Consider the following 115,343-nt stretch of genomic DNA (forward strand, 5'->3'; position numbering starts at 1 on the left):
ATAGTTGTCAAGACCTTTTTCGTCAGCAGGTGTTGCTCGATGCTGCCGAAGATGCCGTGTTCCATTTGCTCGATTTCACGCGTCAGCTCGACATTGTCAGCATCGTAGGCTTGCCTATCGTGGCCGGCGATTTATTGCTTAACTGCGCTGTAGTCATCCAACAAGGGCAGATTATCGGCATTGTTCCCAAAACTTATCTGCCCAATTACAGCGAGTTTTACGAAAAGCGATGGTTTGCATCATCGCAAGATTTGAAGCCTACTGTGGTTCGTTTTGCAGGGCAGAAGATAGAAATTACTCCGGAGCCTCAACTTTTTGTTACCGATGATGGCGTTAAATTCGGTGTAGAGATATGCGAAGATGTATGGGCGCCCGTACCTCCGAGCAATCATCTGGCGCTTGCCGGTGCCGAATTGATCTTCAATCTTTCCGCAAGCGATGAACTGATAGGCAAGCATAACTACCTGATGAGTGTATTGGCACAGCAAAGCGCACGAACAATGACCGGATATATATACAGCAGCAGTGGGTTCGGAGAAAGTACACAGGATGTGGTTTATGGAGGTAATGCGCTGATTTATGAAAACGGACATCTGTTGGCGCAGGGCAAACGTTTTGCCCTTGAAAATCAGATACAGGTACAGCAAATAGATATTGACCGTCTGCGCTCGGAGCGACGTACTAATTCAACATACGTGAATGCCGTGCGGAATATTTCGCTGTTACAGCAACGCGATGGCTACGGAATAGCTGCCGAACTGTCGGGAGGCGATGTGAAACACCGTTCTACCGCCGTGTTGCATCGGCTTTATCCAATGAAAGTTGAACGCGATTTTATCTTGGAAAGGCACGTCGATCCTCATCCGTTTGTCCCTAAGAGTGCCGATATGAAACGAAGTTGCGACGAGGCTTTCACCATTCAGTCGATGGGGCTTGCCAAACGGCTTGTGCATACGGGCTGTACAAAGGTGGTTATCGGTGTGAGTGGAGGGCTCGACTCTACGCTGGCTTTGCTTGTATGTGTGAACACGTTCGATACGCTTAAACTCGATCGCAAAGGAATTATCGGCGTTACTATGCCGGGCTTTGGAACCACAGACCGTACTTATCGCAACGCAATAAGTCTTATGCAACGCCTCGGTATCACCATCCGTGAAATCAATATCGCCAAGAGTGTAACCCAACATTTCGAAGATATCGGCCATGATGCTACCGTTCATGACGTCACTTACGAGAATTCGCAGGCTCGTGAGCGCACTCAAATACTGATGGATTTGAGTAATCAAGTCGGTGGACTGGTTGTCGGTACCGGCGATTTGTCTGAACTGGCGCTGGGGTGGGCAACTTATAACGGCGACCACATGTCGATGTATGGCGTGAATGCAGGTATTCCAAAGACACTCATCCGCCATCTTGTGCATTATGTAGCAACGCTGATGGGTGATGTCTCGGACATTCTGGCGGATATTATGGAGACTCCGATTTCGCCGGAACTGATACCTGCCGATGCCGACGGACGGATCAAACAGAAAACCGAGGACCTTGTAGGTCCGTACGAATTGCATGATTTCTTTCTTTATTATTTCCTGCGTTTCGGTTTCCGCCCCCGTAAAATCTTTATACTTGCACAGAAGGCTTTTGCTACACGACAGGGGTATGCTGATGAAATGGAGAAGGGGGCACATAGTGAATATACGGATGAGGTGATAAAACACTGGCTCCGAACGTTCTTTCGCAGGTTTTTCTCGCAACAGTTCAAGCGTTCGTGTCTGCCGGATGGGCCGAAAGTCGGCAGTGTAAGCCTAAGTCCACGGGGTGATTGGCGCATGCCGAGCGATGCAGTAAGTAAACTTTGGATAGAAGAATGCGAAACATTGTAGCGCAGTTTGCCGTAAAGCGATGCGGTACAGATAACGTTTAATGGTGTTAGATTGTGCATGTATGCTTGTTATATACATAATCTAATACCATTGTAACACCATGGAAAGAAAATAATAGAAGCATATAAGTATATATAAGGATTATAAAAGTCAAACCATTTTGTCTTACATTCTTTGAACGCACGACGATATAAATTAATGTAAAATGATATGTTGTGTTCCAGATTGTTATTGTTTGTCAGATTAAGGAAATATTCTTGTTAGATAATGGTTTTATGCCAGTTCCGATAATTCCAGCCATCTCATGCCTTTTTCATCGAGTTCTTTCTTAATTACAGGTAGTCGTTTGCTCTTTTCAGTGAGTTCTTCAACTGAGAGGTTTCCACTGCAAAGCAATTCTTCTAATTGTTTCTGCTCGGCTTCGAGCATAGCTATGTCTTTCTCAAGTTGTTCAAATTCGCGTTTCTCTTTGAAAGACATCTTGCGTTTATTGCTTTGATAATGGTCTTTCTTATCCTTTTCAGGCTTTTCATTACGAGGTTTTTCGTCTTCTTTGCTTTGCAACGATGACCATTCGCGATATTGAGTGTAATTCCCGGGAAAGTCTTTTATCACGCCTGCTCCTTTGAACACCAACAGATGGTCTACCACTTTATCCATGAAATAACGGTCATGGCTGACGATAATCACACAGCCCGGAAAGTCTTGCAAATATTCCTCGAGCACTTGTAATGTCTGAATATCAAGATCGTTTGTCGGCTCATCGAGCACTAAAAAGTTCGGGTTTCTCATCAACACCGTACAAAGATACAGTTTGCGCCGCTCACCCCCGCTGAGTTTGTAAACGTAGTTGTGTTGCTGATCGGGCGAAAACATGAAGTATTGTAAGAATTGTGAGGCGGTCATGTGTCTTCCCTTACCTAAATCTATATAATCGGCAATATCGGTAATGACATCGATTACCTTTTGTTGTTCATCGAATTTGAGCCCGTCTTGCGAGAAATAACCGAACTTCACGGTATCTCCAATATCGAACTTTCCGGAATCTACCGGCACCAGCCCAAGCAACATCTTAATGAAAGTAGACTTTCCTGTACCGTTGCTTCCTACAATCCCCATCTTTTCGAAACGCGAGAAATTGTAATAGAAATCTTTCAGAATAATGTTATTCTTATCCCATGCTTTCGATACATATTGACATTCGAAGATTTTTGAGCCTATGTATACGTTGTTTGCTTTGAGACGTATCTGCCGTTCTTCAATCCTTTGTTTAGCCTTTCTCTCAAGATCGTAGAACGCATCTTCACGATATTTGGCCTTGTGTCCGCGTGCCTGTGGCATTCTTCTCATCCATTCGAGTTCGGTTCTGTACAAGTTATTTGCCCTTGCAATCTCTGCCCGTGTGTTGTCTATGCGTTCCTGTCGCTTTTCGAGATAATAACTATAGTTGCCTCTATAAGTATATAAGATTCTATTATCGAGTTCGAGGATAAGATTGCATACGCGGTCAAGGAAGAAACGATCATGTGTAACCATCAAAAGAGTTCTGTTTCCCCTCGATAGAAAGCCTTCGAGCCATTCTATCATTTCTAAATCGAGGTGATTGGTGGGCTCATCGAGGATAAGAAAATCAGGTTCTGTGGTCAGTACATTGGCCAATGCCACACGTTTCTGCTGCCCCCCGCTGAGTTGTCCCATAGGTTGTTGCAGGTCTGAAATTTTAAGTTGAGTAAGTATCTGCTTCGCTTTAAGTACCTTGTCGGGATCTCCGTGGTGATTAAAGCATGCATCTAATACCGATTCTGCGGGATCAAATTGGGGCGATTGCTCCAAACAGCTTACTTTCAGATTACGTTTATATATGATGGAACCCGAATCGTAGCCTTCTTTACCCATAAGAATCGAGAGTAGGGTGGACTTACCGGTCCCGTTTTGTGCAATAAGTCCAACGCGTTGTCCTTCGGCTATTGAAAACGAAATGTCGCTGAAAAGGACTTGGGCACCGAAAGATTTCGTAAGGTTCTGTACGTCTAAATATGGAATAGGATTTGCCATTTACTTCAATGTTCTGTTGATACTTTCGATATATTCGAGTATTTCGTCGCGTCCTTGTTTCTTTTCGGCACTTGTTATGAAGTATGGAGGAAGCGTTTCCCAGCGATCTTGTAGTGTTTTCATCCATTTCTCCGCATTCTGTCTTGCCTTTACGAGCCCCAATTTGTCGGCTTTCGTGAAGGCGATAGCAAAGGGAATACTACTTTCTCCCAGCCAGTCGATGAACTCACGGTCTATTGTCATGGGATCATGTCGGATATCTATCAGTACGAATACATTGGCTAATTGCTCGCGTTGCAGTATATACGATGAAATCATCTGCTGCAACTGTTTCTGCACACTCTTAGAACGTTTGGCAAAACCATAGCCCGGAAGATCGACCAAATACCATTCATTGTTGATGATGAAGTGGTTGATAAGCAAGGTCTTGCCCGGTGTAGCCGAAGTTTTAGCCAAACCTTTGTGGTTGCAGAGCATATTGATAAGACTTGATTTGCCTACATTCGACCGACCGATAAAAGCATATTCCGGCTTATTATCGTTAGGGCATTTGCCAATCGTCGGCGCGGATATTACAAATTCAGATTTCTTTATTTCCATTATATTTCAATAAATATTAATGATTGATACCATATCCAAAAAGGGCGAAGTCTCCTTTTAAAGGATCATCTGGAAACACCTCTTTCAGGACTGTTGTTAATTTTCGGGCTGTAGACATTGAAGTTGTAGAGCTTTGAATAAGTGACAATTTGTTTGCTTCGTGCAATACATGCGTGTCTAAAGGTATGATAAGTGTACGTTTGTCTATGATGTCGGCCCATAATCCCAAGTCTACCGGAGAGTTATCTCTAACCATCCATCTGAGAAACATGCAAATTCTTTTGCATGCAGAGGATGTGTCTTTCGGGATGATATGATGAGCCGATTGCATGGAAAAGTACTTACAAATAGCCTTAATGGCCGTATATCCGTCATGAGCTTCAGCAGTAATATAATGCTTTAGGCTACCATAATCGGTAATAAGTTTTTGCAGAACTTGCAGAAATACGAATATGGAATGGTTGGTGTGTAGACGGTAATAGCATTGATTGTTATCGGGTATGTTGGCTATATATTTGCCCGACTTAATCCAATCGTAAACGTTTCCTTCGGAAGAGTTGAGTATGTATTGTATTTTAGGGAAGAATTGTTTGCGCGAACCGTAGCTGAGAACTGATGCGATAAGTGCCATTGTCTCCTGATTTTGCGGTTGCTTTACTTGATGCATAAAGTAACTCGGATCAGTACTCAGAAAGTCTACCGTCTCATACATGGCAGCATGTTTCAGTAAAACCTCTCTCGTTTCGGGTACTAATGTCATTGATTAGCGTCTGATTTATAACTCGTACAAAAATCTATTATGGGGAGTACTCTTTCTGTCCTTTCTTACTTTCGGTTGAATTAAATTAGATTAAAATGCCTGAAAGCATTCAAGATGCCATCGTGGTCTACATCGGTAGTTACGTAATCGGCATAGCTTTTTACATGATCGTCTGCATTTCCCATGGCAACACCTATTCCTGCACTTTGGAGAATGCTAATATCATTTCCGCCATCACCGAAAGCCATCGTATCTTTAATATCGATATTCAATGCCGAAGCCATAGCTTTTAATGCGCTACCCTTATCGGTACCCTTCACGGTAATGTCGGTAAACTCGGGATGCCACCGTTCTGATTCGCAGTTACACAACTGTGGCATGAGCAAATCTTCTATGGGCTGAGGGATGAAAGGTGTAAGTTGTAATATCCTTTGGTGCAACACTTTTTCAACCGGTAGATTATAATCGATATTCGTAACATTAAAACCTACACGGAACAATCTGTCTACGATATCTTTGTAATTATGTACGGCAATGTCTTTTTCGCCCACCACTATCACCGCATAATCTTTCTGTGTGGCATCTTTGAGTAAGGTTTCTACATCAATGGAGAGAATAGGCGTGCAACAAATTTCTCTTTTTCCGGCAAAACAGTAAGCCCCGTTTGTAGTAATATAGCCGTCGATAAGATGTTCTATGGCCTTTAGATTTGTGATTATTTGTATTGGCCTACCCGTAGAAATGAATATGTTGATGCCGTTTTTCTTTACTAATTCCAAAGCATGAATAGTAGACTCGGGAATGGAATGTATTTGGAAACTCACCAGAGTACCGTCTATATCGAAAAAAAGCGCCCTATGTCTGCTCATATTATATTATTCTATTATTGAATTATGATATATGTTATGCGATACAAAGATACGATATTTTTCAATATTAAAGTGTATATGTAACAATGATTAATGATATATCGAACGAAATTACCAATAAGGAGTAAGAACCTTAGATATAGGATTAATGTAGCTGGCAATATAAAAATAGAAACAAGAGAGAATATTCTTGTTATTCTTCTTGTTTCTATTTCCTGTTTTTATCTTATCGTTTATTTATCTATTGTATATGAAAATATAATAGCAATAATAATAAATAAGGCAAGAATGCACATGGTAACGAAGAGCACGTTGATAAGGTATTTGGTACGCCTTTTCCGCTTTCTCCGCTTTTGTTCTATCTGCATATTGTCTAAATTTATTAGACGTTTGCGATTGTGCTTTCCCCTATGTGGATTATGTGTTGTTAACATATTTTTTATTATAATATGCCGCAAAAGTAATAAAAAATATTGAGAACTCCACAATATTATTAAATAAATGCAACGGTTAGGCCTGCCATTACGATACTTACCATCGACATAAGTTTGATAAGGATATTGAGTGATGGCCCGGAAGTGTCTTTGAACGGATCTCCAACAGTGTCGCCAACGATAGTTGCCTTATGGCATGCAGAGCCTTTCCCGCCGAAGTTGCCTTCTTCTACCATCTTTTTGGCATTATCCCATGCACCACCGGAGTTAGCCATAAATATGGCCAATGTGAAACCGGCTGCCAATCCTCCTGTAAGAAGTCCTAATACTCCCGCTACTCCAAGCACTATACCTACGATGATGGGAATAATGATTGCCAAGAGAGAAGGCAGAACCATCTCGCGTTGTGCACTCTGAGTAGATATTTCCACACAACGGCCATAATCGGGAGTTGCCTTGCCTTCAAGAATTCCTTTGATTTCCTTGAACTGACGGCGTACTTCTGAAACCATAGCACCTGCAGCTCTTCCTACCGCTCCCATGGTGAGGCCACAGAAGAGATAGGCTGCCATTGCACCGATGAATGCGCCTACAAGCACTTTCGGATTTATTAAGTTTACTTGGAAGAATTGCATGAAATCTGTCATTGTTGCCGATTTCGGATCGAACACCGTACCGGCTGCACTGATGAATTGTTCGCCTTGTTCTACGGCACGAATCATTGCAATCTTGATTTCTTCAATGTATGAAGCCAGAAGGGCGAGGGCTGTAAGTGCGGCAGAACCTATGGCAAACCCCTTTCCAGTTGCTGCAGTGGTATTTCCTAAGGCATCTAAAGCATCGGTACGCTTTCTGATATCTTCACCCAATCCGCTCATCTCGGCATTCCCACCGGCATTATCAGCGATAGGGCCGTATGCGTCTGTGGCAAGAGTTATTCCTAAAGTAGAAAGCATACCTACCGCAGCGATACCGATACCATAAAGACCTCGACTGATGCTTTGGGCACTCATGCTCATATTGAAACCGTTTGCACAAAGATAACTCATCATGATTGCAACGGAAATAACTACAACCGGTATACACGTAGAAATCATACCAGTACCGATACCTTTTATAATTACGGTCGCAGAACCGGTTTGCGAAGCCTCGGCAATCTTCTGGGTAGGCTTATAAGTTTGGGAGGTATAGTATTCTGTAGATTGCCCGATAATGACACCGGCGAGCAATCCACTGATAACAGAGAACGATAATCCCATCCAATTCTCCATGTTCAGTAGGTATAATATGATGAAGGTGGCGATTGCAATCAATATGGCTGATACGTTTGTTCCGAACCCAAGAGAATGGAGTAGTTCTTTCATTCCGGCACCTTCTTTCGTGCGGACGAGGAAAATACCGATAAGGCTTAAGAATATACCGACCGCTGCAATGATCATGGGGGCTATAACTGCACGTAGTTGCATTTCGCCATTCATGGCAAATGCCGTGGCACCAAGGGCTGCAGTCGATAGAATACTCCCGCAATAACTTTCATACAAATCGGCACCCATCCCTGCTACGTCACCTACATTATCTCCAACATTGTCGGCTATTGTCGCCGGATTTCGCGGATCGTCTTCCGGTATATCGGCCTCTACTTTGCCAACCAGATCGGCTCCTACATCGGCAGCTTTTGTATAGATACCACCACCGACACGAGCAAACAGAGCTTGGGTAGATGCTCCCATGCCGAAAGTAAGCATGGTGGTTGTGATAGTAATGAGAGATGTCTGCTCTCCTGAATAGAATGCATTGAGAATAAGAAACCATATTGCAATATCAAGAAGTCCTAATCCAACTACGACAAGTCCCATTACGGCTCCGCTTCTGAATGCAATCTTCAGTCCTCGATCGAGTCCGCTTCGTGCAGCATTCGCTGTTCTTCCCGATGCATATGTGGCAGTTTTCATGCCAAAGAAACCGGCCAGTCCGCTAAAAAGACCGCCTGTAAGGAAGGCAAAAGGCACCCACGGATTTTGTACTTTCAACACGTATGCCATGAATGCGAAGATAATTGCAATGACAATGAATACATACAATACAACTTTGTATTGTTGTTTAAGGTATGTCATGGCACCTTTACGTACATATAAGGCGATTTCTCGCATACGTGGAAGCCCTTCATCTTCTTTCATCATCGTGCTAAAGAAGAACCATGCCATGCTTAATGCAATAATGGAAGCTATTGGTACAAGCCAAAATACGATAGGAATGTTCATAGTTTTAATAGTTTAATGTTTTAGATGATAATTGGGACAAATATAGGAAAAAATAAGGAAAGTGTATAAAAAACAGATACTTTTCTGTTTCTTTAATAAATAAAAAGAATACTTCAACATGGCATGAAGTATTCTTTTTATTATTTTTGGAATAAGAAGAAAAGTGCTAAAATCTGAAGGATAGTTGTATGTCTACCATATTATAATTATGATCTGTACTTAAACTGCGATCATTGATGAAAGCGTATTCTCCACTGATTTTAAGGTTTTGTGCGAATTCGTAATCTAATCCAATTTCGTATTGTGTTCTGGCTTTATTCCATTCTGCAGTCGGGCGATACATATCGTAACGAGCTTTAGCGTGCAATTTATTCTTTGTGATGGGTACAATAGCGAGCATATATACGCCATCGGCCTTATCGCCGTCTGCACTGAGCGTACAGTCTTTTGTTTCTGTTGTCTGGTATGTTGTTTTAAATGCATTACCGGTAGAATGAATATATTCGCTTCTAAATGTCCAATCATCTACTTTATATTCTGCAGAGAAGGCATATCTACGTTGCTTAAGTTTACGAATACCGGATAATGTATTGCCCATATCGTCTTGCCAAGTTCCTTTTCTGGAGTAAGAACCGGTCCATCCGAATGCCCCGATTCTCATGCCTAAAACCGGCATAACCCAAATTCCGCCGATGATATCTTTTTGCTGATCAACGTCTTTTACATTGATACCCTGCCCATTAAACACACCTATTTGGTAATGTATCAGATTTCTATCGTGCTTATTTTTAAGAAGATCGCCTTGTAGCTGAATACCTAAATCTCTTCCATTCGATGCATGACTGCCATTGCGGTCGTTAAATCCGACTAATTTAGTAACGACCTGTCCGTAACTCATGAAACCTTGATCAATGGGATGCATAGGATTTTCGAAACTGAAAGGACGTTTGAATTGCCCTAATTTTATCCGAAAGTAATCATATTTCTGCCATTCTGCAAACAAATCTACAATGCGAGGACTGCTTCCCAATGTAGAAGTATTTCCGTTAAATTGAACCTGTGTTTTCCAATAAAAGTCGTTGAGAATGCGGCCGTCAAGGGAAACTCTTGCCATGCGCAGATTAAATGTGTTCGATTTGGCATTTTCTTGTGAACTGTACTGAAATTGTGTAATTCCATATCCCGATACTTTTACGTTGTTCAGCCAAGAGGGAAGTTTGATTTGTGCGTTTGCCATTGTTGCAATAAAGCAATATAGTACAACAGCTAATCTTTTTTTCATGATTTCTTATTTTGTATTTTAAAGTTTACTCTGCAAAAGTAATATATTTTTTCAAGCTGCTGGAAATTTGATGAGAAAATTAAAACTAAAATGTAAATAGTTTACAATTTAAATATGTATATTTGCAAACACCATATATTAACAAGTTATGAAAAATTTTTTAGACCAAGATTTTTTGTTAGACACAACGATTGCCCGCGATTTGTATCATAATTACGCAAAGGCGATGCCCATATATGATTATCACTGCCATTTGAAACCTGAATTGGTAGCGGAGGACCGTCATTTCAGGTCTATCACAGAGTTATGGATAAAAGATGATGTCTATAAATGGCGTGCAATGCGTACTCATGGAGTCGAAGAGAAGTACTGCATAGGAGAGGAATGCAGCGACTGGGAGAAATTTGAGAAATGGGCCGAAGTGTTTCCATATACAGTATGTGAGCCATTGTATCTACTATCGTGTTTGGAATTGAAGACAGTATTTGGAATTACTAAGGTGTTATCTCCCGAAACAGCTCGTGAAATTTATGACGAATGTAATGAGAAATTGCAGTCAAAAGAGTATTCTTCATTGGAATTGTTGCGAAAGTTTCATGTCGAAGTATTATGGACTACCGATGATCCTACTGAGGATTTAACCAGTCATCGGCAGCATAATCAAAAAGATAAAAATACAAAAATGTATCCATCGTGGCGCCCGGATCAGGCTATGAACATAGAAAGGGAAGGTTTTGCCGACTATATTAATTAGGCTTGGGAATACAGCTGATCTTGACATTCGTAGCTTTTCGGACATGCTGGAAGCATTAAGCATGCGTCATCAATATTTTGTTGATCATGAATGTTGTCTGTCAGATCATGATATAGAAGAATTTTATGATGAAGAATTTACGGACTCTCAAATAGACACAATATTTAGGAAAGCGATGCGTGGGATGAGACTTTCAACTCTTGAAATTCATCAATACAAACATTGCTTTTTAAGAAAAATGGCAGAGATGGACTATGCTACGGGATGGACGCAGCAATTCCACTGCGGAGCAATCCACGACAAAAGTAATTTAATTAGTAGGTCTGTTGGCCGAAAATATGGTTTTGATTCGATAGGTGTCTTTAATACAGCGAAAGCAATGGGGCATTTTATGGATTATTTGAGTTCGGAGAATAAGCTGACTCGCACAATTCTATATTCGATAAATCCTTCGTCGAATGATATGATTGCAGCTATGTTAGGAAACTTTCAGGACGGTTCTTGTCAGGGAAAGATACAATTCGGGTTGGGATGGTGGTTAAATAATCAGTATGATGCCATATTGCGTCATCTTAATGCAATTTCGGTTGATGGGAACTTTTCGCATTTTATAGGTTTCATGACCGATTGTCATTCTTTACTATCTTTCTCAAGGCACGAGTTCTTTAGAAGAATATTGTGTAACGTAGTCGGGAATTTCGTTGAGAGGGGATTGTTACCCTATAATGAGCCTTTGCTGGCACGATTGGTCGAAGATATTAGTTATAATAATGTAAAAAGGTATATTTCCCCAACATGATTTTATCATTTAAGCGTGTTGTTTTTATTATATCTATGGTCAATTAAACTAATAAATATTTGCCTCTTTGAAAAAATAAGACTAATTTTGCCAAAGATTATAAAAATAACCCATCCATTGTATGAAGAGATTTTTTATGCCGATGTTCGCACTGTCGTTGTTGATAGCGATGGCAGGATGTTCGGGAAGTAAGAAAGTTGCTTATTTTCAGAATATCGATTCAATCAGTTTAGCACCATCACGTGGGCTTTATGATGCAAAGATCATGCCGAAAGATATGCTATCGATAACTGTCAGTACCACAGATCCGGAGGCTGCCAGACCTTTTAATTTATCTGCATTAAATACTGTAAATGCGTCAGGAAGCAGCACGGGGAGTTTACAGACATATCTTGTAGATAATGATGGTAATATTAATTTCCCTGTCGTAGGAACCTTGCATGTTGCAGGACTGACCAAGAATGAATGCCAGAATACGATTAGAGATAAGATATTGCCTTATATGGCAAAGACGGAAAATCCGATTGTTACAGTACGAATGTCAAGCTATCGAGTGACGGTAGATGGAGAAGTTAATAGGCCGGGGGTTATTCCTGTAACGACAGAAAAGATGAGTGTGATCGAGGCTTTGGCGCAAGCAGGCGACTTAACTATCTACGGTAAACGAGACAATGTGTTATTAATACGTGAAGATGAGACAGGACAGAAGAGCGCACATCGGCTGAATCTTAATGATGCGAATTTACTTAACTCGCCTTATTATTATTTACAGCAAAATGATATATTATATGTAGAACCAAATGGCGTTAGAGCAAAGAATTCATCTATAGGTTCTTCCACAACGCTCTGGTTCTCGTTTGTTGGAATAGTTACTTCGGTTGCTTCATTGTTAGTGAACATTCTTCGCAAATAAATATTTAAGAGCCGAGAGATTGCTAATCTCTTGGCTCTTAAAGTTTATTAGAGATGCATCATCTTTTTATTGATGATAGAATGTAGGAATAGCAGGTTTAAATAGATTATAAACTTGGCTTAGAGTATAGGTGTATAGACGATAAAATATTTTTAGAGAAGTTTTAGTAAAGAATTGATGGAAGTCTTAAAACATGAATGTGGCGTTGCGCTTATAAGGTTATTAAAGCCATTGGAATATTATCAGCATAAATATGGAACGTGGATGTATGGTCTGAATAAACTCTATTTGATGATGGAGAAAGAACATAACCGCGGGCAGGAAGGCGCCGGATTGTCTTGTGTAAAGTTGGATACGGAGCCCGGACAGGAATACATGTTTAGGGAGAGGGCAGAAGGAAAGGATGCAATTACTAAGATTTTTGGTGCTGTCCAGAATAATTTTGCCAATTTATCTAAAGAACAACTTGCCGATGTGGATTTCGCTAAACAGTGTCTACCGTTTGCCGGAGAACTGTATATGGGGCATTTGAGATATTCTACAACTGGGAGGCAGGGAATTTCTTATGTACATCCTTTCTTGCGTAGGAATAATTGGCGTGCCAAGAATCTTAGTCTTTGCGGAAACTTTAACATGACGAATATTAATGAAATATTCGAAAAACTGACAAAACAAGGACAGTGTCCGCGTATTTATAGCGACAGCTATATCATGCTTGAGTTGATGGGGCATAGGCTGGATAGGGAAGTAGAGCGGAACTTTGTAGATGCAAAAGCAAAGGGATTAAAGGATCAAAATATCACTTCGTATATAGAAGATCACGTTAAAATGGGCAATGTTTTGAAAACCACAATGGCCGATTTTGATGGCGGTTATGTAGTATGTGGTATTACAGGCAGTGGAGAAATGTTTTCTATGCGTGATCCTTGGGGAATACGTCCGGCATATTATTATATGAACGAAGATATTGTGGTGCTTGCAAGTGAGAGGCCTGTATTGCAGACGACATTTGATATCGAATGCGACGATGTGCAGGAGTTGCTTCCGGGAACAGCTTTAATTGTAAACCGGAGCGGTAAGTGTACCATTGAGCGCATACTTAACCAAAGAGGAGATAGCGCATGCTCGTTTGAACGAATATACTTTAGTCGTGGAAGCGACCGTGATATATATAAAGAGCGCAAGAAACTTGGAGAACAACTGACCATGCCTGTACTCAAAGCCATAGATAATGATGTGGATCACACTATATTCTCATTTATTCCTAATACTGCGGAAGTTGCCTTTTATGGACTTATTCAAGGATTTAAAGAGTATGTACATAAAAAAAAGATACAAGCAATTGATCATTTGGATCATAAGCCAAGCCGCGAGGAATTGGAGAGCATTCTTTCAAAATCTGTCCGTGTGGAGAAGGTTGCGTGGAAAGATATCAAGTTGCGTACTTTTATTACTGAAGGCAATTCACGTAAAGACCTTGCTTCGCATGTCTACGATATTACTTACGAGAGTCTCCATCCTTATGAAGACAATCTTATAATTATTGACGATAGTATTGTGCGTGGAACGACGTTGAAAGAGAGTATTTTCAGAATATTGGATAGGCTGCATCCTAAAAAATTAGTTGTTGTTAGTAGTGCTCCGCAGATACGTTATCCTGATTATTATGGTATTGACATGGCCCGTCTTGAAGAATTCTGTGCATTTCGTGCGGCTATAGAATTGATAAAAGATAGGGGAATGCATCAACTGATAGAAGATACTTACAGAAATTGTCTTGAAGAAATAAAGACGCAGAAATCAGAGATAAGGAATTGGGTAAGGGATATTTACGAACCGTTTACTGTAGAAGAAATCAATGAAAAGATTGTAGAGATGCTACGTCCCGATGGAATGACTACTCCTGTAGAGATTGTTTATCAGTCGATAGAAGGTCTGCATACGGCAATCCCCGATAATCATGGGGATTGGTATTTTACGGGGAATTTCCCAACGCAGGGTGGGGCTAAGCTTTGCAATCAGTCGTATATCAATTATATAGAGAAAGTGTATCAGTACGAACAGAAATTTTAAGCATGTAATGAGAAATGTAACGCTATTATTATCGGATGGAACAAAGTTTCATGGAAAGAGCTTTGGATATGAGGCTCCGGTGGCTGGAGAAGTTGTGTTCAATACGGCAATGATGGGTTATCCGGAAAGTCTGACGGATCCGTCGTATGCAGGACAACTAATGACGCTTACATATCCTTTGGTTGGAAATTATGGTGTACCGCCATTTACTTTCGAAGCAAATGGTATACCTACTTTTATGGAGAGCGATAGAATTTATGCGTCTGCTATCATTGTTGCTGATTATAGTGAACAATACAGCCATTGGAATGCCCATGAAAGTCTTGCAGAATGGCTGAAAAGGGAAAAGGTTCCCGGTATTACTGGCATAGACACACGAGAACTCACCAAGGTGTTGCGTGAACATGGAGTAATGGTGGGGAAAATCATCTTCGATGATGAACCGGCCAATATTCCGGATGCAAGTTACGAAGGAGTCAACTTTGTCGATAAGGTTAGCTGCAAAGAAATCATCAAATACAATGAGGGAGCCGGTAAAAAAGTTATTTTGGTAGATTGTGGTGTTAAGGCAAATATCATAAGAAGCCTAATTAATCGTGGGGTAGAAGTAATACGTGTTCCGTGGAATTATGATTACACGAACTTAGAATTTGATGGTCTGTTTCTTGCCAATGGGCCGGGCAATCCCGATATATGCGAAGAGGCTGTCAATATTATCCGTAAACAAATCAGCATGAGTAGGAAACCTATATGTGGAATTTGTATGGGAAACCAGCTTTTGGCTAAAGCAGGAGGAGCGAGTATTTATAAACTTAAATATGGTCATCGTTCGCATAATCAGCCTGTTCGTATGGTTGGAACTAATAAATGTTACGTTACAAGTCAAAATCATGGATATGCCGTTGATACCAGAACACTTGGAGAAGAATGGGAAGAATTGTTTATCAATATGAATGACGGAAGTAATGAGGGTATCAAACATAAGATTAATCCATGGTTCACGTCGCAATTTCATCCTGAGGCATGTTCTGGTCCGGTTGATACTGAATTCATATTTGATAAATTTGTTGAAACATTAAAGTAAAAAACATCATGAAAGATGAAAACATAAAAAAGGTTCTGCTTTTGGGTTCTGGGGCTTTGAAGATTGGCGAAGCAGGGGAATTTGACTATTCCGGTTCGCAAGCACTCAAAGCATTGCGGGAAGAGGGTGTGTCTACGGTGTTGATAAATCCCAATATTGCGACAGTACAGACTTCCGAAGGTGTTGCAGACCAAATTTATTTTTTACCTGTGCAGCCTTATTTCGTTGAACGTGTTATTCAGAAAGAGCGCCCTGATGGTATTCTTTTATCTTTTGGCGGACAGACCGCATTGAACTGTGGAGTAGAGCTCTTTAAAAGCGGTGTGCTCGATAAATACAATGTGAAAGTGCTCGGTACCCCTGTACAGGCAATTATGGATACCGAGGATCGTGAACTCTTTGTGGAGAAATTGAATGAGATCAATATTAAGACAATCAAGAGTGAGGCATGTGAGAACATAGTACAGGCAAGGAAGGCTGCAGCCGATCTTGGTTATCCCGTTATCATCCGTGCAGCCTATGCACTTGGAGGACTTGGTAGTGGTTTCTGCGATAATGAGGACGAATTGAATGTATTGGCAGAGAAAGCTTTTTCCTTTTCTCCACAGGTTCTTGTAGAGAAAAGTCTGAAAGGATGGAAAGAGATAGAATATGAAGTGGTTCGCGATAGATATGATAATTGTATCACTGTTTGCAATATGGAGAATTTCGATCCGCTTGGTATCCATACGGGGGAATCTATTGTCATAGCTCCATCTCAAACATTAACAAATAGCGAATATCATAAGTTAAGAGCTCTTTCGATAAAGATTGTACGCCATATCGGCATTGTTGGAGAATGTAATGTGCAATATGCTTTCGATCCACAAAGCGAAGATTACCGCGTTATAGAAGTGAATGCCCGCTTGAGTCGTTCTTCTGCTCTGGCTTCTAAAGCTACAGGGTACCCTCTTGCTTTTGTAGCAGCAAAGCTCGGTATGGGATATGGGCTATTTGAATTGAAGAATTCCGTTACTAAAACAACGAGTGCATTCTTTGAACCGGCTTTAGACTATGTCGTCTGTAAGATACCGCGTTGGGATTTATCCAAATTTCATGGAGTAGATAAGGAATTAGGATCATCAATGAAGTCTGTGGGAGAAGTAATGGCTATCGGACGTAATTTCGAGGAAGCTATCCAGAAGGGACTGCGCATGATCGGGCAGGGAATGCATGGATTTGTTGAAAATAAAGAACTTGTTATATCTGATATCGACGCTGCTTTGAAAGAACCTACCGACAAACGTATCTTTGTTATTTCGAAAGCAATGCATAAGGGGTATACCATAGACCAAATTCATGAGTTGACAAAGATTGACAGATGGTTTCTGCAGAAACTGAAACATATCATTGATATTGATGAGGATTTAAAGCGGTGCACGAGTATTAATTCAGTGGATAAAGATTTGCTACGTATAGCAAAGATATATGGATTTACAGATTTCCAGATTGCACGTGCTCTTCGATTGGATAAGGAAATCTGCAATATGCACAAAGCTGCACTTATTGTCCGGAGGTTGCGTAAAAGTTTTGGTATCTTGCCGGTTGTCAAGCAGATTGATACACTTGCTGCTGAATATCCAGCACAGACCAACTATCTCTATGTTACTTATGCAGGTGTGAAGAGTGATGTGCGGTTTGATACTGACAGACGCTCTATTATTGTGCTCGGTTCCGGTGCCTATCGCATAGGCAGTTCGGTGGAGTTCGATTGGTGTGGTGTTCAGGCTCTGAACACGATACGTAAGGAAGGATACCGATCGATTATGATCAATTATAATCCTGAAACAGTATCGACAGATTATGATATGTGTGATCGTCTGTATTTTGATGAACTTACTTTCGAGCGTGTGTTAGATATTATAGAATTCGAAATGCCTTATGGTGTTATCGTGTCAACGGGTGGACAGATACCCAATAATCTGGCCATGTGGTTAGATGCAGAGAATGTTCCACTTCTTGGTACTGCCGCTAAAGATATAGATAATGCAGAGGATAGGGCTAAATTCTCTGAGTTGCTTACACGTAACGGTATCAATCAACCCGAATGGAGCACACTTACTTCGATGGATGATATAAAACTGTTTGTAGATAGAGTGGGATTTCCTGTATTGGTTCGTCCATCGTATGTACTTTCAGGGGCGGCAATGAACATTTGTTCTAACAAAGAAGAGTTGGAGCGTTTTCTGCAGTTGGCCGCCAATGTGTCAGAAGATCATCCCGTGGTAGTAAGTAAATTCATCGAAAATGCAAAAGAAATAGAGATGGATGCCGTGGCGCGTAATGGCGAAATCATGGCTTATGCCATCAGCGAACATATTGAATTCGCCGGTGTGCATTCTGGAGATGCTACGATACAGTTCCCACCACAAAAACTTTATGTAGAAACGGTACGTCGCATCAAGCGTGTCAGTCGTCAAATAGCGATGGCGTTACATATCAATGGGCCGTTCAATATACAGTTTATGGCACGTGAGAACGATATCCTTGTTATTGAATGTAATCTGCGAGCCTCTCGTTCTTTTCCTTTTGTAAGTAAGGTGTTGAAATTAAATTTGATCAATTTGGCTACGAAGATAATACTCGGTATACAAGTAGAAAAGCCGAATAAGAACTTGTTTGATTTGGATTATGTAGGTATTAAAGCCAGCCAGTTCTCGTTTAACCGTTTGCAGAAGGCTGATCCTGTTCTTGGTGTTGATATGGCTTCTACCGGCGAAGTCGGTTGTTTGGGAGATGATACCAATCAGGCATTGTTGAAGAGTATGCTGAGTGTGGGTTACCGAATTCCGAAACATACCGTATTGCTTTCAACGGGAGGGGCTAAGCAAAAGGCTGAGATGCTTGATTCTGCAAAGACGCTTATAAGATATGGATACAAATTGTATGCCACGGGGGGGACGTCTAAGTATTTATCCGATAATGGTATAGACAATATACGAGTATTTTGGCCTTCGGACGAGGGAAAGGAACCACAAGCACTTACATTACTTCATGAGAAGAAAATCGATATGGTGGTTAATATTCCTAAGGATCTTACGCCTCGTGAACTGACGAATGGCTATAAAATTCGTAGAGCTGCTATTGATCTTAATATTCCATTGATAACGAACAGTCGCTTAGCGAGTGCGTTTATTCAGTCGTTCTGTGCTTTGAAACTTGATGATATAGATATCAAAAGTTGGGCAGAGTATTAACCGATATCTTTTGTTCCTTTATGGTAAAGGTGTTAAAATACGAATGTTTTTATTCTTGCAATGTAAAGTAGAGTAATTGGTGTGAGGGAAAATAATACGGTTTGTTTTGGAAACTCATGTGACGTGGAATAACTTTATCAAATAAAAAAGAAGAAAGAATTATGACAGATAGCCGACCTCGCATTGCAATCATAGGTCTCAATACCCTTTCTGTATTGGGTATGAGGCAGTTGCTGCAAAACGTTATGCCAATTATGGCGATAGATACATTTCTTTCTTTTAAGGAAATAATGGCCGCTGATCTTGAGAGATATTTTCATTTTTTTGTCGATGAGGATGTCGTATCGCAAAATTATAGCTTTTTTATAGAGCGCAGAATGAAGACAATCGTGTTAACAGCATCTGCTGCGATTGATAATCGATTGGCTGATTTTCATTGCTTGTATATTAATGTACCGGAGGAGCAACTGGTTCGTTCCGTATTAATGTTAGTTCAATACGCACATGTCGGAGGGAAAAGGCTACCGGCTGAACCGAAAAAGATGCAGGAGAAGATGCTGCGGACCAAAATCCTGACAGGACGCGAGATAGAGGTGTTATCTTTGATTGTACAAGGATTTATCAATAAAGAGATTGCGGGGCGGTTGAATATTAGTATAACAACAGTGATTACCCACAGGAAAAATATCATGGAGAAGTTGGGAATGAAGAGCGTATCAGCATTGACTATTTATGCCGTTATGCATGGATACGTGGATATCAATAAGATTTAAAGGAAAGGAGATAGTAGATGTGCAAACCATCCGCGGAACTTTTGCCACGGTGTACGGAAAGCATTCCAACTCTTTGGTGTGAGTTTGAAACTATCAGTTTTGTCTTTGTCAAAAAGATTATTTAATTCTTTCGTTGTAGCTTGATCTATGATTATGGCATTATCTTCGTAATCCCACCTCAAGCTTCTTGCATTCAGATTTGCACTTCCCACGGTGCAAAACTTTCCATCCACCATAATAATTTTTGTATGATGAAAACCGGCAGTATACATCCACACCGTAGCACCGCGTTTCATTAGTTGATGAGCATTATAGAAACCACAGTCGGGTGTCAGTGGAATATCGCTCTTTGTGGAAAGCATGATTTGTACATTTACTCCCCGCTTGATGGCTTTCTTCAACGCTTTTTTGATACCATGATTCAGTGTGAAATAGGGATTAATGATCTTAATGCTATCTTTTGCAACATTAATTGCCTCTGTATAAAATTTCCTAATAATAGTATTTGTTGTGTGTGGTTCTCTATTAATGATACCAACCATCTTGTGATATGCAGTAACGGTTGTATCCTGTTTCAAACCGATGAAATAGTCGATTGGTTTGTATCCGCGGTAGTATTTAGCGCCGTGGATATTTTGCCCAGTTACTTTATTCCACATTTTCAGGAAGATTCTCTGCAATGTGTTTACTTCATCCCCATCGATACGACAGTGCATATCGTTCCACGAACCAACAGTTTTTGTTCCTTTAATGTAATAGTCGGCAACATTCATGCCTCCGGTATAAGCAATCTTTCCGTCTATCACCACGATTTTTCTGTGATCGCGGGAAAATACATGGTTGATCCACGGAAATGTGATCGGATCAAATTTATAAATTTCAACACCTTTATCTCGTATCTTTTTCAAGTGAGTTTTTTTTAGTGGACGATTGTTTGACATGTTACCAAAGGCATCGAATAATGCTCTGACTTCTACACCTTCTTTTACTTTTTCTTCCAAAAGATCGAAGAGTTTGTTGGCAATAGAGTCGTTTCTAAAGTTAAAGTATTCGAGATGGATGCTACTTTTGGCTTGCTGTATGGCTGTAAACATGTCGTCGAACTTCTCTTGGCCATTCATCAATAGTGTAACAGAATTGTTATGCGAAAACTTGACACCTTCGTTGCGCAATATTTGTACAATGAGCGAGTCTGAAGTCTGTGCATTGGATGACATGCAAAAAAGAAGGAATATATACAATAATATTCCTTTTATAGAAGAGTCTTTGAAAGGTATGAAACTTTCTCTATTCATAAATGGTCATTTCATGGTAAATTTATACCATGCATGAATAATGGTCGACAACACCTAATAGATGATTTTCTTCGTCAGTTACCAATACGGTGTGAATTTTATATTTGTGCATAATTCGCAGAATTTCAGATAACTTTGTATTTGGTAGCACGGTCTTTGGTTGTTTTGTCATAATGTCACCTACGGTATGATCAAAGAACTGTGCTTGCCATTTCTCCATGGCACGTCTAATGTCGCCATCCGTAATAAGTCCCGAAACTTTATTATCCATTAAAGATACACCTAAGCCTAATTTACCTTTACTCACATGAATAATTGCCTCGCCAAGGTGCATTTCTTGAGGGATGATAGGAAGATCATCTGAACGCATAACGTCTTCGGCAGTTGTTAAAAGTCGTTTTCCAAGTTCGCCTCCCGGGTGGAATTGAGCAAAATCCTGTGGCTTGAAGTTCCTTACTTGCATAAGTGCTATGGCTAAAGCATCGCCCATAGCAAGCGCAGCAGTAGTGCTGCTTGTCGGTGCTAAGTTAAGCGGACATGCCTCTTTGCTTACCCAAACCTTAATATGAATATTTGAATATTTCGCAAGCAGAGAGTCCGGATTACCACTCATTGCAATAATTGGTACATTCATGTGAAGAACCATCGGAATAAAACGGAGCAACTCATCGGTCTGTCCGCTATTGCTCAGAGCAAGCACAACATCGTCGGGTGTCATTACACCTAAATCACCGTGATATACATCAAGAGGATTAATGAAGAATGCAGGTGTTCCTGTTGAAGATAATGTAGCTGCTATTTTGGCTCCTATATTACCGCTTTTTCCCACGCCTGTAACGATAATTTTCCCCTTACAATGGAATATCATCTCTACAGCTTTAGAAAAATTCTCGTCTAACTGGGGGATTAAGTCAAGTATTGCATTTGCCTCGTCTTTCAAGCATTGTGTTGCATAGGCCGTGACATTCTTCATTCGTTCTTTATTGATGTCGTTCATTGATTTTGAATTAATTGTCAGATTATTACTTTATGCAAGTAGCTGTTTTATAAGTTTCTCCAACTTATTTAGTTCCAGCATGTTGGATGCATCACTTAAACCTTTATCGGGCTCAGGATGTACCTCGAAGAAATATCCGCCGGCACCAAATGCTTTGGCCGCCAATGCCATAGCCGGTACGAAACGGCGGTCTCCTCCGGTCGTTCCGTTTTCCCCTCCCGGCCTTTGCACACTGTGTGTACAATCCATTATCACGGTATCGGTAATTTCTCTCATATCGGCGATATTTCTAAAATCTACAACCAAATTGTTATAACCGAAAGTATTGCCTCGTTCTGTTAACCAAACATTTTGGGCACCGGCATCGTACGCTTTCTCTACAGGAAATTTCATATCCTTTCCACTTAAAAATTGCGCCTTTTTAATGTTTATTGTCTTCCCTGTTTTTGCTGCAGCAACGAGTAAATCTGTTTGCCGGCATAAGAAAGCCGGTATTTGAATTACATCGCATACCTTGCCTACGGGCTCAGCTTGATAACTCTCATGAATATCTGTGAGAATTTTCAGGCCGTATTTTTGCTTGATATCGGAAAGCATTTGCAGTCCTTTGTCCAATCCCGGGCCTCGAAAAGAGTGTATGGAGGTACGATTAGCTTTGTCAAATGATGATTTAAAGATAATATCAATGCCTAACAGGCGGTTTAACCTATTCAATTCTTCTGCTACCGTATTTAATAATTCTTGTGATTCAATGACACAAGGCCCCGCAATAAAAATTGGCTGCATAAACATATTCCTTATTAATTATTGCAAAGGTACTCAAAAAGCACCTTGGAACAAAGTAATTAACATATATTTAAGCTTAGATATAAAATGTTCGAATAAAGATTTTTTGAGAATACTTTTACTGTCTATGTACATACGAATACTTACTTTGCGAGTAGGGTAGAGCGGTGTGTTTTTCTTATAAAGCTTCGTCTTCCGGCTTTTCTATATTTGAAGAAAGGCGTGAATGATATCCTTTCTTTTGTAACCATTCAGCCTTTCTTTTCTCATAGTCTCTGCGTTTACGTTCAAGATAATTGTCTGCCATACAGCTTCTAATTATTTAAACTTACTATAGATAACGCTTAGTTTTATCTTGTTATACTTATTTTCACTTCCTCCTACAAGTCTTGTACTTGCCATAGACATATCGTGGACAACTTTTGTAAGAGTCCTTGTCTGATTATCGGAAGAAGTGTTATAAGTAGTTGTTATAGGGATAATTACCACTTTTCCCCAATGTTCTTCTTTATAAGAGTTTTTGTTTGTAGCCATATCTTTAATAAGCGAACCTATATTATTGAATACATATGTATTTGTTTTCTTGTCGAAAGTTGCAATAAATGAGGTTTTAAAATCGGCAATCTCGTTTTTTTCAAAAAATGTATTCATCCTCTCTTTCGGGATCATGAGCAAAGTTTGGGGAATGCCCAATGCATAGTCGCTTGTAGAACTGTTGTTGATACGCTCTAAAGTAACTTTGGCAGTATTGATCGTATCGCGGGTATGTCCTTTCATAATACTGTCGATAGGAAGTGTCATTTCTGTAAATATGCCGGCCGGAGTCTTTAAATATGTGCATGTGTTATCTGCGGCTAAACGTTTGATTGTGTTCCCATCGTTTACTATATTTGATGTTTGCAGAACTTCTTCTGTGCCTGCAAACGATGTGGTACCCACTGCTGTCGTATCTTTATTGAGGTATCTAAAATAAAGATTAAGTTGGGTAAGATAAACGTACGCCATGGCTCCCAAACCATTTGTAGACTTAATGTAAAATCCCGGAACAACATTATGAATAAATTGGTACGAGTTTTTAAAATATTCCGGATGTTGATAATATTTCCGAATAATATATGTTCCATAGTTGTTATAGGTCGTGCCGTTACTATCTGTATAAGGTTTATCAAGTCTAACACGGATATTATTCACATAGCCTGAAGTTTTCTTGGTTTGGGGACTAACATTTAAATCAGCCAATGTATAGGTTTTGTCTATATTAAAATTACCAGAAGAGGCATAACCTTCTTTCATCGGATCGAAGTTCGAATAATATAAACGTCCTTCTTCCATAGGCTTGTTCATTTCATAGGCTGTTAATTTCATTGCTGTGAGCGAGTCGCCATAAAAGCTCGTATAATAGAGTCTTATCTCACAAGAATCGGCGATAATCTCGCCTCCTTCCTTGCTGAGCATGCTGTCTACGGGTGGAAATTGGTAATTATCCAATATGTGAAACTGCGTCATGTAATCGCTTGTGATATAGGCGCCGGTTTCCGGATCGCGGACACGACCTAAATAACCTGTAGTGTTACGCGACAAAACGGAGTCGGCTATGATTGAACGTGTAGACACTTCAAAGGTGTCTGTCGATATATTCAACTGATCCATTTTATCTGTCAGAGACGTACCCAACTCATTTGTCGTGTCGTCACATGCTGTTAAGGTAAGCGAGGCAATAAGTACTATGCCTGCGAAGTTTCTTATTTTCATAAATAGAAGATATGTTTAAATCTTAATTTTATGCTGTTCTCACTAAATAATGTTTTTATTCGGGGCAGATATCGTTATAAAAATTTGGGTATGCCTCTGCATAATCTTCTCCCGAATATTTTAATATTGGTAAATTCTTTCCTTTTGCATAATGCAGAAGATCGGCATTTACATTGTTTCCAGCCTCAATAATACCATCACTATAGTCTATGGCGAGCTTGCCGAGTTCAAGGAAATCAAACTTTTCATTATAGTGTTTTAGCAATTCAGCCTTGGCCTCACGATATTCAAGACAATGCTTGAAGTTTTTTCCGAGATTTGTTTTTATTTGCTTTTGAAATAAAGATGTTATCACTTTTGTATTGGCAAAGGCCGGTTCGTCGTGGTAAGCTGTTTTGACATATAGAGGGACTACAGCTCCCATCCAGCCCTGACAATGAATAATATCGGGTGACCAACGCAGTTTTTTTACCGTTTCGAGTACACCGCGAGCGAAGAAAATAGCTCGTTCCCCGTTGTCTGGATATTCATGCCCTTCTTCATCTTCCGTCATCTGGCGCTTGGTAAAGTAGTCTTCATTGTCGATGAAGTATACTTGAAGGCGTACCAGAGGGATTGATGCTACCTTTATGAGCAGCGGATGGTCGGTGTCGTCGATAATAAGATTCATTCCCGAAAGGCGAATTACCTCATGCAGTTGTCCTCTACGTTCGTTAATGTTTCCCCATTTAGGCATAAATGTACGGATTTCGTAACCGCTTTCTTGCATTTTTTGAGGAAGATCGCGTCCTATCTTAGACAGTTCTGTCTCCGGTACATAAGGAGTCATCTCTTGGTTAATGAATAATATTTTCTTGGCCATGTTTAATATATTTTTTCTTTAGTGAGAATATGTGGATTGCAGTTTCTTTACTTTTATTCCGCCACATTTACGCACTATAGGTTTGCTTGCAAAGTTACTAAAAATATTTTACATGCGCTTCTTTTTGGTTTTAAAACATAAGTTACAGAGGGGCGTTTTGGGAATTTTTAAAAATAGTTCTCGCTTTTTAGTGAAATATGTAAACTGCTATATGGTTGATAGAAAGTATAAGTAAGTCGACTTATAGATGTAAAAAAGGTGTAAAAGAAAATGAACTGGTATATTATCTTGTCGTACTATGCAGGATAGGCTATAGATATATTTAGTTCATATCATCATATTAATATGGATAGGTTGTGCCTCTATATGTGATATAATAACAGAGAAAACGTTATCGAGAGACGTATAAGTAAAAATGTTTATTTCGTATAAAGCATGAAAAAAGCCTTGCCATAGCATGAAATTCATGTAATGGCAAGGCCTATTTTAATATTCTTGAGCATTATTCGATAACGATGAGTGGCGTGTCTTCCATAACACTTTCACCCTGTTTTACACAAATTGCTGTTACTTTGCCGTCACTTTCGGCCTCGAGGTTATTGGCCATCTTCATGGCTTCCAACACGATAACGGTATCACCTTTCTTTACTTCGTCTCCAATACCGACTTTGATTTCGGTAATAACGCCAGGTAGAGGAGCTTTAACGGCTTTGTCTGCGTTTACATTTTCCGAAGATGTAACTTTTTCTTCATGGTCTGTTGATGCTGCAGGTTTACCTAAAACCACTTTCTTTTCGGGCTCAGGCTCTGCTTCCATTTCTACTTTGAATGCTTCACCGTTTACAGTTACATTCGCTACATTCTCTTCAATGTCTCCAATTTCGACTTTATATTCCTTTCCGTCGATAGTGTATTTATATTCTTTCATTGTATTGTTATCTATTTTTACGGTTTGTTTGTAAACGACAAGAACTTAGCGTTCCACAAAGTGTTGCGTTCTTTAATCGTTATTATGCCAGACTCTTTATCGTGTACATTGTTCCCCTTAAATTCGTGGAGTGCAAGTACAATCGCCGCAAATATGTTTTTATCTTTTGCCATATTACAAACTTTTAATAATGTAATCTGATGTTTAATATTACATAGGAATACAGCCATGCTTTTTAGCTGGCAATGACTGGCGCTTATGAGCTAACTGTGCCAACCCTCTGCAGATACGGAAACGGGTGTTGCGCGGTTCTATTACGTCGTCTATGTAGCCATATTGTGCAGCCTGATAGGGATTTGCAAACATTTCCGTATATTCATCTTCTTTTTCTGCAAGGAAAGCTCTGACATCCTCACCGGCCTCTTTTCGCGTCTTAGCTTCTTTTGCACACAACACTGCAACGGCACCGGAAGCTCCCATTACTGCAATTTCTGCCGTAGGCCATGCAAAGTTTAAATCTGATCGCAGTTGCTTGCATCCCATAACGATATGACTTCCGCCATAGCTCTTGCGTATGTTGATTGTAATTTTGGGCACTGTAGCCTCTCCGTAAGCATATAACAATTGTGCACCATGCAAGATAACTGCGTTGTATTCCTGTCCTGTTCCGGGAAGGAAGCCCGGTACATCAACCAAAGAAACAATTGGGATGTTGAAGGCATCGCAGAAACGAACGAAGCGTGCACCTTTACGCGATGCATTGGTATCAAGTACGCCGGCGTAAGCCATAGGTTGATTGGCTACGATCCCAACACTCTGGCCATTGAAGCGGGCAAACCCCGTGATAATGTTCTTGGCAAACTTAGGTTGAACCTCAAAGAATTCGCCATTATCGGTGATGGCGCCAATAACTTTGTACATATCATAAGCTTTGTTGGGATCATCCGGCAGGATTTCGTTCAACAGGTCTTCGGTACGATTAACCGGATCGGTACATTCTATACGCGGAGCTTCCTCTGTGTTGTTCGACGGAAGATAGCTAAGCAATGTTTTGATAAGTTCTAAAGCTTCTTCATCGTTCTTGGCTGTGAAATGTGTAACGCCGCTCTTGGTTGAATGAACGGATGCACCGCCGAGATGTTCCGAGTCTATATCTTCGCCGGTTACAGTCTTTACCACTTTCGGACCGGTGAGGAACATGTAAGAAGTTCCTTCGGTCATCAAGATAAAGTCGGTAAGGGCAGGAGAGTAGACCGCACCTCCGGCGCACGGTCCCATAATAGCCGAGATTTGTGGAATGACGCCACTCGCAAGGATGTTGCGTTCGAAAATCTCGCCGTAACCGGCAAGTGCGCAAATTCCTTCTTGGATACGTGCGCCACCGGAATCGTTCATGCATATCACAGGTGCACCGTTTTGCATGGCCATATCCATGACTTTGCATATCTTCTGACTCATGGTTTCGGAAAGAGAACCACCGTTTACGGTAAAATCTTGTGCATATACATAGACGAGACGGCCATCGATAGTGGCACTTCCGGCTACAACGCCATCGCCTAAATATTGTTTTTTCTCCATTCCGAAGTTATGACAACGATGTAGTTTGAACATGTCGTACTCCTCGAAAGAGCCGTTGTCTACAAGCATATCTATACGCTCGCGGGCAGTATATTTGCCACGCCCGTGCTGTTTTTCAATGGCTTTTTCGCCGCCACCGAGACGAGCTTGCTCGCGTTTTGCTATCAATTCTTTGATTTTTTCAACTTGTTTGCTCATAATTTATCTATTTGATTTTTTGTTTTATTCTGTTAAAAACTGCCTGCAAAGATAGTAATAAAATTTGAAAGCATAAAGCTGCAAGCTGTAAAATATGTTATTATATAATGTGAGGAGATGGCCTCTTTGTTGTAAGGAGACGGCCTCTTTACGGTAAGGAGACGGCCTTTTTATCGTAAGGAGATGGCCTTTTTACGGTAAGGAGACGGTCTTTTATGCGCATATAAACCTTGTGTGTATTTTCTTATGTGTTTTGGGAAAGGCGGAATACTTTTATTCTATACGAAAAATGGCAGACGTTTAAGCCTGCCATTCGGATGTTATTCTAAGATTTTCAGCATGTTGAATTCGGTAATTTTGCCGTCGGGATCGACTTTTGCCTTAATACGGAATTTCGTATTTGATGTGGAATTGTCTGTCTTTTCTACCTCCTGTACGGCAGAGAACGATACTGTGTATTCGTATTCGTTATCTCCGATTTCTTTTTTATCTATTTTGTAATCCCCCGGAAGTCTCCATGTCATGTTGGCAATATCGTCTTTATATATCTTGTGCATGAATGTGACGACATCGTTTTTAGTAGCATCGCTCTTGCCTAAGAATGATGTAAGAACGGAGTTTACTGTATTTGTAAGACCGTCTTCGTCTTTAGAATTAATGCTTTGGAAAAATTGTCTGAAGATGCTGCTGATCATCAGTTTCTCTTCCGGCTGCACGGTCTTTGCATTAATGTTCTTGATGCCATCTTTAGCATCATCTACATGTTCGCCATTCGGATGGTCTTCGAGATACGATACAAAAGCGTCTTTTGTATTGGCTTGTTGTGCGTTTGCCCAATCGATAGAATCTAATTTATGCAATGCTTCCTCTTTATGTGGCGTATCCGGATGCCTTTCCAAATAATCTTCTATTGCCATTTTGGAATTGCTTACCACTGCATTCGTCCAATCTTTATCTATCTGGTTGAGTGCTGTAAGATGTGCTTGTATGGAGTCGCGATGTGCTTCTGATGCATCCGTATAGGTGTCGAGAAAACTTTGAAGCACCAAAGGATCTTGACTCTTCATAGCATATTCGTACGCTTCTTGTTCTTTATTGCCTTTGGCATTGCTATAGAAATAGATGCATGTAGCACAGATGATCAGAGCTATGACAAACGATACGATGAAGATTGTGCGACGGTTAGAGCTTGTGGTTTCTGTTTTAGGGGATGTTTCTTCTTCCGTGAGAGGGCGCAAAGGCTCTTGCGGAGTGGTAGAAGCAGAAGGTTCAACGGCGTGTACAGGTGTGCTCTGTTCGACAACAGTCGTATGATGACAGTTGGGACATGCCGGCTCTTCCTTAAAATAAATTTCTCCACACTGCGGACATCGAATTGTTTTTCCCGCAATTTCAACTCCGCAGTTCGGGCATACAGGTGCTTTGTCGCTGACCTGGTGCCCGCATTCGGGACATTTTATAATAGCCATTGGTATCTTAATGTTTAATGATTAAAAGTTTAAAGATATAGAAAGATTTTTCTTACTTACGTACCCATTATAATATGGTTGCTTCTTTTTCTTGGTTATCTAATGGTGTCTGAAGCGCAATTCGCGTAACCCATGTTGCCCCATCATTCTGCTTTTGTCCACATATCCGTTTATACCATTAAGACTACCCTTACCGGTATATTGCCACATGGTTATATCCCGCCCGTCGTTCAGTACCGGCTCTTGTGCCGAATATTGTGCAATCATAATTTGATATTGATCGATCTTCCCTGATAGATAGCGGTTGTAGAAATTTGTGAATGTGTAGAGTAAGGGCTTTTGTTTGTAAGCCTTTTCTACAAGATTGATAAACTTGAAAAGAGAATCGCAGAACTCTTCCGTACTAAGGCCGCTTTTGGTTTCTATATCGATCATGGGTATGAGGTCTTGATCTCCCGGGCGGCACTGTGTCATGAAGTTTTGCAATTGCTTATTCAAGTCTGCTTTTGGCCTGAAAAAATGGTACGAGCCCACTTTTAAGCCGTATTTATGTGCCAAATAGATATTTTCTTCGTATCTGCTGTCTATATTGTCGCCTCCCTCCGTAGCTTTCAGATAAACGTATGCCATCTTGCTATTATCACCTACAGTTTCCCAAAAAACACTTCCTTGATAATGGCTTAAGTCTATTCCATGAATATGAGTACAGGTGTCTTCACACTGGATGTACTCGTTTTGTGCTTGTAAGGATAAGGCGATAAATATACTTGTAAGTAAAATAAATATTCTATTCATATTTGCAAAGTTAGTAAAAAGAAAGAACAAGCAGTTATGAGGATATTATATTTTTACAAATATTATAACTGTTTATAGGTTTGTTTTTCATTGCTTATTCTTCGATTTCGGACAAGCTCTTCCTGAAGTTATATAAAAAACTGCTTGCGGTTTCTATGGGAGCATACGTGAAAAAGCGAAAACTGTGCTTTAGTGTACGCCTGAAAGCAGATGAGTTATTGTGTACAAAACCGCTTTTACTCTGGCGGAAATGCCATTCTGCAGATGCTATATGGCTATTTGGTTTCAGGGTTCGCAGCGTTAGTTTTCTTGCTTCTCTCTCTATATTATGTACGAATGGAATTTCGTCTTCGGAGAAACCGAAAGATACTATAAGGACACTTCCTTCCAATTGTGCCATGCGCTGGATATGGAGTTGTTTAATCCATGTTTCTAATTTAACAAAGTCAACCTTGTCGCCTTTTATCCTCAAATATATCCCCAAATTGATGATTTCTTTGAGTGATATCCCTTTGTTCAGTATACAGTTAACGTTTACAACAATTAGATCGAGAAGTTTCAGCGTTTCTATAGAGGTGTCGATAGCATGACGTTCGTTGTAATGTATTCTTTTTAATCGTCGGTTGAGGAAACGATTATTTAAATGAGCAATATTCTCATTGCTGTTTTTCTTTTCTGTTTTATCGGTATACTCATAAGAACGTAATTCTTCAGTAATGTCGGTCGGCAATAGCGTATTGCTGTCGTATTGATAGTTTCTTATCCCTTTGATGAAGACGGGTACGATGTCTTGGATTTTTATGCTGTTGAACAAGCTCCTCCATTTGTAGGCAGACATCGGTTCTAAAGTTTCGTATTCATTGAAAGCACCCGAGCGTAAAAGCCTGAAAAAATTACGTCTTACAATATCCATCATATGCAATCACTTTCACTATTTGTTGATTTCAACTATACCTTTTGGGGTATCGGAAGACGATAGACATAACGATAGCAATGCCTATTGCAAAGGGGTAGTATAGATAGGGCAATATCTCTATAGGATTAACCTTGGATAAACCGGCGGCTATCAGCATTTGTGCACCGTAAGGAATGATGCCTTGCATGCAGCATGAACATGTATCGAGGATGCTTGCCGCCTTTCGGTTATCCACGCCAAAGCGATCGCATATCTGTTTCGAAATGCCTCCTACGGTAATGATCGCTACGGTATTATTGGCCGTACAAATATCGACCAACGTTACTAAAATGCCTATGGATAATTCGGCACCTCTTTTGCTTTTTACGTGCGAAGTCATCTTCTGGATGATATAATCGATACCTCCGTTTTCGCGAATAATCTCTAACAGTCCGCCTGCCAGCATCGTAATGATGATAAGTTCGCCCATGCTGAGAATACCGTCTCCCATAGCTTTTAGCCATCCGTAAAAGTCGTATTCGTGACCGGCGATGCCGACAATACCGGTAGACAATATGCCTAAGGTCAATACACCCATAACATTCATGCCACAGATGGCAGAAATAAGAACGATGAAGTATGGGAGTACCTTTATATAGTCTATGCTTGGAAGGGTTGCAGGCAGTTGCATTCCGTATCCTAAGTATATATATATTAGCAAAATAATAAGGGCTGCAGGTATAACGATAAATGAGTTTACCCGAAATTTATCGCGCATCTTACAGCCTTGCGAGCTTGTGGCGGCAACAGTAGTGTCGGATATAAACGAAAGATTATCGCCAAAGAAAGCCCCTCCGACTACGGTTGCCGTAATCAAAGGCAGGCCTATTCCGGTGGAATATGATATGCCTGTGGCAATCGGAACTATGGCAACGATTGTACCGACACTTGTTCCGACGGATAAAGAAATAAAGCATGCTGCAACAAACAATCCTGCAAGAAGCATGTTGCCCGGTAGTATGCAGAGCGTAAGGTTTACGGTTGCATCGATGCTACCCATAACTTTTGCAGAGTTGGCAAAGGCTCCGGCCAATACGAATATCCAGAGCATCAGCATCATATTCTGTGTGCTGGCACCTTTGCTGAATGTTTCAATTCTTCGTGACAATGTATGCTTTCCTGATATAGCGACGGCAAAAATACTCGCGAAAAGGAATGCAACAGAAATGGGTACCTTGTAAAAATCTCTCGCAATGATAGAAGTTACAAGATAAAGTGCAATGAAAAAGATGAGTGGACTTAGGGCTACGAGCCCTTTTCTGTTGCTAATCATCAAATGGGTTGTTAAATATGCATACGTGCTTCTTAAAGCTGTGTGCGACGATAGAAGTCTATATTCTCTTTTGAAAGCAGCTCGATAGGCATGTAGTTTACCGGATTGACGACTTTTTTCAGCACTATTGCCTTAAATAAAGTATCGATGCAGCAGAAACCTTGTTGGTATGCATGTTGAGCGATCAGAAAAGATATGCTGCCTTGACGCAGGCATTCTGCATTCTTGGCAACTACGTCGTATCCCATAATCTGAATATCTCTTCTGTTTGTTCGCAGCAGGAATTCTCCTACGATATGGGCTTTAGAGCTGAGAGTGATGCAATGGTGTATGTGCGGATGGCTGTTGAAGAATTCTTCGAGGATATGATCGTATTTCTTGCGCGAGCCATCTATGGGCATATCCAAGTCGATAATATTCACTTCAGGAAAGTGGTCGTGCATGTAATGTCGAAAACCTACTTCGCGGTTTGCCTGCTGTTTGCTTGTAACGTTGCCGTTCATAATGCGCTTCATCAGTACGATTTCTTTCTCATTAGAGGCAATCAACATCAGCATTCTCGCAGCAAAATATCCGCTGACAAAGGAGTCTTGCCCGTAAAATGATAATGGTTTCAAGTCTGGCATGTAAGAGTCGAGCATCACAAAAGGTATCTGTCGTTCGTGCATAATGTCGGTGAACTGCCGCGTAATCTCCAAAGTAGAGGGAACGATGACCACACCGTCGGGATTTGAATCTATGCACGATTGCGATACGGTTATAAAAGAGTTGTCGTTAAAGCGTTCGTAATATAGTATTTTCACATCGATATTAAAATCCCGCATGGTCTCCATTGCTTTGAGAGTGCCTTCTTCTATCTCTTCCCAATATGCTTCAGAGTCGTGTTCGGGCATAATGATGTAAAAAGTATACGATTTATTGTAAGCAAGCGCACTGGCATAAACATTGGGCTGATAGTTCATTTCTTTTAGCGCCAGTTCAACCTTTTCTTTTGCAGGTTTGGATACATTCGGCCGGTTGTGTAGCACTCTGTCTACGGTTCCGACAGAAACACCGGCTCTTAGAGCAATATCCTTAATTCTGATTTTATCTGTCATACATTACATATTATTATATGCAAAATTAATGATAAAATATTAATTGCACCTATACACATAGGTCTTATTTTTATAAAATTGACAAAATGTGCGTGAATAATTCGTCTTAAAAGGAAAAATATCCTATCTTTGTCATGTTTATATCGCTAAATTCTGCACTTTTAGAAATGCGAAAAGATTATTTTGGCAGTATTCATATTATCGGGTGGCAAGTTATTTTAACTGTGTCTTGCCTATTAACGTCATGTTCGCTTCCTAATCGTCGGGAGGTCGACGGGCTGAACGAAAAGTCGTATTTCTACCATTATCGTAATCTCGACAGTACACGTGTCTATGCCGAAAGAGCTTATGCGCTTTCCGGAAGGTATGGCGAAGGTATGGCGGAAGCTCTGAACAATTTGGCTTTTGTCAGTATCGTTAAGATGGATTACGAGCGTGCAAAGCAGCAATTAGAAAGGGTTGATAATATTACCAATAACCAAGTGGAACTGTTGGTGGCAGATGTGCAGTTTATGCGATTGTGCCAACGCGAGTCTCGCAATCGCGACTTTTACGACTATCGCGAACAGGCTGTACGCCGAATGAAGCGTATTGATGAAGAAAGAGAATATCTGGATGCGCATCAGAGAAAGCGGTTGGTATATGCGCAGACCGAACTGAATATCGTAACTTCTACTTATTACTACTACGTGGGACTGGATAAGGCGTCGGCAGAGGCCATGCTTTCCATCGATCCCAACGGAGAGATCGTGACCGATACGGCTCAAGTGCTGAATTATTACTACAATGTAGGTGCGGGAGGCATTATAACTGCAAGAACCCAAGAAGAGGAAGAACAGACCGAGTTCGACTATCTGATGCGGTGTTATCTGCTGTCTCGGCAATATGGATATCCGTATTGGGAGGCCAATTCCATGCAGGCGATAAGCGAGCATCTGCAATCGCCGGCGGCGAGAAAGCGGCTGATTAAAGCAAATCTGCCGGCTATGAAGTTTCTCAACGTGGATAATATGCCCGATTCATTGCTGGCCGGTAACCTTGCGCAGCGTTCGTTGGAAATATTTACCCGCTATGGAGACGTTTATCAAACGGCGGGAGCATACAGAACACTTGCAGAATGTTATTGGGAATTAAAAGATTATCAGTCGGCGATTTTCTGTTTAAGAAGTGCATTACAGAAGAATACAGCCATCAATCGTGCTCCCGATTTGGTTGCTTCCATCCGCGAACAACTCTCGTTGGCTTATTCTGCCATTGATGACAAAGCGAAAAGCGACTATAACCGCAATGCTTATCTCGATATGCAGGAAATTACGCGTCAGGATCGCCAGTTAGAGGCTCGCGCTCTCCAGCTCGATAAGTCTTCTCGGCAACTCAATATAATGATCATCGGTGTTGTGCTTATGATAGTTATAGTGAGCGCTTTGCTGTTCGTTTTCGATAGCATGCGTAAGAAAAGTAACCGTCGCTTCTCTATGCAGTCTTTGTTGGAACCTTTGAATAAATGGAAACAGCAGAATGAGCAGCATGTTGAGAAGGAAAAGGAACAGTTTGAAGAAATAAACGAGCAGCGCGAGATTGTAAAGTCGCATATTCTGAATAACAAGAAGCGAAATCTTGAACAACGGGCAAAAATATCGTTGGTAATGAGCATAACCCCGTTCATTGATCGAATGCTCAACGAGATACACCGACTGTTGGCGTCCGGTGAAGATGACACAGTGCGCACTGAGCGTTATCAGTACGTTGCCGAACTAACCGATAAAATCAATGAATACAACGAGGTGCTTACCAAGTGGATTCAAATGCGGCAAGGCGAATTCAACCTGCATATAGAGAGCTTTCCGTTGCAGCCATTGTTCGATATCGTGCAGAGAGGCCGGATGGGATTTCAGCTGAAAGGAGTAGAACTGGAGGTGCGTCCGGCTACAGAAACCGTGAAAGCCGACCGCACACTCACTCTCTTCATGATTAACACTTTGGCAGACAATGCACGAAAGTTCACACCCGCAGGGGGAAAAGTGGTTATCAGTGCCTGTGCATCCGCAGACTATGTAGAGATTTCCATACAAGACACTGGTATCGGGATGGACGAGGAGCAGAGTAAACATATATTTGATCATAAGCCGATTATCGACGAAGAACTGAATAATGGCCAAAATAAGTCTGCCGACAATCAGCAACGAAGCCACGGGTTCGGCCTGATGAATTGCAAGGGCATTATTGATAAATATCGGAAAATGAGCAAAATATTCTCCGTATGCCAGATAGAGGCGGAGAGCAAAAAAGGAATCGGAAGCCGATTTTACTTCAGATTGCCTAAAGGAATTGCCAGAACCGTTACTCTTATTTTCGCGATAAGTCTCTCTTTCCTGTCCGGCTTGAATGCTCAAGGCAAGAAAGAACGTCTTCATAAGATCGCTTATCAGACATTGAAGAGCGATCTTTTGGGGCGTGCCAACACCTTTGCCGACAGCGCCTATTTCAGCAACATCAACGGAACGTATAGCCGCACTCTTGCTTTTGCCGACAGCTGCCGTCGCTGTTTAAATGAATTTTATAAGACACAGTATCCGAACGGTACTGATACCATGACAGCTGTATCATCGGGTACAGAAGATCCGGCGGAGCTGAAATGGCTGCATCGCGGACTAAAAACCAATTACAACATTATCCTCGACATTCGAAACGAAAGCGCGGTGGCTGCTCTTGCATTGCATAATTGGGATACCTACCGCTTTAACAACAAGGTCTACACGCGGCTCTTCCGTGAGTGCAGTGCCGACACCAACCTCGGCGAGTACGTACGCGTCATGCAGAAGTCAGAAAGCAATAAAAACGTGGCCATCATCCTGCTGATACTCCTGCTGCTGTTTATATTCCCCGCCTACTATCTGTTGTACTACAGATACAGGGTGAACTACCGTTTCTGTGTAGACCGCATCAACGATATAAACGCAGTGTTGCTGACCGCTCTTCCTGCCGAAAAGAAACTCGAGCGTATCAATCAGCTGTGGGATGCGCGCATGTCGGTATTCAATACCCACTCGGCACCCTTATACTCCGTTGTAGGACAGATCAAGCAAGCACTGGCCCAGAGCATTCGTGCCGATAATATTTATCATGCAAACATAGAACTTGCCGAAGACGAACTGCACCGCCTGAACTACGAAAACGACAAACTGCATATCAGCAACAGTGTGCTCGACAATTGCCTCTCCACCCTGAAGCACGAAACCATGTACTATCCATCGCGCATCCGCCTGCTCGTAGACGGGGGCGATGCCAACTTGCAAAGCATCGGCGAGCTGGCCGAATATTACAAAGAACTATATGCCATACTGAGCGCACAGGCCATGCGACAGATCGACATCGGAAAAACAGTAGATAACGACATGGTGAAATATCTCTTCGAAATACTGCAGCGACTGAACGGCGAGCAAAAAATAACCTGCGAAGCCGTAGACAAAGGCGATGTTTACATATGCCTGAATGTCAATATGACCGGCCTCGCACTGTCGGAAGAACAATTGGCCAACCTCTTCACACCCAATACCGTCGACATGAACTACCTGCTATGCCGACAAATTGTCAGAGAAATAGGCGAAGCCACCAACGCACGCGGCTGCGGCATTCAAGCCATCGACCGCCAAGGAAGAATAATCATAGAAATATTTTTAACCAAACGAATATGGAAAACTTTAAAGTTATAATCGTAGAAGACGTGCCTTTAGAACTGAAAGGAACAGTAGGCATCTTCCGTAACGACATCCCCGAAGCGCGGATTATAGGAACCGCAGAAAACGAACAGGCATACTGGAAACTCATCAAGCAAGAACTGCCCGAACTCGTTTTGCTCGATCTCGGCTTGGGCGGCTCCACCACCGTCGGGGTAGAAATATGCCGCCACACCAAAGAAACCTACCCCCACGTAAAAGTATTGATATTCACCGGCGAAATACTCAACGAGAAATTATGGGTAGACGTGCTCGATGCAGGCTGCGACGGCATCATACTCAAAAGCGGCGAACTGCTCACCCGAGGCGACGTAGCCAGCGTGATGAGCGGCAAGCGAATGGTATTCAACCAGCCCATATTAGAGAAAATCGTAGACAGATTCAAGCACAGCGTGAGCAGCCAGCTACTCCAGCAAGAAGCATTCGTAAGCTACGAGATCGATGAATACGACGAGCGATTCCTGCGCCACTTAGCCTTAGGCTACACCAAAGAGCAGATCACCAACCTGCGCGGCATGCCCTTCGGCGTAAAAAGTCTGGAGAAACGCCAGAACGAACTCATACAAAAACTCTTCCCCGAGGGCAACAGCGGCATCGGAATCAATGCCACGCGGCTCGTCGTAAAGGCACTGCAGCTGCGAATACTAGACATCGACAACCTGCAACCCGATGAAGAATAAAATCCTCACACTATCAGCCCTAACCCTCTGCATCGTGCAAATGCTCGTCATACTCGTGTCGTGGCTCATAACAGCCGCCATGCCCGACGCCCCCCTGCGCTCACTACTGAGCAGCGAAGGCATCAGATGGTTCTTCGGCCACCTCACAGAAAACCAGCTCACCCCCCTGCTCGCATGGATGCTATTCATAGTCATCGCCTACGGCGCCATGCGCAAAAGCGGGCTCCTGCACGCCGTCAGAATGATGGGCAAAGTAGACTTCCGTCAAAAGTTCGCCCTTCGCATCGTAATCATCGAAGTAATCCTCTTTCTCTGCGTGCTTCTGCTGCTCACCTCGGTGCCGCATGCCATCCTGTTGAGCGTTACGGGCAATCTTTTCCCCAGTAGCTTCTCGCAGAGCCTCATTCCCTGCCTGTCTTTCGCCTGCGTAGTATTCTCGATAAGCTACGGAGTCATCAGCGGCAGCTTCCATTCCCTGAGCGATGTTTTCAAGTCGTTCACATCGCAAATCCCCGCGCTGGCTCCTCTGCTCATCGTCTACATCTTAGCCGCGCAACTGTTCTATTCCCTTAAATTCATACTAATAATTTAGGCCATTCTTACCAATTTTTCCCCACGCCTGCGCTCTCATTGGGTGGAGGTACATAGTTGCCGCCCGCGAAGGAAATCAATTGGTAACGGCTTTCCATCCTGAGCTTACGAACGATACCCGTGTGCACAGGTTCTTTTTAAATATCGTGAGTTCGGCCGATAGTCGGTAGCATTTGCAGCTTGCGGTAAGGGTGAGGACATGAAAAATCCCGATCCTGTTCTCGTCGTCGCGACGGTCAAAAATGGCGGATCGGGATTGTCATAGAGAGTTATAAAATATTTTCAAGTGGCGAATGTTGAATTCTGAAGCGAAGTTCGGTGTTTGGCCGATTGCTGCGTGTTGTGCGATCGGTTAATGCAGACTTTTCTTTTGCGCTTGTTCGTTCTTTATTCCCCACGGCATTATGCCCCCGGTTTGGGTGTGGTTTGAGCAGGTTTTTCGCCTTCCAACTTTACTTCGAGACCTTGCAGGAACTGTTTCCGGCGCGTATGATCTGTAGCCGTCCAATGCGTTTCGGGCTGGAAGTTGATGCGTGCGCCCACGATGTGGTCTGTAGAATTAAAGTCTTTGGGCGAATTGGCAGGCTTGCTTTTCAGCCCTACCTTGAATGCGCCGAAGCCTTCGAGCACCACGCGGTCGCCGTTCTGCAGATGACGGCGGAACACGTTGATCATTTCTTTCAGCACTACGTACACATCGGCCTGCTTAGCCGTGGTGTTGTCTTGTATTTCCTGACTGATTTCTTCGAGGTTTACCACGTCGTTTATCACTGCGCGGGCATACCATTTGCCTTTGTAGGCACTGTTCTTGCGGTTGTCTTGATACAACTTGTATTTCACTGCCATAATCGTTTGGTTTTAAAGGGTTTAACATGTTATTTATAAAGAGTTTGGCTGCTTGTTGTAAGGAGACGGTCTTTTTATGCTAAGGAGATGGCCTTTTTACGATAAAAAGACGGCCTTTTTACGGTAAGGAGATGGTCTTTTTACGATAAGGAGACCGTCTCCTTACAAGCTGCGGGTTATTGATTGTCCCAAAGATAATGTTTTGAATGCTTGTGAGCAGTAGTCGGAGGGTAGCTCGCAAGGCTCGGTGGATGTTGATTGACTTTTCCATTTTGTTCGGGTTTTAATGTTTAATGCGGATCCAAGAGCTTAAGGGATTTGAGTTTCACTGCTTATCTGTCTCCGGTTTATCCGACATTTTTTTAATGCGTCTTCCTGTCGCATTGGTCGTTTCCGTTTCAGGTACCCAACAAAAATAGGGATGAGATTATAGTTTATTTTATAATAGATTTATTGTTTATATCAGAAAAAAACGTTAATATTGCATCTTGTAAATGCGAATGAACGATAATCTGATTGTATTGGAATGAATATTGAATACTGGCAAGAGGAGTTGGAAACTATGCCGAGAGAGCGACTTAGTGAACTTCAAGTACATAAGCTAAGACAGACAATAGAGGTATGCCTCCGTTCGCCATTCTATAAAAAGCGGCTTTCCGCGATGGGTATCACTCCCAAAAGTATTCAAACTGTAGACGATCTCCGTAAATTGCCGCTGACAACCAAGCAAGACCTAAGAGACAATTATCCTTTCGGTTTGGTCGGAGGAGACATGAAAGACGCTATTCGTATTCATTCTTCGAGCGGAACAACAGGTCATCCTACGGTCGTAGTTTACAGCCTGCACGATATAGATTCTTGGGCCAACATGATAGCCCGCAGCATGTATATGGTGGGATGCCGCAATACGGATGTGTTTCAGAATTCTTCCGGTTATGGTATGTTTACCGGAGGACTCGGATTTCAGTATGGTGCGGAGAAGTTGGGGGCGGTAACCGTGCCTGCTGCAGCGGGAAACTCGAAGCGCCAGATAATGTTTATCAAAGATTTCGGTACCACCTGCCTGCATGCTATTCCCAGCTATGCCGTCAGATTGGCCGAAGTTTTTAAGGAAGAAGGTATTGATCCTGCCGACACCAAACTGCATACCCTTTTTATCGGGGCTGAACCCCATACTGATGAACAACGCCGAAGAATAGAGCACCTGCTCGGGGTAAAAGCTTATAATTCGTTCGGTATGACGGAGATGAACGGCCCGGGTGTAGCCTTCGAATGTAAAGAACAGAACGGTATGCATTTGTGGGAAGATAATTACATGGTAGAGATACTTGATCCCGAGACGCTTGAACCAGTGCCCGACGGGCAGTATGGAGAGATGGTATTAACTACGCTCGACCGCACGATGATGCCAATATTGCGCTATCGCACACGTGATCTCACGCGTATCATACAGGGAGAATGCCCTTGCGGACGTACTCATCGACGCATAGACCGCATTGTCGGTCGAACCGATGACATGTTTATTATCAAAGGAGTGAATGTGTTCCCGATGCAGGTAGAGAAAATATTGGTAAAATATCCGGGCCTTGGCAGCAATTATCTGATAACTCTCGATTCGGAGAACGATAATGACACTATGACCGTAGAGGTTGAACTCGACGAGATCAACACCGATGTGTATCCAGAATTGCAGAATATGAGGCGCGATATACAGCGCGCTCTTAAAGACGAAATATTGCTTACGCCGCAGGTAAATCTTGTAAAAAAGGGGAGTCTTCCTGTTTCCGACGGCAAGGCTGTGCGCGTGAGAGACCTGCGAAAGGGTAGGGGAATAACGAAAATATGAACTTTTAAAATATAAATAAATTGTTGAAAAGAATACTGATTATTCTGTTTGCATTTGCTTCGTTGACTGTTTCGGCGAAGTCTATGCGCGAAATTTGGCTGTCGATGCCCGATTCTATGGTACGCTATTTGAATAAAAGCAAGCGTATAGAGTTCTTGGATTATGTGGATATGAAGGTAAAGACCGATGTTAAGAACCTGCTTCAGGGAAGTAGTGTTATGGATACGATCACATCAGACTACCTCTCTGTGAAGCTGAACGAGGCTTCTACCATACAAATGAAGTTGCTCCCCGTGCGTGGGAGCGACAGCCTGCTGTGCGTAGTCCGCACATATTCTGCACCTGCAACCGAGAGCACGGTGAATTTCTTCACGCAAGACTGGCAGCCGTTAGGCGACATGTCGTTCGATGGCGGGCAATTTATCGTCAAGCCCGATACTATGAGTGAGCAATGTTTTGCCGAATTAAAGGCTATGATAGAGCCCGTTATGGTACGAGCGGAACTGTCTGCCGATCGCGATGAATTATTTCTGCAACTGTCTACACCATTGCTAAATAGCGAAGATAAAAAGGCTGTCGGGAGTATAATTTCGCAAAGAAAGCTTAAATGGAATGGAGAAATATTTAAGTAATGTTATAAAACCACATATTAATAGTATAAACACTTGTGAGTTTAAAATATTATAGTAAATTTGCACTGTGTTTTTCATGGTATTAGATTATTAAGGTTAATGAAGATTGGTTGTCGTGAGACAATCAATTTTTTTGTTTCTATATGTATTATGTTTATCATTTATTCAGACAATATTCTCGTTGATACGTGCTAAGAATTATCTTATTGCTGAACGAGTTGTAATTTGTTGATTATAAAGATGTCGCAAGCTGTTTTCTTATATGGTATATCTAAAGAGGATATATGGTCATCTGTCTGCCTTAGATGGCATATTTATCAGAAATAGGAAGTATGTGCTTTGCAAACAACTGTATGATACGACATTATAAAATATAAACAAATGAGGGCAAGACTCATGCTTCTATGGTATAATTATTGCGCCTTTTGTTTTGTGCTTTCTTAGTTTTGCCGTATCTTTGTGGCAAATTAATACAAAACGCGGAAATGAATTTGAAAATACGTTTGGCAGCAATGAACTTCCTTGAATTTGCAGTATGGGGAGCTTATCTGACGTGCATGGGAATTTATCTTGGCCGTATAGGCATGGCGTCGCATATCGGAACCTTTTATGCCATGCAGGGTATCGTGTCGATTTTTATGCCGGCTTTGGTGGGAATTATTGCAGATCGCTGGGTACCGGCACAGCGTATGCTGGGTATCTGCCATCTCTTGGCAGGACTGTTTATGTTTGCGGCTGCCTATTATGGACTTACCAACGGTACAAATGCTGCTTTCGGCGTGCTTTTCTCGTTGTATTCTCTGAGCGTGGCATTCTATATGCCAACGCTTGCGCTTACCAATTCGGTAGCTTACAGCGCCCTTACGCAGGCTGGTATGGATACGGTGAAAGATTTTCCTCCCATCCGTGTGTTCGGTACCGTTGGCTTTATATGCTCCATGTGGTTCGTAGACATCTTGGGTTTCAAGAACGACTATAATCAGTTCATTACGAGCGGAGTGCTCAGCATCGTGCTCTTTCTGTACACGTTCACGCTGCCCAAATGTGCCACGAGTACATCAGGAAAGAGCAAAAGTTTGGTTGATGCTTTCGGGCTCAGGGCATTTGCCTTGTTCAAACAGAAGAAGATGGCCATTTTCTTTATTTTCTCAATGTTGCTCGGAGTGAGTCTGCAGATAACGAATGGTTTTGCCACGCCTTTTATCGACAGCTTTAAGGTGCTGCCGGAGTACGCCGGAACGTTCGGTGTAAAGTATCCGGTTATTCTTTATTCACTCTCCCAAGTAAGCGAGACGCTCTGTATCTTGATGATACCTTTCTTTATGAAACGCTATGGCATCAAGAATGTCATGCTTATAGCCATGTTCGCTTGGGTGTTCCGTTTTGCCCTGCTTGGCGCGGGCAATCCCGGTAGTGGCGTTTGGATGTTCGTTCTGTCGATGGTTATTTACGGCGTGGCGTTCGATTTCTTCAATATAAGCGGTTCGTTATATGTAGATAAGTCTACTGATCCGCGGTTGCGTTCGAGTGCGCAGGGACTTTTCATGCTCATGACCAACGGCATAGGAGCGACGGTGGGTTCGTTTGCCGCACAAGCAGTAGTAGACAGCAACACATTCAACGGCATAACAAACTGGCGCCCTTGTTGGTACACCTTTGCTGCTTACGCACTTGTGGTAGGCGTGAGTTTTGCTCTGATGTTCCGGCCTAAGACGAGAGAGACAGAATAATGGATAAGATAAGATTGAAATTCAAAGGTATTTCTGAAATCGTAGGCAGCGAGGAAGTAGGTTTGCTGGTTCTTACAGACGAGGCGGAAGCACGTCAGATTTCCATAACCTGCGACAAGGCGATGCTTTATCAGTTCGAACTTCGTATGCAGCGTGCCCCCGTCGTGGGGCGGTTACTGCCAGAAGTGTTGTGGCAGATTATCAGCACGCAGAGCGAACTTGGTTTCGAGCTCATGATCAATAGCTTGATTGATGGGCAATACCGTGCCTTGATATATAATAAGGAGACGTTGGAGCCCATCTCGCTTCGTGCGAGTGATGCCGTGCTTCTTGCCTATATCAGCAAGATACCGCTTTATATCGAGGCTGGGTTGATGCAGAAACAAAGCGTAGAGTATTACAGAGATTCCAAGGGGATGGTGCTGCCTGTGAACTCCATCAGTAACGAGATGCTTAGGAGTGCGCTTGACAAAGCCGTCAAGGACGAGGATTATGAGTTGGCTTCGCACCTGCGCGATGAAATGAGGCGGCGAAAGATAAAAGAGTAGAGTGCCGCTTGCTAAAAGACTGAACCGATGAAAGAAATGAGATATTTTTATGTTCCCGATGCCGGAAGACAAACCGAATTGCCACCCGATGAGGCTGCACATGCCTTGCGAGTGCTACGGTTGAAAGCAGGGGATGAATTTTTTCTTATGGATGGCGCAGGCTCCTTTTTCCGTGCCGAGCTGACAGTGACATCCGCAAAGCGCTGTATGTATGCCGTAAAAGCCGTTTTACCACAAACAAAGACGTGGAACGGGCATATTCACTTGGCCATTGCGCCGACCAAGATGATGGAAAGAATGGAATGGCTTGTTGAGAAAGCTACCGAGATCGGGTTCGACGAGCTATCGCTTTTGGACTGCCGGTTCTCGGAACGCAGGCAGGTAAAGACTGCCCGCTTGGAAAAGATTGTCGTTTCTGCTGTTAAGCAGAGCCGTAAGCCATGGAAGCCACTCGTCCACGAGATGACAGATTTCAAGACTTTTGTTGAAAGCAGGCAGAAGGGCCGTTACTTCATAGCCCACTGTTACGACGATGTGCCGAAAGAAGATTTATATGATAAACTAACGAAACATTCCGGCAACGAAGACGTAACTGTACTGATAGGGCCCGAAGGCGACTTCTCCATCGAAGAAGTAAACTTCGCTTTGGAGCATGGCTGCGAGCCTGTATCGCTCGGAGCCAGTCGGCTTCGCACCGAAACTGCCGGACTGTTGGCAGTGAGTATGGCGCAGCTTGCATTTAGAATACGAACCAATGAAACAGACTTAAAATGAGAAAATTCAGCAGATTGTTATTCGGATACCTCTTATTCTTGGTGTTTGTTTTACTGTTGGCATCATGCTCCGGTAACGACTATGTGAATGCTATCCCCCGCGAGAGCACGGCCGTAATTTCGATGGATATCAACAAGATGAGCGGAGTAAACAGCAAAGTACTGTTCAAGACCATGCTCCACGTGAGCGATCTTCATGGGAGCGGCATTGATTTCTCCTCTAAAATATTCCTTTTTGAGTCGGCTCAAGGCAATTTAGGCCTCTGTGCCAAGGTGACTGACGAGGGAGAATTGTCAGAACTGCTTGCCAGACTCGCTAAAGCGGGCGTGTGCACCGATGTGCAAAAGCGGCGCGGATACAATTTCTGCGTATTGCACGACGCATGGATGGTGGGCTATTCCGATGAGGCCATACTTGTGATGGGGCCAGTGGAGGCCGCCGGTCAAGCTGAATTACAGAACGAAATAGCAAAATATCTCGGGCAGTCCGAAGAAGATGGTATCAAGAATAGCAAGCTCTATGCAAAGCTCGATTCTATAAATGCTCCTATGGGCATGGTGGCTGAAACGCAGGCGTTACCGGAAAAGTTCGTCGCACCGTTTATGATCGGTGCCCCGCAGGGAGCCGACGCTTCGCAAGTGCTGATAGCCGCACGGATGAATGTAAGGAAAGGCTGTCTGCTGATCGACGGCGAGACATTCTCGTTCAATAAGACGATAGGCAGGGAGCTGAAAAAAGCGGTGGCGACAGTTTATCGTCCCGTTGGCGGGAAGTTCTTAAAATCCATGTCGCGGGAAGCGCCGTTCGGTATGTTCGTGAACGTGAAAGGTGAAGACTTTCTCCCTCTTCTACGCGCCAATAAGCCCATTCAGGCTATGCTTGCGGGTATTAACACTGCCATTGACATGGACAACATAATCAAGAGTGTCGATGGCGATATGTCAATCGTAATGTCAGAGTTCGCCGATGACCGACTGAGAATGTCGATGGCTGCCGAGCTTGCCAACAGCAACTGGCTGGCCGATGTGGACTATTGGAAACAGTCGGTGCCACAGGGCGGGCGCATAGTCGACTGGATGAAGAATGCCTATTATTATACCGATGGCAAGACGACATTCTATTTCGGCGTAGACGAAAACCGTCGGTTCTTCAGCGGAAATAGTGCCCAAGAGGCGCTGACCGCTGTGAAAATCTCCGCCCATCCCCTTCTTGCCGAAGTGCAGGCCGAGGTGCAGGGCAAGCGAATGGTGATTGTTATCAATCTTTCTTCGGAAGCCGGCGGTAAGGTGGAGGCCGTGACGAGTGTGCTGAGCCCCTTCTTTGGCCGACTCAATATGATTGTTTACAGTTTAAGATAATGGAAACGATAAAATTACACTCCGTTGTTCCACAGGTCTTTGCACGGCGGACCAACTGGAAAACTGACGTCTGGGACATCGATGTACTTTTCGAGAAAGGGCGACTGTACCTTGTAGAGGCAGAGAGTGGTGCGGGCAAGAGCACTTTTTGCAGCTATGTCTTGGGATACCGCCACGATTACAACGGAAAGATAACTTTCGGCGGTGCCGACATCGCCGGTTTCAAAGTAAAAGACTGGGTAGACATTCGCCGTCGCCATATAGCCCACCTTTTTCAGGAATTGCGCTTGTTTCCTGAGCTGACCTCGTTTGAAAACGTAGAAATAAAGAACAGGATTACTCGAATGAAGTCGCGTAGCGAGATTACAGAATGGTTCGACATGCTCGGCATTGCCGATAAAATAGATGAGAAAATCGCGCGCATGTCTTTCGGGCAGCAGCAACGCGTGGCTATGATACGTGCTCTGGTGCAACCGTTTGATTTTCTTTTGGCCGACGAACCTATCAGCCATCTCGACGATGCTAACTCGAAAGCCATGGGCGAGCTCATGATGGTTGAAGCCACGCGCCAGGGTGCAGGCGTCATCGTGACAAGCATCGGCAAGCATATGGAACTAAACTATGATAAAATCTTGAAACTATGAATTTAGTTTGGAAACTCCTTCGCCGCCACGTAAGTATTCCGCAGTTTGCAGGATTTTTCTTCGCCAATCTGTTCGGTATGCTGATTGTGCTGCTCGGCTTTCAGTTTTATCGCGATATACTTCCGGTGTTTACTGAGGGCGACAGTTTCATGAAGGGTGACTATCTCATTGTAAGCAAGAAAATAGCTGTGGCAAATACGATTACTGGGTGCTCCAACACATTCTCCAATGCAGAGTTCGACGATCTTGCCGAGCAGAAGTTCGTTAAGAACATTGGTAGGTTCACGTCAGCCGAATATAAAATCGATGCCTCCATGGGCATCGATGGTACGAACCTACTCAACTCCGAAATTTCGTTCGAGAGTATTCCCAATGCCTTCGTGAGCGCATCCGCGGCACAGTGGGACTACCGCTCAGGCGAAATCGTGGTCCCCATCATTTTGCCCCGTTCATATATAGCAATGTATAACTTCGGCTTCGCACAGAAACACTCGTTGCCCAAAATCTCCGACGGATTGGTGGGTATGATCGACCTGCGCATTTTCATACACGGAAACGGCCACCGCGACGAATACAAAGGAAAGGTGATCGGTTTCTCCAACCGGCTGAATACAATCCTCGTGCCGCAGTCGTTTATGGAGTGGAGCAACGCCCGCTATGCTCCTGCTGCTGTCGGTGCCCCCAGCCGACTTATACTCGAAGTAATCAACCCCGCCGATGAAAATATTGCGAAGTATATCGAGCGGAAAGGTTATGAGGTTGAAGATAACAATCTTGCAGCCGAGAAGACAACCTACTTCCTTAGGCTCGTTGTCGTGATGGTAATGGCGGTCGGGTTAGTTATCTCTCTTCTTAGTTTCTATATTCTTATGCTCAGTATCTACCTGCTCGTGCAGAAGAACTCCTCGAAATTAGAAAACCTTCTACTTGTCGGCTACAGTCCATCCGAGGCTGCGTTGCCCTATCAGGTGCTTACCATTTGTCTCAACGCAGTTGTTTTGCTTATTGCTTTAGCTGTGCTCTATGGCATTCGGTTGGTCTACATGGATATGGTCGTAACCCTATTCCCGAGTATCCCCGATGGTTCTCTGATGCCCTCGCTTGTGCTGGGCTTACTTCTCTTTGTTATTGTGAGCCTACTCAACATCGTCGCCATCCGGATGAAAATCCTGCGCATCTGGTATCGGAGAGACTGAAACTGTTATTTGCCATATAGTATCTCTTTAAGGTATATCTTATTTCAACAAGTCGACAAGAAGTTAAATATCTATAAAAAGTGAACTTTTTCTTATTCTTTCTTGTGTGTTACCGATAAGTAACGTAATTTTATAGTTACTTATCGGTAACATCTTGTTTAGAGTAAATATGAAGGATAGAGAACTCACGGAAAGAAAGATACTTGATGCAGTAGGAAGTATTATAGCGAGTGACGGTTTTGAAAGCGTTGGTATAAATGTAGTAGCTCAAAGGGCAGGTGTATCAAAGATGCTCATATACAGGTATTTCGGAGGCTTAAACGGATTGCTCTCAAAGTATCTTCTCCAAAAAGATTTTTGGGTAAATACGAATATGAATATCGAGAAATCGTCCGATATCAGCGGAAGTCTCAAGCAACTGTTCCGTGAACAAATCAGACAGTTGCGGAATGACATTATATTACAAAGGTTGCACAGATGGGAACTGTCTACAGAAAACCAAGCCATCCGCCTCTTGCGGGAAAAACGAGAGCAGAACGGTAATGAGCTGATAAGAAGTGTCAGCGAGCTGACACACTCATCAAGTGCTGAAATTGCATCCTTAGCAAGTATTATTTCAGCAGCCATCAGCTATCTTGTTCTGATGGAAAATCAGAATCCCGTATATAATGGAATTGATTTACATAACGATAGGGGGTGGGAGCAGATAGTAGGGGGAATAGATTTAATTATTGACTTATGGATAAAATATATTCGACAATAAGAAAACTGTTTTTATTAATAATTTTATTTGTAGGAATTATGAGTAATGTTTTTGCACAAAATATAGACTATTTATTTATGATAGAGCAGGCAGTCAAAGCACCTTCGGGGCATAACACGCAGCCGTGGCTGTTTAAGATCGGAGAGACAGGGATCGATATTTATCCCGATTTCGCAAAATCGTTGCCCGTGGTAGATCCGGATAATCGAGAATTGTTTATCGCTCTGGGATGCGCTGCGGAGAATCTCTGCATTGCAGCGTTACATAAAGGATACGAGCCGACTGTATCTATTACCGGAAATTGTGTAATCCATATCGAACTTGCCAAGCATAAATGTGGCCTGTCGCTGTCTTCTTTGTTTCCTCAGATATCTGTCAGGCAAACCAATAGAAGAGTTTATAACGGAAATATAATTCCCGAAGACAGTATTAATTTATTAAAGAAGGTCAATGCGGAATCTTCTGTTGGAATTCATTTTTTCAAGAACGGCACACCAGAGTTCAATTCCATTTCGGAAATGATTTACGAAGGTAATAGTAGGCAGATGCGTGATAAGAATTTCAAGACAGAATTGCAGCAATGGATGCGATATAACAAGAAGCATCAAGATGCGACAAGAGATGGATTGAGTTATGCCGTATACGGTGCTCCCAATGTACCTCGCTTCATTGCAAAGCCCATTATTACCAAGGCCATGAATGCGAAGTCGCAAAATAAAAGTGACAAAAAGAAAATAGCTTCCTCTTCTCATTTCGTTCTGCTCACTACCCGAAACAATACGGTTGAGCAATGGATAAACTTGGGCAGAACATTAGAGCGTATTCTTCTTCGAGCCACAGAAATGGATATTGTGAATGCTTATATGAACCAGCCCAACGAGATACATGAAATTTCAAGTAAAATGGCAGAAAAGCTGGGCATTGCCGGTGAATATCCCGCAGTTTTGATACGTATAGGATATGCGAAAAAGATGCCGTATTCGCTAAGGAGAAGCGTTGAAACACGGCTTCTTCCCGTTTCTTCTAAATCTCGCCAGCCCATCGCCGCCCGCGATAGGTTACTCATCAACTGTGCGATGGTGGCAACAGGTACAGCCACCTCTATGCCATAGAAATAAGTGATGACCGGCAGCAGCACCATACCATCGCCAAAACCGACCGATCCAGATAATATTCCGGCTATTAGTCCCACGAAAAATAAAGTAACGTACATTGGTATAGAAATAAATGCTACTACTTAATAGATAATGTACTGTCGATTCCACAAATATTAAAGTGGCGTATATAGTTAAAAGTCTACCGTAAATACGTGCAGGCCATCTTTGTAATGATAGCCTTCCTGCCAATGATGATAATTGCAGATAGACTTCACGATGGCGAGTCCCAGTCCGTTGCCCTTTTGGTTGCTTTGTGTACGGTAAAAGCGGGAAAAGATATGTTCAGCATCAAGAGGTCGCTCATCCGAAGTATTGGCAACAGTCAGCCGCTTATCTGCAACGCTGATGATAATGTTGCCTCCGGCCCGATTGTGGCGAACGGCATTTACAACGAGATTGGTAATCAAACTTTCCAACAATGTGTCGTTGCACACAAGTGTAAGATTGGATTGCCGATAGTCGGTAGCGATGGGCAAACTCCCCGCAAGACTTTCCAATCGAGGCAGAATGTCGTTTATCTTGCGGCAGAGGTTTACATTATCTGCCATACGAAACTGGTTGTTTTCTATCTTCGAGAGTAGCAGAAGACTGCGACTGAGGTTGCTCATGTGGCGTAGCTCCCGATACATTTCCTGCATTTCTCGAGCTTGATGCTCTGTCAAGTGTTCGTCTTGCAGCAGATTGTCTATCTTGTTCTGAACGATGGCAAGTGGAGTCTGAAACTCGTGGGAGGCATTCTCCGTGAACTCTTTCTGCACCTGATAACTTCTGACGCTTGTGTGCATAATCAAATTGAGTGTAGCGTTCAGCTGGCTAAATTCTCTAACTCCTGTGTTTTCGGATAACCATACTGCACCTTCTTCCACTTTAAAGTCTTTAATGCTGTTGAGTGTCTGGTGGAATGGGCGCCACAGTCTACGGGGGACAAACTGCATCACAAGAAAGATAGCTGCCAGCATTCCTCCCAAGATGATAAAGAACTGAATGAATACGCCTGCCATAACGTCCTGTTCGAGGTCGATGCTGGGATTACGTATGCCGTAGCGCCGCATGATTTCCATCAAATCTTCGGCGTAGAAGCGCATGGTGAGATAATATAATAAAGGTGTGGCAAGCACCAAGACCGTGAGCATACCTGTGGTGAGGCGTGCTGTCATCTGCCGAGTCAAACTTCTTTCCATTTGTAGCCGGTTCCGTAAATTGTTTTTATCACGTCGGTGACACCTTCTTTGGCGAGTTTTGACTTGAGGTTCTTGATATGTGAATAAATAAAGTCGTAACTGTCCATCATGTCAGCCATTTCGCCGCTCAGATGTTCGGCGATGGCAGCTTTGGATACAACACGGTCTCGATTGCTGATGAAGAACAGCAGCAGCTCGTATTCCGAGCGAGTGAGCACGATCGGCGTGTCGCCAACGGTAACAGTCTTGTCGAGCAGATTGATTTCAATGTCTCTTGCCAGCACCTTATTGTTTGCCGAGAAATTTTTCCTGCGGATAAGTGCATAAATACGCATAGCCAGTTCGGGTAGCGCGAACGGTTTCGGCAGATAGTCGTCGGCACCAATCTCCAGCCCCTTCAGGCGGTCGTCGAGCGAGTCTTTGGCCGAGATAATAATAACACCCACGCCACTTTTCTTGCTGCGGATAGTGCGGAGCACATCCATTCCATCTCCGCCCGGCAGCATCAGGTCGAGCAACACGCAGTCGTACTCATAAATACTTGCCTTCATTTTGGCATCGGCAAAATTGAAAGCCTGCTCACACAGATAATGTTGGCTTTCAAGATAGTTTTTAATCCCGTCTGATAGACGGTGTTCATCCTCAATTATCAATATCTTCACATCTTCCATAACGATTTTCTCTTTTTTTTATTATACGACCGACTTAAGAATAAATGCCGACACAAAAGCAACATACAGTTCGCTTTTCGACAGTTTCGCCGCATAGAGATACGAGCGAATCCAAAGGGTGTAAAAGGCTGTTGCCGTTATTCTTGCTTTTGTCCGACGGCAAACTTATAATAGAAATTTGTAGAAAAGTTGTAGATAGAAGGCTCATAGGCAAGAAACAGAATTTCTACAAAAGTTGTAGATTATTTAATAGATAATCTTTTTACAATACAGATTATCTACAAAATTACATGATAGCTTTGCTGCAAAAACAAAGTATGAAAGAGAATGAAAAAGTTGCTTGTCAAAGTATCACGCATATAAGCCATTATGTTTTGTCGTAAGTATTTAAATATTACCACCGAGTAGTAATTGTATTACCATGTATGTGTAATTGAATTACCATTCATTGGTAAGCGAACTATCACCAACAACCAACAGGTAAGATCATATTGCTTGACTGTTTCGCTGAAAGCGGTGTTCAATCGTATTTTAACTCAATAATCAACCAATCGCAAGGTATCAATGAATATAAAGACTTTTATAGACCGGCCCATATCATCCGTCATGCTCTCGGTCACCATCGTCATTCTTGGTATAATCGGCCTCATCAGTCTGCCTATCGAGCAGTATCCCGATATAGCTCCACCTACAGTGAAAGTGTCGGCCACCTATACAGGCGCCAGCGCGGAGACGGTGATGAAGAGCGTGGTGGTGCCCTTGGAAGCGTCTATCAACGGAGTGGAGAACATGCAGTACATGACCTCCACGGCCGCCAACAACGGCACATGCACCATCAGCATCTACTTCAAGCAAGGCTCCGACCCCAATATGGCGGTGGTGAACGTGCAGAACAGGGTGGCCTCGGCGCAGGGCCAACTGCCGTCGGAGATAACCAAGAGCGGTATCACGGTGCGCAAGACACAAAACTCCAACCTGAAATTTATCACGATGTACAGCCCTGACGGGCGATATGACGCGAAGTTTCTGAACAACTATCTGAAGATTAACGTGGAGCCGCAGCTATCGCGCATACCCGGCGTGGGAGAGGTGAACATCTTTGGGGCCGACTACGCGCTCCGCGTGTGGCTCGACCCGAACAAGATGAAGGCATACGGGCTTGTGCCGGCCGACATCGACAACGTGCTGTCAGCGCAGAATCTGGAATCGCCCACAGGTTCCTTGGGCGCGGAGTCCGAGAACACTTATCAGTACGTGCTGAAATACCGTGGCAGGTACAGTAAAATATCCGATTACGAAAACCTTGTCGTCAAGGCCACGCCCGACGGCAACGTACTGCGCCTGCGCGATGTCGCGCGGATAGAATTGGGCACGGTGAACTACAACTTGAAGAGCACGACGAAGGGGCTGCTGGGCGCGTCAGCAAGCATCACGCAGATAGCGGGCTCCAATGCCTATAACATCATTCAGCAGATAGACCAAGTGGAGGCACAGGTGAGGAAAACACTGCCGCCCGGCATGATATTGGAAGACCAGACGAGCGTGACGGATTTCCTCAACGCTTCCATTCAGAATGTGGTCGAGACCTTGCTGATAGCCCTTGTGCTCGTCGTCATCGTGGTGTTCCTCTTCCTGCGCGACTGGCGTTCGATGGTGGTTCCCACCATAGCCATTCTCGTGTCGCTCATCGGTACTTTTGCCTTTATCTATGTGGTTGGCTTCACACTCAATCTGCTCACGCTCTTCGCCTTAGTGCTCGTCATCGGAACAGTAGTCGACGACTCCATTGTAGTGGTGGAGGCGGTGCAGGCCAAGCTGGACGAAGAAGGTTACACGAGCGTTTACGAGGCAACCATAGCCGCGATGAAAGAGCTGAAGTCGGCCCTGATGACGACTACTATCGTGTTTATGGCCGTGTTCGTTCCCGTCAGCTTCACCAGCGGTACGACGGGTGTCTTCTATAAGGAATTCGGGCTTACGATGGCTGCGGCCGTCGCCATCTCCCTGCTCAACGCGTTGACGCTCTGTCCCGCGCTCTGCGCCATCATCCTGCGCCCGAAGAGAAAGAAGATTTCCGCCAAAAAGGCAAAGAAGCGCAACAAGTGGATGGAGCGATACGAGCGAGGCATCGTAAACATGCTCCGCCGCCGAAGACTCGTCGCCTTGTCCATTCCGGCAGCCGTGCTCCTTTTGGCATTCATGATTTACACGACCAAGACAGGACTGGTACCGCAGGAGGATATGGGCACAATCGATGTCAATGTGCAGTGCAAGCCCGGTTACAGCCTGGCCCAGACCGGAAAGGTGATGGACCAAGTGGAAGCCGTGGTGCGCACGATTCCGCAAATCAAGATATACACCCGTGTAGACGGGCGCGACGCGCAGCAGAACCAAACCTCGTCGGCCGGATTTCTGTCTGTCCGCTTGAAGCCTTGGGCGGAGCGGAAAGCAAAGGCCGACGATATAGACAGCGTGGTCAACCTCATCTACCGGCGCACTGCCTGCATCAAAGAGGCTAAGGTGAATTGCGCCACGCTACCAATGATACGCGGCTATGGCTCCAGCAGCGGATTTGAGTTCTACGTGCAGAACCGGGCAAGCGAAGATTTCAACAGTTTGGCCAAGGTGACGCAGCAATTTCTCGACCAACTGAACAGGCGGCCCGAGATTTCAAAAGCCCACTCCACGTTCGATACCGGCTATCCGCAGTATCAGGTAGACGTAGATGCCGCCAAGTGCATGATGAAAAACGTGTCGCCCAAAGACGTACTTGCCACTTTGGCCGCCTACGTGGGAGGCGCCTACGCTTCCAATCTGAACAAGTACACGAAGTTCTACCGCGTGATGGTGCAGGCTTCCGCCCAATACCGGCTCAACGAGCAAGCCTTGTCGAGCATGTATGTCAGGGGGAGCGACGGCAATCTGTCGCCTTTGAGCGAATATGTTACGTTGAAGAAGATCAACGGACCTGAATACCTGACACATTTCAACCTCTTTCCCGGCATTCGTGTCAATGGGACTCCCGCCACTGGCTACAGTTCCGGCCAAGCCCTTCAAGCCATCAGCGAGGTGGCCGCGCAGACACTCCCCACCAGTTATGGCTACGAGCTGAGCGGCATGTCGAGAGAAGAGTCTTCGCAAGGTAATGTTACCACGGTCATCCTGCTGCTCAGTCTGGTCTTCATCTACATCATCCTGAGCTCGCTGTACGAGAGTCTGCTCATATCTTTTGCCGTGATACTCGTCATCCCGTTCGGACTCTGCGGCAGTTTCCTCCTGTCGGGCATTTTCGGCATAGAGAACAACATCTATATGCAGACGGGGCTCATCATGCTGATCGGCATGCTGGCAAAGACGGCTATCCTGCTCACGGAATACGCCACTGAACGGCGTAGGAAAGACGGAATGTCAATAGCCATGTCGGCCTTCTCGGCCGCCAGAGTGCGCTTTCGCCCCATCGTGATGACCGCCGCCGTGATGATATTCGGCATGCTACCGCTGATGTTCTCTTCCGGCGCGGGAGCCAAGGGCGACGCGTCTATTGGCACGGGAGTGCTGGGTGGCATGCTCGTAGGCACATTAGCACTGCTTGTCGTTGTTCCTGTGCTCTTCTGTTTGTTCCAATCTTTGGACGAAAGGCTGAGAACCAATAGAAAGAAATTGTTTTGAAACCATCACTCTGTGCAGATAAATGAAATGTAATAAGGCTACGGCTTGTTTCCGTAATATCGTGGATAGACTGGATTCCATGCTTCCAAGAACAACTATATCCTTATGTTGTCTCATCTTCTCTCTGGGAATCCATGCCGCCATCCTTGATACGGCAACTGGCATCGCTGACAGCCTGCGGCAAAAGCAGGATACGGCAAGGCTCAGCAGGTTTCAGGTAAAGGCAGACAACATCGGACAGTCGCGCTTGTTTCGTGCCACTTATCTGGGACTGCCGCTAATAGCAGGCGGATTGTTGGAAAAGCACTATGACTCTAAATTTCGCAGGTTGAGAAACGACTTTATGCCCGAATTCCGTCGTCCGCTCGACAACTACACACAGCTGGCGCCGGCAGCGGTGATGCTGGGAATGAAGGCAGCGGGCGTACCGAGCAGGTCGTCGTGGGGCAGAATGATAGCCAGCGATGTTTTATCTACGGCCCTGATGGCAGGCGTGGTGCAAGGTCTGAAATCAGCCACACACGTTGTCCGCCCCGACGGCAGCAACAATCAAAGTTTTCCGTCGGGCCATACGGCTACGGCCTTTATGACGGCCACGATGCTCTCAAAGGAATACGGGCATCTCTCGCCGTGGATAAGTGTGGGCGCCTATTCCGTAGCAACAGGTACGGGACTTATGCGCATGGCGAACAACAAGCATTGGCTGAGCGACGTGATGGTAGGTGCCGGCATAGGCATTCTTTCTACGGAATTTGGCTACTGGATTGCAGACGCCATTATGAAAGATAAAGGGCTCAACATCCGCGAGGTTCAGGATGAAGAGCGGTTGGGCTACTCCCGCCCGTCGTTTTTCGGCTTATATATGGGCTTTAACGTGCCGCTGAGTAAGTTCGACGTGAACGAAGACGTAGCCTATCAGACTTCTATGGGAACCACGCTCGGACTGGAAGGCGCCTACTTTCTCAACCGATATGTAGGACTGGGCGGACGCATCACGCTCTCCAACCTTCAGTTCATCGTCAACGGAACGGAGGCTCCCGAAAATACGCTCGACTTTTATAATATCAGCGCCGGCCCATACCTTTCGTTTCCCTTTACCCCTCGATGGACTGTCGGTACAAAGATGCTCATTACTCGCACCCGTTATGGCAAAACCAACATCGGCGGTGTTGCCGTTCCGCGCAACAGCGGATGGGGCTTCGGAACGGGTATAAACCTCGACTATCGGGTAAAGAAGCATTTTGGTTTCGGCTTGTTTATGGACTACAACATACAGCCGCCCCACAGTCAAGGCAGTGGGGAATATGTTCATACCATGACTCTGGGTACCAAGGTAGCCGTAAGATTTTAATATCCTGCCGAATAAACAGTCAACGATCTTGAAAAAACGAACGATAATAAAAGAAAATTACTATCTTTGCAACAGATGGGCCGCATTTTGCAATTTCAAACACGTTTGATTGCTCTCGGCTTGCGCCATCTTTACAGCAGGGAATAACGAATAATTATTTAATAACAAATTGTATGACGAAAAGAATAATAATGATGGCAATAGCCATATTAGCAATGACACCAACAATAACTATGGCAAAGAAAGAACAGAAACAAGTATTGAACCCGTGGGGACTGGTCTACGACGGTGCCCTTACGGAAAACGTTGCGGGCGGGGTAAATATTCACCCCGTAACGTATGAAGTAGGCGGTGTTAGCGTGTCGGCCAACGTTTACACCCCGACAGGCTACGATGCAAAGAAGAAATACGCGGCCGTGGTAGTTTCTCACCCCAACGGCGGCGTAAAAGAGCAGGTGAGCGGCATGTTCGCCCAAAAGCTGGCAGAAGCCGGTTTTATCGCCATTGCCTGCGATGCCCGTTGGCAGGGGCAGAGCGGCGGACAGCCACGCGGCACCGACAAACCGGTCAACCGTATAGAAGACATCCACGGTATGATCGACTTCATCTCACGCTATCCCGGCGTCGACGCTTCGCGCATAGGCGCTCTCGGCATCTGCGGTGGTGGCGGTTACACAGTTGCAGCCGCACAGAGCGACAAGCGGATCAAGGCTGTGGCCGCACTGAGCATGTTTAACACAGGACGCGTCCGCCGCAACGGATATTGCGACTCCCAGCTTAACACCATTCAAGAACGGCTCAAGCAGGCATCCGAAGCCCGTCAGAAAGAGGCTGAAACCGGTATCGCCGTTTATCCGCCAAAGGCCAAAACGCCAACAGAAGAAGAACTCAAGAAAATGCCCTTCGACCTCTATCGCGAAGGCATATTCTACTACGCCACCTCTAAATACGCTCATGCCAACGACGGAGCCACCGCGCCCGTGAGTAGCCTGCTCGACCTGATGACGTGGGATGCCACCACGACAATGGACCTCATCGGCCAGCCGTTGTTGCTGATTGCCGGAGAAAAGGCCGACTCTTACTATATGACGGAAGACGCGATGAAGAAAGCCACAGGCACGGCAGACAAAGAGCTGTACATCATCCCGGGAGCCACCCACATACAGACCTATTACGTGCCTGAATATGTGGAGAAAGAGCGCGCAAAGATAGTAGATTTCTTCAATAAGAAATTGTGAAAGCCGGCCGTCGGTAGCATTTGCAGCTTGCGGTAAGGGTGAGGACATGAAAAATCCCGATCCTGTTCTCGTCGTCGCGACGGTCAAAAATGGCGGATCGGGATTGTCATAGAGAGTTATAAAATATTTTCAAGTGGCGAATGTTGAATTCTGAAGCGAAGTTCGGTGTTTGGCCGATTGCTGCGTGTTGTGCGATCGGTTAATGCAGACTTTTCTTTTGCGCTTGTTCGTTCTTTATTCCCCACGGCATTATGCCCCCGGTTTGGGTGTGGTTTGAGCAGGTTTTTCGCCTTCCAACTTTACTTCGAGACCTTGCAGGAACTGTTTCCGGCGCGTATGATCTGTAGCCGTCCAATGCGTTTCGGGCTGGAAGTTGATGCGTGCGCCCACGATGTGGTCTGTAGAATTAAAGTCTTTGGGCGAATTGGCAGGCTTGCTTTTCAGCCCTACCTTGAATGCGCCGAAGCCTTCGAGCACCACGCGGTCGCCGTTCTGCAGATGACGGCGGAACACGTTGATCATTTCTTTCAGCACTACGTACACATCGGCCTGCTTAGCCGTGGTGTTGTCTTGTATTTCCTGACTGATTTCTTCGAGGTTTACCACGTCGTTTATCACTGCGCGGGCATACCATTTGCCTTTGTAGGCACTGTTCTTGCGGTTGTCTTGATACAACTTGTATTTCACTGCCATAATCGTTTGGTTTTAAAGGGTTTAACATGTTATTTATAAAGAGTTTGGCTGCTTGTTGTAAGGAGACGGTCTTTTTATGCTAAGGAGATGGCCTTTTTACGATAAGGAGATGGTCTCTTTACGATAAGGAGATGGTCTCCTTACAAGCTGCGGGTTATTGATTGTCCCATTGCATGTCGTTTACTTGCCATTCTTCGTCGTCTGACGCTCCTTTAGCCTCGCCTCCGTTATGAGTAGTTACTACGAATTGTGCGACGTTTTTTTCGGTTGTGAGACGGATAATCCTGATAGCGGGAGCTATGTATATCTTTCTCTTGTTCATTGTGTTGTGTGTTTATTTAATGATTTTCTTTTTTCTATTTAAAAAGTTTCTTCATATTTTCTTTGTTTTATAGTTGAATATTTAGTGCAAAATTGTGCTTGTTTTGCCTTTCGAAGTTTGATGAAAACGCATGAGAAACGTAGCAAAGGGAACTTATGTGAGCCCTTTGTTTATGGGAGATACACGGCGCTTCGCGCGTGCGTATGAGAAAGCTTAAAATAGAGGGGTTAAGCGACGGTGTGTGTGTGTGTGTGTGTGTGTGTGTGTGTGTGTGTGTGTGTGTTAGCAAAATATCTGACACTGCCAAATATAATGCGTTAAAAAGCACAGAGAAATTAAAGTTTCTCTGTACGCCATTTACACCTTTATTATATATACTACACTTTTCTAACATTTCGGGACAAAGATAGGTAATATATCTTAAACTTGCAAGTAAATGAATGAAATATTACAAATAAGATAAAAAGGATGCTTATTGGGAGTGTTCTGATTAAATATCATGGATGTAGGATGAACGTTTGAAAAAAGAATAATTACATTTGCACGTTCATGCTTTCTTATTGTAAGATGTTGGGGATTATCTTATTTTCTCTCTAAATTCCTTTGGGGTGACTCCTGTTTTCTTTTTAAATTTTGTTGAGAAGTAGCCCGAAGTATCGAAGTTCAGCAAATAGGCTATTTCTTTGACGCTCATATCCGAAGACGATAGCAGCTCCATAGCCCGCTGGAGCCGAAGTTCCTGCTGATACAGAGCGGGCGGAAATCCGGTGTATTCTTTGAATAGTTTGCGCAGTGTGGAGTAGCTTACACCCAGCTCGACGGCGATGTCTTGTATGGTTATGTCTGTTTGAAGGTTTTGTCTTATTTTTAGGCGGGCCTTGGTGATCAGTTCCACTTGTGCAGAATCTTTGTTGAAAAACATGTTTCGTTCGAGCGAATATACCAGTCCGATAAGGTGGTTCACGATGCCGGCGAGCATCTGCTGCGAATATGCCTGCTCGCGGTTGGCTGTATCTTGCGCCAATTCATACAGCCGGATGATATCGGCAGAATATCCTACGTGGTAGACGGCTTTATCGGGCGATAGGAAACCGCATGCCACGCGCTTGTCCATGTTCTCTCCTTTGAAGCCGATCCAATAGCTTTTCCATCCTGTTTGCGGCTGCGGATGATACGAGTGCCACTCTCCGGGAAAAAGAAAGAAGATATCGCCCGCTTTTATGGATACGTTTTTCAGATGGGCGGAACTGAATGTGCCGCTGCCTTCGACGATGTATAGCATTTGATATTCGTTCAATATTCTGCCTTTGTCGATGTGGAAGTAGTATCCGTCTGCGTGGCCGGTTGTCGGATAAGGCTCGTTTCGTTCTATTTCTTCGTATCCTACGGTACTTACGGTCAGTCCCCATTGCAAATCCGTGTCGTTGGCTATCAAATATTTGTTCGTCTGCATAATGTTCGATTGGTAACGTGGCAAAGGTACTAAAAAGCGGATGAATAGGCGTAATAAAAGCAAAAAACTTTCGGCATAGGCCGCACAACTCTTAACTTTTTAGTATCTTTGCCAACAGTATGAAGTACAATGTCGACTGGAAACGCCTTGGCGTATTTGTGATAATTGCCGGTAGTTTGATTATTATTACCGGTTCTTTCCTGTTATCGCTTGCTATTTTCCTTCTGCTTTTTGTTGTGGAACATCTGATAGTGGCGTGGGATGAAAAACGGAAAAAGAACAAAGATTTGTAACAGAAAAAGCAGAAAAGAAATCGGCGGACAGTATGTGATGGGAGAAAAGACCGGCATGCGTGCTGTTCCGCTGGTAAAATATTACCGCTTATGAGTGAGTTGATCGATTTATATTTAAGATGGTCGGGGGCACAGCCTGCAAATGTAGAGAAAATACCCGGTGCCGGTAGCAATCGCGCTTATTATCGTATGACCGACGATAAAGGCAAAACAGTGATCGGAGTTATCGGTACGAGCCGCGATGAAGACCACGCTTTCGTTTATTTAGCCAATCATTTCGCCACGAGTCGGATACCTGTACCCAAGGTGTTGGCGGTAAGCGCAGACGAGCTGTGTTATCTTCAGACCGACCTCGGCGACGTTTCATTATTTTCAGCCATACGCGGCGGGCGAGATGCAGGCGGCAGATATAACCAACATGAGAAGCAATTGCTCATTAATACCATACGAGAACTGCCGAATATTCAAATACGCGGTGCCCATGGGCTCGACTGGTCGAACTGTTATCCGCAGCCGGAATTTAACGAAGACAGCGTGCTTTTCGACCTTAACTACTTTAAGTATTGCTTTCTGAAGGCCACAGAACTCGATTTCCACGAACTTAAACTCGAAGCAAACTTCCGTATGTTTGCCAAAGACCTGACGGCCGAGCAGAGCGAGAGCTTTCTCTATCGCGATTTTCAGGCCAGAAATGTCATGCTCGATGCCCAAGGGCATCCCTTTTTCATAGACTTTCAAGGCGGTAGGAAGGGGCCGTTCTATTACGATCTTGCCTCTTTTCTGTGGCAGGCTTCGGCACATTATCCTTTTAAGTTGCGCAGAGAACTGGTCTACGAGTACTATAATTCGCTGAAGAACTATACCGAAGTGCCCACCGTAAGGCACTTCGTGGCACGTCTTAATCTGTTCGTGCTCTTCCGGACATTACAAGTGTTGGGCGCATACGGCTTTCGCGGCTACTTTGAACACAAGAAACATTTTATTGATTCGATACCCGCAGCGATACAGAATTTGCGAGAGCTGCTGAAGTTGAGTGCAGACGTCTTCCCTTATCCTTATATGATGGACATGTTGAGGCGGCTGACAGAGCTGCCGCAATTCGCTATAGCCGAGAAACCCTCGGTGAATAGAGCCGACGGATACAAGATAACCGACAGCAAGGTATATCCTGCGAACCCGCTCGATGGCCCTGCAACGTTTTCAAAGTACGATGGCAAAGGCCCTCTTGTGATCACCGTGTACAGTTTTTCCTACCACAAAGGATTGCCCGAAGATACTTCCGGCAACGGCGGAGGTTATGTGTTCGACTGTAGGGCTACGCATAATCCCGGGCGATATGAGCCATATAAAAAGCTTACAGGGCTCGACGAGCCCGTTATACGTTTTCTCGAAGACGACGGCGAGATACTTACGTTCTTGGAAAACGTGTACAAACTGGCCGATCACCACGTAAGGCGTTACATACAGCGCGGGTTCACGAGCCTGATGTTTTCGTTCGGTTGTACCGGCGGACAGCACCGGTCTGTGTACAGCGCGCAGCATTTAGCCGAGCATTTGCATGATAAATTCGGTGTCGAAGTGCATATCGTGCATCGCGAGCAAGGCATTTCACAGGTGCTTGAAGCAAAGAAATAAGCAAAGAAACAAAATATTTTCATCACATGGGCGGCAAAGATACATACCATCTTCGTCGCCCATGCTTTTTATATCTGTTTCCTTCATCAATCCCGACGGTCGAAAATATGTTGCATAGGCGACATGCCAGTTATCGATAGAGGCGACATCTAAACCAGATAAAAATGCTGTCTATGCCCGATAAAAGCACTATATATCGTTTACATTTCGCGCCTCTTCTTTTTTTATATCTTGTTTATGAAACTTTTTGCAGACTGAAATATATTCGCTATCTTTGCATGCATTAAAGACATTTCTATGATGCAAGCAATGATTTTTGCGGCCGGATTGGGTACACGCCTCAAGCCTATCACCGATACGACGCCCAAAGCGTTGGTAAGGGTGGGCGGTGAGCCGTTGCTGAAGTATGTGATCATGAAAATGAAAAGTGCCGGCTTCGGAAAAATTGTAGTAAACGTACACCATTTTGCCGACCAAATCATAGACTATATAAGGACAAACAATAACTTCGGACTGGACGTCTGTGTGAGCGATGAGCGCGAAATGTTGCTCGATACCGGTGGAGGTATCAAAAAAGCTATGCACTTTTTCGATGCCAATAGCCCAATCTTAATTCATAATGTGGATATTCTAAGCAACGTAGACCTTAAATGTATTTACGAAAAAGGGCGAAATGCCGATGCTACGTTGCTTGTCAGTCGGCGAAAAACCAAACGTTATCTGCTTTTCTCTAAAGATGCTTCTCGCTTTCTGAAAGGGTGGACGAACATCGAGACGGGCGAAGTAAAGAGCTCATACGATAGCCTCGATCCCGCTTCCTGCGATATGTATGCCTTTAGCGGCATACATGTACTTTCTCCGTCTCTGTTTCCTTGTATAGAAGAAATGCCGAACAAATTCGGTATTGTAGACTTTTATCTGAAATGGTGCAGCCGTTTTTCCGTTCACGGATGCGTGAAGGAAGACTTGAAATTGCTGGATGTAGGAAAATTAGACTCGCTGCACGAGGCAGACAGCTTTTTGAAACAACTAAATAAGTAAATATATATCATGGCCCGAGCAAGGCTTCCTGTCGGCTTTCGTCTGCAGAGTAGAGCGTGGTATGAGGCCTTTAAATTCATTTTATATTATGCAACAGAAGATTATAATTCTTGATTTCGGTTCGCAAACAACGCAGCTCATCGGCCGACGGGTACGCGAACTGGATACCTTCTGCGAAATCCTTCCTTACAATAAGTTCCCAAAGAACGATCCTTCTGTAATCGGAGTAATCTTGAGCGGTTCGCCTTATTCCGTGCACGATAAGGAGGCTTTCAAGTGCAATTTGGGCGGTTTCATCGGCAAATATCCCGTGCTCGGCATCTGTTATGGTGCGCAGTTCATTGCTTATGCCAACGGCGGAAAGGTGGAACAGACAGGCATTCGCGAATATGGACGGGCAAACTTGCAGCAGTTCGATGCCGGAAATCCACTGTTCAAAGGCTTTGATGAAAACTCACAAGTATGGATGAGCCATGGCGATACCATTACTGCAATTCCGCAAGATTGCCATGTCATCGCCTCTACGGCCGATGTAAAATTCGCCGCTTATGCCGGTTCGTCGGCCCCGTTATGGGCGGTTCAGTTTCATCCGGAGGTGTTTCATACCATACAAGGTAAAACACTGCTCCGTAACTTTGTCGTAGATATCTGCCATTCCCGTCAGGAATGGAGCCCGTCTTCGTTCGTTGAAACAACCGTAAAAGAGCTTAAAGAGCAGTTAGGCAATGATCGTGTTATCCTCGGACTGTCGGGCGGAGTAGACTCTTCGGTGTGCGCTACACTCCTGAACAAAGCCATCGGCAGTAATCTTACGTGCATATTCGTGGATCACGGTATGCTTCGAAAGAACGAATTCCGTAAGGTTATGGATGCTTATCAGGGTTTGGGACTCCACGTGATAGGCATAGATGCAAGCAAAAAGTTCTTTGACGACCTTGCTGGAGTTACCGATCCGGAGCAGAAACGCAAGATTATAGGGCGCGATTTTGTAGAGGTTTTCAATGCTGAAGCTAAAAAAATAACCGATGCCAAGTGGCTTGCACAAGGAACGATCTATCCGGATAGGATCGAAAGTCTTAGCATCACGGGCATGACTATTAAGAGTCATCATAACGTAGGAGGCCTGCCTAAGGAGATGAAATTGCAACTTTGCGAACCTTTACAGTGGCTCTTTAAGGACGAAGTGCGGCGTGTGGGACGCGAATTGGGTATGCCCGAGCGGCTTATCAAGCGCCATCCGTTCCCCGGACCGGGCTTAGCAGTGCGTATACTTGGTGATATTACGCCCGAAAAAATCCGCATTCTGCAGGATGCGGACGATATTTATATCAAGGCGATGCACGACTATATTTGTGACGATGGCACAAGTTTGTACGATAAAGTGTGGCAGGCTGGTACCGTATTGTTGTCGACTATCCGCAGCGTAGGCGTCATGGGCGACGAACGGACATACGAACATCCCGTGGCATTGCGTGCGGTTACGAGTCAAGATGCTATGACTGCGGACTGGGCACACCTACCTTTTGACTTCATGGCGAAGGTTTCCAACGAGATTATCAATAAAGTGAAAGGCGTCAACCGTGTGTGTTACGACATCTCGTCGAAACCGCCTTCGACCATCGAATGGGAGTAATCGTCGCCTTTTCTCCAAGGAGTAGCAAGGAAGAAGATAAAGGATGAAAGAAGAGGGAGGAGCGATTAGTGGCGTTAACCTCTCCTCCCTCTTCTTTCATTTTACATCTTAAAACTTCACCGCTACGTAGTGTTCCACCCTTACTACTTTGCCATCGTGAGTGCCGGGCAACCATTTAGGCATGCTGTTGACGATGCGTAAGGCCTCTTTGTCGAGCAACGGATCGACCGATCGTAATATTTTAACATCGCTAAGCGATCCGTCTCGTTCTACAATAAAGTTCACAACAACGCGTCCGTGTATATCGCTATCGCCATTAGGATAACGAAGATTGTCGGCAATATATTTCGTCAAAGCCTGCAATCCTCCTTGAAATTGAGGACTGTTTTCCACATATGAGTACACCGGATTGTTCGGATCGTCGCCCTTTTTGTTTCGAATAGCGGCCGGAGCCTGTATTTCTCCCGTGATTAAATAAGAGGGAACGGCTTTGTATTCGGTTGTATCTGTCGCGTTACATACATCGGCTGTGTCGGTTATGATTGCATTAGGTTTTATTTCGATGTCTCCTGTTTGTATGTTCTCCGGTGAGGAAAACAGTGTTTTTCCATGCCTATTTCTTTTTTGTTTATGATTGACAGCGATTTCTGGAGGTATAAACTTTACCATTGTCCTTACGGGACTATCGGACGGAGATGCAATATCACCATCGATATCCCCCGTTGCTATCCGAATTCTTTCTACAACAGTTTCCGTCTTATTCTTTGCTTTAGATGTCTTAGGCGTTTCGTGGCAGGCCGTCAGTGATGCCATTCCTACAGACAGTCCGAGCAATGTAACAGCCTTACCTGCCATGTGTCGCATATCCAGTTCGCGCTCTATAAACCTTACTTCGGCCTCGCACGCCGGACAGGTGCCTCGGCATTCGCCCTTGAAGTGGCAGGGCGTAGGGGCATATCCGATACCGTTGGCATCGGCAATCTGTTTGCGTATCTGTTTCAATACGTTGCAAATGCTTCTTCCTTTTGCCATAATGTTTAATTTAAATGTAATGTGTAAAATGCTTATATATAATGAATAACGGTCTTATCAGTATGCCCTAAAGTTGATAGGTATATTGTATTTCACCCTTACCACCTTGCAGTTTTGCGTTCCGGGCATCCGTCTTGACATGCTTCTTACTATGCGTAGAGCTTCTTTATCGAACGCCGGAGTAACCGATCTGACAATTATAACGTTGCTGAGCAAGCCGTCTTCGGTTACAAAGATAAGCAAAAAGCGGTTTTATGTCAACAGATTGTCTGCTGTTGACACAATGTTATCGCGTTATATTATTGATAATAAAAGGATTAATAATTCTACTGTATTATATTCTGACACATCGAATGCCATGTTAATATGGCAGTATCTTCTTTGTTTTTCTTTGGAGGGAGCGGGGAAAGACAGGCCGTCTTTTGCTTTTATTCTATAAAATAACCATTTGAAGGTTTGCGTAATTCTACAATAAACACTATATTTGTGGCGGTAAATATTTACGGAACAAATGTTTTAAAAGGTATATGGACGGGCGAAACAATACCGTGCGAACATACGAAATGGAACCATTGATCGGTATCGACCGGCACAGGTTGACTACCGACGGCATAGGAGTAACCACGCTGGTTGCCTTTCATGGTTGTCCGTTGCGATGCAAATTCTGCCTTAATGAACAGTGTCTTGCGCCCGAAGGAATATGGGAATATTATACTACCAAGCAGCTTCTCGAGGCCGTGATGGTAGATAATATGTACTTTCTTGCCACGGGTGGGGGTATTACATTCGGCGGCGGTGAGCCCTTATTGCGTAGCCATTTCATCAAAGAGTTTTGTATCTTAATGCCCAAAACGTGGCACATAACGTTGGAAACAAGTCTGAATGTGCCCCTCAAGCATTTGCAGGAGGTGGCTCCTTTCATAGGAAACTATATCGTAGACATTAAGGATATGGATGCTGAAGTGTATAAATCGTACACTACTTTAAGCAATATACGGGTGAAAGATAACCTGCGTTGGCTCGTCGCACAGGGCATGGCAGACCGCGTAACGGTGCGCATTCCGCTGATACCCGACCATAACGACGACGCTTTCCGTAACAAAAGCGAGCATGAATTGCGCGATATGGGCTACTTAAGTTTCGATAAATTCGATTATATCAGGAAAAATTAATCATCACCAATCGGTTATATAAAAGATGGAAGATACATCAATAAAAGAAGAACAGATACTTGTTCGTATTACTGGACAGGACAGACCGGGCCTTACGGCATCGGTTATGGAGATATTGGCAGGGCAGGGTGCGCAGGTTCTGGATATCGGTCAGGCCGATATCCATAGTACTCTGTCGCTCGGAATTCTTATCCGCATCGACGACATACATTCCGGACAGGTAATGAAGGAGTTGCTTTTCAAGGCTTCGGAACTTGGAGTAAACATCGGTTTCGAGCCCATATCAGACGGTAAATACGAGGATTGGGTAAGCCAACAGGGTAAGAATCGCTACATTCTTACTATCATCGGGCGCCGTTTGTCGGCACGCCAAATTGCGGCAACCACAAAGGTTATCGCCGGTCAAGGGCTGAATATCGACTCCATTCTGCGCCTAAGTGGACGCGTAAGTATTAAAAATCCGAGCCGTAATGTGCGTGCATGTATAGAGTTTTCACTGCGCGGTACTCCCGATAACCGTGCCTTGTTGCAGAAAGATTTGATGAACCTGTCGTCGGAGATGGGGATGGATTTCTCTTTTCAAAAGGATGATATGTACCGGCGTATGCGCCGTTTGATATGCTTCGATATGGACTCTACACTCATCCAAACAGAGTGCATCGACGAATTGGCGGCACGTGCAGGGGTGGGAGAGCAGGTAAGAGCCATCACCGAACGTGCCATGCGAGGCGAGATAGACTTTAAGGAAAGCTTCAAAGAGCGTGTGGCTTTACTGAAAGGACTTGATGTGAGTGTCATGAAGGAGATAGCAGAAAGCATGCCGGTTACGGAAGGTGTCGACAGATTAATGTCTGTATTGAAGCGCTGCGGGTATAAAATTGCCATTTTGAGCGGTGGTTTTACCTATTTCGGAGAGTTCCTGCAACGGCGTTATGGTATTGACTATGTGTATGCAAACGAACTGGAAATCGACGAAAACGGTAAACTCACGGGGCGCTATGTAGGCGAGATTGTGGACGGACAGCGTAAGGCCGAGTTGCTGAAACTTATTGCTCAGGTGGAGAAAGTGAACCTTGCGCAGACTATAGCCGTGGGAGATGGTGCCAACGACCTGCCCATGATATCCGAAGCGGGATTAGGTATAGCTTTCCATGCCAAGCCACGTGTTGTGGCTAATGCACAGCAATCGCTCAATACTATGGGCTTGGATGGCGTGTTATATTTCCTTGGTTTCAAAGACAGTTATCTCGGCGATCAAGGACGTTTGTAGGGACTTACGTACACAGACTGTAGAAATCGCATGAATATCGTTCTTGCTATAGACTCTTTCAAAAGCTGTTTAACGACGGTAGAGGCTGAAGTTGCTGCAGCAGAAGGGGCGAAGCAGACGGTAAAGGACGCAAATGTTACGGCTGTGCCCATGTCGGATGGTGGCGACGGGATGCTCGAAGTCTTTGCTCATGCGCTGCATGCAAAGCTCGTAGAAGTCGATGTGCACGATGCACTGATGCGATCTGTGCGTGCTAAATATGCCGTTACGTCGGACGAAACGGCAATCATAGAAGCGGCGCAGGCATGCGGTATCGCTCTTATATCACCTGAAGAACGCGATGCGGAACATGCTACATCGTTTGGAGTCGGTGAACTCATCAATGCTGCGTGGTACAGAGGGTGCCGTCGTTTCATCGTTGGATTGGGCGGGAGTGCCACGTCTGACTGTGGTATGGGGATGCTCTCGGCACTCGATACGGCAATAAGTATGGAGTCGGAACCGTTGGATATTGTTCTTGCATCCGATGTCAAAAACCCGCTTTACGGTAAGAATGGCGCGGCATTCGTATATGCTATGCAGAAAGGGGCTACTGCGGAACAGGTCGAAAGGTTAGACATGAAGGCACGGCAATTTGCTACCGAGTCTGCAAAATTATTGGGACGAGACCTTTCCATGGCACAAGGTGCAGGCGCAGCCGGTGGACTTGGCTACGCTTTCATGCAGTATTTGGGGGCGAAAATGCAGTCGGGAGCGGAACTGTTGCTACGACTTACCGGTTTCGACACTATTCTGCAAACTGCCGATTATGTAATAACAGGCGAGGGAAATGCCGATAGTCAGACCTTAATGGGTAAGCTCCCGAGCGTGATTTTGCGCCATGCAAAAGCAGCAGAAGTGTCGATTTGGCTTATCGCGGGCAGTATATCGGATCGCGAAAGATTGCTCGCAGCAGGTTTCGATCGTGCAGAAAGCATCAATCCTCCCAATATCTCTCTGTCCGAGGCCATGCATCCGAAGACGGCAAAGCGCAACATTAGCACAACAGTATGCCGATTGTTGCGGGAAGAAATGGTACGTATGCAGAACCGATAGATACGAAACGGACCTTACAGGAATATTACAATTCTTTTCCATAATACTGTAACACAGGTGTCCTCTCTTTATTGTATCTTTGCTATTACAAATATATAATATGGAGAAATATGAAAACTAAAACATTTAAAGTAAACGGAATGGCCTGCGATCATTGCAGGGCAAAGGTGGAAAAAAGGCTTTCTTGCCTCGTTGGAGTAGAGAAAGCAGAGGCTAATTTGAGCGATAAAAGCGTTACGATAACTTACGATGATGAGCTTACAAAACCCGAATACATGAAGAAAGCCGTAGACGAAATAGGCTACGACCTGCAGCTTTGAATCTTTGGAGATGCTTCTTTGACCGGTAAAATAACGTTTTCAGAAAGGATAATAATATGATGGAAAAGAGAACGATACCCGTTATCGGGATGGCATGTGCGTCGTGTTCCGCCAACGTGGAGCGCAAGTTAAACTCTTTGGAGGGCGTAACATCAGCTTCGGTAAGCCTTCCCGGACGGTCTGCCTTAGTGGAGTACGATCCGAAAACCATATCTCTTCAAAAGATGAAAGACGAGATCAACGGCATCGGATACGACTTGGTAATCGAGGAAGACCGCAGTGTTACGGAAATACTTCGCCGCGAATACGTGCTTTTACGCCATAAAGTAATTCTGTCGTGGATATTCGCTGTGGCAGTTATGTCGGTATCTATGGGGTGGTGGCATGTAGGTTCGCGCGACGTTACCAACCAGTTTGCCATGATTATAGCACTGTTGAATATGGTTTATTGCGGGCGACAATTCTACGTTACATCGTGGAAACAGCTGCGTCGTGGCACAGCAAATATGGACGTATTGGTAGCATTGAGCACCGCTATAGCATTCCTTTTCAGCACGTTCAACACCTTCTTCGGCGATGCAGTGTGGACCTCTCGCGGTATCGAGTGGCATACCTATTTCGATGCATCGGTAATGATAATCACATTTGTGCTTACAGGAAGGATGCTTGAAGAGCGTGCCAAGAACAGTACAGCATCGAGCATTCGGGAGTTGATGGGCCTTGCTCCGAAGACGGCACATAGTGTTACGGCCGACGGAGTAACGGATGTTCCGCTTTCGACCATTAAAGTAGGTGATATTATCGAGGTACATGCAGGCGAAAAAGTGCCTGTAGACGGTGAGGTGACAGAGGCTAATAGCTTCATGTCTGCCACAGGTGTGTACATCGATGAGGCCATGATTACGGGCGAACCTACACCTGTATTGAAGCAAAAAGGCGACAACGTGCTCGCCGGAACTATCCTCCAACAGGGTACGTTCCGCTTCCGAGCCCGGCAAATCGGCGAGAATACGGCGCTGGCACATATCATACGTATGGTGCAGGAGGCACAAAGTTCTAAAGCACCCGTACAGCGTACGGTAGACAAAGTAGCGATGGTGTTCGTTCCCATAGTAGCGGGAATAGCGCTACTTACATTTGCTTTGTGGCTTATCATTGCCGGATGGTCTCACATGCCGCAGGCTATAGTTTCGGCAGTGAGTGTGCTTGTCATTGCTTGTCCGTGCGCAATGGGGCTCGCAACGCCCACTGCATTGATGGTAGGCATAGGGAAAGCGGCGCATAGGAATATCCTGATCAAAGACGCTACAGCCTTGGAAGCGCTCCGCAATGTAAACGCGATGGTGGTAGACAAGACGGGTACGCTTACGATACCCAATCTGAATGTTGACTTTACCAAGGCAGACGACATGAAACCTGAGGAACGTGAAACGCTTAAACCCCATGCACATGAGGCCATAGAAATGCTCGGAAAGCAAGGAGTAGACGTGTATATGATGAGCGGAGACAAGGAAGAAGCCGCCAAATACTGGGCTGAAAAGGCGGGAATAAGGCATTATCAGAGTAATGTAGCGGCCAAAGACAAGGAAAATCTGGTGCGTAAACTGCAGCGAGAAGGTAAGACTGTGGCCATGATGGGTGATGGAATTAACGACACGCAGGCATTGGCAACGGCCGATGTAAGTATAGCTATGGGACGTGGAACCGATGTTGCGATGGATGTGGCACAGGTTACGTTGATGGGAGATGACCTACGTAATGTTTCCGATGCTATACGATTGAGCAAAAAGACCGTGCGGATGATTTACGAAAACCTATTCTGGGCGTTTGTCTACAACCTTGTTTGTATTCCGTTGGCGGCAGGTCTGCTCTATCTGTTCGGTATCGATTTCCAGATTACACCTACTTGGGCGAGCGCTTTAATGGCATTCAGCAGTGTGAGTGTAATACTTAACAGCTTGAGACTTAGGTATATGGATTAACGATATTCGAGCTTTTATTAAAAGACAAACAGGCTGTCTTCCGCATCTTGTTTGTTCTATTGCAGAGACGAGACATAAAAGGTATTACAGACAGACCTTTTGTGTTTCGCCTCTGTTTTATTATTATTGCAAAGACACCCGTTATGTCTTGTTTTATTAAACAGTATATGTGTGCCGGTTAGATGCATCGTCTGTGCGGAATAAATATATGAAGTATCGAAGATAGATGGCGTGGTACGTCTTGCGATCTCTTATCCCTATTCCTGCATCCCTCATCCTTTATGTCGTTTCATTTGTAAAAACTATTCGGAAAACACTTGTGTATATCGTAATTTTTAATGAACTTTGTAGAGAATGAACCGCCGATGTACGAAAGGCGTACCTATTGATTAAATATAACCATCGATATGAACAAAATCTTTTTATGTTGTGTCTGTATGCTTTTTTGCCATCCTGTACAAGTTGTAAGCATGGATGATGGCGCCGCAATGCCGGTCGTGTTGTCCGAATACACCTGCTATCCGGCTGCTTATTATGCGCCTTCTCACCCGATGACTCTATGGTATACGGCGCCTGTTACAGCTATGCAGGTGGACGATCCGTGGCAAGAATATGCCTTGCCGATAGGAAACGGACAGCTGGGAGCAATGATCTATGGCGGAATACGACAAGATATAGTTCAGTTCAACGAGAAAACTCTTTGGACCGGAAGTGCCGAAGAACGGGGCTCTTATCAAAACTTCGGTGCGCTGGTGATAGAAAATATCGGCGGTTCTTACGATAGGCGTGGCGTGTATAATTATTACCGCAATCTCGATCTTAGCAATGCCACGGCCGTTGCATCGTGGTCTACCGCCGACGGCGATACTGTTTATACCCGAGAATATATAGCAAGTAATCCCGCACAGTGTGTGGTTATCCACATGAAAGCATCTGTTCCGAGAGCGATAAACAACCGCTTTTATCTGAACGATGTACACGGGCGGGAAACTTATTATCAAGGTAAAGAAGGTATGTTTGCCGGAAAGTTGACGACTGTAAGTTACTGTGCCCGGATGAAAGTGGCAGCTGTAGGTGGAACGGTGACAACAACAAATGATGGTATCGTGGTAAAACATGCCGACGAAGTGATGGTAATACTTGCTGCCGGTACCGATTATAATGCCGTTGCACCGAGCTATATAAGCCACACGACATTATTGCCGTCGCGAATAAAGAATACGGTTGACAGTGCTGTTTCTATGGGATGGCAGGCGTTGTATAGCCGGCATGTGGAAGATTACAAGGCATTTTACGACCGTACAGACTTGCAATTGGGCGGCGTAACCAATACGATACCGACGGATAAACTGATAGATGGCTATGCCGAAAACTACGAACACGACAACCGTTACCGATTGATAGAGCAACTTTACTTTCAGTATGGGCGCTATCTGCTTATCTCATCGTCGCGCGGCATAGACCTTCCGAATAATCTGCAAGGCATTTGGAACAACAGTAACGAGCCTGCTTGGCAGTGCGATATGCACGCAGATATCAATGTACAGATGAATTATTGGCTTGCTAACAGTACGAACCTTTCCGAGATGAACGAGAAGTTATTGAACTACATCTATAATATGGCACTCGTACAACCGCAATGGAAATCGTATGCCCGTGTGCGTTTAAGGCAGCAAAACGGGTGGGCTTGTTTTACTGAAAATAATATCTTCGGGCATTGCACCGCGTGGCAAAACAACTATTGCGCGGCAGGTGCGTGGCTTTGTGCGCACCTTTGGCAGCATTACCGCTACACGCTCGACCGTGAATTTCTGCTACATAAGGCTCTTCCGGTGATGGTCAGCCAGTGCGAGTTCTGGTTGGAAAGGCTCGTAAAAGCCACCGACGGAACTTATGAATGCCCCGACGAGTATTCGCCGGAGCACGGTCCGGGAACGGAAAGCGCCCCGGGTGTGTATGCCATTAAGCCCGAAAATGCCACGGCTCATGCTCAACAACTTGTAAAATATCTCTTTTCTGCTACGCTGAAAGCTATCAGTATCGTCGGTAACAAGGCAGCCTGTGTAGATAGAATGTTTGTAAAGGCACTGAAAGAAAGGCTTCTTGGTTTGGATACAGGTTTGCATAATGAGGTGTATACGGGGAAATGGGGCAACGTGTATAACGGTGTAACGGCGGGAGACAGTATTCTTCGCGAGTGGAAATATACCGACTATGCTAACGGTAATGGGAAAGAACGCGATCACAGGCACCTTTCACACCTGATGGAGCTATATCCGCTCGATGGTATCTCGCCGAAGAGTCCTTATTTCCTGTCGGCTGTAAATTCCTTGCGCCTACGGGGTATCCAGTCTCAGGGATGGTCTATGGGGTGGAAAATTAACCTTTGGGCACGAGCATTCGATGGAGATGTTTGTGCTAAGATATTCAAAATGGCCTTTCAGCATTCCAAATATTACACGCTTAACATGTCGCCCGAGGCAGGTGGAATATATTATAACATGCTGGATGCCCATTCTCCGTTTCAGATAGACGGTAATTTCGGTGTAGCTGCAGGTATGGCTGAAATGTTGTTGCAAAGCTGTACGGACACGATACACCTGCTTCCGGCACTGCCGAAAATATGGTCTGAGGGAACTGTGAGAGGGTTATGTGCCGTCAATCGGTTCGAGATAAGTGAAACATGGGCGGATATGCAGCTCACAGAGGTAACGGTTAAATCGCTCGGCGGTATGAGATGTAGATTATATTATCGGGGAATGGGATATGCAAAAATTACAGATAAGAACGGCAGGATGCCGAAATTGAGAAAGAAAACGGCCGATTACGTAGAATTTGATACGGATAGAGGGAACATATATAGGATATGTTTCTGACGTAAGAACACGATACGTTTACCGCATTTAATTCTTTTTTATACAAAACGATGGCACTATGAGTTTTTTTCAGTAAGTTTGTAACCATGAAAATGATAACCATACTCGGGCCTACAGCAAGCGGAAAGACGGCACTTGCTGCCGCTCTGTCGGCTAAAATCGGTGCAGAAATTATCAGTGCAGACAGTAGGCAGGTGTACAGGCGTATGGATGTAGGCACGGGAAAAGATTTGGACGATTATACTGTGGGCGGGGTAAAAGTGCCTTATCACCTTATAGATATAGCGGAACCCGGTACGAAGTACAACCTTTTCAGATACCAGCAAGACTTTAAGACGGTGTATGATGATTTGACAAAACAAGGTGTTACGCCCGTTTTATGTGGCGGTACCGGCTTGTATATCGAGGCCGTGTTGAAAGGATATGCACTTTCTCCCGTTCCGCAGAATACGGTATTGCGCGAACAGTTGGCTGGAAAATCGTTGCTTGAGCTTACATCTATGCTCGAAGAATTGAAATGTAAGACCGGTTCAAATATGCATAACCGGTCGGATGTAGACACTGTACAGCGTGCGATAAGAGCTATCGAGATAGAAACTTATAACTTGGAACACCCTACGCAAGAGCGGGTGATGCCGCCGATAGACTCTTTAATTGTCGGTGTAAGTATCGGGCGGGAGCAACGTAGAGAAAGAATAACGGCCCGATTGAGGCAACGTCTCGACGAAGAAGGTATGGTAAACGAGATTAAGGCATTGCTCGATAGCGGCGTAGATGCCGAAGATTTAATTTACTACGGATTGGAATATAAGTTCGTAACAGAATATCTGATTGGCACAATCACGTATGAAGAGATGTTCAGAGGGCTTGAAATTGCCATTCATCAGTTTGCCAAACGGCAGATGACATGGTTTAGAGGCATGGAAAGGCGTGGTTTTACGATACATTGGATTGATGCCTTGTTGCCTTTGGACGAAAAAATAAAACAGATAGAACGACTATGGCAGGGAACAGTTTACGGTGGGGAGTGATTTATTGTCCTAAATCAACGGCGCGAAATGCACGGAAAAGATGGAATAGGATAGAGAGATATCTTGATGAGCAGGACATACAATACGATTATGTGTATAGTGAAAGCTCGGAAAGTGTGGAAAGACTCGTCACTATGATGATCAATAACGGTTACAAGACTATTGTGATTGCAGGGGGAGATTCTGCCTTGAATGACGCTGCAAACTGCTTAATGCGCGAAGAAAAAGCCGTTAGAGAGAGTATTTCGTTGGGTGTTATCCCTTGTGGGGTAATGAATGATTTTGCCCATTTCTGGAATTTAAAGGAAGGAGAGGAAGATATTGCCATTGCCCAGTTGAAGAAACATCGTGTGCGCAGAATAGATTTGGGCTGCATAAGATATAAGAATAAGCATAACGAGGCTTGTCATCGTTATTTTTTGAATTGTGTAAATGTTGGATTGGTTGCCTCGATAATGAACCTTCGCAGGCAGACGAAACGTATTTTCGGTTCACGAACATTATCGTTTCTATTCTCTTTTATACTGCTTATTTTTCAGCGTATGGAGTATAAAATGCGTATTAAAATCAATACAGACTCGATACATCGTAGTGTTATGACTATGTGTGTGGGCAATGCTTTAGGCTATGGACAGACGCCAAATGCCGTTCCTTATAACGGTTTACTTGATGTTTCTGTGGTGTACCATTCTGAAATGATGCAGCTGTTCGGAGGTATCTATCTCTTTTTACAGGGGAAAATTTTAAATCATAAGGGAGTGTACCCTTATCGCACATATAAAGTAATGGTTGAAGAATCGCATCATGCGCCCGTTAGTATAGACGGACGACTGATGAATACACCCGTGGGAGCGTTTACATTGACGGTAGAACAGGAAGTTATCAACTTCCTTATTCCAGATTGAAAAAGAAGGATGCTAACCGATTTTCGATATTTTAGAAAGAGCATTCTCGTTAAGTATCTTAATACTACGGCCTTTTGTTTCTATTAGATGTTCTTTCGAAAAAGTAGAAAGAGTGCGAATGACATTGCTTGTCGTCATATTCGATAGGTCGGCAATATCTTCACGTCGCAAACGGATGCTTAGGGTAGCACCGTCAGGTTCGACTCCATAGTTATCTCTTAGATAGATCAGAGTCTCGGCTAATCGGCCTCTAATGTGCTTTTGGGTAAGGTTTATGATGCGTTCATCGGATGTTCCCAATTCTTTTGATAAACGGTTGATAATGAAAAATCCTATATGAAAGTTCTCTTTAATCAGTTGAATAACGAAACGCATAGGAATAAAAGCAACGGTAGAGGGCTCGAATGCTTTGGCTGAAGTCTTGTAATATTCATTGGCAAAATAGGCCCTATAACCGAAAAAATCTATGGGTTTTATTATTCTTACGATCTGGTTTCTTCCATTTAATGCTTCTTTATACACTTTAACTTTTCCCTGAAGCAGACAAATTAAATCGGTGGGTGTTTCTAATTTGTTGTAGATAAGGTCTTTTTTCTTCAAATATTTGACAGATATATTCTCTTTCAAAGCCTGTCGTTGACTTTTTGTGAGAGGATTCCATAACCGAGCAATCGCATCTACAATCTCATTTTTCGTCAATTCCTTATCTGTAGACATATACATAATTATATTATGTGCAAAATTAATAATATTTATTTAAAAGCGTTATAGAGAATTTGAAAAATGTTTTATAAAACATAAAATACGGACTTTTATTTAAAATAAAGCCCGTTTTATTTTGTAACTTAATCAAATAAATGTATCTTTGAGATGTTGAATGCAGTTGCCGAAGACTGTTTTAACATGAATTGAATATAAATTTTAAACCTTAATTGACCTATGAGTTATCTACGATTTGAAAAGGCATTGATGACTAATTTAGAGGAATCGTTGCCGAGGGAATTGCTTCGTACGAACCGGTCGGGTGCTTATTCATGCTCCACAATTGTAGATTGCAATACCAGAAAGTATCATGGACTGCTCGTTGTTCCTGTGCCGGAATTGGATGATGAGAACCATGTCTTACTTTCTTCGCTTGATGCTACAGTGGTACAACATGGAGCAGAGTTTAATCTTGGTCTTCACAAATATCAGGGCAATAATTATAGTCCTAAAGGTCACAAATACATAAGAGAATTTGATTGTGACAAAGTTCCTACTACGCTTTATCGGGTAGGAGGGGTTGTATTAAAGAAAGAAGTTGTTTTTCAACATTATGAAGACCGTATTTTAATTCGGTACACGTTAGTTGATGCACATTCTGCAACAATACTTAGGTTTCGTCCATTCTTAGCTTTCAGGAGCGTAAGGCAGTTTACACATGAAAATTCAACGGCAAGTAGAGATTATTCTCTTGTAGACAATGGCATTCGCACTTGCATGTATGCCGGATATCCCGATCTATATATGCAATTCAGTAAAAGCAATGAGTTCGTTTTTCATCCCGATTGGTATCGAGGAGTGGAGTATCCGAAAGAACAAGAACGCGGATATGCCTCGAATGAAGATTTGTATGTCCCCGGCTTCTTTGAAATGAATATTAAGAAAGGAGAGAGTATTGTATTTGCTGCATCTACTTCGGAAAGTAAGACGGGAGGATTAAAAAAGCTCTTTGACAAAGAGGTGGAGGAGCGTAGTCCACGCGATAATTTCTTGCATTGCCTTATTAATGCAGCCCATCAGTTCCATAATAGAACGAAAAAAGATGAGAGATATATTCTGGCGGGATACCCTTGGTTCAAGAGCCGTGCACGTGATACGTTTATTGCTTTACCGGGATTAACGCTTTCTATTGAGGAGCAAGACTATTTCGAACTTGTGATGAAAACGGCAGAAAAGGGCTTGCGTGAGTTTATGGGAGGTAAACCTTTGAGTGTAAAGATTTATGAAATGGAGCAGCCGGACGTACCTCTATGGGCGGTATGGGCTATACAACAGTATGCTAAGGAGGTTGGACATGAGAAATGTATAGCGATGTATTCAAAGCTATTGTATGATATTGTTAAATTTATAGAGGAAGGAAAGCACCCGAATTTATCGCTTGAAGATAATGGATTATTAAAGACCGATGGCAGAGATCGGGCCGTTACATGGATGAATTCTACCGCAAATGGCAGACCAGTTGTTCCGCGTTCAGGCTATATAGTGGAGTTCAATGCTCTTTGGTACAATGCCTTGAAATTTATTGCAAGTATCGCTGCAGAGGACGACAAGGCAGACATGTCAGAACACCTTGAAACTTTAGCAGAAAAATGCAGAGCGTCTTTTGTCTCAACTTTTGTTAACGAGTATGGATATTTGTTCGATTATGTGGATGAAAGGGTAACAACAGATTGGAGCGTTAGGCCAAATATGATTTTTGCAGTGGCACTCGACTATTCTCCTTTAAGTCAAACACAACGGAAAGATGTTCTTGATATATGTACGAAAGAGTTGCTTTCACCCAAGGGACTTCGTTCATTATCTCCCAAAAGTAGTGGATACAATCCGATGTATGTCGGTCCGCAAACACAAAGAGACTATGCTTATCACCAAGGTACAGCATGGCCTTGGTTAGGAGGTTTTTATATGGAGGCGTGTTTGAAGATATATAAACGTACGAGTCTTAGTTTTGTGGAACGCCAGATGGTGGGATATGAAGATGAGATGTTCAATCTATGTTTAGGTACAATCCCTGAACTATTTGACGGAAATCCGCCCTTTAAAGGGAGGGGAGCAATCTCATTTGCCATCAATGTAGCAGAAATATTGCGAACATTGGAGTTGCTTGAAAAGTTTAACTTTAAATAATCTGGGAGGACATTACAATGAGAGTATTAATGTTTGGATGGGAATATCCTCCTCATATCCTTGGTGGGCTCGGTACCGCAAGTTATGGAATAACCGAGGGATTGCATGCCCAAGGCGACATGGATATTACTTTTTGTCTGCCGAAGCCATGGGGAGATGAAGATAAAGATGCCGCACATATCGTTGCGATGAATGCCGTTCCTATAGCATGGCGTGATGTAAATTACGAGTATGTAAAGGGGAGAATTGGCAACGTAATGGAACCGGAAGAGTATTTTAGTCTACGGGATCATATATATGCCGACTTCAATTATATGAATTTAAATGATCTCGGATGCATAGAATTTTCGGGAAGATATCCCGATAATTTGCATGATGAAATCAACAATTATTCTATTGTAGCGGGAGTCGTTGCGCGAACCAAGGAGTATGATATTATCCATGCACACGATTGGCTCACATATCCGGCAGGGATACATGCCAAGCAAGTTAGTGGCAAACCTTTGTGTATTCATGTGCATGCTACAGATTTTGATAGAAGTAGAGGGCATGTAAATCCGACCGTTTATTCCATTGAAAAAGACGGAATGGATAATGCCGATTGTATTATGTGTGTGTCAGAGCTGACTCGTCAGACCGTAATTCACCAATACCATCAGGACTCTCGTAAATGTTTTACCGTACATAATGCAGTTTATCCGCTTCGTCGAGAGTTGGAAGATATTGAACGTCCTTGCCATGTAGGGAAAGAGAAAATCGTTACATTTCTCGGTAGATTGACTATGCAGAAAGGGCCTGAGTATTTTGTAGAGGCTGCCAATATGGTACTTCATCGTACTCGTAACGTGCGTTTTTGTATGGCCGGTAATGGCGATATGATGGATCAGATGATATATCTTGCGGCAGAAAGAGGTATTGCAGACCGTTTTCATTTCCCCGGTTTTATGCGTGGAAAGCAAGTATATGAATGTTTGAAAGACTCAGATGTATATGTGATGCCTTCTGTGAGCGAGCCTTTCGGCATTTCTCCTTTGGAAGCAATGCAATGCGGTACGCCTACTATTATTTCTAAACAGAGCGGCTGTGCAGAAATTCTTACCAATTGTATAAAGGTAGACTATTGGGATATACACGCTTTAGCGGATGCTATTTACAGTATATGCCATAACGAAAGCTTGTTCGAGTACCTACAATCAGAAGGAAAAAAAGAAGTTGACCAAATAACTTGGGAGAAAGTGGGGCGTTGGATACGCGAACTCTACGAACGCACCTTAGGATTGCGCTAACTGTTTAATAAATCTGTCAAACATAATTAATACGATATAAAATGAAAACAATTTGTTTATATTTCGAAATACATCAGATTATTCATCTGAAACGTTATCGTTTTTTTGATATAGGCACAGATCATTATTATTATGATGATTATGAGAACGAACGGACTATTGCCAATATAGCGGAATATTCATATGTACCCGCTTTGGATGCTCTGTCGGAAATGATCAAAAAGAACGACGGTTATTTTAAAGTAGCTTTCTCTCTCTCCGGCGTAGGGCTTGAGCAACTCGAACTACATGCTCCGCAAGTAATTGAAAAATTGCAGAAACTCAATGAGACCGGTTGCGTGGAATTTCTTGCAGAACCATACTCTCATGGCCTTGCTTCTCTGATAAACGAAGAGAGTTTCGCGGCGGAAGTAAAGCGTCAGTGCAACAAGATAAAAGAGCTATTCGGCCAGACACCTACAATTCTGCGAAATTCTTCATTGATATATAGCGATGATATAGGTTTGCAAGTGTCGCAGTTGGGGTTCAACGGAATGCTGACCGAAGGGGCCAAACACGTATTGGGATGGAAATCGCCCCATTATGTTTATAATTGTGCATTGGCGCCTAATCTGAAGTTACTGTTACGTGATGTGACTTTAAGTGATGACATATCGCTTCGGTTCAATAATAGTGAATGGGAGGGATATCCTCTGTTTGCAGACCATTATATCGATAGAATTTCCCGCTTTCCCGATGAAGAAAAAATAATTAATATCTTTATGGAATTGTCTGCTTTGGGTATTGCGCAACCATTGTCAAGCAATATCCTCGAATTTATGAAGGCGTTGCCAGTTTGTGCAAAAGCCAAAGAAATAACATTCTCTACACCATCAGAGATATGCGCCTCGACAAAAAGCGTCGGAAATTTAGACGTTCCAGATACATTAAGTTGGGTAGATGAGGAGCGTGATGTAAGCAGTTGGCTCGGAAATCCGATGCAACGAGAGGCTTTCAACAAGCTTTATAGCGTTGCCGATAGGGTGAGAATCGCAAGTGATCCGCGCATCAATCAGGATTGGGACTATCTTCAGGCTTCTAATAATTTCCGTTTCATGACGACTAAACCTTCGGTTATGGCTATAGATAGGGGGATATATAGCAGTCCTTTCGATGCCTTTACGAATTATATGAATATTCTCGGCGACTTTATCAACCGTGTGAATAGCCTGTACCCCGAAGATATCGATAACGATGAGCTAAATTCTCTTCTGACCACCATACGTAATCAAGATGAAGAAATCTCTATGAAAGATAAGGAAATTGTACGCTTACAGACAAAAATAGAGAAGATCGAAGTGGCAAACGATAAACTTAGAATTAAGATAGAAAAGACTGGAAGCCAGACCAAAAAGACCGTAACGACAAAAAAGACAGAGGTTAAAAAGGCTGAAACAGAAGCAAAGAAAGAATAAAGCGACGCCATCTTCGTTGTTTGTTACTATATATGTTTATTAACAGCAGGGCTATTTTCTAACAGAAGATAGCCCTGCTGTTTTTATTAGAGTTACAAAGAAATGATCCTTGATAGATGTATGTTAAAATATAAATATTTAGTGTTAAATATTTGCAGTTGTCAATGTTATAACATATATTTGTCAAACTTATTATGATTTCGAGGTTTTCGAAATCGCTTTCGAGGTTGGTTGCATCCTGCGCCAACCTCTTTTGTTCCTGCCGAATAATATGTATGAAAATGCAATATGCTCTTTTCGCAAAATTTAAACCGTATTTTCATAATATATGCATCATATTTCTATGGGTAACAAATCATATATTCAAGCAACATAGATATGGTATCTATTTTATTTATACGGTAATAGGAGGCAATATTAATTTTATAAATTCAAATCGTTGATAATATATTTTCCTTTTGAAAGATCATAACATAGCTGTATTGTTTTCTCATCTTTCCAGCCTTCACACTTTTTCTTTATACTTTTCTTTGTGTTCTCATACGAAGTTTCTACGATTTGCAAGAAGTAACAAAGAATATGGTTAGACATCTTTTCTGGTTCTTTCTCCAATTTAAATAAATCCTTATGGTATGCCCTTTCATTTGGGTTATTTGCCTTAAATTCTATCAATGCAATGCGTTTGAATTCCTTATTGTGAATAACTAAATCGTGGGAAGCAGACCTTCCATCGTCTCTTAGTTTAGGATCCTTTCCTTTCTCGAATCGATATTTTTTTAATTTTGTTGGAGTTTCAACAGAATAGAAAGCGTCCCATCCTTCCTCTTGGCAATATAAATTAAATTGCTCGACAAAAATAAAACGTAATTCTTGTTCACTCACACGAGTACGTTTCTTGTCATCATTATATGAAGGAAAGATAATTCTGCTTCCTGCGTTTTCTTTATGTTTATTTCCATTCCTTTCCTGTTGCTTGGTATATACTTGTTTAATTACTTCGTATGTATTCTTAATGATTACCTCAATATGCCTTTTATCTTCCATGATATATAAATAATAATAAATTTATATTCAGGTAACCCATTTCCTTTGCCTTTATTGTGCATCGCTGCTGTTTAAAATATTTTATATATGAAGTTTTAGTAAACATATAACCCGTAAATGTTAATACTAATTTATTTATGCAATAAAAAATTTGGCAAACTAAAATAAACTTTTTATCTTTGCAAAGAATAAACATATTTTTTGTAAAACATCTAAAACATAAAAAGCCTATCGGGAACACATTTACTTAAAGAAATAAGATTTAAGAAAATGAAGAATTTTAAGGAGATGAGCGACGAAGAGTTGGCTATATCTTATATTCATGGGAGCAATAGAGCTTTCGATTTGCTGTTGTCGAGAAATCAAACTAAATTGTTTTCTTATATTTATTTTGTTGTAAGGGATCATGATACGGCAGACGATGTTTTTCAAGAAACCTTTGTAAAGGTGATAACCAAGTTGCAGGAAGGGAAATATGTGCCCACCGGCAAGTTCTCGGCATGGGTTATGCGCATCGCTCATAATGTAATTATGGATTGGTATCGTGACCAAAGGTCGGAGCGAGTCATCGAACCAACAGAAAATAACGATCTCTCTAATATCGGCGGCAGCGATGTGCTCGATGGCAATATAGAAAGCCAGTTTGTTAATGAGCAGGTACTTTGCGATGTAAAGAAAATGATGAATTTGCTTCCTGCATCCCAAAGAGAGGTGGTGTTTATGCGCTATTATCAGCAGATGTCGTTTAAGGAAATTGCTGAAACGACAAATGTAAGCATCAATACTGCTTTAGGACGTATGCGTTATGCCATTCTGAATTTAAGAAGAATGGCGCGTGAGAGTGAAGTAGCTTTACAACTTGCCTGAAATTCTACGTCGGTTTATAGATTTTTCAGTTCGTGAATAGTTTGTATAGGATTTGCCGATCTGAAGATATAACTGCCGCTTACTAAGACATCGGCACCGGCATTAATGAGTTTTGGTGCGGTTTCATTCTGTACTCCGCCATCTACTTCGATTAAGGCTTTGCTGCCCGACAGTTCAATCATGTGGCGAAGACGCGCGACTTTCTGCAATACGTTTTCGATGAATTTCTGCCCGCCAAATCCGGGATTAACGCTCATTAGCAGCACCATGTCTACATCCTGAATAATATCTTCGAGTAAACAAATCGGCGTAGAGGGATTTAATGCTACACCTGCTTTCATGCCTTTGGCATGTATTTCCTGTACCGTACGGTGCAGATGCGTACATGCTTCGTAGTGTACGCACATCATCATTGCACCGCATTTCGCGGTTTGTTCTACATATCTTTCTGGTTGTACTATCATCAGATGCACATCGAGAGGCTTCTTGCATATTTTGGAAACAGCGTTGATTACAGGAAAACCGAATGATATGTTTGGCACAAATACGCCATCCATCACATCCATGTGCAGCCAATCAGCCTCGCTACGGTTAATCATCTCTATATCGGCTTTAAGGTTTGTAAAGTCGGCAGATAATAAAGAAGGAGAGATTAATGTCTTCATTTGTCTGTGGTATGATTAGTTCAGACAGTAGATTTCTGTTTTACCACTCAGTTTTATGGCCCGATACGTGTATGCAAATTGCCGAATGAACTTAAGTGTCTTTTCCGACGGTGTTATTTCTTCGCGTGTAAAATACTTCATAGGCAACGAATTTTTTATGTCTTCTATTTGTTTATAAAACGAGTTGGCAGAGGTTTTATTACATATAATATATAAATTATTTTATTTTCTTATTTGTTTACAATTTATGTGTAGCCGAGCTTAATTATTTAATGATACCTGAATTTAACGATAACTGCGATGCTTTCTCCTTATAGAGGGGATGCCTGATAAGTGGGGGAGAGGGGTGAGAAATATTCAAGTATCTGTATAAAAATAGTAGGATAGTGAGTCAACCTCCGTAGTTCACGTTGTCAACCTCCGTGGTTCACGTTGTCAACCTCCGTGGTTCACGATGTCAACTTCCGTGGTTCACAGTGTCAACTTCCGTGGTTCACGATGTCAACCTCTGTGGTTCATGGCGTAATATAATAATAGTAAAATGCAATATACGAAAAACGCACCAAAGATATTTCTGTATCTTTGGTGCATTTTTTATATGTTTATAGGGATATCTCCGATTATTCAAGCCATTTTACATAGCAAAAATCTTGCCGATGGGGTAGGTTCTTATTCTTCGGATACATACGTACGCATGTGCGGAAAGCACCAGCCTCGTCCGGTTCGATTACAGCTTCAAAAGTGTAATTGTTGCCATCGTGCGCCACGACTTCGAAAGGATGTATGCTGAATATTTCGCGTTCATCGCCGCTTTGCTCGTTTTTCAGCGTTACAAGTTCCAATCCTACAGCGTCATCCAATCCCTGTTCGTCGATTACGTATTGCATTTTATACTTGACACCGGTCTCACCACCTTTCTCAAGTAGTCCGGTCTGTTTGGAAACAACGTGTATTCCATCCCAACGCTCTGCAACGGTCTCTTTCCATAAAGCAATTTCTTTAGCCAGCTGATAGTCTTTTGCAGCGAGTTTCTCAAAGCGTTTTGCTTCTTTCGTATAGAACTTTGTGTAGTAATCATCCAGCTGTCGTTTCATCGTATAATGAGGTGCGATGGTTGCTATAGAGTTCTTAACGACTTTGATCCAGTTCTCGCTATAGCCTTTCTTGTTCTTCTTATAGTACATCGGAATGATGTCGTTTTCGAGAAGCGAGTAGATGGTTGCGGCATCGAGCTGGTCTTGGTATTCTTGATTTTGATAGGTACGTTTCTGCGGAAGTGCCCAACCGGCGTTTTCGCGATAGCCTTCTACCCACCATCCATCGAGAACCGACAGGTTTACAACGCCGTTCATCTCGGCTTTCTCGCCGGATGTACCCGATGCTTCGAGCGGGCGTGTGGGTGTATTCATCCAGATGTCCACGCCCGAAACGAGGCGTCTTGCCAATTGCATATCATAGTCTTCGAGGAATATAATCTTCCCCAAAAACTCTGGCCGCTGGCTTATTTCAAAAATCTTCTTAATGAGTCCTTGCCCTGCACCGTCTGCAGGATGGGCTTTACCGGAGAAGAAGAACAGTACAGGATGCTCCGGATCGTTTACTATCTTTGACAGACGATCGAGATCAGTGAACAAGAGATGAGCACGCTTATACGTGGCAAAGCGACGGCAGAAGCCTATCATCAATGCATTGGGGTTAATGCGTTCCATAATAGATACGACTTTCGAAGGATCACCTTGGTTCTTCAGCCAGCTTTCGGTGAACTTCTCACGTATGTGTTTGATAAGTTTTTCTTTCAATGCCATACGTGTCTTCCATATTTCCTCGTCGGAAACATCGTAGATGGCGTGCCATATCTCTTCGTTACTTTGGTCTTTCATGAAGTTAGGGGCGAAGTATTTATCGTACAATTTTCTCCACTCTGTAGCCGTCCATGTGGGGAAGTGTACGCCGTTCGTTACGTAGCCGACATGATTTTCTTCGGGATAATACCCGTTCCATATTGACGCAAACATCTTCTGACTTACCCATCCGTGGAGCTTGCTAACGCCGTTTACCTCCTGACAAGTGTTACAAGCGAAGATACTCATGCAGAACCTTTCGTTGTGATCTTCAGGGTTTTGGCGCCCCATACCTATGAACTCATCCCATGTGATGCCGAGTCTTGCCGGATAGCCGCCCATGTATTTACCGAAAAGAGGCTCGTCGAAATAGTCGTGACCGGCAGGTACGGGGGTATGAACAGTATAGAGAGACGAAGCACGCACCAACTCCATTGCCTGATTGAACGACAGGCCTCCATCTATATAATCGCAGAGCCGCTGCAGGTTGCAGAGGGCGGCATGGCCTTCGTTGCAATGGTATATCTGTTTGGTTATGCCCAGTTTCTTCAATGTCAATATACCGCCGATGCCGAGAAGTATCTCTTGTTTCAGCCTATTTTCCCAATCACCGCCGTAAAGGGAGTGGGTGATAGGCCTGTCGAACTCGGAGTTCATCTCATTGTCTGTATCGAGTAAATACAGTTTGATGCGCCCTACGTTTACGCGCCATATATAAGCATGGACCAGATAATTCAGATACGGAACGTCTACAACGACGGGATTACCGTTCTCGTCCAGTTGACGTTCGATCGGCAGCGAGCTGAAGTTCTGCGCTTCGTATTTAGCTATTTGCTGGCCATCCATGCTTAACGACTGTGTGAAGTATCCGTAACGATAAAGAAAACCAACCGCACACATATCCACGTTACTATCTGATGCTTCTTTCAGATAGTCGCCCGCAAGCATACCGAGACCGCCTGAATAAATCTTCAGAACCTGATTTAGTCCATATTCCATGCTGAAATAAGCCACGGAGGGACGCTTCTTATCGGGTTCTACATCCATATATGTACGGAAATCCGTATATACTTTATTTATATTCTTCATCACAACCTTGTCTTTTACAAGCGCCATCTTGCGGTCGTAACTGAGACGTTCCAATAACAGAACAGGGTTGTGTCCCACCTCTTCATAAAGTTTCTCATCCAAACTTTTAAATAGGTTTCGGGCTTCATAGTTCCATGCCCACCACATATTATGGGCTAACTCGTCCAAACACTTCATCTCCTCCGGAAGCCTCGACTTGATAGTCATGCTTTTCCATTGAGGAGCATTGGCGTAATCGGCTTTAATTTTCATAAAAAATGTTTTTGTTTATTTGTTATTTATTTTCTTCTTTCTGCACGCCTTAATGCAAAGTCGTATGCGGCGTAATAATATTCGATAAAGTTCTTCCACAGTGCCTTTTTTGATAATTTGTCGGCATTGCTCCGTACTTTTTTTATTTCAGTATTGCCGAAAGCAGCATATTTGATAACAGTTTCTTTGACTTGTTCGGCTACTTCGGAGTAGTTATCATCGGTGCGATGTATTACTTTTACGCCGTCTTCTATCTCGCTGTAAGCCCCTTTAACAGAGTTGGCCCACAGACCGAAACCGGCAAGATCCGTGGTTATGCAAGGCACTTTGAATGCGATAGATTCTAAAGGTGTGTATCCCCAAGGTTCGTAATACGAGGGATAGATGCACAGATCGTTACCCAATATAATGTCATAATAGGGCATGTTGGCAATGCCATCGTCTCCGGTAAGATAGCAAGGCATGAATACCATTTTCACTTTGCTGTCTTTTTTATTCTGTATGTCGAGATGCTTCATCATGCCCAATACATTGTCGTTATCCATGTTATGGAGCCAATGCGTCAGCATTGAATAGGGGAGAGGTGTATCGTATTGTCTACCACTTTCCAACCTTTCGATAAGGTCTTGCCGCGGTTCGCTCACCCACGCCGGAACATCAATGAATGCCAAAACCTCTTTATTAAGTTCGTTTGTCTGCAAAAGACGGTTCATAGATTCTATGAAAACGTCTATTCCTTTGTTCCTGAATTCGTAACGTCCGCTTGTTGATATGATTAAAGTATCATCGCTTAAATTGGTTCCCATCAGCGCATTGGCAATCGAAAGCATACGTTTTCGCGCAGCTTTTCGTTTGGCAGTAAAGGTATTTCCTTTAGGAACAAAGCTGTCTTCAAAGCCGTTTGGTAATACAAAGTCGACGGGTTTGTCGAGCAATTCTTTACATTCGTTGGCTGTAATATCGCTTACCGTGGTAAAGCAGTCTACATACTTGACCGTTTGTTTCTCAATAGAATGTTTACTTTGCATGTTGAGTTCAGCCGCCATTTGGTCGCCGTTATAAGCAAAAAGGTATTTGTAAAGCGGCTTATTGTTACCGGCTATGCTACGCCCAATGCTGGTTGCATGAGTAGTGAAGACTGTGGCAATTTGCGGAAGTTCGTGGTGCAAGTAGAGTAATCCCAAACCTGTCATCCATTCATTCCCGTGATAAACAACCCGTTTGGTTTTGTCTAAATAATGATGATAGAAACTTTCTGCCACCTTAGCTGCTGCGTATGAGAACATCGAAGCCTCGTCGTAATCGCCGTAAGCATGCAGGCTGTCTACCTGATAGAATTCCCACAGACGGGTATAAATATCGTTTTTTTGAGCAAAGAATGTGGAGAAATCTACGAGAATGGCTATCGGTTGGCCGGGTATATCCCACCGGCCTATCTTTAATTTTAGTTCTTCAGCAACGGCAGACTCCCGCCAATCGTGAAATAAAGATTTATCTTCCGTAAAATAAGGGCAACCTGTGTTTTTCCAACAATCGGGACCTATGAAAATAAGGTGGTCGTTCATCTGTTTACACAATGTTTCTGCCCTTGTAGAAAGAACGGTGTATATACCACCTACTTTATTACATACTTCCCAACTTGCTTCAAAAATATAATCAGGAAACAATCTGTTTTTGCCCATATACAATTGATGATAATGTGGGCAAAGATAACATAAAATTCATAAAAACGCAATTTAAGCTGATATAATTTTATAAAAGTTCTTGTTTTCTTGATATAATCAAGTACCTTTGTATTAAATAATTAATCGAAATTATGAAGCAAATTATTTTAACGATAGCATTGTTTTTAATACCTTCATTGGGCTGCATGGCACAAACCGACGGTGTTTTCAAGGGTACTATATATAATAAGGAGTACAATGTATATCTGACAATTGATTTTTATGCTAATAACGTTAAAGTGCCCGGACAAGAGATTTTCGGCGAGATGGCCGGCTTCTTCGGCGATTATACAGACTCTCGGAAATGGTTTATTACCTCTGCTAAGTGTGTGAATAACCATTTGGCTGAGTTGAACTTAACGAATGACTATGGCAGTGAGGACCTTCATGCAACACTGACATTCAATGCCGACAGCACTTTTAGTTTTAGGCAAATAAGCGGCAGTTCTCTTAAAATAGCAAGAAACCGAAAGTGGGTTAAGTTGCCTAAGCAAATGATCTTTGTGCGACGGGATAAATAAGATGTTACGGAACACGGTATATCTACGTTGCATAGATGTATTTTCTATCAGATATAGGTGGCGTGTCTATCATTGATAGATATGTAATCTTTTTACAGCAGAAAATAGATATAATGTTTACAATTGCGCAAATCGGTTTCCGTAATGAACTTTCGTAAGATTATTTTTGCATAATGGCGTTTTTTTCGTACTTTTGCAGCAATATTTCTGAACTTAACAATAACGGTATATGAATATTTCTTATAAGTGGCTTAAGGAGTATGTAGACTTCGATTTAACTCCACAGGAAACGGCGGACGCTCTGACTTCTACCGGTCTTGAAGTAGACTCTCTTGAAGAGGTGCAGACCGTGAAAGGAGGTCTGAAAGGATTGTTTGTCGGTAAAGTTCTTACCTGTGAGGCGCATCCCGATAGCGATCATCTTCATGTAACAACGGTGGATTTGGGTAAAGAAGAGCCGCAACAGATTGTTTGCGGGGCCCCGAACGTGGCCGCAGGGCAGAAAGTTATTGTTGCCGATCTGGGTTGCGTGCTTTATGAGGGAGACAACGAATTTACCATAAAGAAATCGCGTCTTCGTGGTGTAGACTCGTTCGGGATGATTTGTGCCGAAGACGAAATAGGCATAGGTACCGGTCATGACGGAATTATCGTACTTCCGGACGATGCCGTTGTGGGAACTCCGGCAGCGGAATATTATCATCTTGAAAGCGATTGGCTGATCGAAATAGATATTACGGCGAACCGTTCGGATGCATTAAGCCATTACGGCGTAGCACGCGATTTGTATGCGTGGCTGTTGCAGAACGGCTATCAAACATCGCTACACAGACCGGATTGCAGTGCATTTAAAGTAGACAACGAGGCGCTGCCGATAGATGTTGAAATAGAAAATACCGATGCTTGCAAGCGCTATGCATGCGTTTCTATAACGGATTGCGAGGTAAAGGAAAGTCCTGAATGGTTACAGAATAAGCTGCGCGTGATAGGTTTGCGCCCGATAAACAATATCGTAGACATTACCAATTACATTATGATGGCTTACGGACAGCCTATGCATTGTTTTGATGCCGACATGGTGAAAGGCCGGAAGATTGTCGTTCGGACGCAGCCCGAAGGAACGAAATTCGTAACTTTAGACGGTGAGGAACATGCGCTCGGAGCACACGATTTAAGTATTTGCAATGCCGAAGAGCCTATGTGCATAGCCGGAATATTCGGCGGGAAAGGTAGTGGAACGTATGATACTACCAAGAACGTGGTGCTCGAAAGCGCATATTTTCATCCTACGTGGATTCGCAAGAGTGCGCGCAGACATGGATTGAGTACCGATTCGAGCTATCGTTTCGAGCGCGGAATCGATCCCGATGGCACCGTTTATGCACTGAAACAGGCTGCCATTCTGTGTAAAGAACTTGCGGGAGGAAAGGTTTCCATGCGAATTAAAGACGTGTATCCCGAACCGATTAACGGTAGCAGAGTGGCGCTTGAATACGATTATGTGGATAGATTGATTGGCAAAGCGATCGGTCATGATACGATAAAAAGCATTGTAACAAGTTTGGAAATGAAGATTGAAGCCGAGAGAGAGAACCGCAGTTTGGAACTTCTCGTGCCGGCTTATCGGGTGGATGTGCAGCGTCCTTGCGACGTTGTGGAAGATATTCTGCGCATCTATGGCTATAACAATGTTGAGATACCTGCACAACTCAAAAGCTCATTGACCGTTCAGGGAGAGGAAGATAAGGCTGATCACCTGCAAAATATTATTGGTGAACAGCTCGTGGGGTGCGGTTTTAGCGAGATATTGAATAACTCGTTGACGAAGACTTCTTATTACGCAGGCCTTAATCATTATACGGAAGAAAGCACGGTAAAGGTGATGAATCCGCTGAGCGCAGACCTCGGTGTGATGCGGCAGACATTACTTTTCGGTGGTTTGGAGAGTATTATGCGCAATGCGAACCGCAAGAATTCGAACCTAAAGTTTTTCGAATTCGGCAACTGTTACTATTTTGATAAAGGCAAATGGACGGCCGACGAGCCGATTAAAGGCTACATGGAGGAGTGCCATCTCGGACTTTGGGTAACGGGAAAGCGCGTAGAGGGATCGTGGGCGCATCCCGATGAAGCCTCTTCTTTTTTTGAACTGAAGGCTTATGTGCAGAACGTTTTTGCCCGTTTAGGCATTGGGCCGGGCATGTATGTTGTGGAAAACAGCGACAATAACATCTTTTCTAAAGGTCTCGCAGTCAAGAACAGAGGCGGTAAGACGCTCGCCGAGATGGGGATATTAAGCATCAAATTAAAGAAGCAGGCCGATATTTCCAGCGATGTATATTTTGCAGACATTAACTGGACTGCGGTTATGAAAGCCGTGCGCAAGCATAAAGTTGAGTTTGCGGAAATATCCAAGTATCCGGCTGTGAGTCGCGATTTGGCACTGTTGATAGACAAAGATGTGCAATTCGAGCAGATTGATCGGCTGGCAAAACAGAGCGAAAGGAAACTCCTGAAACGCGTAGAACTGTTCGATGTGTATGAAGGCAAGAACCTGCCGGCGGGTAAGAAGAGCTACGCGGTGAACTTTATTTTGCAGGATGAGCAAAAAACGCTTAACGATAAGCAGATCGATGCCATTATGAACAAGCTGATAACGCAGCTCACCACGAAGCTCGGTGCGCAGCTGAGATAACAATATTTTTAAGACAACAAATAATTAAAACAATAAACTCCAATGGGAAGAGCATTTGAATATCGTAAAGCAACAAAGCTGAAAAGATGGGGGCACATGGCCCGTACATTCACGAAGATCGGCAAACAAATCGCTATTGCGGTGAAAGCCGGAGGGCCCGATCCGGAAAATAATCCGCATCTCCGCGCTATCATACAGACTGCAAAGCGCGAGAACATGCCGAACGATAACGTGCAGCGCGCCATTAAAAACGCAATGGGCAAAGACCAAAGCGAATATAAAGAGATGACGTATGAAGGATACGGCCCTCATGGGATTGCCATCTTTGTAGACGCCGCTACGGACAATACAACCCGAACGGTGGCGAACGTGCGTGCAGTTTTCAACAAATTCAGCGGCAACCTCGGCACAATGGGCTCGCTGTCTTTCTTGTTCGACCACAAATGCGTGTTCACTTTCAAGAAGAAAGACGGCGTAGACATGGATGAGCTGATACTTGAGCTGATCGATTTTGGGGTAGACGATGATTACGATGTCGACGAGGAAGAGGGCGAGGTTACCATTTATGGCGATCCGAAAAGCTTCGGCGACATTCAGAAATATCTTGAAGACAACGGCTTTGAGGTAAAAGGAGCCGAATTTACGCGCATTCCGAACGATTTGAAAGATGTTACGCAGGAGCAGCGCGAGACGATCGATAAGATGGTAGATTTACTCGAAGACGACGATGACGTGCAGAATGTATACACGAACATGAAACCGGCAGAAGAATAATCTTCACCCTCCTTCTCCGTTAGTTTCATAATCAGAAATAAATCATTGCAGACTGTCTTGTATACGGGCGGCCGATTTGACGCAACTGATGTAAAGGAACATTCAAGGCAGTATACAAACTCGGTGCATGCTCACTTAATGGTTGCATTTACTCATCAAGGAGCGTGAGGAGCATGTCTATGAAGGCAGTATTGTTCTTGTACCACATATGTTTCGATGTATAGATTCTGTGTATGTGATGGATATACGTTTATTGAAAAATTTTAGGGAGTTAAATACACGTTTGAGCATAACATTGTTTTGTTTCCTAAATACAATTTGGGTTACCGGACAGGAAATAAACTGTAATAAGGCTAATGTGAGTTTGATGCCTTCAATTGCAGCAGGAGATGCCGTAATGCATCTTCATGTTTCAATGGATATACAGACGAATACTATAGCTGACACTTTGGTTCTGGAAACTTCCGTAAAGATCGGCGGCAAGGATATAGACAGCGGCGTGTCTTTGGCTCCATACAACTTGGTCGTGACGAATTTTTATAATGTGAGGGATACTATAGAAGCTAATGTCAGGAATATATCTGGAACAATGCCTTTCTGTGACAGACAGGAAATACGAATTATTAAAGGCTGCCATTCACGCTTTTACCTTGATTATGATGTGACCGGAACCGGCTTGTTCTTTAGTTTGCTGAAATCTAATGGAACCAATATATATGAGTTTAGTAAAGAGCTGGAGTCAGTCTTCCCTAACAATGTAAATATTAAGGCTTGGGAAATAAAAGCCCCTGATAATTACTACGTCATAAGAAGCTATGATGAGGGTATGGATGGAAATATGGATGAATTGCTGTTCGTTAATAAGAACTATGTTGCATTGGATTCGTTTATGTTCTTAGGAACAAAGGTTAGGCTTTACAGTATTCTTACTGAACCATCTTCGAAAGCCAACCAAATAAAAAACGAATTGAGGCGAGCATTCAGAAAATTATATAAATTGTCCCCATTTAAGAAAGATTTCACGATTCTGCGTGTGTTATACAGGGCTGGTGGACTCGGTGCGGGACATAGTATAAATGATATATGCATAGTTGACATTGACCTAAACTCCATATCGGTATTTCACGAATGTCTGCATTCGATCTTCGAAAACGATTTTGCCTCACAAAAGAAAGGGCAGTTCTTTGTTAGCGAGAGTATTATAGAATGGCTCTCCCGATATTTTACGGGTAAAGAGAACACGACAAAGTGGAAAAAAACATGCGATACTCCGATTTATGATTTGGAGGAAGATGATTCGAATACAGCCTGCCAGATATATGGAAGAGGACCCGAAATAATAGATGATGTCGCAAGGATGGTCGGTGCTGATAAATTAGCATTATGCCTTATCGACTTTTTAGATTCTTCCAGAGGAAAAGTCGTGGATTATGATATGTTGATAGAATATCTGAATACCCATATTTCTAGACGTGCGGTAGCACTGATGGATAGGGCAGTAAAAGGAATATAGATCTAAAAAAATACCTTGGTGTATAGCACCTGTGTCTCAAACACGTGTAAGCGGAGCAATCTTGGGATGTCTTTGTGGTTTTATACCGTTCCAATATATTTTACCTTTGCGATGACTTCAACTATATTGAGGAGCATCTGTTTTTCTCTCTGAAGTATCCGAATGACGGGTATATCTACTTTGTTATTAACTTTCGACTTATCTTTATCTCGTGAGGGAAGTCGGGATTCGTGATGTCGGTTTCCTGCAGCGCTTTGGTCTGCTTCCTCGTTGTCTTGACGTCGATCTTTGTCAAAGTACTTACAATGTGGCATGCGGTGCATAGCTCATTATCATGGATGAAGACGAGGTTCGTCTTCCCCTTAACCTCCGGTTGATACGCAGATACTGGCATTGCGGTTGGAATATCTGCCGAAACTGAAGGAGGGAGACCTAACAGGACAACCGCTCTCTAATGCCGCAAGCTTTGCCCACGATACTTAACTTGGCAGTCATTACACTTCGGCTACAATAACAGGGAAAGACAAGCTTATCTGTCATTGTTTTAGTTTTACCTTTTTCTTTCACCGATTGCATTCCTCCTTTTCTCTCCCGTTCAGCCTTGCAATGTTTGATAATGGCTTCTGCTATCGGATGCAAGGGCACGACAAACTCCACCTTTGTCTTCTGCCGTTCCTTGCGGATGTACTTCTGTCCGCCCGCTGCCGTTTGGATATGTCCATATTGCAGATGCTCCATGTCGGCAATAGCCAAGCCTGTAAAGCAAGCGAAGATGAACATCAGCCTTGCCTGTTCTGCCTCCTTGTCGTTTACTTTCAAAGCCATGAGTTTGGCCACATCGCTCTTTTGCAGAAAACGTATCTTCTGTTCCGGTTTCTCGTGCTTGGTGTTCTCAAAGGGATTGTACCTGATAATCCTCTGGATGACCACACGGGTACATCGACATCTCTGCCCGACATCTTCCTGTTGATATGGAACATATAATTAATTGGACAAATGAGTCTAGTCAATTGGACAAACGTGTCCAATTAATTATCCAAATCTGTCCAATTGATCACGTAAATGTATATCTTGAATGTACTTCTCATTGTCTTGATGGTTTTGAATAAATGGATAAGAAATAAAGAAACAGAGGGATTAAATGGCCAATTGCAAGTCTTCGGTAAAAGAGAGGAAGCGGCCGAACTCCTCAAAGAACTTTTGCGGCGTTACCTTTGCATAGCGTTCGGTCATACTTACGTTCGTATGTCCGAGCATCTTGCTCACCGTTTCGATGGGTACGCCCTGTTCAAGTTGATGAGCGTTGCAAAAGTGTGCCGTGCTATATGCGTGATAAAGGGAAAAGAAATACAGGAAAGTTTACAACTATACTTTGAGTGCTTCAGCGAGGAACTTTGGAGTGAACCCTAAGGGACTTCGGGCCACTTCTTCGGGAGAGCCGGTGGCAAGAACGGTCCCGCCGCCGCGTCCGCCTTCGGGTCCCATATCGATGATGTAATCGGCCAGTTTTATTACGTCGAGATTATGTTCGATGATAATAACGGTGTTACCTTTATCTACGAGTTTTTGCAGAACATTCATCAGGATGCGGATGTCTTCGAAATGGAGGCCTGTGGTGGGCTCGTCAAGAATATAAAGCGTTTTGCCCGTATCGCGTTTGGATAATTCTGTGGCGAGTTTTACGCGTTGGCTTTCGCCGCCGGAGAGTGTTGTGGAGGATTGTCCGAGTTTGATATATCCTAATCCGACGTCTTGAAGAGTTTTGATCTTTTGCAGAATGTTGGGTACGGTTTCGAAGAATTCTACAGCTTGGTTGATGGTCATATCGAGCACATCGGCAATGGATTTGCCTTTATAACGTACTTCGAGCGTTTCGCGATTGTAGCGCTTACCGTGGCAGACCTCGCAAGGGATCATTACATCCGGCAGGAAATTCATCTCGATGGTTTTGTATCCGTTGCCTCCACATGCCTCGCATCGTCCGCCTTTCACATTGAAAGAGAAGCGTCCGGGCTTGTATCCTCTGATTTTAGCCTCGGGCAAATTAACGAACAGAGAGCGTATATCGCTGAATACACCTGTGTAAGTAGCGGGATTGGAGCGCGGTGTACGGCCGATAGGACTTTGGTCTACGTTCACTACCTTATCTATGTAATCGATGCCTTCGATCTTCTTGTATGGCATAGGCTTTTTGAGCGATCGATAGAAATGGTGCGAGAGGATGGGCTGCAATGTTTCGTTGATAAGAGTAGATTTCCCTGAACCGGAGACACCTGTTACTATGATCAGCTCTCCAAGGGGGAAACTTACGTCTATATTCTTCAGGTTATTACCACAAGCCCCAATGATGCGGATATGTTTACCATTGCCTTTTCTCCGATAGACGGGGAGAGGCGCGGTGTCGTCTTTGTTAATATCTCTTATTCTCGGAAGATCTATCTTTAGTTCTCCATTCAAATATTGCGAAGTAATGGTGTGTTGTTTGAGCATATCTTTCGGTGTGCCTTGAAATACAACTTCGCCACCTTTGCGTCCGGCCTTAGGGCCGATGTCGACAATATAATCGGCAGCCAACATCATATCTTTATCGTGTTCTACAACAATAACGGTATTGCCAAGGTCTCTAAGTTCTTTCAGGGAATTGATAAGCCGCTCGTTATCTCGCTGATGCAGACCGATACTTGGTTCGTCGAGTATGTATAATACATTTACGAGTTGGCTTCCTATCTGTGTGGCAAGACGTATGCGCTGGCTTTCTCCACCCGAGAGGGTAGCCGATTGCCGATTGAGGGCCAAATAATCCAGTCCAACTTCAAGCAAGAAGTTTACCCTTGTCAAGAGTTCTTTCACTATTTCAGAAGCAATCTTCCTTTGTTGAGCATCCATATGTTCTTGCACATGTTCGAGCCAAAGCCGCAAGTCTGTCATATCCAAATCGGCAACTTCGGATATATTCTTTTCCCATATCTTATACGACAGCGATTCCGGTTTGAGCCTCATCCCATGACATTCCGGACATAAGGCTGTACCAAGAAATTGGTCAGCCCACTTCTGACCGGCAGTGGAATCATCGTTTTCAATAACTGTGCGTAAATACTTGACGACACCGTCAAAAGTAACAAAGTAATCTGATGATGTATGTACCAGTTCTTTACTGATCTTTACATTTTCGAGAGTGCCGTAGAGAATTTCGTCTACTGCCTCTTGTGGGATATTCTTGAATGGGGTTTTCAATGTACATTCATATTTTTGCAATATGGCATCAAGCTGCCAGAATATCATTTGGTTTTTATATTTGCCGAGAGGAACGATAGCTCCCTCGTAAATACTTAGTTTGTTATTGGGAATAACTTTGTTTAGATCGATCTCGTTCACATATCCCAATCCTTTACAATGTGGACAAGCTCCTTCTGGAGAATTGAAAGAAAAGATGTTGGGAGCAGCCTCACCATACGAAATTCCTGTTGCAGGATCCATCAGTCGTTTGGAGAAATTACGCACTTTTTCCGTATCTTTATCCATAATCATAATAACGCCTTCGCCTTGTTTCATTGCCGTTTGTACACTTTTTTTGAGCCTTTCGTTGTCTTTGTTTTGTACTTGCAGCTTATCGATAACAACTTCTATGTTATGGTTTTTGTAGCGGTCTACTTTCATGCCTCGTACGATTTCTTTGACTTCTCCATCTATGCGAATATAAAGATACCCCTTTCGGCGCATGCTTTCAAATAATTCACGATAGTGTCCCTTACGTTGACGTACGAGCGGGGCAAGGATATAAATGGACTTCTCTGCATAATCGGTCATAATCATATCCAATACCTTCTCCTCCGTATACTTTACCATTTTCTCACCGGAAAGATAACTATATGCTGTTCCAGCACGTGCATAAAGTAGACGTAGGTAATCATATATTTCGGTAGTGGTACCAACAGTCGACCTCGGATTTTTATTGGTAGTTTTCTGTTCGATACTGATAACAGGGCTCAACCCCGTGATTTTATCAACATCGGGACGCTCCATGTTTCCGAGGAAATTACGTGCGTAAGCAGAAAAGGTTTCGATATAACGTCGTTGTCCTTCGGCAAAAATCGTGTCGAAAGCAAGAGAAGATTTGCCAGAACCGGATAGACCGGTGATTACAGTTAAAGAATTTCGCGGAATTACTACATCTACATTTTTAAGATTATGTACACGTGCTCCCCAAACATATATTTTTTCGTCTTCACGATCCATTTGCCAATTCCTATTTGAAAGATTAATTGTAGGATTTTTCTTTCCGAATATTTTCGGATGATATCAATTATTTCCTGATGTCGAGTTTGTGCCTTCTGTATATCCGCGTAATAAATTCACATCTCTCTTGATATTGAATGTACGCCCGTCGGCACCCTTTGCTTTCACTAAGCAGAAGTAAACGCCTTGTTTTACATCTTGTCCTTTATATTTACCATCCCATCCTTCAGACGGATTTGTCCATTCGTAAAGCAACTGTCCCCAACGGTTGTATATATAAGCATGGAAATCTGTAATACTCTGAAAACCATCTTTGGCTTTGTAAATATCGTTGATGCCATCTCCATTCGGTGAGAATGCATTGGGAAATTCAAGTTTGCTTTCGGATATTGAAACTGTGATAGGCACATTCTCTGCCCAATATTCTTTTGTAAAAGCAACAGTGTCTGTACCTTGGGTGAATATAGCGTAAAGTATAATTCTATGGGTTCCTGCGGATGTGAATGTGTATTCGGTATCTTGCTCATATCTGACAAGATAAGGAGAATTTTCTCCTTCTTTTGTAAAACGCCATTCATAATATGTTGTCCAGCCATTGGTGTTCTCGGCATTCGCTTTAAATTGTGCGACTATAGGGGCAGAACCTTGAAATGAGGTGACATCTTCAGCGGCTTCACCTGTCGAAGGAGTGAAAGTACCTGTAGGATTGATGGATGGCATTTGCTGTGCATCAACATTCAAGGTGCTTACAGCTAATATGATAGACAGAATAAATTGAAATTTCATTTTGAATGAATAATAATAATGCAAAAATACTCAATAAAGTTGATTTAGCCACTCTTTTTTTGTATTTTTGCACACATAATACGAAATAAATCATGTTATGAAATATATTTTAAGGTACTTTTTAACTTTAATATTTATCAGTTGTATTTCTTGGAGCTTTGCCCAAACCAAGACATGGCGCGAGATATATAAAGTTAAAAAGAAGGATACTATTTTCGGTATTGCAAGAAAATACGATATATCCATTATGGAATTGATGGATGCCAATCCTGATATGAAGCTCGAAGGCTATTCTTTAAAAAAGGGAGATAATGTTTATATTCCTTATGCAAAGGATAAGAAAGTGGAAACGAAAGTGCCTGTTGTTTCTGAAAAGATAAAAAGGAGCACCGATGATATTCGCAAACGGGCAGTGCATATCGGTATTATGTTACCTTTACATGATGCAGATGGCGATGGTAAACGTATGGTGGAATATTACCGAGGTATATTAATGGCATGCGACAGTTTAAAGAAAGAAGGAATATCTACAACCGTTTCTGCTTGGAATATTCCTCAAGAAGCTGATATAACACAAACACTTGCCGCCGATGGAGTAAAAGATTGTGATATTATCTTTGGCCCACTATATACGAAACAGGTAAAACCTCTTGCGGGTTTTTGTAAGAAAAATGACATTATGATGGTGGTGCCATTCTCTATATCGGGCAACGATATTGCTTCCAATCCTGAGATGTTTCAAGTATACCAATCGCCCGAATTGTTTAATGATATGGTATTAAACGCTTATATGGAACGCTTTTCCGGTTATCATGCTGTATTTGTAGACTGTAATGACACAACAAGTAAGAAAGGCGTATTTACATATAGCCTGCGTAAACGCCTTGAGTCGAAGGGTTTGAAATACAGCATAACGAATTTGAAGTCAAGTGAGGTGAATTTTGCAAAGGCTTTTAGCCGCACCCAACCTAATATTGTTATTTTGAATACAGGCCGTTCACCGGAACTAAATGTCGCTCTTGCCAAATTAGATGGACTGAAAGTAAATGAGCCTTCTATATCTATATCACTGTTCGGCTATACGGAATGGCTGATGTATACGAAGGTTTATCTAAATTATTTTTATAAATACGACGCTTATATCCCAACTTCATTTTATTATAATGCTGTGGATAGGAAGACGCAACATTTGGAAAACGGTTATCGCCATTGGTTTAAAACCGACTTACAATATGCATTGCCAAGATTTGCCGTCACCGGTTATGATCATGCAAACTTTTTTATTAGGGGGTTGCACCTACAGGGAAAAACATTTAGCGGTAGCAAGTATGCTGTCAGATATAAGGCTTTGCAGACTCCTCTTAACTTTAAGAAATTAGGAAGCGGTGGGGGAGCCGTGAATAGAAACTTTATGTTGATACACTACAATCGTAACCAGACGATTGAATCAATTACCTATTAATTATGAATATGCGCAAATACGCAATCATACTATTTATGACTGTTTCGCTAAGTGCAACAGCACAGATTGGACAGCATCGTAACGATTTGTCGATAGGTGTAAATGGCGGTTATGCCATGAGCAATGTCGGTTTTACGCCCAAGGTTACTCAAGGAATGCACGGAGGCATTACTGCCGGTCTTTCTTTACGCTATGTATGCGAAAAGTATTTCAGTACAATATGCTCGATCTATACGGAAATAAATTACGCACAAATAGGATGGAAAGAGCGAATAGTTGATATTACAAATGCACCTGTAATTAATGCGGAAACCGGCTTGGCAGAGAAATACAGTCGTACCTTAAATTATATTCAGATACCTGTATTTGCCCATCTTGCTTGGGGAAAAGAACATAAGGGAATTCAATTCTTTTTTCAGGCAGGACCTCAATTCGGTTATCTGCTTAGTGAAAGCACAAAGGCTAACTTCGATGTTGCTAAACCTAATTTAACCGATCGCTCCAATAAGGAAATATCGCAATATTCCATGCCTGTAGAGCATAAAATAGATTACGGGATAGTTGCCGGAATTGGTATGGAATATACTATACCCAAGGTTGGGCATTTTCTTTTAGATGGTCGTTATTACTATGGACTTGGAAATATTTACGGCGATTCCAAGCGCGATTATTTTGCTAAATCCAATTTAAGCAATATTGTTGTGAAACTGACCTACCTTTTCGATATAACTAAAACAAAATAATAATAAAACTATGTTTGAAAATCAACCTAAAGGTCTTTATGCTTTAGCATTGGCCAATACTGGCGAGAGATTCGGTTATTATACGATGCTCGCGATTTTTACGCTATTCCTGCAGGCTAAGTTCGGATACGATGAATCGGAAGCCATCAAAATTTATTCAGGCTTTTTGGCCGGTGTATATTTCCTACCTTTGCTGGGAGGCATCCTTGCAGACAAGTTCGGATACGGCAAGATGGTTATATCCGGCTTTTTGGTCATGTTCATAGGTTACTTACTGCTTGCCATCCCTACTGCTGCCGATAACAGTGGTTATTGGATTATGATAGGAGCTTTGTCGCTCATTGCATTAGGTACCGGACTTTTTAAAGGTAATTTGCAGGTGATGGTTGGTAATCTGTACGACGATAAGCGCTATAGTACCAAGCGAGATACAGCCTTTTCGCTGTTTTATATGGCCATCAACATCGGTGCAATGTTTGCCCCTACGGCTGCAACAGCCATCACCAATTGGATGATGGGCAAAGACGGATTTATTTATGATGGGCGCGTTCCGGCCATTGCGCATCAGATTATCGATGGTAGTGCGTCGGAAGCAAACCGCCAATTGGTGCAGGGACTAATCGATAACCATAAGATTGCCACCCATTTTACGGGTGACTTAGTTACATTCTCCCATCAATATATCGACAGCCTTTCGCAGGCTTATAACTATGGTTTCGGTATCGCGTGTATTTCGCTCATCGTTTCGGCACTGATTTATTTTACATGTCGGCGTACATTCAAGCACATAGAAGGTAATTCGAAACAGATGGCAGCTGCGGCAAAAGATGGGAACGATGTAAATATGACGGAGGAGAAGCTCACTCCGGCAGAAACTAAACAGCGTATCATTGCCTTGATATTGGTGTTTATTGTAGTTATTTTCTTTTGGATGGCATTCCATCAGAACGGCGCGACGCTTACTTATTTCGCGCGCGATTATACGGCTAGCAGCGTTACCGGCCTTACCCGCATCGGTTTCAATGTGTGGAGTATTGCACTCATAGCGGTTCTTGTTTATGCTTTGTTTGCGGTATTCCAATCTAAAACAGGTAAAGCACGCATCATAGCAGGCGGGGTGAGTGCGCTATGTGTGACGGGTATCGGTGCTATTTATTTCGATATGGACAGCGTTGTGAACATACTTCCGCAACAGTTTCAGCAGTTTAATCCGTTCTTTGTAGTTGCTTTAACTCCTTTTTCGTTGCTTCTGTTCTCATGGCTTGCCTCGAAAGGTAAGGAGCCCTCGGCACCTCGCAAGATCGCATTAGGCATGCTTGTGGCAGCGGTGGCATATTGTTTACTCACATTCGGTAGTATTGGCATGCCTACACCGGCCGATTTAAAGACCGATGCAAACCTTCTTACCAATCCAGCTTCGCCCAATCTATTGATCAGCACCTATCTGATCCTTACGTTTGCCGAACTGTTATTGAGCCCGATGGGTATTTCTTTTGTCAGCAAAGTGGCACCTCCCAAACTCAAGGGAGCTATGATGGGGGGCTGGTTTGCCGCTACGGCAGTGGGTAACTATGCCGTTCAGGTGCCCGGACTCTTGTGGTTACACCTACCGTTGATTGCCATTTGGAGTATATTGATAGCACTCTGTTTGCTTGCGGCGCTGTTTATGTTCATTATGATGAAGCGTCTCGAGAAAGTTTGTTAGTCCAGATACTTCAATACTATCAATGAGGGAGAGTTCGTATATTATGAACTTTCCCTCATTTTGTGTTATTTCAATATATATCAGAAATATTCGTTTCCGCGTTGATATTCCGTTGCTATGCATGATATGGTAACTGTATGCTTTGGCGGGATATGGGGATAACGAACAATAGATAGTTGTTTTATGTTTAACAGACCTGATGTATGTTGTTGATACATAGCTGGTTTGCCGATAATAAACAGGTATAGTATCTGTTGTATCGATTACTTCTGTCGTCAGTATAGAGGTCGAGGGTACGTTCGCGCCACCTGATCAACAGACGCTTTTCCTAAAAAGGCGCGTAAAAACGGTACGTATATATGTATTATAATATGCACATGAAAGACAGATATGTGTATTCTAATTCCGGTACTCACAGTAATTGGGCAAGATGTAAAGAGAAAAATCAAATCACCGATGGGAAGAAAGTAAGCGTAGATAGTCTGCCGGTTATGAAGCATTACACCGAGGAATATTTGTACGAGAGGCGCATTGAATATTATTCGTTGCTGCAGAAATAGTCAAGTATGTAGTATAATTAGCCTGAATGTGCGCAAAGTGGAAACATGATTAAAAAATACTAATCTATTTGTACATGTGGCAATTATTTCCTATTTTTGACCATGAAAAGTAAAAACTTGTACAAGTGAAAAAACAGATATTTATAACTTTATTGCTATTATTCTCATTATATAGCTCTGCACAAAAGGTTACTTTGGGCTCTTGCATCACACATGACAAGGGTGTATATAAAGGCGAAATGGTTTCCGGAAAGCCGAATGGTAAAGGTAATACGCTTTGGAAAAACGGCGATACCTACGAAGGAGAATACGTAAAAGGTAAACGTCAGGGGTATGGTATTTATGCCTTTTCCGACGGGGAGAAATATGAAGGGCAATGGTATCAGGATCAGCAACACGGTAAAGGTACCTATTATTTTGCCAATAATAATAAATATGTGGGATTATGGTTCCGAGATTACCAACAAGGACATGGCACCATGTATTATTATAACGGCGATAGATATGAAGGAGAGTGGTATCAGGACAAACGTCAAGGTAAGGGGATTTATACTTTTGCGAGCGGTGCATATTACAAAGGGCAATGGGCAAACGATCAAAAAAGCGGCAAAGGCTTCTTTGATTGGGGAGACGGAACGACTTACGACGGCATGTGGATGAATAATCAGCGGTCGGGGAAGGGCGTAAACAGATATGCTGACGGCGATGTATATAACGGAGATTGGAAGAACGATATACAGAACGGACGCGGTGTATATAAGTTTCAAAACGGCGATGTATATGAGGGTGATTACAATCAGGGCGAGCGTACAGGCGAGGGAATTTTTAAGTATGCCAACGGTGATAAGTATACCGGTCATTTCAACGAAGGCGATAAAGAGGGAGCAGGAACATTGGCATGGAAAAACGGAGACTCGTATTCGGGCCAGTGGAAAAACGATAAACAGAATGGGCGCGGTAAACTTATCAAGCGAAACGGCGATGTGTTCGAAGGCAATTTTAAGAATGGAAAAATCGATGGAAACGTTGTTATCCATTATGCCGATGGCAGTAAATTCAAAGGAACATATAAGAACGGACTACGTAATGGGCCAGCTATAGAGGAAACCAAAGACGGAGTACGCTTTGAAGGTTCGTATTCTAACGATAGAAGAAACGGCAAATTCGTTGAGAAAGATCGTAACGGACAGATAACGAAAAAGGGACGTTATGAAAGCGGACGGCGTTTCGAAGAGTAATCAATAATAATCGTAGCAGACTATGGCAATGAAGAAAACATCGAAAAAAAACGCAGTTTTAAAAACTGCTATTAGGGATAAGCAAACCGAACATATAGGTTTGGTGAATAAAGACGCTTATCTTGAACCTTTTGAAGAGGCCATACGCGGACGGCATGAACATGCGCTGTGGAAGTTGAACGCACTGACTGGACAGGGAAAAAGAAGTTTATCAGACTTTGCAAATGGCTATAAATACTATGGACTCCATAAAGTTTCGCGCGGTTGGGTGTTCAGAGAGTGGGCACCTAATGCCACTGCAATATATTTGGTAGGCGATTTTAACGATTGGAAAGAGACCGACAAATTCAAGGCTACACGTATAGAAGGGACGGGAGATTGGGAGTTGAAACTTCCTGCCAAAGCTCTGAAGCACGGAGATCTGTATAAAATGCATGTATATTGGGAGGGTGGTTATGGAGAACGTATCCCTGCTTGGACGCAACGTGTTGTACAGGATGAGCATACTAAAATATTCTCTGCGCAGGTATGGGCGCCAAGTGTACCTTACGTATGGAAGAAAAATACTTTTCGTCCGAAGACTTCTCCGCTGTTGATATACGAATGTCATATCGGCATGAGCCAAGATGCCGAAAAGGTAGGAACCTACAAGGAATTTAAAGATAATGTGTTGCCGAGAATAGTCCGTGCCGGCTATAACTGCATTCAGATTATGGCTATTCAGGAACATCCGTATTATGGAAGTTTCGGATATCATGTAAGTTCTTTCTTTGCCCCGTCTTCTCGTTTCGGTACTCCGGAGGAGTTAAAGGAATTGATTGATACAGCTCATGCCAATGGCATAGCTGTAATTATGGACATTGTGCACTCTCATGCCGTTAAAAACGAAGTGGAAGGCCTCGGTAACCTTGCCGGCGATCCGAACCAATACTTCTATTCGGGTGATAAACATGAGCATCCTGCGTGGGACAGTCTTTGTTTCGATTACGGCAAAGATGACGTCATACATTTCCTTTTAAGCAATTGTAAATACTGGTTATCTGAATTCCATTTCGACGGTTTCCGCTTTGATGGTGTAACATCTATGCTTTATTATAGTCATGGACTGGGCGAAGCCTTTACAAATTACGGTGATTATTTCAACGGACACGAAGATGATAACGCCATTTGTTATCTTACACTTGCCAACAAACTTATCCATGAAGTGAACTCGCATGCCATTACTATCGCAGAAGAGGTAAGCGGAATGCCCGGGTTGGCAGCTAAGTTTGAAGATGGCGGATGTGGTTTTGACTATCGTATGGCCATGAATATTCCGGATTTCTGGATAAAAACTATCAAAGAATTACGTGACGAAGATTGGAAACCGAGCAGTATCTTTTGGGAGGTAAAGAACCGGCGTGCGGACGAGAAAACAATCTCCTATTGTGAAAGTCATGACCAAGCTCTTGTCGGAGATAAGACGATTATCTTCCGTCTTATTGATGCCGATATGTATTGGCACTTCAAGAAAGGGGATGAAAACGAGCGGGTACATCGCGGTATAGCTTTGCACAAGATGATACGTCTTGTTACTGCGTCGGCAATTAATGGGGGATATCTTAACTTTATGGGGAACGAATTCGGGCATCCTGAATGGATAGATTTCCCGCGCGAAGGTAATGGTTGGAGCTATAAATATGCAAGACGTCAGTGGAATTTGGTTGATAATAAAGACTTGGATTATCATTATTTGGCCGATTTCGATAGAGAAATGCTAAAAATAATAAAGAGTATACGCAATTTTAACAGAACTGCAATCAATGAAATTTGGCATAATGACGGCGATCAGATACTTTGTTTCATGAGGGGAGATTTGGTGTTTGTGTTCAATTTCTCGCCTACACGTTCTTATACAGACTACGGTTTTCTTGTGCCGACGGGTAGTTATAGCGTTGTATTAAATACGGATTCCAAGGATTTTGGCGGTAATGGATTGGCCGATGACACAATGACTCACTTGACAAACTATGATCCCCTTTATGTCAATGAGCACAAAGAATGGCTCAAATTGTATATTCCGGCACGTTCTGCAGTAGTATTAAAAAAGAATTAAAGATACGGATTTTGAATAATTATATGCGAAACTTCGGGAATAGCACAAAGGTAATAAGGCTTTCGTGTGCTATTCTTTTTATTGTTTTTACGTTCGTCTATCTGTATTATTATCAGGCAGACATTCTCGCTGTTGCCCAACATATCTTATCTTCTGGACGCACACAATACGACAGAAAGATAGGAGCTGTACTTATTACAATAGTACTTTACTTGCTTCACATCGGCATCGCTTCTGTGATAAAGACGGGGAAAATTGGTTATTCTTTGACGTTTTTCCCGTCATTGTTGGTGTTGGCTTTTATCACCGATATAGGAACTAAGTCAACCAATCAGATATGTTTCGGTGTCTCCGGATGGGCGTTTTTGTTGTTGAGCGTTGTTTATGGCATGCTTCTTTGGGCGTATTCTCGATTGAAGACTTTGAGTGAAAGCAGTTCGAATATTCTTTTTAACAGATTTGTATGGAGTGATTTCCTGATGATGTTCCTTATGTTTTTTATGGTAGGCACTGTGAGCAGTCATAACGAAGTATTTCATTATCGTGCCCATATGGAGCAAAGTCTGCTTGATAACGGCTATAATGAAGCGTTAGCTACGGGCAGAAATACGCTGCAGACAGACTCTTCGCTTACTATGTTGAGAGTTTTTGCCCTTTCTAAAAAGGGGACATTGGGTGAATATCTCTTCGAATATCCGCTGATAGGAAGTTCCAAAGCGATGCTTCCCTATAATAATGTAGGAACATTTATGTTGCCGGAAGCCATGATATACCGTAATGTGGGCGTTGTATTGAAGCAGAAGTTAAGCCCGTTGGAATACCTTGAATATATAGAAAAACATCATCTTGCAAAGAAAGCTGCCGCAGACTATCTGCTTTGCGGTTATCTGCTTGATAAGAAACTCGATGCTTTTGTAAATAACATATCGAAGTATTACGACATAAAGGGCTCATTGCCGAAGCATTATCGAGAGGCTTTGATTTTATATACCCATCTGCGTTCCAACCCGAAGATTGTCTATCATAGCAATGTGATGGATACGGATTTTCAAGATTTCCAAGATTTAAATCGTAAATATCCCAAACGGGCAGAACGAGTGAATGCCGTTCGGGATATCTATGGAAAAACCTATTGGTACTATTATCTATATGCTACTTCTTAACTTCTCGTAATGCTTTTACCCAATCGGTATCGACAGAGAATTGGGTTAGATATTTGGCATTATCTACATAGGCATAAACAGTTTCTTTGTCCATGTCGTTGAATAATGCGTTATGGGTTGTCGCATTCTTGAAGTTAGCCATAATTATTTCTTTTTCGTCTTTCTTCTTTGAGCTGGAAAGACGTTTGAGATAAAGGTTTACAAACTCGATCATAGCATTTGTCTGTTGCCCGAGTTCATACTCTGTAAACGTCTTCGATTCGGCAGCTTTCATCATCATATAATAAATAGCGTCCCATTTGAATGTTGCAATTTTCCTTTCCTCAATATCCTTGGTCGTATCGTTTTTAATCCTTTCTTGCTGCTTCATAATGTTTTTAACTTCCTTGAATATCTCTTGTGCAGACACATTAGAGACGGCCAACAGCCCCAGCACAATCATTACTACTATTTTCTTCATAATTCTCTTCATTTATATATTTTTGTTAATTAATTCTTTTGTGAATATAAACTATCACCGATACGGTAAATGTTCAATTCTTTATTCGGTCTTGGTTTCTATGTATAAAATCTTTCCATCCGTGGTAATGGTCTTCTGTCTGCGGCCTCCCCATTTGCATAAAGTGACAGTAAGCCGCCCCTAAAGCATCCGTTGCATCCATGAATTTCGGCATGTCGTTGCCGTTGATACGAAGCAATCGTTGCAACATACCGGCAACCTGCTCTTTGCTGGCCTGTCCTTGTCCGGTGATAGCCATTTTGATTTTCAGCGGTGCATACTCGTGGATTGGCACATCGTGGTGAATTGCAGCGGCGATAGCTACACCTTGTGCGCGTCCTAACTTGAGCATCGATTGCACGTTTTTGCCGAAGAACGGGGCTTCGATGGCCATTTCATCAGGCAGATATTCGTCGATAATACCGGTTACCCGATCGAAAATCTTGCCCAATCTGATATACGGATCAAGTTCCCGTCGCATATCTATAACTCCCATAGCTACCATTTGGGCAGTCCGGCCATAAACTCTGATAACTCCATAGCCCATAACATTGGTTCCGGGATCTATTCCTAATATAATTTTTTCAGCCTGTCTGCTGTCCATAATTTTCTTAAACATCTACCTATCCATATAAGGATTGCCTGCCAATTCTATGCCGATGGTTGTCTTATCGCCGTGCCCCGGGTAGATTACAGTATCATCCGGAAGCTGACATATCATTCTGATGCTCTGTATTATTTGGAACATTGAGCCGCCTTCCAAGTCTGTCCGTCCGATAGAGTAGTGAAAAAGAGTGTCGCCAGAGAATGCAACATGCTCCTTTTCACAATACAGGAAGATGCTGCCCGGCGAATGTCCCGGCGTTTCGATAATAGTAAATATATGGTTTCCGAAAGCGATAACATCCTTGTCGGTCAGGTATTTTCCGACCGGAGGCATATCGTATTCGAGCCTTACACCCGTAATCTGTTCTGCTTGAAAAGCCGCCTGTTCGATAAGAAACTTATCTGCGGCATGCATTTCCGCCCTTAATCCGAACTCTTCGAAAATGGTATTGTTGCCGAAGATGTGATCTATATGGCCGTGGGTAGCAACAAGATGTTTCGGAGTAAGTTCGTTCTTGCGGATATATTCCACAATGGCTTTCCTTTCGTTCGTATAATACGCTCCGCAATCTACAATGATACATTCCTTAGAGTCGTCGCTGACAATGTAGCAATTCTCTTGGAGCATGTTGCATACAATTCGCTTAATATTCAGCATATTCTATATTTTCAGTTACATACATATTCCAAGGATCAGAAAGGTAGATACACCACATTTTTCTTCTTGAACCATTCTTCTTGGAACCAATTGGCGATAGGAGTTATCTGAACGATATTTCTAAAAGGTCTAATCTCCGCAGTCAAGTCTCCTCCTTTTAGGCACAACAGCCCGTTGGGAAGCGGGTTAACCTGCTTAGACGAAATGTTTTTTCGGATTAATTTAGCCATATCGGGCAAGGACATTACGGCTCTGCTTACCACAAAATCGTATTTTCCCTTTTCGTTTTCGCCTCTCAAATGTTCCGTATCGACGTTTTTCAGACCGATATGGGCGGCAATCTCGGCTGCTACTTTTACTTTCTTGCCTATACTGTCTATTAGTTTAAAGCGGCAGTTAGGGAAAAGTATTGCCAACGGAATGCCCGGAAAGCCGCCGCCGGTACCCACATCAAGAACTGTTGTGCCCGAAACAAAGCTGATTTCTTTGGCTATTGCAAGCGAATGGAGCACATGATGTTCATAAAGATGATCGATATCCTTACGTGAAATAACATTTATTTTTGCATTCCATTCCTCGTAGAGCGGCGCAAGTTGTTCGAATTGATATTGCTGCTCGTCGGTCAGATTAGAGAAATATTTCCTGATGATTTCCATTGTCATTTAAGTAGTTTTCCGATTTCGCTTTTATCTATCTTTATCCTTATTTCGCCTACATCGTGCGGAGCGATCTCGTCTTCGCAGTAGATAAACGTAATAGCATCATCATCGATCATGAAGTTTTCGGGTACATATATGTAATCGTTGGCAAAGATATGTTTTTTCTTCAATTCATCAATACTGTCCAGATTGAAATTCTTCAACAGATGTTCGATAATAATATCTTTAAGAGTTGCATTGTAACCATCTACAAATAAGTCTTTTAAATTGATTGTACTACCGGTTTTCAGATCAATGTTTTTAACGAGTGTTTGATTAATCCCGTGCTCGCCTCCGGCATACATATAAAGTTTGGAGATATAAGTTAATACACCTTCAGACGGCATCTCAACGGATGTTTTCAGTATATAAGAACAATTATACGAGGCGGCATTCTGCCTGTCATCGCGGTATAAATCGCCATATTCTTTCTTATAATCAGCAATATATTGTGCGGCGAAAGCATGGACAGCTGCGTTCATGTTCGCCTGTTGGGGATTACCGATAAGATAATCCGACATTAAAATACCCGAATTGATTATCTCGTGATTGATTTTTTTATCGTTCTTTCCTTTCACATATATTACGTGCAACGACACGTCACATTTTGGGGAATGAGCCTCAGAAGTAAGCGCAATCGTAGAATCCACGCATATGGAGTCTATTTCCAATCCGCTTTTGTATATGTCGAACTTGTTTTTGTTACTACACGAACATACTAACAATGCCGTAAGGGCTATCGTTAACAGATACTTCATATTTATATATTTGCGGACAAAGGTACAAAATATTTACATACTGCTATGTTCTTATAAGATATTTTTAAGGTAAAAAACCATAACGTCAGCATGAGATGGGGAGATTATGTACGGCATGTAACGGCAATAGACATATCGTTTGTTTTGCTTATTTCACACATGCAACGATTATAGGGCTATGGGACAAGTAATAAAGAGCCGTAAGCGCACTATAATGAATGGTGATAATGGGTATTATAAGGGCACCGGAAAGAATGGGAAGAGAACTGTAATGCGTGTTCTCTTCCCTATAAAAATCAGTTTGCGCTCCTATAATCAGGCAAGTGGAACTCGTAGGATTTATCGAATACCTGACTTACCTTGTTAATCTCGAGGAGTGTTGTACCGCCGCCTTCTCCAAAGCTACCGCTCAAATATGCTATCTTATCTTCGAGTCCGATGTATCCCTTTTGGCGAAGCATACGGATTGCAGCAATGAAAGTGTGTTCAGGTGTGGTGTGTTCTTTTTGATATACCGGAATTACACCATAGCTCAAATTCAGCCAACGCTGCGTTTTTTCCTTGTAGCAGATGGCAAGTACAGGCGTAGGACCGCGAAATGCTGCCAGATTACGGGCCGTCTGTCCGGTTTCGCTGTCGGTGATAATTCCCTTGACTCCCAATTGTGTGGTAGATTCAATGGCAGAGTGAGCAAGGAATTCCCTTTGATCTTCGCATCCATCGATAAAGGGATTGATGTCGTTTGTACGTATCTTATCCTGTTCGGCCTGCTCTGCAATGCGCGCCATTGTCTGCACTGCTTCGAGAGGATATTTGCCCGAAGCGGTTTCACCACTCAACATAAGGGCATCGGTGCGATAGTAGATGGCATTCGCGATGTCGGTAACTTCGGCACGTGTGGGACGTGGATTGTTGATCATCGTGTGGAGCATCTGTGTTGCCACGATTACCGGTTTCTTCTTGATGGTACATTTACGGATGATTTCGCGCTGTATACCGGGAATACGTTCTATGGGCACCTCAATTCCCAAGTCGCCTCGGGCAATCATGATGCCGTAAGAAGCCTCGATAATTTCGTCGATGTTGTCTACACCTTCTTGGTTTTCAATCTTCGAGATGATTTTGATGTCGCTGTTATGCTCGTCGAGTATGTCTTGCACTGCTTTTACATCGGCAGCATTGCGTACGAAAGAATGGGCGATGAAATCGATGTCTTGTTCGATAGCAAATAAGATATTGTGCTTATCTTTCTCCGTTAATGCCGGAAGATCGATATGTTCACCCGGCACGTTTACACTCTTATGGGCACCCAGTTCACCGTCGTTCTGCACCTGTGCAACGAGCATAGGGCCAATGTTCTCGATCACTTTCATGTCTAAAGCTCCATCGTCGAAGAGTATATCGTCGCCTACTTTTACGTCTTTGGCAATATCAGCGTAGGAAACATTTACGATATCATGCGATGAATCCATCTCCGGACGACCGAAAACCTTAACTATATCGCCGGTCTTATATTTGATAGGTTCCGCCACATTGGTAGTTCGTACTTCCGGCCCTTTGGTATCGATGAGTATACCGATATGGGGCGAGACCTCTCGTACATTCTTTATAATGTTTTCCATGCCCTCCCGAGTGGCATGGGCAGTATTCATACGTACGACGTTCATTCCTGCAAAAAACAGTTTTCGTAGGAAATCGACATCACAATGCCTGTCGCTGATAGAGCATACTATCTTTGTTTGTTTCATTATATGTATGTTTTAATGACCTTTTATTTATTCTTATAATGTTTGAGTGAATGAATATATTACAATTCCAAAATAAATATATTAGACGCGCGATAATATTCTTGCGCAACGATACAATATATTTATATTCTGTAAATTATGAGTGCAAAAGTACGAAGTTTCGCGGATAAATCAAAGTATATTAGTACTTTTTATTGCTTGTCTGTTGAAAAATCAAGCCAACCTTCAACCCATTGTTTGCCGGAATGGTTATCGTTATCGTTGTAAAGATTAGATACGCACAAACCGAGCAGGCGTACCGATTGTTTTGTCAAGTCTACTTCGGAGAGCAGTTCTTTAGCAAGTGGCAGAATGTCGTCTTTGGATATCAGTACTTTGTGTACGGTTTTGCTCCGTGTTATTTGGGTGAAATCGGTAAATTTCACCTTTAATGTCAGCGTTCTTCCATTAAATTTAGACTTGGATATACGCCCAGAAAGTTCTGTAACAATATGATAGAGTTCTATCAGAATAGCAGAATTCAAACGTATATCTTCGAGAAAAGTATGCTCGCAGCCGACAGATTTGCGGATTGCCGATGCTATAACAGGACGATTGTCTATGCCCCTTGCAAAATTATAATAGATGTTTCCGCTCTTTCCGAATGTTTCT

94 protein-coding genes and 5 pseudogenes (2 of these 99 only partly in view) are annotated in these 115,343 nt (G+C 43.1%); 51 read left to right on the forward strand and 48 right to left on the reverse strand.

Annotation, left to right across the window (positions count from 1 at the left end):
* A protein-coding gene (locus HMPREF0663_RS09620) for an NAD(+) synthase (protein WP_004370297.1) crosses the window boundary here: on the forward strand, window positions 1–1,880 show its 3' portion. Its footprint begins 154 nt before the window's first position; the window shows 1,880 of its 2,034 coding nt (coding positions 155–2,034); its start codon lies beyond the left edge, outside the window; its stop codon occupies window positions 1,878–1,880.
* A gap of 273 nt (window positions 1,881–2,153) precedes the next feature.
* Here the strand turns inward: HMPREF0663_RS09620 and abc-f are convergent, their stop codons facing one another.
* The 6 genes from abc-f to HMPREF0663_RS09655 form a co-directional block, all read right to left on the reverse strand.
* The gene (gene abc-f / locus HMPREF0663_RS09625) at window positions 2,154–3,935 is read right to left on the reverse strand and encodes a ribosomal protection-like ABC-F family protein (RefSeq protein ID WP_004370298.1); all 1,782 of its coding nucleotides are present in this window, start codon (window positions 3,933–3,935) and stop codon (window positions 2,154–2,156) included.
* Complete coding sequence (yihA, locus tag HMPREF0663_RS09630; protein WP_004370299.1) at window positions 3,936–4,535, reverse strand: ribosome biogenesis GTP-binding protein YihA/YsxC; 600 nt, start codon at window positions 4,533–4,535, stop codon at window positions 3,936–3,938.
* A 16-nt stretch (window positions 4,536–4,551) separates the two neighbouring features.
* Window positions 4,552–5,295, reverse strand: a complete 744-nt coding sequence (locus HMPREF0663_RS09635; protein ID WP_004370300.1) for a TIGR02757 family protein — start codon at window positions 5,293–5,295, stop codon at window positions 4,552–4,554.
* A gap of 80 nt (window positions 5,296–5,375) precedes the next feature.
* Window positions 5,376–6,164, reverse strand: coding sequence for a Cof-type HAD-IIB family hydrolase (locus HMPREF0663_RS09640; protein WP_004370301.1), 789 nt, complete (start codon window positions 6,162–6,164; stop codon window positions 5,376–5,378).
* A gap of 493 nt (window positions 6,165–6,657) precedes the next feature.
* Window positions 6,658–8,859 (reverse strand): sodium-translocating pyrophosphatase, encoded by a 2,202-nt coding sequence (locus HMPREF0663_RS09650; protein ID WP_004370303.1) that lies wholly within the window; start codon window positions 8,857–8,859, stop codon window positions 6,658–6,660.
* A gap of 166 nt (window positions 8,860–9,025) precedes the next feature.
* Complete coding sequence (locus HMPREF0663_RS09655) at window positions 9,026–10,141, reverse strand: porin (RefSeq protein WP_004370304.1); 1,116 nt, start codon at window positions 10,139–10,141, stop codon at window positions 9,026–9,028.
* Window positions 10,142–10,289: 148 nt separating this feature from the next.
* On the opposite strand from HMPREF0663_RS09655, the pseudogene uxaC reads away from it, so the two are divergent.
* The 6 genes and pseudogenes from uxaC (at window position 10,290) to HMPREF0663_RS09685 (ending at window position 19,773) form a co-directional block, all read left to right on the forward strand.
* Window positions 10,290–11,694: pseudogene (gene uxaC / locus HMPREF0663_RS11990) on the forward strand (glucuronate isomerase).
* Between the two features lie 121 nt (window positions 11,695–11,815).
* Window positions 11,816–12,607, forward strand: coding sequence for a polysaccharide biosynthesis/export family protein (locus tag HMPREF0663_RS09665; protein ID WP_004370307.1), 792 nt, complete (start codon window positions 11,816–11,818; stop codon window positions 12,605–12,607).
* A gap of 177 nt (window positions 12,608–12,784) precedes the next feature.
* Entirely contained in the window at window positions 12,785–14,680 is a 1,896-nt protein-coding gene (locus HMPREF0663_RS09670; RefSeq protein WP_004370308.1) for an amidophosphoribosyltransferase, read from the forward strand.
* 7 nt (window positions 14,681–14,687) lie between these two features.
* Complete coding sequence (gene carA / locus HMPREF0663_RS09675) at window positions 14,688–15,764, forward strand: glutamine-hydrolyzing carbamoyl-phosphate synthase small subunit (protein WP_004370309.1); 1,077 nt, start codon at window positions 14,688–14,690, stop codon at window positions 15,762–15,764.
* 8 nt (window positions 15,765–15,772) lie between these two features.
* On the forward strand, window positions 15,773–19,000 hold the full coding sequence (carB, locus tag HMPREF0663_RS09680; RefSeq protein WP_004370310.1) for a carbamoyl-phosphate synthase (glutamine-hydrolyzing) large subunit: 3,228 nt from the start codon (window positions 15,773–15,775) through the stop codon (window positions 18,998–19,000).
* Window positions 19,001–19,161: 161 nt separating this feature from the next.
* Entirely contained in the window at window positions 19,162–19,773 is a 612-nt protein-coding gene (locus tag HMPREF0663_RS09685; RefSeq protein ID WP_004370311.1) for a response regulator transcription factor, read from the forward strand.
* Here HMPREF0663_RS09685 and cls read toward each other — a convergent pair.
* From cls to HMPREF0663_RS09755, 14 genes are all read right to left on the reverse strand, one after another.
* Window positions 19,770–20,990 carry a cardiolipin synthase gene (gene cls / locus HMPREF0663_RS09690; RefSeq protein WP_374188039.1) on the reverse strand — a complete coding sequence of 407 codons (1,221 nt, stop codon included), beginning with the start codon at window positions 20,988–20,990 and terminating at the stop codon, window positions 19,770–19,772. The two genes, HMPREF0663_RS09685 and cls, sit on opposite strands and share 4 nt — an antisense overlap.
* Before the next feature lie 100 nt (window positions 20,991–21,090).
* A complete protein-coding gene (locus HMPREF0663_RS09695; RefSeq protein WP_004370313.1) occupies window positions 21,091–22,065 on the reverse strand; it encodes a KpsF/GutQ family sugar-phosphate isomerase in 975 nt (324 codons plus the stop codon).
* Window positions 22,066–22,095: 30 nt separating this feature from the next.
* Window positions 22,096–22,851: a 3-deoxy-8-phosphooctulonate synthase gene (gene kdsA / locus HMPREF0663_RS09700; RefSeq protein WP_016665147.1), complete on the reverse strand. Its 756-nt coding sequence runs from the start codon at window positions 22,849–22,851 to the stop codon at window positions 22,096–22,098.
* Between the two features lie 178 nt (window positions 22,852–23,029).
* On the reverse strand, window positions 23,030–23,158 hold the full coding sequence (locus HMPREF0663_RS09705; RefSeq protein WP_004370315.1) for a hypothetical protein: 129 nt from the start codon (window positions 23,156–23,158) through the stop codon (window positions 23,030–23,032).
* A gap of 11 nt (window positions 23,159–23,169) precedes the next feature.
* Entirely contained in the window at window positions 23,170–24,603 is a 1,434-nt protein-coding gene (locus HMPREF0663_RS09710; RefSeq protein WP_004370316.1) for a DUF4270 domain-containing protein, read from the reverse strand.
* Between the two features lie 55 nt (window positions 24,604–24,658).
* Window positions 24,659–25,465, reverse strand: a complete 807-nt coding sequence (locus tag HMPREF0663_RS09715; protein ID WP_004370318.1) for a glycogen/starch synthase — start codon at window positions 25,463–25,465, stop codon at window positions 24,659–24,661.
* Between the two features lie 502 nt (window positions 25,466–25,967).
* A complete protein-coding gene (locus tag HMPREF0663_RS09720; protein WP_004370324.1) occupies window positions 25,968–26,393 on the reverse strand; it encodes a biotin/lipoyl-containing protein in 426 nt (141 codons plus the stop codon).
* 17 nt (window positions 26,394–26,410) lie between these two features.
* Entirely contained in the window at window positions 26,411–26,566 is a 156-nt protein-coding gene (locus tag HMPREF0663_RS12090; protein WP_016665146.1) for a hypothetical protein, read from the reverse strand.
* Between the two features lie 37 nt (window positions 26,567–26,603).
* The gene (locus HMPREF0663_RS09730) at window positions 26,604–28,169 is read right to left on the reverse strand and encodes an acyl-CoA carboxylase subunit beta (protein ID WP_004370328.1); all 1,566 of its coding nucleotides are present in this window, start codon (window positions 28,167–28,169) and stop codon (window positions 26,604–26,606) included.
* Window positions 28,170–28,489: 320 nt separating this feature from the next.
* On the reverse strand, window positions 28,490–29,638 hold the full coding sequence (locus HMPREF0663_RS09735; protein ID WP_004370330.1) for a zinc ribbon domain-containing protein: 1,149 nt from the start codon (window positions 29,636–29,638) through the stop codon (window positions 28,490–28,492).
* A 99-nt stretch (window positions 29,639–29,737) separates the two neighbouring features.
* Window positions 29,738–30,433, reverse strand: a complete 696-nt coding sequence (locus HMPREF0663_RS09740) for a glycoside hydrolase family 25 protein (RefSeq protein ID WP_004370332.1) — start codon at window positions 30,431–30,433, stop codon at window positions 29,738–29,740.
* A gap of 94 nt (window positions 30,434–30,527) precedes the next feature.
* Window positions 30,528–31,349, reverse strand: a complete 822-nt coding sequence (locus tag HMPREF0663_RS09745; RefSeq protein ID WP_004370333.1) for a hypothetical protein — start codon at window positions 31,347–31,349, stop codon at window positions 30,528–30,530.
* Window positions 31,350–31,377: 28 nt separating this feature from the next.
* Entirely contained in the window at window positions 31,378–32,661 is a 1,284-nt protein-coding gene (locus HMPREF0663_RS09750; RefSeq protein ID WP_004370334.1) for a Na+/H+ antiporter NhaC family protein, read from the reverse strand.
* Between the two features lie 32 nt (window positions 32,662–32,693).
* Entirely contained in the window at window positions 32,694–33,758 is a 1,065-nt protein-coding gene (locus HMPREF0663_RS09755; protein WP_004370335.1) for a LacI family DNA-binding transcriptional regulator, read from the reverse strand.
* Between the two features lie 134 nt (window positions 33,759–33,892).
* On the opposite strand from HMPREF0663_RS09755, the gene HMPREF0663_RS09760 reads away from it, so the two are divergent.
* The 4 genes and pseudogenes from HMPREF0663_RS09760 to HMPREF0663_RS11810 all read left to right on the forward strand — a co-directional run.
* A complete protein-coding gene (locus HMPREF0663_RS09760; RefSeq protein ID WP_004370336.1) occupies window positions 33,893–37,471 on the forward strand; it encodes a sensor histidine kinase in 3,579 nt (1,192 codons plus the stop codon).
* Complete coding sequence (locus HMPREF0663_RS09765) at window positions 37,450–38,175, forward strand: DUF5932 domain-containing protein (protein WP_004370337.1); 726 nt, start codon at window positions 37,450–37,452, stop codon at window positions 38,173–38,175. The genes HMPREF0663_RS09760 and HMPREF0663_RS09765 overlap by 22 nt, the downstream gene beginning before the upstream one ends.
* Window positions 38,176–38,419: 244 nt before the next feature.
* Window positions 38,420–38,767: an AbgT family transporter gene (locus HMPREF0663_RS12215; protein ID WP_234955590.1), complete on the forward strand. Its 348-nt coding sequence runs from the start codon at window positions 38,420–38,422 to the stop codon at window positions 38,765–38,767.
* A gap of 52 nt (window positions 38,768–38,819) precedes the next feature.
* Window positions 38,820–38,936, forward strand: a pseudogene (locus HMPREF0663_RS11810) (pyridoxal 5'-phosphate synthase glutaminase subunit PdxT); the annotation flags it as partial.
* 232 nt (window positions 38,937–39,168) lie between these two features.
* Here HMPREF0663_RS11810 and HMPREF0663_RS09775 read toward each other — a convergent pair.
* Together HMPREF0663_RS09775 and HMPREF0663_RS12220 are read right to left on the reverse strand one after the other, a co-directional pair.
* Window positions 39,169–39,612: an HU family DNA-binding protein gene (locus HMPREF0663_RS09775; protein WP_004370339.1), complete on the reverse strand. Its 444-nt coding sequence runs from the start codon at window positions 39,610–39,612 to the stop codon at window positions 39,169–39,171.
* Between the two features lie 118 nt (window positions 39,613–39,730).
* Window positions 39,731–39,883, reverse strand: coding sequence for a hypothetical protein (locus HMPREF0663_RS12220; RefSeq protein ID WP_234955575.1), 153 nt, complete (start codon window positions 39,881–39,883; stop codon window positions 39,731–39,733).
* A gap of 255 nt (window positions 39,884–40,138) precedes the next feature.
* Between HMPREF0663_RS12220 and HMPREF0663_RS09780 the strand changes: the two genes are divergently transcribed.
* From HMPREF0663_RS09780 to HMPREF0663_RS12000, 10 genes are all read left to right on the forward strand, one after another.
* Window positions 40,139–41,458 (forward strand): phenylacetate--CoA ligase family protein, encoded by a 1,320-nt coding sequence (locus tag HMPREF0663_RS09780; RefSeq protein WP_004370340.1) that lies wholly within the window; start codon window positions 40,139–40,141, stop codon window positions 41,456–41,458.
* A gap of 23 nt (window positions 41,459–41,481) precedes the next feature.
* Window positions 41,482–42,090 carry a DUF3256 family protein gene (locus HMPREF0663_RS09785; RefSeq protein WP_036875496.1) on the forward strand — a complete coding sequence of 203 codons (609 nt, stop codon included), beginning with the start codon at window positions 41,482–41,484 and terminating at the stop codon, window positions 42,088–42,090.
* Window positions 42,091–42,575: 485 nt separating this feature from the next.
* Window positions 42,576–43,820: an MFS transporter gene (locus HMPREF0663_RS09790; protein ID WP_004370342.1), complete on the forward strand. Its 1,245-nt coding sequence runs from the start codon at window positions 42,576–42,578 to the stop codon at window positions 43,818–43,820.
* Window positions 43,820–44,368: a bifunctional nuclease domain-containing protein gene (locus HMPREF0663_RS09795; RefSeq protein ID WP_004370343.1), complete on the forward strand. Its 549-nt coding sequence runs from the start codon at window positions 43,820–43,822 to the stop codon at window positions 44,366–44,368. Before HMPREF0663_RS09790 ends, HMPREF0663_RS09795 begins: the two co-directional genes overlap by 1 nt.
* A gap of 27 nt (window positions 44,369–44,395) precedes the next feature.
* Complete coding sequence (locus tag HMPREF0663_RS09800) at window positions 44,396–45,142, forward strand: 16S rRNA (uracil(1498)-N(3))-methyltransferase (protein WP_004370344.1); 747 nt, start codon at window positions 44,396–44,398, stop codon at window positions 45,140–45,142.
* Window positions 45,139–46,500, forward strand: coding sequence for a DUF4836 family protein (locus tag HMPREF0663_RS09805; protein WP_004370345.1), 1,362 nt, complete (start codon window positions 45,139–45,141; stop codon window positions 46,498–46,500). Before HMPREF0663_RS09800 ends, HMPREF0663_RS09805 begins: the two co-directional genes overlap by 4 nt.
* A complete protein-coding gene (locus tag HMPREF0663_RS09810) occupies window positions 46,500–47,144 on the forward strand; it encodes an ATP-binding cassette domain-containing protein (RefSeq protein WP_004370346.1) in 645 nt (214 codons plus the stop codon). The genes HMPREF0663_RS09805 and HMPREF0663_RS09810 overlap by 1 nt, the downstream gene beginning before the upstream one ends.
* Window positions 47,141–48,340 carry a transporter gene (locus HMPREF0663_RS09815; protein ID WP_004370347.1) on the forward strand — a complete coding sequence of 400 codons (1,200 nt, stop codon included), beginning with the start codon at window positions 47,141–47,143 and terminating at the stop codon, window positions 48,338–48,340. Before HMPREF0663_RS09810 ends, HMPREF0663_RS09815 begins: the two co-directional genes overlap by 4 nt.
* 169 nt (window positions 48,341–48,509) lie before the next feature.
* Complete coding sequence (locus HMPREF0663_RS09820) at window positions 48,510–49,103, forward strand: TetR/AcrR family transcriptional regulator (RefSeq protein ID WP_004370348.1); 594 nt, start codon at window positions 48,510–48,512, stop codon at window positions 49,101–49,103.
* Window positions 49,104–49,141: 38 nt separating this feature from the next.
* On the forward strand, window positions 49,142–50,215 hold the full coding sequence (locus HMPREF0663_RS12000; protein WP_016665141.1) for an Acg family FMN-binding oxidoreductase: 1,074 nt from the start codon (window positions 49,142–49,144) through the stop codon (window positions 50,213–50,215).
* Here HMPREF0663_RS12000 and HMPREF0663_RS12300 read toward each other — a convergent pair.
* From HMPREF0663_RS12300 to HMPREF0663_RS09835, 3 genes and pseudogenes are all read right to left on the reverse strand, one after another.
* Window positions 50,149–50,316 (reverse strand): annotated as a pseudogene (locus tag HMPREF0663_RS12300) (sulfite exporter TauE/SafE family protein); the annotation flags it as partial. The gene HMPREF0663_RS12000 and the pseudogene HMPREF0663_RS12300 sit on opposite strands and share 67 nt — an antisense overlap.
* Window positions 50,317–50,391: 75 nt before the next feature.
* Complete coding sequence (locus tag HMPREF0663_RS09830; RefSeq protein WP_004370350.1) at window positions 50,392–51,441, reverse strand: sensor histidine kinase; 1,050 nt, start codon at window positions 51,439–51,441, stop codon at window positions 50,392–50,394.
* On the reverse strand, window positions 51,426–52,103 hold the full coding sequence (locus HMPREF0663_RS09835; RefSeq protein WP_187115891.1) for a response regulator transcription factor: 678 nt from the start codon (window positions 52,101–52,103) through the stop codon (window positions 51,426–51,428). Before HMPREF0663_RS09835 ends, HMPREF0663_RS09830 begins: the two co-directional genes overlap by 16 nt.
* 573 nt (window positions 52,104–52,676) lie before the next feature.
* Here HMPREF0663_RS09835 and HMPREF0663_RS09840 point away from each other — a divergent pair.
* The 3 genes from HMPREF0663_RS09840 (at window position 52,677) to HMPREF0663_RS09850 (ending at window position 58,370) form a co-directional block, all read left to right on the forward strand.
* Window positions 52,677–55,781 carry an efflux RND transporter permease subunit gene (locus HMPREF0663_RS09840; protein ID WP_004370352.1) on the forward strand — a complete coding sequence of 1,035 codons (3,105 nt, stop codon included), beginning with the start codon at window positions 52,677–52,679 and terminating at the stop codon, window positions 55,779–55,781.
* 22 nt (window positions 55,782–55,803) lie between these two features.
* Window positions 55,804–57,132 carry a phosphatase PAP2 family protein gene (locus HMPREF0663_RS09845; RefSeq protein ID WP_004370353.1) on the forward strand — a complete coding sequence of 443 codons (1,329 nt, stop codon included), beginning with the start codon at window positions 55,804–55,806 and terminating at the stop codon, window positions 57,130–57,132.
* 173 nt (window positions 57,133–57,305) lie between these two features.
* A complete protein-coding gene (locus HMPREF0663_RS09850; RefSeq protein WP_004370354.1) occupies window positions 57,306–58,370 on the forward strand; it encodes an alpha/beta hydrolase in 1,065 nt (354 codons plus the stop codon).
* A 249-nt stretch (window positions 58,371–58,619) separates the two neighbouring features.
* Here the strand turns inward: HMPREF0663_RS09850 and HMPREF0663_RS09855 are convergent, their stop codons facing one another.
* The 3 genes from HMPREF0663_RS09855 to HMPREF0663_RS09865 form a co-directional block, all read right to left on the reverse strand.
* On the reverse strand, window positions 58,620–59,063 hold the full coding sequence (locus HMPREF0663_RS09855) for an HU family DNA-binding protein (RefSeq protein WP_004370339.1): 444 nt from the start codon (window positions 59,061–59,063) through the stop codon (window positions 58,620–58,622).
* A gap of 154 nt (window positions 59,064–59,217) precedes the next feature.
* Window positions 59,218–59,385 carry a hypothetical protein gene (locus HMPREF0663_RS09860; RefSeq protein ID WP_004370355.1) on the reverse strand — a complete coding sequence of 56 codons (168 nt, stop codon included), beginning with the start codon at window positions 59,383–59,385 and terminating at the stop codon, window positions 59,218–59,220.
* Window positions 59,386–59,962: 577 nt separating this feature from the next.
* Window positions 59,963–60,838 carry an AraC family transcriptional regulator gene (locus HMPREF0663_RS09865; RefSeq protein WP_004370356.1) on the reverse strand — a complete coding sequence of 292 codons (876 nt, stop codon included), beginning with the start codon at window positions 60,836–60,838 and terminating at the stop codon, window positions 59,963–59,965.
* Window positions 60,839–60,957: 119 nt separating this feature from the next.
* On the opposite strand from HMPREF0663_RS09865, the gene HMPREF0663_RS12095 reads away from it, so the two are divergent.
* The 4 genes from HMPREF0663_RS12095 to guaA all read left to right on the forward strand — a co-directional run bounded on the left by HMPREF0663_RS12095 (window position 60,958) and on the right by guaA (window position 65,440).
* Window positions 60,958–61,131: a hypothetical protein gene (locus HMPREF0663_RS12095; protein WP_004370357.1), complete on the forward strand. Its 174-nt coding sequence runs from the start codon at window positions 60,958–60,960 to the stop codon at window positions 61,129–61,131.
* Between the two features lie 90 nt (window positions 61,132–61,221).
* Window positions 61,222–62,766, forward strand: coding sequence for a RapZ C-terminal domain-containing protein (locus tag HMPREF0663_RS09870; RefSeq protein ID WP_004370359.1), 1,545 nt, complete (start codon window positions 61,222–61,224; stop codon window positions 62,764–62,766).
* 297 nt (window positions 62,767–63,063) lie between these two features.
* Window positions 63,064–63,807 (forward strand): nucleotidyltransferase family protein, encoded by a 744-nt coding sequence (locus HMPREF0663_RS09875; protein ID WP_004370361.1) that lies wholly within the window; start codon window positions 63,064–63,066, stop codon window positions 63,805–63,807.
* A gap of 88 nt (window positions 63,808–63,895) precedes the next feature.
* On the forward strand, window positions 63,896–65,440 hold the full coding sequence (gene guaA, locus HMPREF0663_RS09880; protein WP_004370362.1) for a glutamine-hydrolyzing GMP synthase: 1,545 nt from the start codon (window positions 63,896–63,898) through the stop codon (window positions 65,438–65,440).
* A gap of 108 nt (window positions 65,441–65,548) precedes the next feature.
* Here guaA and HMPREF0663_RS09885 read toward each other — a convergent pair whose 3' ends face one another.
* On the reverse strand, window positions 65,549–66,472 hold the full coding sequence (locus HMPREF0663_RS09885; protein WP_004370363.1) for an energy transducer TonB: 924 nt from the start codon (window positions 66,470–66,472) through the stop codon (window positions 65,549–65,551).
* A gap of 57 nt (window positions 66,473–66,529) precedes the next feature.
* A complete protein-coding gene (locus HMPREF0663_RS12350) occupies window positions 66,530–66,715 on the reverse strand; it encodes a TonB family protein (protein ID WP_004370364.1) in 186 nt (61 codons plus the stop codon).
* Between the two features lie 284 nt (window positions 66,716–66,999).
* On the opposite strand from HMPREF0663_RS12350, the gene HMPREF0663_RS09895 reads away from it, so the two are divergent.
* The 8 genes from HMPREF0663_RS09895 to HMPREF0663_RS09930 all read left to right on the forward strand — a co-directional run bounded on the left by HMPREF0663_RS09895 (window position 67,000) and on the right by HMPREF0663_RS09930 (window position 77,123).
* On the forward strand, window positions 67,000–67,644 hold the full coding sequence (locus HMPREF0663_RS09895; protein ID WP_004370365.1) for a radical SAM protein: 645 nt from the start codon (window positions 67,000–67,002) through the stop codon (window positions 67,642–67,644).
* A gap of 25 nt (window positions 67,645–67,669) precedes the next feature.
* Entirely contained in the window at window positions 67,670–68,914 is a 1,245-nt protein-coding gene (gene serB, locus HMPREF0663_RS09900) for a phosphoserine phosphatase SerB (protein ID WP_004370366.1), read from the forward strand.
* A gap of 30 nt (window positions 68,915–68,944) precedes the next feature.
* Window positions 68,945–70,009 carry a glycerate kinase family protein gene (locus HMPREF0663_RS09905; protein WP_004370367.1) on the forward strand — a complete coding sequence of 355 codons (1,065 nt, stop codon included), beginning with the start codon at window positions 68,945–68,947 and terminating at the stop codon, window positions 70,007–70,009.
* A 110-nt stretch (window positions 70,010–70,119) separates the two neighbouring features.
* Complete coding sequence (locus HMPREF0663_RS09910) at window positions 70,120–70,329, forward strand: heavy-metal-associated domain-containing protein (RefSeq protein ID WP_004370368.1); 210 nt, start codon at window positions 70,120–70,122, stop codon at window positions 70,327–70,329.
* Between the two features lie 59 nt (window positions 70,330–70,388).
* Window positions 70,389–72,311: a heavy metal translocating P-type ATPase gene (locus HMPREF0663_RS09915; RefSeq protein WP_016665133.1), complete on the forward strand. Its 1,923-nt coding sequence runs from the start codon at window positions 70,389–70,391 to the stop codon at window positions 72,309–72,311.
* Window positions 72,312–72,718: 407 nt separating this feature from the next.
* Window positions 72,719–75,187, forward strand: a complete 2,469-nt coding sequence (locus HMPREF0663_RS09920) for a glycoside hydrolase family 95 protein (protein ID WP_016665132.1) — start codon at window positions 72,719–72,721, stop codon at window positions 75,185–75,187.
* Window positions 75,188–75,273: 86 nt separating this feature from the next.
* Window positions 75,274–76,218: a tRNA (adenosine(37)-N6)-dimethylallyltransferase MiaA gene (gene miaA / locus HMPREF0663_RS09925; protein ID WP_004370371.1), complete on the forward strand. Its 945-nt coding sequence runs from the start codon at window positions 75,274–75,276 to the stop codon at window positions 76,216–76,218.
* Window positions 76,188–77,123: a diacylglycerol/lipid kinase family protein gene (locus tag HMPREF0663_RS09930; protein WP_004370372.1), complete on the forward strand. Its 936-nt coding sequence runs from the start codon at window positions 76,188–76,190 to the stop codon at window positions 77,121–77,123. The genes miaA and HMPREF0663_RS09930 overlap by 31 nt, the downstream gene beginning before the upstream one ends.
* 12 nt (window positions 77,124–77,135) lie before the next feature.
* Here HMPREF0663_RS09930 and HMPREF0663_RS09935 read toward each other — a convergent pair whose 3' ends face one another.
* Window positions 77,136–77,840, reverse strand: a complete 705-nt coding sequence (locus HMPREF0663_RS09935) for a Crp/Fnr family transcriptional regulator (RefSeq protein WP_016665131.1) — start codon at window positions 77,838–77,840, stop codon at window positions 77,136–77,138.
* A gap of 222 nt (window positions 77,841–78,062) precedes the next feature.
* On the opposite strand from HMPREF0663_RS09935, the gene HMPREF0663_RS09940 reads away from it, so the two are divergent.
* From HMPREF0663_RS09940 to HMPREF0663_RS09950, 3 genes are read left to right on the forward strand one after another with little or no spacing between them, the layout of a single operon-like run.
* Window positions 78,063–80,012 (forward strand): glycogen debranching enzyme N-terminal domain-containing protein, encoded by a 1,950-nt coding sequence (locus HMPREF0663_RS09940; protein WP_004370374.1) that lies wholly within the window; start codon window positions 78,063–78,065, stop codon window positions 80,010–80,012.
* Window positions 80,013–80,029: 17 nt separating this feature from the next.
* The gene (locus HMPREF0663_RS09945) at window positions 80,030–81,298 is read left to right on the forward strand and encodes a glycosyltransferase family 4 protein (RefSeq protein ID WP_004370375.1); all 1,269 of its coding nucleotides are present in this window, start codon (window positions 80,030–80,032) and stop codon (window positions 81,296–81,298) included.
* A gap of 41 nt (window positions 81,299–81,339) precedes the next feature.
* Window positions 81,340–82,752: a glycoside hydrolase family 57 protein gene (locus tag HMPREF0663_RS09950; RefSeq protein WP_004370376.1), complete on the forward strand. Its 1,413-nt coding sequence runs from the start codon at window positions 81,340–81,342 to the stop codon at window positions 82,750–82,752.
* A 423-nt stretch (window positions 82,753–83,175) separates the two neighbouring features.
* On the opposite strand, the gene HMPREF0663_RS09955 is transcribed toward HMPREF0663_RS09950, so the two are convergent.
* Window positions 83,176–83,796 carry a hypothetical protein gene (locus HMPREF0663_RS09955; RefSeq protein ID WP_004370379.1) on the reverse strand — a complete coding sequence of 207 codons (621 nt, stop codon included), beginning with the start codon at window positions 83,794–83,796 and terminating at the stop codon, window positions 83,176–83,178.
* 270 nt (window positions 83,797–84,066) lie between these two features.
* Between HMPREF0663_RS09955 and HMPREF0663_RS09965 the strand changes: the two genes are divergently transcribed.
* Window positions 84,067–84,663, forward strand: coding sequence for an RNA polymerase sigma factor (locus HMPREF0663_RS09965; RefSeq protein WP_004370380.1), 597 nt, complete (start codon window positions 84,067–84,069; stop codon window positions 84,661–84,663).
* Between the two features lie 14 nt (window positions 84,664–84,677).
* Here the strand turns inward: HMPREF0663_RS09965 and rpe are convergent, their stop codons facing one another.
* The 4 genes from rpe to HMPREF0663_RS09980 form a co-directional block, all read right to left on the reverse strand.
* Window positions 84,678–85,328 carry a ribulose-phosphate 3-epimerase gene (gene rpe / locus HMPREF0663_RS09970; protein WP_004370381.1) on the reverse strand — a complete coding sequence of 217 codons (651 nt, stop codon included), beginning with the start codon at window positions 85,326–85,328 and terminating at the stop codon, window positions 84,678–84,680.
* A gap of 15 nt (window positions 85,329–85,343) precedes the next feature.
* Window positions 85,344–85,469 (reverse strand): hypothetical protein, encoded by a 126-nt coding sequence (locus HMPREF0663_RS12270; protein ID WP_004370382.1) that lies wholly within the window; start codon window positions 85,467–85,469, stop codon window positions 85,344–85,346.
* 479 nt (window positions 85,470–85,948) lie between these two features.
* Window positions 85,949–88,510 carry an alpha-glucan family phosphorylase gene (gene glgP, locus HMPREF0663_RS09975; protein WP_004370383.1) on the reverse strand — a complete coding sequence of 854 codons (2,562 nt, stop codon included), beginning with the start codon at window positions 88,508–88,510 and terminating at the stop codon, window positions 85,949–85,951.
* 26 nt (window positions 88,511–88,536) lie between these two features.
* Window positions 88,537–90,192 carry a glycogen/starch synthase gene (locus HMPREF0663_RS09980; RefSeq protein WP_004370384.1) on the reverse strand — a complete coding sequence of 552 codons (1,656 nt, stop codon included), beginning with the start codon at window positions 90,190–90,192 and terminating at the stop codon, window positions 88,537–88,539.
* A 134-nt stretch (window positions 90,193–90,326) separates the two neighbouring features.
* Between HMPREF0663_RS09980 and HMPREF0663_RS09985 the strand changes: the two genes are divergently transcribed.
* The 4 genes from HMPREF0663_RS09985 (at window position 90,327) to HMPREF0663_RS10000 (ending at window position 95,737) form a co-directional block, all read left to right on the forward strand.
* Window positions 90,327–90,755 carry a hypothetical protein gene (locus tag HMPREF0663_RS09985; RefSeq protein WP_004370385.1) on the forward strand — a complete coding sequence of 143 codons (429 nt, stop codon included), beginning with the start codon at window positions 90,327–90,329 and terminating at the stop codon, window positions 90,753–90,755.
* A gap of 229 nt (window positions 90,756–90,984) precedes the next feature.
* Window positions 90,985–93,450 carry a phenylalanine--tRNA ligase subunit beta gene (gene pheT, locus HMPREF0663_RS09990; protein ID WP_004370387.1) on the forward strand — a complete coding sequence of 822 codons (2,466 nt, stop codon included), beginning with the start codon at window positions 90,985–90,987 and terminating at the stop codon, window positions 93,448–93,450.
* Between the two features lie 42 nt (window positions 93,451–93,492).
* Window positions 93,493–94,224, forward strand: a complete 732-nt coding sequence (locus tag HMPREF0663_RS09995; protein WP_004370388.1) for a YebC/PmpR family DNA-binding transcriptional regulator — start codon at window positions 93,493–93,495, stop codon at window positions 94,222–94,224.
* Between the two features lie 283 nt (window positions 94,225–94,507).
* A complete protein-coding gene (locus HMPREF0663_RS10000) occupies window positions 94,508–95,737 on the forward strand; it encodes a hypothetical protein (protein ID WP_143150407.1) in 1,230 nt (409 codons plus the stop codon).
* Between the two features lie 175 nt (window positions 95,738–95,912).
* On the opposite strand, the gene HMPREF0663_RS12120 is transcribed toward HMPREF0663_RS10000, so the two are convergent.
* The 5 genes and pseudogenes from HMPREF0663_RS12120 to HMPREF0663_RS10025 form a co-directional block, all read right to left on the reverse strand.
* A complete protein-coding gene (locus HMPREF0663_RS12120; protein ID WP_187115882.1) occupies window positions 95,913–96,131 on the reverse strand; it encodes a hypothetical protein in 219 nt (72 codons plus the stop codon).
* Window positions 96,132–96,175: 44 nt separating this feature from the next.
* Window positions 96,176–96,670: pseudogene (locus tag HMPREF0663_RS10010) on the reverse strand (site-specific integrase); the annotation flags it as partial.
* A 204-nt stretch (window positions 96,671–96,874) separates the two neighbouring features.
* Window positions 96,875–97,086 (reverse strand): annotated as a pseudogene (locus HMPREF0663_RS11835) (tyrosine-type recombinase/integrase); the annotation flags it as partial.
* Window positions 97,087–97,102: 16 nt separating this feature from the next.
* Window positions 97,103–99,973, reverse strand: coding sequence for an excinuclease ABC subunit UvrA (gene uvrA / locus HMPREF0663_RS10020; RefSeq protein WP_004370393.1), 2,871 nt, complete (start codon window positions 99,971–99,973; stop codon window positions 97,103–97,105).
* 63 nt (window positions 99,974–100,036) lie between these two features.
* Complete coding sequence (locus HMPREF0663_RS10025; protein WP_004370394.1) at window positions 100,037–100,759, reverse strand: T9SS type B sorting domain-containing protein; 723 nt, start codon at window positions 100,757–100,759, stop codon at window positions 100,037–100,039.
* 97 nt (window positions 100,760–100,856) lie between these two features.
* On the opposite strand from HMPREF0663_RS10025, the gene HMPREF0663_RS10030 reads away from it, so the two are divergent.
* From HMPREF0663_RS10030 to HMPREF0663_RS10060, 7 genes are all read left to right on the forward strand, one after another.
* Window positions 100,857–102,221 carry a LysM peptidoglycan-binding domain-containing protein gene (locus tag HMPREF0663_RS10030; protein ID WP_004370395.1) on the forward strand — a complete coding sequence of 455 codons (1,365 nt, stop codon included), beginning with the start codon at window positions 100,857–100,859 and terminating at the stop codon, window positions 102,219–102,221.
* Between the two features lie 2 nt (window positions 102,222–102,223).
* Window positions 102,224–102,964 (forward strand): porin family protein, encoded by a 741-nt coding sequence (locus HMPREF0663_RS10035; RefSeq protein ID WP_004370396.1) that lies wholly within the window; start codon window positions 102,224–102,226, stop codon window positions 102,962–102,964.
* A 10-nt stretch (window positions 102,965–102,974) separates the two neighbouring features.
* Window positions 102,975–104,669 (forward strand): peptide MFS transporter, encoded by a 1,695-nt coding sequence (locus tag HMPREF0663_RS10040; RefSeq protein WP_004370397.1) that lies wholly within the window; start codon window positions 102,975–102,977, stop codon window positions 104,667–104,669.
* A 359-nt stretch (window positions 104,670–105,028) separates the two neighbouring features.
* On the forward strand, window positions 105,029–105,229 hold the full coding sequence (locus tag HMPREF0663_RS10045; protein WP_004370399.1) for a hypothetical protein: 201 nt from the start codon (window positions 105,029–105,031) through the stop codon (window positions 105,227–105,229).
* A gap of 125 nt (window positions 105,230–105,354) precedes the next feature.
* On the forward strand, window positions 105,355–106,467 hold the full coding sequence (locus HMPREF0663_RS10050) for a phosphatidylinositol-4-phosphate 5-kinase (RefSeq protein WP_004370400.1): 1,113 nt from the start codon (window positions 105,355–105,357) through the stop codon (window positions 106,465–106,467).
* Between the two features lie 28 nt (window positions 106,468–106,495).
* Complete coding sequence (locus HMPREF0663_RS10055) at window positions 106,496–108,562, forward strand: alpha amylase C-terminal domain-containing protein (RefSeq protein ID WP_374188038.1); 2,067 nt, start codon at window positions 106,496–106,498, stop codon at window positions 108,560–108,562.
* A gap of 11 nt (window positions 108,563–108,573) precedes the next feature.
* Window positions 108,574–109,725 carry a DUF6057 family protein gene (locus HMPREF0663_RS10060; protein WP_231375141.1) on the forward strand — a complete coding sequence of 384 codons (1,152 nt, stop codon included), beginning with the start codon at window positions 108,574–108,576 and terminating at the stop codon, window positions 109,723–109,725.
* On the opposite strand, the gene HMPREF0663_RS10065 is transcribed toward HMPREF0663_RS10060, so the two are convergent.
* The 7 genes from HMPREF0663_RS10065 to dinB all read right to left on the reverse strand — a co-directional run.
* Entirely contained in the window at window positions 109,715–110,185 is a 471-nt protein-coding gene (locus HMPREF0663_RS10065; RefSeq protein ID WP_016665126.1) for a hypothetical protein, read from the reverse strand. The genes HMPREF0663_RS10060 and HMPREF0663_RS10065 overlap by 11 nt on opposite strands.
* A 73-nt stretch (window positions 110,186–110,258) precedes the next feature.
* Window positions 110,259–110,828 carry a crossover junction endodeoxyribonuclease RuvC gene (gene ruvC, locus HMPREF0663_RS10070; protein WP_016665125.1) on the reverse strand — a complete coding sequence of 190 codons (570 nt, stop codon included), beginning with the start codon at window positions 110,826–110,828 and terminating at the stop codon, window positions 110,259–110,261.
* Between the two features lie 15 nt (window positions 110,829–110,843).
* Window positions 110,844–111,488 (reverse strand): MBL fold metallo-hydrolase, encoded by a 645-nt coding sequence (locus HMPREF0663_RS10075; protein WP_004370405.1) that lies wholly within the window; start codon window positions 111,486–111,488, stop codon window positions 110,844–110,846.
* Window positions 111,489–111,523: 35 nt separating this feature from the next.
* On the reverse strand, window positions 111,524–112,150 hold the full coding sequence (gene rsmG, locus HMPREF0663_RS10080; RefSeq protein WP_004370406.1) for a 16S rRNA (guanine(527)-N(7))-methyltransferase RsmG: 627 nt from the start codon (window positions 112,148–112,150) through the stop codon (window positions 111,524–111,526).
* The gene (locus HMPREF0663_RS10085) at window positions 112,147–112,944 is read right to left on the reverse strand and encodes an RsiV family protein (RefSeq protein ID WP_004370408.1); all 798 of its coding nucleotides are present in this window, start codon (window positions 112,942–112,944) and stop codon (window positions 112,147–112,149) included. Before HMPREF0663_RS10085 ends, rsmG begins: the two co-directional genes overlap by 4 nt.
* Window positions 112,945–113,240: 296 nt before the next feature.
* Window positions 113,241–114,692 (reverse strand): pyruvate kinase, encoded by a 1,452-nt coding sequence (gene pyk, locus HMPREF0663_RS10090; protein WP_004370410.1) that lies wholly within the window; start codon window positions 114,690–114,692, stop codon window positions 113,241–113,243.
* Between the two features lie 191 nt (window positions 114,693–114,883).
* Window positions 114,884–115,343, reverse strand: partial view of a DNA polymerase IV gene (gene dinB / locus HMPREF0663_RS10095; RefSeq protein ID WP_004370412.1) — the end only. The gene runs 686 nt beyond the window's last position; only the last 460 of its 1,146 coding nucleotides appear in the window; its start codon lies off the right edge, out of view; the stop codon is at window positions 114,884–114,886.

It is taken from the genome of Hoylesella oralis ATCC 33269 (assembly GCF_000185145.2).
Lineage (GTDB): Bacteria > Bacteroidota > Bacteroidia > Bacteroidales > Bacteroidaceae > Prevotella > Prevotella phocaeensis.

What these genes read in the sequence shown, in the direction of transcription:
- HMPREF0663_RS09805 (WP_004370345.1), top strand. Translation starts at nt 45,139, where the DNA reads ATGAGAAAATTCAGCAGATTGTTATTCGGATACCTCTTATTCTTGGTG.
- HMPREF0663_RS09985 (WP_004370385.1), top strand. Translation starts at nt 90,327, where the DNA reads ATGAAGCAAATTATTTTAACGATAGCATTGTTTTTAATACCTTCATTG.
- HMPREF0663_RS09875 (WP_004370361.1), top strand. Translation starts at nt 63,064, where the DNA reads ATGATGCAAGCAATGATTTTTGCGGCCGGATTGGGTACACGCCTCAAG.
- carA (WP_004370309.1), top strand. Translation starts at nt 14,688, where the DNA reads ATGAGAAATGTAACGCTATTATTATCGGATGGAACAAAGTTTCATGGA.
- HMPREF0663_RS09810 (WP_004370346.1), top strand. Translation starts at nt 46,500, where the DNA reads ATGGAAACGATAAAATTACACTCCGTTGTTCCACAGGTCTTTGCACGG.
- HMPREF0663_RS09695 (WP_004370313.1), bottom strand. Translation starts at nt 22,065, where the DNA reads ATGAACGACATCAATAAAGAACGAATGAAGAATGTCACGGCCTATGCA.
- HMPREF0663_RS10065 (WP_016665126.1), bottom strand. Translation starts at nt 110,185, where the DNA reads ATGAAGAAAATAGTAGTAATGATTGTGCTGGGGCTGTTGGCCGTCTCT.
- HMPREF0663_RS09830 (WP_004370350.1), bottom strand. Translation starts at nt 51,441, where the DNA reads ATGGAAAGAAGTTTGACTCGGCAGATGACAGCACGCCTCACCACAGGT.
- HMPREF0663_RS09895 (WP_004370365.1), top strand. Translation starts at nt 67,000, where the DNA reads ATGGACGGGCGAAACAATACCGTGCGAACATACGAAATGGAACCATTG.
- HMPREF0663_RS09720 (WP_004370324.1), bottom strand. Translation starts at nt 26,393, where the DNA reads ATGAAAGAATATAAATACACTATCGACGGAAAGGAATATAAAGTCGAA.
- HMPREF0663_RS09740 (WP_004370332.1), bottom strand. Translation starts at nt 30,433, where the DNA reads ATGAATAGAATATTTATTTTACTTACAAGTATATTTATCGCCTTATCC.
- abc-f (WP_004370298.1), bottom strand. Translation starts at nt 3,935, where the DNA reads ATGGCAAATCCTATTCCATATTTAGACGTACAGAACCTTACGAAATCT.
- HMPREF0663_RS09995 (WP_004370388.1), top strand. Translation starts at nt 93,493, where the DNA reads ATGGGAAGAGCATTTGAATATCGTAAAGCAACAAAGCTGAAAAGATGG.
- HMPREF0663_RS09665 (WP_004370307.1), top strand. Translation starts at nt 11,816, where the DNA reads ATGAAGAGATTTTTTATGCCGATGTTCGCACTGTCGTTGTTGATAGCG.
- HMPREF0663_RS12215 (WP_234955590.1), top strand. Translation starts at nt 38,420, where the DNA reads ATGGGCAAAGTAGACTTCCGTCAAAAGTTCGCCCTTCGCATCGTAATC.
- HMPREF0663_RS12120 (WP_187115882.1), bottom strand. Translation starts at nt 96,131, where the DNA reads ATGCCAGTATCTGCGTATCAACCGGAGGTTAAGGGGAAGACGAACCTC.
- HMPREF0663_RS09980 (WP_004370384.1), bottom strand. Translation starts at nt 90,192, where the DNA reads ATGGGCAAAAACAGATTGTTTCCTGATTATATTTTTGAAGCAAGTTGG.
- HMPREF0663_RS09860 (WP_004370355.1), bottom strand. Translation starts at nt 59,385, where the DNA reads ATGAACAAGAGAAAGATATACATAGCTCCCGCTATCAGGATTATCCGT.
- HMPREF0663_RS09845 (WP_004370353.1), top strand. Translation starts at nt 55,804, where the DNA reads ATGAAATGTAATAAGGCTACGGCTTGTTTCCGTAATATCGTGGATAGA.
- HMPREF0663_RS10055 (WP_374188038.1), top strand. Translation starts at nt 106,496, where the DNA reads ATGAAGAAAACATCGAAAAAAAACGCAGTTTTAAAAACTGCTATTAGG.
- HMPREF0663_RS09930 (WP_004370372.1), top strand. Translation starts at nt 76,188, where the DNA reads ATGGCAGGGAACAGTTTACGGTGGGGAGTGATTTATTGTCCTAAATCA.
- pheT (WP_004370387.1), top strand. Translation starts at nt 90,985, where the DNA reads ATGAATATTTCTTATAAGTGGCTTAAGGAGTATGTAGACTTCGATTTA.
- HMPREF0663_RS09710 (WP_004370316.1), bottom strand. Translation starts at nt 24,603, where the DNA reads ATGAAAATAAGAAACTTCGCAGGCATAGTACTTATTGCCTCGCTTACC.
- HMPREF0663_RS09735 (WP_004370330.1), bottom strand. Translation starts at nt 29,638, where the DNA reads ATGGCTATTATAAAATGTCCCGAATGCGGGCACCAGGTCAGCGACAAA.
- HMPREF0663_RS09910 (WP_004370368.1), top strand. Translation starts at nt 70,120, where the DNA reads ATGAAAACTAAAACATTTAAAGTAAACGGAATGGCCTGCGATCATTGC.
- HMPREF0663_RS09795 (WP_004370343.1), top strand. Translation starts at nt 43,820, where the DNA reads ATGGATAAGATAAGATTGAAATTCAAAGGTATTTCTGAAATCGTAGGC.
- HMPREF0663_RS09855 (WP_004370339.1), bottom strand. Translation starts at nt 59,063, where the DNA reads ATGGCAGTGAAATACAAGTTGTATCAAGACAACCGCAAGAACAGTGCC.
- HMPREF0663_RS09820 (WP_004370348.1), top strand. Translation starts at nt 48,510, where the DNA reads ATGAAGGATAGAGAACTCACGGAAAGAAAGATACTTGATGCAGTAGGA.
- HMPREF0663_RS09780 (WP_004370340.1), top strand. Translation starts at nt 40,139, where the DNA reads ATGAATATTGAATACTGGCAAGAGGAGTTGGAAACTATGCCGAGAGAG.
- HMPREF0663_RS12270 (WP_004370382.1), bottom strand. Translation starts at nt 85,469, where the DNA reads ATGAAGTATTTTACACGCGAAGAAATAACACCGTCGGAAAAGACACTT.
- HMPREF0663_RS12220 (WP_234955575.1), bottom strand. Translation starts at nt 39,883, where the DNA reads ATGGAAAAGTCAATCAACATCCACCGAGCCTTGCGAGCTACCCTCCGA.
- HMPREF0663_RS09935 (WP_016665131.1), bottom strand. Translation starts at nt 77,840, where the DNA reads ATGTCTACAGATAAGGAATTGACGAAAAATGAGATTGTAGATGCGATT.
- HMPREF0663_RS09635 (WP_004370300.1), bottom strand. Translation starts at nt 5,295, where the DNA reads ATGACATTAGTACCCGAAACGAGAGAGGTTTTACTGAAACATGCTGCC.
- HMPREF0663_RS09705 (WP_004370315.1), bottom strand. Translation starts at nt 23,158, where the DNA reads ATGGCAGACAATTATCTTGAACGTAAACGCAGAGACTATGAGAAAAGA.
- HMPREF0663_RS09745 (WP_004370333.1), bottom strand. Translation starts at nt 31,349, where the DNA reads ATGATGGATATTGTAAGACGTAATTTTTTCAGGCTTTTACGCTCGGGT.
- HMPREF0663_RS09775 (WP_004370339.1), bottom strand. Translation starts at nt 39,612, where the DNA reads ATGGCAGTGAAATACAAGTTGTATCAAGACAACCGCAAGAACAGTGCC.
- HMPREF0663_RS12090 (WP_016665146.1), bottom strand. Translation starts at nt 26,566, where the DNA reads ATGGCAAAAGATAAAAACATATTTGCGGCGATTGTACTTGCACTCCAC.
- HMPREF0663_RS09940 (WP_004370374.1), top strand. Translation starts at nt 78,063, where the DNA reads ATGAGTTATCTACGATTTGAAAAGGCATTGATGACTAATTTAGAGGAA.
- HMPREF0663_RS10075 (WP_004370405.1), bottom strand. Translation starts at nt 111,488, where the DNA reads ATGCTGAATATTAAGCGAATTGTATGCAACATGCTCCAAGAGAATTGC.
- HMPREF0663_RS12095 (WP_004370357.1), top strand. Translation starts at nt 60,958, where the DNA reads ATGAAGTACAATGTCGACTGGAAACGCCTTGGCGTATTTGTGATAATT.
- HMPREF0663_RS09640 (WP_004370301.1), bottom strand. Translation starts at nt 6,164, where the DNA reads ATGAGCAGACATAGGGCGCTTTTTTTCGATATAGACGGTACTCTGGTG.
- serB (WP_004370366.1), top strand. Translation starts at nt 67,670, where the DNA reads ATGGAAGATACATCAATAAAAGAAGAACAGATACTTGTTCGTATTACT.
- pyk (WP_004370410.1), bottom strand. Translation starts at nt 114,692, where the DNA reads ATGAAACAAACAAAGATAGTATGCTCTATCAGCGACAGGCATTGTGAT.
- HMPREF0663_RS09865 (WP_004370356.1), bottom strand. Translation starts at nt 60,838, where the DNA reads ATGCAGACGAACAAATATTTGATAGCCAACGACACGGATTTGCAATGG.
- ruvC (WP_016665125.1), bottom strand. Translation starts at nt 110,828, where the DNA reads ATGGACAGCAGACAGGCTGAAAAAATTATATTAGGAATAGATCCCGGA.
- HMPREF0663_RS09815 (WP_004370347.1), top strand. Translation starts at nt 47,141, where the DNA reads ATGAATTTAGTTTGGAAACTCCTTCGCCGCCACGTAAGTATTCCGCAG.
- HMPREF0663_RS09765 (WP_004370337.1), top strand. Translation starts at nt 37,450, where the DNA reads ATGGAAAACTTTAAAGTTATAATCGTAGAAGACGTGCCTTTAGAACTG.
- HMPREF0663_RS12000 (WP_016665141.1), top strand. Translation starts at nt 49,142, where the DNA reads ATGAGTAATGTTTTTGCACAAAATATAGACTATTTATTTATGATAGAG.
- kdsA (WP_016665147.1), bottom strand. Translation starts at nt 22,851, where the DNA reads ATGCAGCCAATTTTTATTGCGGGGCCTTGTGTCATTGAATCACAAGAA.
- yihA (WP_004370299.1), bottom strand. Translation starts at nt 4,535, where the DNA reads ATGGAAATAAAGAAATCTGAATTTGTAATATCCGCGCCGACGATTGGC.
- HMPREF0663_RS09945 (WP_004370375.1), top strand. Translation starts at nt 80,030, where the DNA reads ATGAGAGTATTAATGTTTGGATGGGAATATCCTCCTCATATCCTTGGT.
- HMPREF0663_RS10045 (WP_004370399.1), top strand. Translation starts at nt 105,029, where the DNA reads ATGTATTATAATATGCACATGAAAGACAGATATGTGTATTCTAATTCC.
- HMPREF0663_RS09670 (WP_004370308.1), top strand. Translation starts at nt 12,785, where the DNA reads ATGGAAGTCTTAAAACATGAATGTGGCGTTGCGCTTATAAGGTTATTA.
- HMPREF0663_RS10085 (WP_004370408.1), bottom strand. Translation starts at nt 112,944, where the DNA reads ATGAAGTATCTGTTAACGATAGCCCTTACGGCATTGTTAGTATGTTCG.
- HMPREF0663_RS09750 (WP_004370334.1), bottom strand. Translation starts at nt 32,661, where the DNA reads ATGATTAGCAACAGAAAAGGGCTCGTAGCCCTAAGTCCACTCATCTTT.
- HMPREF0663_RS09915 (WP_016665133.1), top strand. Translation starts at nt 70,389, where the DNA reads ATGGAAAAGAGAACGATACCCGTTATCGGGATGGCATGTGCGTCGTGT.
- HMPREF0663_RS09905 (WP_004370367.1), top strand. Translation starts at nt 68,945, where the DNA reads ATGAATATCGTTCTTGCTATAGACTCTTTCAAAAGCTGTTTAACGACG.
- HMPREF0663_RS10040 (WP_004370397.1), top strand. Translation starts at nt 102,975, where the DNA reads ATGTTTGAAAATCAACCTAAAGGTCTTTATGCTTTAGCATTGGCCAAT.
- HMPREF0663_RS09870 (WP_004370359.1), top strand. Translation starts at nt 61,222, where the DNA reads ATGAGTGAGTTGATCGATTTATATTTAAGATGGTCGGGGGCACAGCCT.
- HMPREF0663_RS09755 (WP_004370335.1), bottom strand. Translation starts at nt 33,758, where the DNA reads ATGACAGATAAAATCAGAATTAAGGATATTGCTCTAAGAGCCGGTGTT.
- HMPREF0663_RS09650 (WP_004370303.1), bottom strand. Translation starts at nt 8,859, where the DNA reads ATGAACATTCCTATCGTATTTTGGCTTGTACCAATAGCTTCCATTATT.
- HMPREF0663_RS09955 (WP_004370379.1), bottom strand. Translation starts at nt 83,796, where the DNA reads ATGGAAGATAAAAGGCATATTGAGGTAATCATTAAGAATACATACGAA.
- HMPREF0663_RS09655 (WP_004370304.1), bottom strand. Translation starts at nt 10,141, where the DNA reads ATGAAAAAAAGATTAGCTGTTGTACTATATTGCTTTATTGCAACAATG.
- rpe (WP_004370381.1), bottom strand. Translation starts at nt 85,328, where the DNA reads ATGAAGACATTAATCTCTCCTTCTTTATTATCTGCCGACTTTACAAAC.
- cls (WP_374188039.1), bottom strand. Translation starts at nt 20,990, where the DNA reads ATGTCATCCAATGCACAGACTTCAGACTCGCTCATTGTACAAATATTG.
- HMPREF0663_RS09715 (WP_004370318.1), bottom strand. Translation starts at nt 25,465, where the DNA reads ATGGCCAAGAAAATATTATTCATTAACCAAGAGATGACTCCTTATGTA.
- HMPREF0663_RS09965 (WP_004370380.1), top strand. Translation starts at nt 84,067, where the DNA reads ATGAAGAATTTTAAGGAGATGAGCGACGAAGAGTTGGCTATATCTTAT.
- HMPREF0663_RS09730 (WP_004370328.1), bottom strand. Translation starts at nt 28,169, where the DNA reads ATGAGCAAACAAGTTGAAAAAATCAAAGAATTGATAGCAAAACGCGAG.
- HMPREF0663_RS09790 (WP_004370342.1), top strand. Translation starts at nt 42,576, where the DNA reads ATGAATTTGAAAATACGTTTGGCAGCAATGAACTTCCTTGAATTTGCA.
- HMPREF0663_RS10035 (WP_004370396.1), top strand. Translation starts at nt 102,224, where the DNA reads ATGAATATGCGCAAATACGCAATCATACTATTTATGACTGTTTCGCTA.
- HMPREF0663_RS09885 (WP_004370363.1), bottom strand. Translation starts at nt 66,472, where the DNA reads ATGGCAAAAGGAAGAAGCATTTGCAACGTATTGAAACAGATACGCAAA.
- HMPREF0663_RS09685 (WP_004370311.1), top strand. Translation starts at nt 19,162, where the DNA reads ATGACAGATAGCCGACCTCGCATTGCAATCATAGGTCTCAATACCCTT.
- guaA (WP_004370362.1), top strand. Translation starts at nt 63,896, where the DNA reads ATGCAACAGAAGATTATAATTCTTGATTTCGGTTCGCAAACAACGCAG.
- glgP (WP_004370383.1), bottom strand. Translation starts at nt 88,510, where the DNA reads ATGAAAATTAAAGCCGATTACGCCAATGCTCCTCAATGGAAAAGCATG.
- miaA (WP_004370371.1), top strand. Translation starts at nt 75,274, where the DNA reads ATGAAAATGATAACCATACTCGGGCCTACAGCAAGCGGAAAGACGGCA.
- rsmG (WP_004370406.1), bottom strand. Translation starts at nt 112,150, where the DNA reads ATGACAATGGAAATCATCAGGAAATATTTCTCTAATCTGACCGACGAG.
- HMPREF0663_RS10025 (WP_004370394.1), bottom strand. Translation starts at nt 100,759, where the DNA reads ATGAAATTTCAATTTATTCTGTCTATCATATTAGCTGTAAGCACCTTG.
- HMPREF0663_RS09850 (WP_004370354.1), top strand. Translation starts at nt 57,306, where the DNA reads ATGACGAAAAGAATAATAATGATGGCAATAGCCATATTAGCAATGACA.
- carB (WP_004370310.1), top strand. Translation starts at nt 15,773, where the DNA reads ATGAAAGATGAAAACATAAAAAAGGTTCTGCTTTTGGGTTCTGGGGCT.
- HMPREF0663_RS09840 (WP_004370352.1), top strand. Translation starts at nt 52,677, where the DNA reads ATGAATATAAAGACTTTTATAGACCGGCCCATATCATCCGTCATGCTC.
- HMPREF0663_RS10030 (WP_004370395.1), top strand. Translation starts at nt 100,857, where the DNA reads ATGAAATATATTTTAAGGTACTTTTTAACTTTAATATTTATCAGTTGT.
- HMPREF0663_RS09920 (WP_016665132.1), top strand. Translation starts at nt 72,719, where the DNA reads ATGAACAAAATCTTTTTATGTTGTGTCTGTATGCTTTTTTGCCATCCT.
- uvrA (WP_004370393.1), bottom strand. Translation starts at nt 99,973, where the DNA reads ATGGATCGTGAAGACGAAAAAATATATGTTTGGGGAGCACGTGTACAT.
- HMPREF0663_RS09800 (WP_004370344.1), top strand. Translation starts at nt 44,396, where the DNA reads ATGAAAGAAATGAGATATTTTTATGTTCCCGATGCCGGAAGACAAACC.
- HMPREF0663_RS09950 (WP_004370376.1), top strand. Translation starts at nt 81,340, where the DNA reads ATGAAAACAATTTGTTTATATTTCGAAATACATCAGATTATTCATCTG.
- HMPREF0663_RS09760 (WP_004370336.1), top strand. Translation starts at nt 33,893, where the DNA reads ATGTTTATATCGCTAAATTCTGCACTTTTAGAAATGCGAAAAGATTAT.